The organism is Loktanella sp. DJP18 (assembly GCF_049310965.1).
Taxonomy (GTDB): Bacteria; Pseudomonadota; Alphaproteobacteria; order Rhodobacterales; family Rhodobacteraceae; genus Loktanella.
In genome coordinates, this window is the sequence record NZ_JBMERN010000007.1 from 1 (window position 1) to 84,916 (window position 84,916).

81 protein-coding genes and 1 tRNA gene are annotated in these 84,916 nt (G+C 65.6%); 21 read left to right on the forward strand and 61 right to left on the reverse strand.

Going from position 1 to position 84,916, the window contains the following annotated elements; translation table 11 throughout:
• Nucleotides 1-335: 335 nt before the first annotated feature.
• On the reverse strand, nt 336-977 hold the full coding sequence (gene msrQ, locus ACOI1H_RS03240; RefSeq protein ID WP_422435287.1) for a protein-methionine-sulfoxide reductase heme-binding subunit MsrQ: 642 nt from the start codon (nt 975-977) through the stop codon (nt 336-338).
• The gene (gene msrP, locus ACOI1H_RS03245; protein WP_422435288.1) at nt 977-1,876 is read right to left on the reverse strand and encodes a protein-methionine-sulfoxide reductase catalytic subunit MsrP; all 900 of its coding nucleotides are present in this window, start codon (nt 1,874-1,876) and stop codon (nt 977-979) included. Before msrP ends, msrQ begins: the two co-directional genes overlap by 1 nt.
• A gap of 299 nt (nt 1,877-2,175) precedes the next feature.
• On the opposite strand from msrP, the gene ACOI1H_RS03250 reads away from it, so the two are divergent.
• A complete protein-coding gene (locus tag ACOI1H_RS03250) occupies nt 2,176-2,661 on the forward strand; it encodes a fasciclin domain-containing protein (protein WP_422435289.1) in 486 nt (161 codons plus the stop codon).
• A 54-nt stretch (nt 2,662-2,715) separates the two neighbouring features.
• Here ACOI1H_RS03250 and ACOI1H_RS03255 read toward each other — a convergent pair whose 3' ends face one another.
• The 4 genes from ACOI1H_RS03255 to ACOI1H_RS03270 form a co-directional block, all read right to left on the reverse strand.
• Nucleotides 2,716-3,978 carry a SulP family inorganic anion transporter gene (locus ACOI1H_RS03255; protein ID WP_422435290.1) on the reverse strand — a complete coding sequence of 421 codons (1,263 nt, stop codon included), beginning with the start codon at nt 3,976-3,978 and terminating at the stop codon, nt 2,716-2,718.
• Nucleotides 3,979-4,084: 106 nt separating this feature from the next.
• Nucleotides 4,085-6,697 carry an ATP-dependent chaperone ClpB gene (gene clpB, locus ACOI1H_RS03260; RefSeq protein ID WP_422435291.1) on the reverse strand — a complete coding sequence of 871 codons (2,613 nt, stop codon included), beginning with the start codon at nt 6,695-6,697 and terminating at the stop codon, nt 4,085-4,087.
• 187 nt (nt 6,698-6,884) lie between these two features.
• A complete protein-coding gene (locus tag ACOI1H_RS03265) occupies nt 6,885-7,649 on the reverse strand; it encodes a hypothetical protein (protein WP_422435292.1) in 765 nt (254 codons plus the stop codon).
• A 66-nt stretch (nt 7,650-7,715) separates the two neighbouring features.
• On the reverse strand, nt 7,716-8,489 hold the full coding sequence (locus tag ACOI1H_RS03270; RefSeq protein ID WP_422435293.1) for a hypothetical protein: 774 nt from the start codon (nt 8,487-8,489) through the stop codon (nt 7,716-7,718).
• Nucleotides 8,490-8,605: 116 nt separating this feature from the next.
• Here ACOI1H_RS03270 and pyrF point away from each other — a divergent pair, with 116 nt between their 5' ends.
• Nucleotides 8,606-9,316, forward strand: coding sequence for an orotidine-5'-phosphate decarboxylase (gene pyrF / locus ACOI1H_RS03275; protein WP_422435294.1), 711 nt, complete (start codon nt 8,606-8,608; stop codon nt 9,314-9,316).
• Nucleotides 9,317-9,441: 125 nt separating this feature from the next.
• Nucleotides 9,442-9,654 (forward strand): orotidine 5'-phosphate decarboxylase, encoded by a 213-nt coding sequence (locus ACOI1H_RS03280; RefSeq protein ID WP_422435295.1) that lies wholly within the window; start codon nt 9,442-9,444, stop codon nt 9,652-9,654.
• A 116-nt stretch (nt 9,655-9,770) separates the two neighbouring features.
• On the opposite strand, the gene ACOI1H_RS03285 is transcribed toward ACOI1H_RS03280, so the two are convergent.
• The 15 genes from ACOI1H_RS03285 to ACOI1H_RS03355 form a co-directional block, all read right to left on the reverse strand.
• Nucleotides 9,771-10,037 carry an NfeD family protein gene (locus ACOI1H_RS03285; RefSeq protein ID WP_422435296.1) on the reverse strand — a complete coding sequence of 89 codons (267 nt, stop codon included), beginning with the start codon at nt 10,035-10,037 and terminating at the stop codon, nt 9,771-9,773.
• The gene (locus tag ACOI1H_RS03290) at nt 10,037-10,936 is read right to left on the reverse strand and encodes an SPFH domain-containing protein (RefSeq protein WP_422435297.1); all 900 of its coding nucleotides are present in this window, start codon (nt 10,934-10,936) and stop codon (nt 10,037-10,039) included. The genes ACOI1H_RS03285 and ACOI1H_RS03290 overlap by 1 nt, the downstream gene beginning before the upstream one ends.
• A gap of 239 nt (nt 10,937-11,175) precedes the next feature.
• Nucleotides 11,176-13,089 carry a 1-deoxy-D-xylulose-5-phosphate synthase gene (gene dxs / locus ACOI1H_RS03295; protein ID WP_422435298.1) on the reverse strand — a complete coding sequence of 638 codons (1,914 nt, stop codon included), beginning with the start codon at nt 13,087-13,089 and terminating at the stop codon, nt 11,176-11,178.
• A gap of 187 nt (nt 13,090-13,276) precedes the next feature.
• Nucleotides 13,277-13,516 (reverse strand): RC-LH1 core complex protein PufX, encoded by a 240-nt coding sequence (gene pufX, locus ACOI1H_RS03300; RefSeq protein WP_422435299.1) that lies wholly within the window; start codon nt 13,514-13,516, stop codon nt 13,277-13,279.
• A gap of 13 nt (nt 13,517-13,529) precedes the next feature.
• Nucleotides 13,530-14,456, reverse strand: a complete 927-nt coding sequence (gene pufM / locus ACOI1H_RS03305; protein WP_422435300.1) for a photosynthetic reaction center subunit M — start codon at nt 14,454-14,456, stop codon at nt 13,530-13,532.
• A 15-nt stretch (nt 14,457-14,471) separates the two neighbouring features.
• Nucleotides 14,472-15,305 (reverse strand): photosynthetic reaction center subunit L, encoded by an 834-nt coding sequence (pufL, locus tag ACOI1H_RS03310; protein WP_422435301.1) that lies wholly within the window; start codon nt 15,303-15,305, stop codon nt 14,472-14,474.
• Nucleotides 15,306-15,434: 129 nt separating this feature from the next.
• A complete protein-coding gene (gene pufA, locus ACOI1H_RS03315; RefSeq protein WP_422435302.1) occupies nt 15,435-15,605 on the reverse strand; it encodes a light-harvesting antenna LH1, alpha subunit in 171 nt (56 codons plus the stop codon).
• Nucleotides 15,606-15,620: 15 nt separating this feature from the next.
• A complete protein-coding gene (gene pufB, locus ACOI1H_RS03320) occupies nt 15,621-15,776 on the reverse strand; it encodes a light-harvesting antenna LH1, beta subunit (RefSeq protein ID WP_422435303.1) in 156 nt (51 codons plus the stop codon).
• Between the two features lie 133 nt (nt 15,777-15,909).
• Nucleotides 15,910-16,134 carry a cytochrome PufQ gene (gene pufQ / locus ACOI1H_RS03325; protein WP_422435304.1) on the reverse strand — a complete coding sequence of 75 codons (225 nt, stop codon included), beginning with the start codon at nt 16,132-16,134 and terminating at the stop codon, nt 15,910-15,912.
• On the reverse strand, nt 16,131-17,588 hold the full coding sequence (bchZ, locus tag ACOI1H_RS03330; RefSeq protein WP_422435305.1) for a chlorophyllide a reductase subunit Z: 1,458 nt from the start codon (nt 17,586-17,588) through the stop codon (nt 16,131-16,133). The genes pufQ and bchZ overlap by 4 nt, the downstream gene beginning before the upstream one ends.
• Before the next feature lie 109 nt (nt 17,589-17,697).
• Nucleotides 17,698-19,299, reverse strand: coding sequence for a chlorophyllide a reductase subunit Y (gene bchY, locus ACOI1H_RS03335; protein ID WP_422435306.1), 1,602 nt, complete (start codon nt 19,297-19,299; stop codon nt 17,698-17,700).
• Complete coding sequence (locus tag ACOI1H_RS03340) at nt 19,289-20,293, reverse strand: chlorophyllide a reductase iron protein subunit X (RefSeq protein ID WP_422435307.1); 1,005 nt, start codon at nt 20,291-20,293, stop codon at nt 19,289-19,291. The genes bchY and ACOI1H_RS03340 overlap by 11 nt, the downstream gene beginning before the upstream one ends.
• A complete protein-coding gene (bchC, locus tag ACOI1H_RS03345) occupies nt 20,290-21,228 on the reverse strand; it encodes a chlorophyll synthesis pathway protein BchC (protein WP_422435364.1) in 939 nt (312 codons plus the stop codon). Before bchC ends, ACOI1H_RS03340 begins: the two co-directional genes overlap by 4 nt.
• A 105-nt stretch (nt 21,229-21,333) precedes the next feature.
• A complete protein-coding gene (locus ACOI1H_RS03350) occupies nt 21,334-22,470 on the reverse strand; it encodes a methyltransferase (RefSeq protein WP_422435308.1) in 1,137 nt (378 codons plus the stop codon).
• Nucleotides 22,467-23,336: a polyprenyl synthetase family protein gene (locus ACOI1H_RS03355; protein WP_422435309.1), complete on the reverse strand. Its 870-nt coding sequence runs from the start codon at nt 23,334-23,336 to the stop codon at nt 22,467-22,469. The genes ACOI1H_RS03350 and ACOI1H_RS03355 overlap by 4 nt, the downstream gene beginning before the upstream one ends.
• 92 nt (nt 23,337-23,428) lie before the next feature.
• On the opposite strand from ACOI1H_RS03355, the gene crtD reads away from it, so the two are divergent.
• The gene (gene crtD / locus ACOI1H_RS03360) at nt 23,429-24,970 is read left to right on the forward strand and encodes a 1-hydroxycarotenoid 3,4-desaturase CrtD (RefSeq protein ID WP_422435310.1); all 1,542 of its coding nucleotides are present in this window, start codon (nt 23,429-23,431) and stop codon (nt 24,968-24,970) included.
• Nucleotides 24,934-25,830, forward strand: coding sequence for a carotenoid 1,2-hydratase (gene crtC / locus ACOI1H_RS03365; protein WP_422435365.1), 897 nt, complete (start codon nt 24,934-24,936; stop codon nt 25,828-25,830). The genes crtD and crtC overlap by 37 nt, the downstream gene beginning before the upstream one ends.
• Nucleotides 25,831-25,908: 78 nt before the next feature.
• On the opposite strand, the gene ACOI1H_RS03370 is transcribed toward crtC, so the two are convergent.
• The 6 genes from ACOI1H_RS03370 to ACOI1H_RS03395 all read right to left on the reverse strand — a co-directional run bounded on the left by ACOI1H_RS03370 (nt 25,909) and on the right by ACOI1H_RS03395 (nt 33,000).
• Nucleotides 25,909-26,544, reverse strand: coding sequence for an ATP-binding cassette domain-containing protein (locus tag ACOI1H_RS03370; protein ID WP_422435311.1), 636 nt, complete (start codon nt 26,542-26,544; stop codon nt 25,909-25,911).
• A complete protein-coding gene (locus tag ACOI1H_RS03375) occupies nt 26,537-28,228 on the reverse strand; it encodes an ABC transporter permease (protein ID WP_422435312.1) in 1,692 nt (563 codons plus the stop codon). The genes ACOI1H_RS03370 and ACOI1H_RS03375 overlap by 8 nt, the downstream gene beginning before the upstream one ends.
• A gap of 97 nt (nt 28,229-28,325) precedes the next feature.
• Nucleotides 28,326-29,522: an ABC transporter substrate-binding protein gene (locus ACOI1H_RS03380; RefSeq protein ID WP_422435313.1), complete on the reverse strand. Its 1,197-nt coding sequence runs from the start codon at nt 29,520-29,522 to the stop codon at nt 28,326-28,328.
• A gap of 10 nt (nt 29,523-29,532) precedes the next feature.
• On the reverse strand, nt 29,533-30,135 hold the full coding sequence (locus ACOI1H_RS03385) for a CDP-alcohol phosphatidyltransferase family protein (protein WP_422435314.1): 603 nt from the start codon (nt 30,133-30,135) through the stop codon (nt 29,533-29,535).
• Between the two features lie 264 nt (nt 30,136-30,399).
• Complete coding sequence (locus ACOI1H_RS03390) at nt 30,400-32,406, reverse strand: hydantoinase/oxoprolinase N-terminal domain-containing protein (protein WP_422435315.1); 2,007 nt, start codon at nt 32,404-32,406, stop codon at nt 30,400-30,402.
• A gap of 117 nt (nt 32,407-32,523) precedes the next feature.
• Nucleotides 32,524-33,000 carry an NUDIX domain-containing protein gene (locus ACOI1H_RS03395; protein WP_422435316.1) on the reverse strand — a complete coding sequence of 159 codons (477 nt, stop codon included), beginning with the start codon at nt 32,998-33,000 and terminating at the stop codon, nt 32,524-32,526.
• A 25-nt stretch (nt 33,001-33,025) separates the two neighbouring features.
• Between ACOI1H_RS03395 and ACOI1H_RS03400 the strand changes: the two genes are divergently transcribed.
• Nucleotides 33,026-34,279 carry a DNA polymerase IV gene (locus ACOI1H_RS03400; protein WP_422435317.1) on the forward strand — a complete coding sequence of 418 codons (1,254 nt, stop codon included), beginning with the start codon at nt 33,026-33,028 and terminating at the stop codon, nt 34,277-34,279.
• 2 nt (nt 34,280-34,281) lie between these two features.
• On the opposite strand, the gene ACOI1H_RS03405 is transcribed toward ACOI1H_RS03400, so the two are convergent.
• Together ACOI1H_RS03405 and ACOI1H_RS03410 are read right to left on the reverse strand one after the other, a co-directional pair.
• The gene (locus tag ACOI1H_RS03405; protein WP_422435318.1) at nt 34,282-36,075 is read right to left on the reverse strand and encodes an SLC13 family permease; all 1,794 of its coding nucleotides are present in this window, start codon (nt 36,073-36,075) and stop codon (nt 34,282-34,284) included.
• Between the two features lie 24 nt (nt 36,076-36,099).
• The gene (locus tag ACOI1H_RS03410) at nt 36,100-36,954 is read right to left on the reverse strand and encodes an N-formylglutamate amidohydrolase (RefSeq protein WP_422435319.1); all 855 of its coding nucleotides are present in this window, start codon (nt 36,952-36,954) and stop codon (nt 36,100-36,102) included.
• Between the two features lie 153 nt (nt 36,955-37,107).
• On the opposite strand from ACOI1H_RS03410, the gene ACOI1H_RS03415 reads away from it, so the two are divergent.
• From ACOI1H_RS03415 to ACOI1H_RS03425, 3 genes are all read left to right on the forward strand, one after another.
• A tRNA-Val gene (locus ACOI1H_RS03415) sits at nt 37,108-37,182 on the forward strand.
• 82 nt (nt 37,183-37,264) lie between these two features.
• Nucleotides 37,265-37,390: a type B 50S ribosomal protein L36 gene (gene ykgO, locus ACOI1H_RS03420; RefSeq protein ID WP_072857948.1), complete on the forward strand. Its 126-nt coding sequence runs from the start codon at nt 37,265-37,267 to the stop codon at nt 37,388-37,390.
• Between the two features lie 128 nt (nt 37,391-37,518).
• A complete protein-coding gene (locus ACOI1H_RS03425; protein ID WP_422435320.1) occupies nt 37,519-38,733 on the forward strand; it encodes an ABC transporter substrate-binding protein in 1,215 nt (404 codons plus the stop codon).
• Nucleotides 38,734-38,773: 40 nt separating this feature from the next.
• Here ACOI1H_RS03425 and ACOI1H_RS03430 read toward each other — a convergent pair whose 3' ends face one another.
• The 14 genes from ACOI1H_RS03430 to ACOI1H_RS03495 all read right to left on the reverse strand — a co-directional run bounded on the left by ACOI1H_RS03430 (nt 38,774) and on the right by ACOI1H_RS03495 (nt 56,096).
• Nucleotides 38,774-40,435 (reverse strand): peptidoglycan-binding protein, encoded by a 1,662-nt coding sequence (locus ACOI1H_RS03430; RefSeq protein ID WP_422435321.1) that lies wholly within the window; start codon nt 40,433-40,435, stop codon nt 38,774-38,776.
• A 22-nt stretch (nt 40,436-40,457) separates the two neighbouring features.
• A complete protein-coding gene (locus ACOI1H_RS03435; protein ID WP_422435322.1) occupies nt 40,458-41,654 on the reverse strand; it encodes a phenylacetate--CoA ligase family protein in 1,197 nt (398 codons plus the stop codon).
• A gap of 111 nt (nt 41,655-41,765) precedes the next feature.
• Nucleotides 41,766-42,155, reverse strand: coding sequence for a hypothetical protein (locus ACOI1H_RS03440; protein WP_422435323.1), 390 nt, complete (start codon nt 42,153-42,155; stop codon nt 41,766-41,768).
• A 98-nt stretch (nt 42,156-42,253) separates the two neighbouring features.
• On the reverse strand, nt 42,254-42,913 hold the full coding sequence (locus ACOI1H_RS03445; protein ID WP_422435324.1) for a hypothetical protein: 660 nt from the start codon (nt 42,911-42,913) through the stop codon (nt 42,254-42,256).
• 115 nt (nt 42,914-43,028) lie between these two features.
• The gene (locus ACOI1H_RS03450) at nt 43,029-43,850 is read right to left on the reverse strand and encodes an ABC transporter ATP-binding protein (protein WP_422435325.1); all 822 of its coding nucleotides are present in this window, start codon (nt 43,848-43,850) and stop codon (nt 43,029-43,031) included.
• 73 nt (nt 43,851-43,923) lie between these two features.
• Entirely contained in the window at nt 43,924-45,207 is a 1,284-nt protein-coding gene (locus ACOI1H_RS03455; protein WP_422435326.1) for an ABC transporter substrate-binding protein, read from the reverse strand.
• 79 nt (nt 45,208-45,286) lie between these two features.
• Complete coding sequence (locus ACOI1H_RS03460; protein WP_422435327.1) at nt 45,287-46,363, reverse strand: branched-chain amino acid ABC transporter permease; 1,077 nt, start codon at nt 46,361-46,363, stop codon at nt 45,287-45,289.
• A 93-nt stretch (nt 46,364-46,456) separates the two neighbouring features.
• Nucleotides 46,457-47,452 carry a branched-chain amino acid ABC transporter permease gene (locus ACOI1H_RS03465; protein ID WP_422435328.1) on the reverse strand — a complete coding sequence of 332 codons (996 nt, stop codon included), beginning with the start codon at nt 47,450-47,452 and terminating at the stop codon, nt 46,457-46,459.
• A gap of 11 nt (nt 47,453-47,463) precedes the next feature.
• The gene (locus ACOI1H_RS03470; RefSeq protein ID WP_422435329.1) at nt 47,464-48,282 is read right to left on the reverse strand and encodes an ABC transporter ATP-binding protein; all 819 of its coding nucleotides are present in this window, start codon (nt 48,280-48,282) and stop codon (nt 47,464-47,466) included.
• Nucleotides 48,283-48,376: 94 nt separating this feature from the next.
• Nucleotides 48,377-50,335, reverse strand: coding sequence for an AMP-binding protein (locus ACOI1H_RS03475; protein WP_422435330.1), 1,959 nt, complete (start codon nt 50,333-50,335; stop codon nt 48,377-48,379).
• Nucleotides 50,336-50,562: 227 nt separating this feature from the next.
• Nucleotides 50,563-51,426 (reverse strand): DUF481 domain-containing protein, encoded by an 864-nt coding sequence (locus ACOI1H_RS03480; RefSeq protein ID WP_422435331.1) that lies wholly within the window; start codon nt 51,424-51,426, stop codon nt 50,563-50,565.
• Nucleotides 51,427-51,674: 248 nt separating this feature from the next.
• Nucleotides 51,675-54,455, reverse strand: a complete 2,781-nt coding sequence (fdhF, locus tag ACOI1H_RS03485; RefSeq protein WP_422435332.1) for a formate dehydrogenase subunit alpha — start codon at nt 54,453-54,455, stop codon at nt 51,675-51,677.
• Between the two features lie 204 nt (nt 54,456-54,659).
• Nucleotides 54,660-55,430 (reverse strand): peroxide stress protein YaaA, encoded by a 771-nt coding sequence (yaaA, locus tag ACOI1H_RS03490; RefSeq protein ID WP_422435333.1) that lies wholly within the window; start codon nt 55,428-55,430, stop codon nt 54,660-54,662.
• Between the two features lie 72 nt (nt 55,431-55,502).
• Nucleotides 55,503-56,096, reverse strand: a complete 594-nt coding sequence (locus ACOI1H_RS03495; RefSeq protein WP_422435334.1) for a helix-turn-helix transcriptional regulator — start codon at nt 56,094-56,096, stop codon at nt 55,503-55,505.
• A 154-nt stretch (nt 56,097-56,250) separates the two neighbouring features.
• Between ACOI1H_RS03495 and ACOI1H_RS03500 the strand changes: the two genes are divergently transcribed.
• Entirely contained in the window at nt 56,251-56,883 is a 633-nt protein-coding gene (locus ACOI1H_RS03500; protein WP_422435335.1) for a glutathione S-transferase family protein, read from the forward strand.
• On the opposite strand, the gene recQ is transcribed toward ACOI1H_RS03500, so the two are convergent.
• The gene (gene recQ, locus ACOI1H_RS03505) at nt 56,872-58,905 is read right to left on the reverse strand and encodes a DNA helicase RecQ (RefSeq protein ID WP_422435336.1); all 2,034 of its coding nucleotides are present in this window, start codon (nt 58,903-58,905) and stop codon (nt 56,872-56,874) included. The genes ACOI1H_RS03500 and recQ overlap by 12 nt on opposite strands.
• Before the next feature lie 204 nt (nt 58,906-59,109).
• Here recQ and ACOI1H_RS03510 point away from each other — a divergent pair, with 204 nt between their 5' ends.
• Genes ACOI1H_RS03510 through ACOI1H_RS03520 form a run of 3 tightly spaced genes read left to right on the forward strand, consistent with a single transcriptional unit; the run spans nt 59,110 to nt 61,419 of the window.
• Nucleotides 59,110-59,754 (forward strand): histidine phosphatase family protein, encoded by a 645-nt coding sequence (locus ACOI1H_RS03510; protein ID WP_422435337.1) that lies wholly within the window; start codon nt 59,110-59,112, stop codon nt 59,752-59,754.
• 10 nt (nt 59,755-59,764) lie between these two features.
• Nucleotides 59,765-60,382, forward strand: coding sequence for a glutathione S-transferase family protein (locus ACOI1H_RS03515; RefSeq protein WP_422435338.1), 618 nt, complete (start codon nt 59,765-59,767; stop codon nt 60,380-60,382).
• A complete protein-coding gene (locus tag ACOI1H_RS03520) occupies nt 60,379-61,419 on the forward strand; it encodes a saccharopine dehydrogenase (RefSeq protein WP_422435339.1) in 1,041 nt (346 codons plus the stop codon). Before ACOI1H_RS03515 ends, ACOI1H_RS03520 begins: the two co-directional genes overlap by 4 nt.
• On the opposite strand, the gene ACOI1H_RS03525 is transcribed toward ACOI1H_RS03520, so the two are convergent.
• The 14 genes from ACOI1H_RS03525 to ACOI1H_RS03590 all read right to left on the reverse strand — a co-directional run bounded on the left by ACOI1H_RS03525 (nt 61,416) and on the right by ACOI1H_RS03590 (nt 77,367).
• Entirely contained in the window at nt 61,416-62,156 is a 741-nt protein-coding gene (locus ACOI1H_RS03525) for an SDR family NAD(P)-dependent oxidoreductase (RefSeq protein ID WP_422435340.1), read from the reverse strand. The genes ACOI1H_RS03520 and ACOI1H_RS03525 overlap by 4 nt on opposite strands.
• A gap of 42 nt (nt 62,157-62,198) precedes the next feature.
• Complete coding sequence (locus ACOI1H_RS03530; RefSeq protein WP_422435341.1) at nt 62,199-63,413, reverse strand: MFS transporter; 1,215 nt, start codon at nt 63,411-63,413, stop codon at nt 62,199-62,201.
• Nucleotides 63,410-64,165: a DUF1365 domain-containing protein gene (locus ACOI1H_RS03535; RefSeq protein ID WP_422435342.1), complete on the reverse strand. Its 756-nt coding sequence runs from the start codon at nt 64,163-64,165 to the stop codon at nt 63,410-63,412. Before ACOI1H_RS03535 ends, ACOI1H_RS03530 begins: the two co-directional genes overlap by 4 nt.
• 7 nt (nt 64,166-64,172) lie before the next feature.
• Nucleotides 64,173-65,471, reverse strand: a complete 1,299-nt coding sequence (locus tag ACOI1H_RS03540; RefSeq protein ID WP_422435343.1) for an NAD(P)/FAD-dependent oxidoreductase — start codon at nt 65,469-65,471, stop codon at nt 64,173-64,175.
• 99 nt (nt 65,472-65,570) lie between these two features.
• On the reverse strand, nt 65,571-65,951 hold the full coding sequence (locus tag ACOI1H_RS03545) for a hypothetical protein (RefSeq protein ID WP_422435344.1): 381 nt from the start codon (nt 65,949-65,951) through the stop codon (nt 65,571-65,573).
• Nucleotides 65,952-65,976: 25 nt separating this feature from the next.
• Complete coding sequence (locus ACOI1H_RS03550) at nt 65,977-67,209, reverse strand: DNA recombination protein RmuC (protein WP_422435345.1); 1,233 nt, start codon at nt 67,207-67,209, stop codon at nt 65,977-65,979.
• Nucleotides 67,206-69,023: a DNA mismatch repair endonuclease MutL gene (mutL, locus tag ACOI1H_RS03555; RefSeq protein ID WP_422435346.1), complete on the reverse strand. Its 1,818-nt coding sequence runs from the start codon at nt 69,021-69,023 to the stop codon at nt 67,206-67,208. Before mutL ends, ACOI1H_RS03550 begins: the two co-directional genes overlap by 4 nt.
• 78 nt (nt 69,024-69,101) lie before the next feature.
• Nucleotides 69,102-70,412: a M16 family metallopeptidase gene (locus tag ACOI1H_RS03560; RefSeq protein WP_422435347.1), complete on the reverse strand. Its 1,311-nt coding sequence runs from the start codon at nt 70,410-70,412 to the stop codon at nt 69,102-69,104.
• Nucleotides 70,409-71,815, reverse strand: a complete 1,407-nt coding sequence (locus tag ACOI1H_RS03565; RefSeq protein WP_422435348.1) for a M16 family metallopeptidase — start codon at nt 71,813-71,815, stop codon at nt 70,409-70,411. The genes ACOI1H_RS03560 and ACOI1H_RS03565 overlap by 4 nt, the downstream gene beginning before the upstream one ends.
• Before the next feature lie 90 nt (nt 71,816-71,905).
• Nucleotides 71,906-72,133, reverse strand: a complete 228-nt coding sequence (locus ACOI1H_RS03570) for a DUF3035 domain-containing protein (RefSeq protein ID WP_422435349.1) — start codon at nt 72,131-72,133, stop codon at nt 71,906-71,908.
• Nucleotides 72,134-72,185: 52 nt separating this feature from the next.
• Complete coding sequence (gene lspA, locus ACOI1H_RS03575) at nt 72,186-72,665, reverse strand: signal peptidase II (RefSeq protein WP_422435350.1); 480 nt, start codon at nt 72,663-72,665, stop codon at nt 72,186-72,188.
• Between the two features lie 9 nt (nt 72,666-72,674).
• On the reverse strand, nt 72,675-74,261 hold the full coding sequence (purH, locus tag ACOI1H_RS03580; RefSeq protein WP_422435351.1) for a bifunctional phosphoribosylaminoimidazolecarboxamide formyltransferase/IMP cyclohydrolase: 1,587 nt from the start codon (nt 74,259-74,261) through the stop codon (nt 72,675-72,677).
• A complete protein-coding gene (locus tag ACOI1H_RS03585) occupies nt 74,258-75,985 on the reverse strand; it encodes a heparinase II/III family protein (protein ID WP_422435366.1) in 1,728 nt (575 codons plus the stop codon). The genes purH and ACOI1H_RS03585 overlap by 4 nt, the downstream gene beginning before the upstream one ends.
• Nucleotides 75,986-76,095: 110 nt before the next feature.
• Nucleotides 76,096-77,367 carry an RsmB/NOP family class I SAM-dependent RNA methyltransferase gene (locus tag ACOI1H_RS03590; RefSeq protein ID WP_422435352.1) on the reverse strand — a complete coding sequence of 424 codons (1,272 nt, stop codon included), beginning with the start codon at nt 77,365-77,367 and terminating at the stop codon, nt 76,096-76,098.
• A gap of 66 nt (nt 77,368-77,433) precedes the next feature.
• Here ACOI1H_RS03590 and ACOI1H_RS03595 point away from each other — a divergent pair, with 66 nt between their 5' ends.
• Nucleotides 77,434-77,610, forward strand: coding sequence for a DUF1674 domain-containing protein (locus tag ACOI1H_RS03595; protein ID WP_422435353.1), 177 nt, complete (start codon nt 77,434-77,436; stop codon nt 77,608-77,610).
• Here the strand turns inward: ACOI1H_RS03595 and ACOI1H_RS03600 are convergent.
• Together ACOI1H_RS03600 and dapB are read right to left on the reverse strand one after the other, a co-directional pair.
• Complete coding sequence (locus tag ACOI1H_RS03600; protein WP_422435354.1) at nt 77,607-77,963, reverse strand: dihydrodipicolinate reductase; 357 nt, start codon at nt 77,961-77,963, stop codon at nt 77,607-77,609. The two genes, ACOI1H_RS03595 and ACOI1H_RS03600, sit on opposite strands and share 4 nt — an antisense overlap.
• Nucleotides 77,964-78,012: 49 nt before the next feature.
• Nucleotides 78,013-78,822, reverse strand: coding sequence for a 4-hydroxy-tetrahydrodipicolinate reductase (gene dapB / locus ACOI1H_RS03605; protein ID WP_422435355.1), 810 nt, complete (start codon nt 78,820-78,822; stop codon nt 78,013-78,015).
• 100 nt (nt 78,823-78,922) lie between these two features.
• Here dapB and rbfA point away from each other — a divergent pair, with 100 nt between their 5' ends.
• From rbfA to rpsO, 7 genes are all read left to right on the forward strand, one after another.
• Nucleotides 78,923-79,381, forward strand: a complete 459-nt coding sequence (rbfA, locus tag ACOI1H_RS03610) for a 30S ribosome-binding factor RbfA (RefSeq protein ID WP_422435356.1) — start codon at nt 78,923-78,925, stop codon at nt 79,379-79,381.
• Nucleotides 79,381-80,100, forward strand: a complete 720-nt coding sequence (locus tag ACOI1H_RS03615; RefSeq protein WP_422435357.1) for a phosphodiester glycosidase family protein — start codon at nt 79,381-79,383, stop codon at nt 80,098-80,100. The genes rbfA and ACOI1H_RS03615 overlap by 1 nt, the downstream gene beginning before the upstream one ends.
• A 112-nt stretch (nt 80,101-80,212) precedes the next feature.
• Complete coding sequence (gene truB / locus ACOI1H_RS03620; protein WP_422435358.1) at nt 80,213-81,136, forward strand: tRNA pseudouridine(55) synthase TruB; 924 nt, start codon at nt 80,213-80,215, stop codon at nt 81,134-81,136.
• 50 nt (nt 81,137-81,186) lie between these two features.
• Nucleotides 81,187-81,711 carry a DUF1643 domain-containing protein gene (locus tag ACOI1H_RS03625; RefSeq protein WP_422435359.1) on the forward strand — a complete coding sequence of 175 codons (525 nt, stop codon included), beginning with the start codon at nt 81,187-81,189 and terminating at the stop codon, nt 81,709-81,711.
• Nucleotides 81,704-82,591, forward strand: coding sequence for an alpha/beta fold hydrolase (locus tag ACOI1H_RS03630; RefSeq protein ID WP_422435360.1), 888 nt, complete (start codon nt 81,704-81,706; stop codon nt 82,589-82,591). The genes ACOI1H_RS03625 and ACOI1H_RS03630 overlap by 8 nt, the downstream gene beginning before the upstream one ends.
• Nucleotides 82,592-82,690: 99 nt before the next feature.
• A complete protein-coding gene (locus tag ACOI1H_RS03635) occupies nt 82,691-83,665 on the forward strand; it encodes a calcium-binding protein (RefSeq protein ID WP_422435361.1) in 975 nt (324 codons plus the stop codon).
• A gap of 136 nt (nt 83,666-83,801) precedes the next feature.
• Nucleotides 83,802-84,071 (forward strand): 30S ribosomal protein S15, encoded by a 270-nt coding sequence (gene rpsO / locus ACOI1H_RS03640; protein ID WP_422435362.1) that lies wholly within the window; start codon nt 83,802-83,804, stop codon nt 84,069-84,071.
• Nucleotides 84,072-84,148: 77 nt separating this feature from the next.
• On the opposite strand, the gene ACOI1H_RS03645 is transcribed toward rpsO, so the two are convergent.
• Nucleotides 84,149-84,916, reverse strand: a 768-nt coding sequence (locus ACOI1H_RS03645) for a VPLPA-CTERM sorting domain-containing protein (protein WP_422435363.1), incomplete at its 5' end; no start/stop codon positions are given.

The following is an 84,916-nucleotide window of genomic DNA, read 5'->3' on the forward strand; positions in this document are numbered from 1 at the left end:
TGGTGCAAAACGTAGCCGGTGCGCCCTATGGTGTCGGCGCGCCCGCCTGCCCTACTCCTAATTTTTTTCAACCGCCTTGCGTTCCAGTCTGGTCCGTCCGGTGGTCCGTAGCGGCGTCTCCGTCGCTTCGTTGAGAGGGGTTCTACGGATACCGGCCGGGGGCCGCAAGTGCCATTTTCGTGAAATGCGCATTTTTTGTAACAGACCGAATTTCGCGGCGAAATGAGCGACTTAGCGATACTTTCGATCCCCGACCCAAGGTCATATCGCAAGGAAATGTCGCGGCAGACTTTCTGCCTTGTGGTTCACCGGCGGCGGCCCACAAGACCTAGAGGTCAGGCATCGGCCGACTGGCCGGCCGAGCGAAAGACACCGCGAATCCGCGACCACTTGAGGCGCACCGCAAGCAGAATCACCACGGCTCCCATGTAGAGGAAGGGTTCCAGCGGCCATCCCTTTACCAACCAGATGTAATGCAATGCCCCCAGAACGGCGGCGGGATAGACCAGCAGGTGCAGTCGTCGCCACCGCAACGGCCCCATCCGCCGGATCGACCAGCTGTTCGATGTCAGCGCCAGCGGGATCAGTGCCAGAAAGGCGATGAACCCGACGGTGACATAGGGGCGCTTCACCACCTCGGTCACGACCCGGCCAAGGGTCTGCACGTCCAGAAGGGCGAAGACGAGGAAATGCGCCAGCACGAAGAAGAAGGCGAGCAGGCCAATCGCCCGGCGATACTTCACCAGGACCACGCCGGTCAGGGTGCGCAATGGCGTCACGGCCAGACCCGCGATCAGCAGGATCAGCGCGGCCTCGCCATACTGACGCTCCAGCACGTTGATCGGCTCTACGCCGTACGCCCCGAGACCGTTCAACGCCTGCCAGAACTCCCACGCCATATAGCCCGCACCCAAAGGATAGAGCGGCCAGGCTGGGATGCGGCGCAGCGCACCGTTGATGCGGGCGACGGCGGCCATCAATAGTCCTGCGACAGGTCCATGCCGTCATACAGGCTGGCCACCTCGTCGTAGCCATTGAACATCAACGTGTCCTCACGGCTGGCGAACAGGCCGCCGCCGACGCGCCGTTCGGTCGCCTGCGACCAGCGCGGATGGTCCACGGTCGGGTTCACGTTGGAATAGAAGCCGTATTCGCGCGCACTGATCTTGTTCCACGTGGTCGGAGGCTGTTCGGCCACCAGCGAGATCCGGACAATCGACTTGATCGACTTGAAGCCATATTTCCACGGCACCACCACGCGCAGCGGCGCACCGGACTGCTTGGGCAGTGGCTCTCCGTAAAGACCCGTCGCCATGATCGTCAGCGGGTGCATCGCCTCGTCCAGCCGCAGACCTTCGACATAGGGAAAGCCGATGACCTGCCGCCGCACGCCGGGCATGTTCTCGGGCTGCACGACGGTCTCGAACGCGACGAACTGCGCGCCGTCCTGCACACCGACCTTCGCCAGAAGGTCGGCCAGTTCGAACCCCTGCCACGGAATCACCATCGACCACGCCTCCACACAGCGGAAGCGGTAGATGCGATCCTCGATCGTCAGGCCGTCGGTCAGATCGGCCAGGGAAAATGTCCCGGGGTTGTCGACCATGCCGTCCACCGTCACGGTCCAAGGCTCGATCACCATCGCGCCGGCATTGTCCTTCGGATCGGTCTTGCCGGTGCCGAACTCGTAGAAGTTGTTGTAGCTGGTGATCTCCTCCAGCGTGTTCGGCTCCAGCGCGGCCTGCGCGCGGGCCGCCCCGGTCATCGCGATCGCCCCCAGACCGGCCGTCCCGCCGATCAGCTGTCGCCGGTTCAAGAACGCAGCCTTCGGCGTCACGTCGGCGGTGGTCAGGTCGTTCATCCAGCGGTGGGCCATCTGTCTCTCCGATTGATCTCGTCTTGCCTATATACGCAGATAATCGTTGAAAGGTTTCTCACGATGGCGCGGGTGACTGAAACGAACCGGCTATTTTTGCCGGTCATACCAACACGGGGGATCACGGCGGATCACGACCGTGTGTCTTGAAATCCAAAACTGCTTTGGCTTAGCGATTTTTCTGCCGAAGGCGAGTGACAGGGTGTCGCGGCAGGAGAGTGGCCCGTGCGACATCCACACCCATATAACCGTCACGCAGCCAGAAAGGTTGCATTGAACCCACGACAGGAGACGACATAATGCTTCGCCGTACATTCATGACGACCGCCGCCCTGATGACCCTTGGCACCGCTGCCTTCGCCGAAAGCCACGCCGCGACGATGGACATCGTCGATACCGCCGTCGACGCGGGCACATTCACCACGCTCGTCGCCGCGGTCGAAGCCGCCGGTTTGGTAGAAACGCTAAAGGGCGAAGGCCCGTTCACCGTTTTCGCGCCCACGGATGAGGCATTCGCCGCCCTGCCCGAAGGCACCGTCGAAGGTCTGCTGGCCGATCCCGAGGCGCTGGCCGAGATCCTGACCTACCACGTCGTGCCAGGCACGGTGATGGCAGCCGACCTGACCGACGGCATGACCGCCGCCACCGTCGAAGGCCAGGACGTGACCTTTGCAGTAGGCGACACCGTGATGGTGAACGATGCCACCGTGACCACGCCCGACATCATGGCGACCAATGGCGTGATCCATGTGATCGACGCCGTCATCATGCCGCCGGCGGAATAAGCGACACCGCTTCCACGACAGCCCCGGCAGAGCGATCTGCCGGGGCTTTTGCGTTCAGCGGTCCGGCGTATCCCATGCTTCGGGTGCGACCCGTTTCCGCCGCAACCGCAGCGCAAGGCCCAGCGCCACGCCGACGCCGATGGCCACGGTCAGATCAGCAAAGACCGTCAGGACGATGGTCAGCAGCAGCAGCGCCCGGTCCGCCAAAGGCGTCGCCATGTAGCCGCGCCACTTGTGCGGCTCGCTCATGTTCCAGGCGGTAATCAGCAGCAGCCCGGCCAAGGCCGGCATGGCAAGATACCCCGCCAGCGGTGCCGCCAGCAGCATCACGCCCAGGATCGTCACCGCGTGGACCAGCCCCGCAACCGGCGTCCGCCCGCCCGCATTCACATTCGTCGCCGTGCGCGCGATGGCCCCGGTCGCGGGAAGCCCGCCGAACAGTGCAGACCCGATATTCGCAACACCCTGCGCCAGGATTTCCGCGTTAGGCCGGTGTTTGCCGCCCATCATCCGGTCCGCGACCATTGCCGACAGCAGGGATTCGATGCTGGCCAGAAAGGCGATCACCAGCGCCGAGGGCAGCAGTTCCACCATGCGCGCATAGGACAGCGCCGGCAGCGCGGGCCAAGGCAGCGTCGAAGGCAAGGCTCCGAACCGCCCGTAAAGCGTATCGACCGGCAGCGCACCCAGCGCCACGATCCCAGACCCCAGTCCCACGGCCACGATCAGGCCCGGAAAGCGCGGGAACAGGCGCCGCAGTCCGACGATCAGCACCATCGTCCCCACTCCGATGCCCAGCGCCGCCGCATTCAGGCTTCTCCGCGCGGCCCACAGCGCTTCCAGCTTGCCGATGAATTCAGCCGGAACCGGCCCCGTGGTCAGGCCGAACAGGTCCTTCAACTGGCTTGCCCCGATGATGATGGCGATCCCGATGGTAAAGCCGTTGACCACCGGTTCCGGCACGTAGGCCACAAGACTGCCCGCCCGCAGCAGCCCCGCCACGACCATGATCGCCCCTGCCATCAATGTGGCGATCACCAGCCCGTCATAGCCAAATTGCACGATGACACCAAAGACGACGACGATGAACGCCCCCGTCGGACCGCCGATCTGCACCCGGCTGCCGCCCAGCAGGGAAATCAGAAAGCCGCCGACGATGGCGGTAATCAGACCCGTTTCCGGTCCCGCGCCCGATGCGACGGCGATCGCGATGCTCAGCGGCAGCGCGACCATCGCGACGGTCACGCCCGCGATCACGTCGCGGACACCCTGGTCACGGTCATAGGTCTGCAAAGTGGTCCACAGCTTGGGTGTCATGGCCGGACACTCGCACAACCCGGGCCGCCAGCGACTTGATTTGCATCAAGTCGCCACAAACCTGTGTCGCAAAACGAAAATGGCGGGGTTTCCCCCGCCATGTCCCTTAGTGAATCACCGCATCCTCTGGCCGGGGCCGCGACGACCCCGAAACCCGGTCTCCGACGATCAGCCCGTCGACGCCCGCGCTGACCGGGACCCGGTCTCCGTCGCGCACATCGCCCGCCAGGATCATCTCGGCCAGTTGATCCTGCAACGCCCGTTGGATCACCCGCTTCAGCGGCCGCGCCCCGAACACCGGATCGTAGCCTTCCTCGGCCAGCCATGCCAGCGCGCCCGCATCCAGATCGAGGTGGATATTCCGCCCCGCCAGCCGCTGTTCCAGCCGCTTCATCTGGATCGTGACGATCCCGGCCATGTCGCTGCGCGCCAGACGGTCGAAGATGATGGTCTCATCCAGTCGGTTCAGGAACTCCGGCCGGAAGTGCGCCCGCACCGCGTCCATCACGTCGCGCTTCGCCTGCGCGGGGTCAGCCCCGTCCGGCATCAGGCTCAGCGCCTGTGCGCCAAGGTTCGACGTCAGGATGATCAGCGTCTGCTTGAAATCGACCGTCCGTCCCTGCCCGTCCGTCAGCATCCCGTCGTCCAGCACCTGCAACAGCACGTTGAAGACATCGGGGTGCGCCTTTTCGACCTCGTCGAACAACACGACCTGATAGGGCCTGCGCCGCACGGCCTCGGTCAGCACGCCGCCTTCGTCATATCCGACATACCCCGGAGGCGCGCCGATCAGGCGACTGACGGCGTGCTTCTCCATGAACTCGCTCATGTCGATCCGCACCATCGCAGAGTCGTCGTCGAAGAGATACGACGCCAGAGCCTTGGTCAGCTCTGTCTTGCCGACACCCGTCGGGCCGAGGAACAGAAAGCTGCCAAGCGGCCGCCCCTCGTCGTTCAGACCGGCACGCGCACGGCGCACGGCATTGGCGACGGCCTTGACCGCCTGCTTCTGGCCCACGACCCGGCGGCCCAGTTCCTCTTCCATCCGCAGCAGCTTGTCGCGCTCGCCTTCCAGCATCTTTGACATGGGAATCCCGGTCCAACGCTCGACGACTTCCGCGATCTGCTCGGGTCGAACAGCCTCTTCGACCATCAAGTCGTCATTACTCTCGGCATCCGACAGTTGACGCTCCAGCCCCGGAATCACGCCATAGGACAGCTCCCCGGCCTTCGCGAGGTTGCCTTCCCGCTTCGCGATCTCCAGCTCGGCCCGCGCGCGGTCCAACTTTTCCTTCAGGTCGCGACCCGTTTCCAGCTTGTCACGCTCGGCCTGCCACTTCGCCGTCATCTCGGACGCGCGGTCCTGCAAGTTGGCAAGTTCCTCGGTCAGCTTCGCCAGCCGGTCCTTCGACGCGCTGTCGTCCTCCTTGCGCAGGGCCTCCTGCTCGATCTGCTTTTGCATGATGTCGCGGTCCAGCGCGTCCAGCGCCTCGGGCTTGCTGTCCACTTCCATGCGCAGACGGCTGGCCGCCTCGTCCATCAGGTCGATGGCCTTGTCCGGCAGGAACCGGTCGGTGATGTAGCGGTGCGACAGCGTCGCCGCCGCCACGAGGGCAGAGTCGGTGATCCGCACGCCGTGGTGCAGTTCATACTTTTCCTTGATCCCGCGCAGAATGCTGATCGTGTCCACCACGGTCGGCTCCTCGACCATGATCGGCTGGAACCGCCGCGCCAGCGCCGCGTCCTTTTCGACATACTTGCGGTATTCGTCCAACGTCGTGGCACCCACGCAATGCAATTCGCCCCGCGCCAGCGCCGGTTTGATCAGGTTGGCCGCATCCATCGCGCCTTCGGACTTTCCGGCCCCGACCAGCGTATGCATTTCATCGATGAACAGGATGACTTCGCCCGCCGCCGCCTCGATCTCCTTCAGGATCGACTTCAGCCGTTCCTCGAACTCGCCGCGATACTTTGCACCGGCGATCAAGGCACCCATATCGAGCGCCATCAGACGCTTGTTGCGCAGGCTTTCCGGCACGTCGCCGTTCACGATCCGCAGGGCAAGACCCTCGGCAATCGCCGTCTTGCCGACACCGGGTTCACCGATCAGCACGGGGTTGTTCTTGGTCCGGCGCGACAGGACCTGCATCGACCGGCGGATTTCCTCGTCACGGCCGATGATCGGGTCGATCTTGCCGTTGCGCGCCGCCTCGGTCAGGTCGCGGGCGTACTTGTTCAGCGCGTCATAGCCGTCCTCGGCGCTCGCCGAATCCGCCGTCCGCCCCTTGCGCACGTCGTTGATCGCGGCATTCAGCGCCATGGGCGTCACCTTGCCGGCGTCCAGCGCATCCTTTGCCTTTGACTTCACGATCGCCAGCGCGGTCAGCAGCCGTTCGACCGGGACAAAGGCATCGCCCGCCTTGGTGGCCATCTTCTCGGCCTCGTCCAGCACCTTGGCGGTCGCGTTGTCCATGTAGGTCTGCCCGGCGTCGCCCGTCACCTTCGCGATCTTCGCGACAAAGGCGTCGACCGTGTCGCGCACCAGCTTTGCGTCACCGCCGCCATGGGCGATCAGGTTCGCGGCAAGGCCCTCGCTGTCATCCATCAGCGCCTTCAGCAGGTGTTCGGGCAGCAAGCGCTGGTGATTTTCGCGCATCGCGATGGTTTGGGCCGCCTGGATGAATCCGCGCGACCGTTCCGTGAATTTTTCAAGGTTCATGGGTTTCTCCTTCAAAGCACCCGACGGCATTGGGTGCGCCCGCATTGCGGCACGCCCCGTCTCGGGCCTTGCGTTGAAGATGGGGGGCCACGCCCCCTGTTGCAAGTATCCCACACCTTGAAATCGTCACCAGACATGCAAAAGGCGCGCCCCTGCGGGACGCGCCTCTCAAGACCTTCGGGCCGGCTCAGTTCGTGGTCAGCGGATCGCCATCGGTGCCTTCCGGGCCAGATGGAGTCGGGAACACCGGGGCCGCACCGCCGTCGGGATCTTCGCCACCCGCAGCACCGTTGTCGGGGTCGACGGTCTGATCGACGGTGACACCGCCTACGGTCGTGGCAGACGAATCCGGGTCCACACCGGCGTCCGCCTCAGGTGCTGCCGTCGCGTCGTCGGTGCTCGCCTCCGGTGCCGGTGCCGGGTCCGCCGTCTCACCGGTCGGAGTCACGGTCCCCTCGGTCTCTTCGGGCGTCACATCGTTGCCACTCTGCTCGGGTGCCACATCATCCTGTGCCGGCGCCGCCACACCGGGCTCCTCAGCATCGGCAGGCGCATCCTCGGCAGGTTCCTCTGCCACAGGCTCTTCCGCCGCAGCATCAGCCGCAGGTTCTTCCGCAGGCTCCTCTGTAGCAGCTTCAGCCGCCGGCTGTTCAGCAGCGTCAGCCGCAGGCTCTTCGGCAGCAGCGTCAGCGGCAGGCCCCTCTGTAGCAGCGTCAGCCGCAGGCAATTCAGCAGCGTCAGCGGCAGGCTCTTCAGCAGCGTCAGCCGCAGGCTCCTCGGCAGGCGATTCATCGGCCGGGACTTCCTCGACGACCGGGCCGGGACCAACGGCCGCGCCGATCTGGGGCTGCGTCACAGCAATCGCCAGCGCGATCACCATCGCCACACCGGCCCCAAGGCCGACAATCATGAAAAACGGGTTGGAGGCGAAACCGCCGGTCTTCTGTGCCACACCGAAACTCCTTGTGTCGTGCAAGACGCACCTTTTCGACTGACCTAGGTCCAAGACCCGCTGCGGTCAATCCATCGCCGCATAGCGCACATAGGCAAAGGCCCGCCCGTCCGGCGACCAGCACGGCACGTTGATCGTCCCCTGCCCTCCGAACAGGTCCAGCACAGGCCAGCTTTCACCCCCCGCCTGCGGCATCATCCGCAACTGAACCGCCTTGTCGCGGGGATGAAACAGCGTGCCCTGCGGAAACGCGAGGTACAGCACGTGCGCTCCGTCCGGGCTGGGGTGCGGAAACCAGTCGACCGTGTCCGACGTCACCATGCGCTGCACGTCCGATCCATCCCGCCGCATCCGCCAGATCTGCGCTGCCCCCGTCCGGCCAGAGTTGAACCAGATCCAGCCGCCGTCCGCACTGTAGTCCGGCCCGTCGTTATGCCCCTCATCTTCCGCAAGGCCGGTCAACTGCACCTCGGCTTCGCGCATCACGCAGATTTCGTATCGCCCGCGCCGCCGCGCGCAGTAGGCGATTTCCGCGCCGTCCGGGCTGACGCCGTGCCAATAGGACGGCACATCCGGCACCACCTGCACCGGCTCGCCGCCGCTTACCGGCACGCGATACAGCGTCGACAGGTCGTCCACGTGCGACGACAGATAGACCTGCGACCCGTCCGGGCTGATGCCGTGGTCGTTGTTGCAGGCCACCACGTCGCCCGTGTCGATCACCGACACATCGCTGCCATCCAGCGGCACCCGCAGCAGCAGCCCGTCGCGGTTCACCAGCAGCCAGCCGTCGGGATGCCAGTTCGGTGCCTCGATCAGGTCGTCGGTCTGCCACAGCACGCGACTTTTCCCTCGCGCCAGATCGAAAATCTCCAGACTGCTTCGCATCATGCGCTCCCCGATTGCCCTTGCGTCCGGTTCGGACTAGACCCGCGCAAATCGTGAAAGGAAAGCCCGTGACCGATGCCAGACTGCCCGATGACCGCTTGATCGTGGCCCTCGACGTGCCCAACGTCATTGCCGGGCTCGACATCGCGACGCGTCTCGGCGACGCCGTGTCCTTCTACAAGATCGGCCTCGGGATGCTGACGGGCGGCGGGCTTGCGCTCGCAAACGAGCTGAAGCACGATCACGGCAAGCGCATCTTCCTCGACATGAAGCTCTTCGACATCGGGGCCACGGTCGAAGCGGCGGTGCGCGGCTTCACCCAGTTCGACATCGACTTCCTGACCGTCCACGGCGACCCCCACGTCGTGCGGGCGGCAAAGGAAGGTGCCGCCGGCAGCGACATGAAGATCCTCGCTGTCACGATCCTGACCTCCCTCGACCGCGCCGACCTCGACGCCTCGCTGATTCGCAAAGGGACCGTCTCGGACCTCGTCATCGACCGCGCCGCCCGTGCCTTCGCGGCCGGGGCCGACGGCATCGTCGCCTCTCCGCAAGAGGCAGCAGCAATCCGCGCCCTGCCCGAATCGGAAGGTCGCCTGATCGTCACCCCCGGCGTGCGTCCCGCCGGGGCGTCGCATGGTGACCAGAAACGCGTGGCGACACCCGCACTTGCCATGAACGACGGGGCCGACCACATCGTCGTCGGCCGTCCGATCTGGCAGTCAGACGATCCCCGCGCCGCCGCCCTCGCCATTCTGGCAGAAATGCGCCACCCCTAGGCCATTCAGCCTGTAAAGCGAAAAAAACGGTTGACGCGGAACTTTTTCGCGTCTCCTGCCGTTACTCATTCAATCGATAACAGGATGTGCAGCCCTGACGGCACATCGATTGAGGAGCAAACCGCATGACCCAGATCAATCTTGGCGACGTCCGTTACAACGCGACCGCAGGGGCCTTCGAGGCCCGCGTCGACATTCAGCGCGCCGGTCGCACCTTTCGCTATCCCTGCATGGTTTCGGGCCCTCTGAACATGGACATGGACCATGTCCGCACCGGTCTTGCCCGCCACGCCCTTCGGATGTCCGACAGCGGCTCATCGTTGATGTCGTCCATCTGATACTGTCCCGAAGGCCTGCTGCCGCAATCTCTGCCTCTGTCCCTTGACGATTGCCCTGTATGGCGCGACCTTCCGACTGGCCCGGTGTTCACCCCGAACACCGGGCCATTTTTATGTCAGTCGTTGATGTCGCGGTCCCAGACCTTCGGCTTGTCGCCCGGAATGCCGAACACCCGCCGCATCGCAAGGTAGGCCATCAGCGACAGCGCGGCGAAGATCACGAGGATCAGCGGCAGCGACGTCATCTGCACCAGCAGAAGCAACAGCGCCACGATCGCCGCCCCGACCGCAAATCCGAGAAAGATGTAGCCCGGCACCAGCACCTCAAGTGTCGCCAGTGCCAGCGCGGCCGACAGCCAGACCCACCACACCGTCGCCAGCATCACGCCTTGCCCCGCAACATGCGGAACGCATTGCCAAAGGCTTCGACCGCATCCGCGGGCAGGATCACGGTTTGCTGCCCGGCCCCCTGCGCAATCTTCGACAGCGCCTCAACCTGTTTCAGCGCGACCTGATACTGCGCGGCCTCAAGCCCGTTTTCCGCGATGGCGACGGCGACGACCTGCGTGGCATAGGCCTCGGCGTCGGCCAGCACCCGCCGCGCCTTGGCCTCCTGCTCGGCGGAATAGAGGTCCGCATCCGCCTGCAATTCCACCGCCCGCTTGCGCCCTTCGGCCTCTGTCACCTGTGCGCGACGTGCCCGTTCGGCGTTCAACTGCTGCAACATTGCGGCGCGTGTGGCTGCATCAAGGTTCACGTCCAGGATCTCGGCCCGCGTCACCTCGATCCCCCAGTCGTCCACCTGCTCGGCCAGTTGCTCCCGCACGGCGGCGATCACGCTCGACCGGTTCGACTGCACCTGATCCAGCTCCATTCGCCCGACCTCGGATCGTACGATCCCCGCCACGGTCGTCGAAATCGCGCCGTCCACGTCCCGGATGCGGTAGACCGTCTTTTCCGGCTCGATGATCCGGTAGAACACGCTGGTTTCCACCTGCACCAAGACGTTGTCGCTGGTGATCGCGTCCTGCTGCATCGATGGCAATTGCCGTTCCAGGATGCTGACCCGGTGCCGCACCCGGTCCAGGAACGGCACGATGAAGTTGATGCCCGGCCCCAGAACCTTATTCAGGCGCCCCAGCCGTTCGATCACGAACTTCTCGGACTGCGGCACGATCCGCACGCCGGTGACGACACAGACGATGATGAACAGCGCCAGCAGCAACAGGACAAGGTTCTGCCCCAGAAAGTCGCCAAGTTGCAGTTGCGGGTCCATCGGCATCACTCCACGGATAGTTGCCGCATTGCTAAGTCGCCCCCGCCTCCGTTGCAATGAAAAGCAGGGCCCTCACCTCGCATGGCCAGATCCGCATTCATCTGGCCGGTTAAACTCCCGCCGGAGGCATCCCTTAGATCGACGGGCGCACGGACCGCTATGGAAGCCGTAACCTATTGATATGTCACATTTCTATTTTACATAATATGTATCGCGTGCGAAACATTCGGTGTCCAATATGACGCTCAGACAAGACCCTTCACGGGTCTCATCCGGAGCCCCGCCGCCTCCAGCGCGGTCGCCGCGATGTCCACCGCCGTCAGCCCCGCCTCTGCATACATCGCATCCGGGCTGGCCTGATCGATGAAGCGATCCGGCAGAGTCATCGTCCTGACCTGACAGCGCCCGTCCAGCAGTCCGTCGTTGGCCAGATCGTGCAGCACCATCGCCCCAAACCCGCCGCGCGACCCTTGTTCCACGGTGATCAGCGCCTTATGGTGCCGCAAGAGTTGCCGGATCAGATCACGGTCCAGCGGCTTGGCAAAGCGTGCATCCGCCAGCGTCGGCGTCACCCCCTGCGCCGTCATCAGCGCACAGGCGCGGCGACACTCGCCCAGATGCGCCCCAAACGACAGGATCGCGACGTCCGACCCTTCCACGATGACGCGTCCTTTGCCGATCTCGATGACCGCGCCGCGGTCCGGCAGCGTCATGCCCTCTCCCGATCCACGCGGATAGCGGAACGCAATGGGGCCGGCGTCGTGCTGTGCCGCAGTGCGGACCATGTGCTGCAACTCCGCCTCATCCCCCGCCGCCATGACCACCATGTTGGGCAGTGCCGTCAGAAACCCGACGTCGAAGGCTCCCGCGTGGGTCGCGCCGTCCTGCCCGACCAGTCCGGCCCGGTCGATGGCAAAGCGCACCGGCAGGTTCTGCAAGGCCACGTCATGCACGATCTGGTCGTAGCCCCGTTGCAGGAACGTCGAATAGATCGCGCAGAACGGTCGCAGCCCGCTGGCCGCCATGCCCGCCGCAAAGGTCACGCCATGCTGCTCCGCAATGCCCACGTCAAAGACGCGCTTTGCGAACCGCGCCTGCATGATGTCCACGCCGGTCCCGCCCGGCATCGCCGCCGTCACGGCGACGATCCGCGGATCAAGGGCTGCCTCCACCGTCAGCGCCTCACCGAAGACCTGCGTATAGCTTTTCGCATTGGCCTTTCCCTTGGCCTGCACGCCAGTCGCCGGGTCGAACTTGCCCACGCCGTGCCCCTTGTCCGCGGCGGTCTCGGCCGGGGCGTAACCCTTGCCCTTCACCGTGCAGACGTGGATCAGCACCGGTCCCACAGCCCGGGTCCGCGCCGCGCGCAGCACCGGCAGCAACTGGTTCAGATCATGCCCGTCAATGGGCCCGATGTACGAAAAGCCGAGGCTCTCGAACAGCGTCCCCTGTGCGCCGCTGGCGGCCCCTGTCACCAGTTGACGCGCGCGCCTCGCGTGATCGCGCAGCGGGCCAGGCAAGGCGGCCTCAAACCCTTCGGCCAGCCTGTGCATCTCGCCCAGCGGTGACGCGTAAAGGCCCGAGAGGTATTTCGACATCGCCCCCACCGGCGGCGCGATCGACATTTCGTTGTCATTCAGAATGACGAACAGGCGGCGGCCTTCGGCACCTGCGTTGTTCATCGCCTCATAGGCCATGCCGGCGCTGATCGCGCCGTCGCCGATCACGGCAATCGCGTCGCCCGTGTTCATCCCCATGTCCCGCCCGACGGTGAATCCCAGCGCCGCGGAAATCGAGGTGGACGAATGGGCCGCGCCGAACGGATCATAGGCGCTCTCGGACCGCTTGGTGAAGCCGGAGATCCCGCCCTCCTGCCGCAGCGTGTGCATCCGGTCGCGGCGCCCGGTCAGGATCTTGTGCGGATAGCACTGGTGGCCGACATCCCAGACCAGCTTGTCCCGCGGCGTGTCGAACACCGCGTGGATCGCGACGGCCAGTTCTACGACACCCAACGACGACCCCAGATGCCCGCCGGTCACGCTGACGGCCTCGATCACGGTGTTGCGCACATCACGGGCGACACCGGCCAGCGTCGCGTCGGACATGCCGCGCAGGTCAGATGGTCGGGTCACACGGTCCAGATCGGGTGTCTTGGTCATGGCGTCCTCCTGACATGATAAAGGCGTCGCAAGGGGTTGCCCCATTGCGACGCCAGCCCTGTAGCCAACAGGAAGGGAACGAGGCGTCCGATGCCGGGAAGCGGGACACCTCTTGACGGACCACCGGGGTGGGTGGTCCGACGGCGCAGGCTCCGGCGGCGTCGCACCGCCGGAACCGAACCCTGGCCTAGACGATCACCGTCGTCGGGCCGGACAGGTCGATCAGGAACGACAGCGGCGTCGGATCGGGCTGCTGCTTGCTTTCCTCGGGCAGGGCGCGACCCACGGCAGCGATCACCGCGACGGTCAGCCAGATGCCGATGACGACCACAGCGGCATAGCCCGCGCCCTTCAGCATCAGGATGGTCACATCGCCGTAAAGCCGCGTCCTTTGGGTCGTGCCCAGAATGTTCGTTTCGTCGGACATGAGGCGGTCTCCTTCAGAAGTTCGGGGCATAGCCGTGGACCTGCGCCCAGGCATACCAGTTGTCGACGACCGTTCCCGTCAGCAGGATACCGATGCCGCCCGTCAGTGGCGTCAGGACCGCGAACCACCACGCCCAGCGATGGATGCCTTCCATCGTGGCGTTGAAGCCCATGGTCCAGCGCCAGAACAGGGCCGCACGTTCCGTGGCCGTGCCGCGGTCGACGATCTGCTCCAGCTCCCGGTCGCCGCCGAAACGGCTGACAGCGAGGATCGTGGCGCCGTGCATCGCGAACAGCAGCGCAGAGCCGTAAAGGAACGCGATGGAAAGCGCGTGGAACGGGTTGTAGAACAGGTTCCCGTAGGTGATCGAGAACAGGTTGGTCCAGTCCAGGTGCGAGAAGATGCCGTAGGGCACGCCCTCTGACCAGCTACCCATCAGGATCGGGCGAAACAGGTTGAGCGTGAAGATCAGCCACAGCAGCGCCGCGAAAGCCCAGCTGACGTGATGTCCCATGCCCAGCGCCGTGGCGCGGGTATAGGTCCTGATCCACCAGGCACAGCACCCGACGAGGAAGAAGAAGCTGGAGATCAGCCACCACCCGCCTTCGTTCAGTGGCGCAAAACCCAGTCCGTATTCCGGTGCCGGCGGATCGAGCGACAGCCAGAACAGGTCGCGCAGAAAGATCGCCGGGTTGTAGTCGACCTGCGCCCAGAAGTTCATCCCGATGATGAAAAACCAGGTCGCGAAGCCGACCACCGCCACCAGCCCGTAGGGGCCAAGGTGGACGGGTCCGATCTGCGCGTTGCCAAAGATTCCCGCAAGGGTCGAAAACCGGGCCTTGTCCGTGCGCTCGTAGTTCGTCGTGGCGTCGGCGGCGACCCCCAGTTCGACGGGACCCTGCACCTGGACGGCCGTGAAGATGTTTTGATATTCAGCCATGTCTCATCCCTCCAATCACAGGTTCACCCACCAGGGCAGTTCGTAGTACCAGTCCCACCAGACGATCCATTCCTGGAACCAGATGGTGCCGGAAATCACGATGCAGACCGCCGACCAGAACCCGGCCATCAGCGCCAGGAACAGGCCCAGACGGTGGATGCCCAGCGGCCCGATCGAGTAGCCGATCAGATCGCGGAAATAGGTGTCTTCGTGATCCGGCGTCTTGACGACGTCGCCCTTCCGTTCCGGGTTCATCGCCGACAGAATCAGCGATCCGTGCAACGCAAGCGCCAGCGCCGTGATCCAGAAGAAGCTGATCGCGACCATATGGGCGGGGTTGTAGTGGAAGTTGCCGTAGGCGTAGCCGGTGTTGTTCACCCAGTCGAGGTGGCTGAAGATGCCGTATGGAAATCCGTATCCCCAGGCCCCCATCAGTATCGGCCGGATCACCACCAACGTAACGTAGGCAAAGATCGCGACGCCAAAGGCGAAGGGGACGTGATACCCGATGCCCAGCTTGCGGCAGATCTCGACCTCGCGCATCATCCAGCTGACGAAAGCACCGATCGCGCAGATCGTGATGATCTGCCACAGCCCCCCCTGCAACAGTGGTGCCGCCCCCAGGCCGATCTCGAGGCTGGGCGGTTCGATGCTGATCAGCCAGGGATTCCACGTCGGACCCTGACTGGCACCGTAGAAAATCAGAATTGTGCCAAGCACGGCGAAAAAGAACGTCGTGACCCCGAAGAAGCCGACATAGAAAGGCCCCACCCAGAAATCGAACAGATCGCCGCCGACGAGGGTCCCGCCGCGGACCCGGTATTTTCTCTCGAAGCTGAGCTGTGCCATCTTCCCCTCACTCCATCAAAGGACAGGCCTCGGCCCGGTCATGGGGCGGTCTGTCGGTCCTTCATTCATCTGCTGTTCGCCGCGGGCGAACCGGTGATCCGCCCGCAGCAGGGTCGTGCCGGTGGCGCGCTACTCTATGGCGACCACTTCGGGGCCGAATGCGCGATTCAACCAGTTCGTCTCCGGGTTGGAGAGCAGAACCAGGTGGATCATCACCGCCAGCAGGAACAGGAAGACGCCCTGCGCCACGAAAACGCGGCGGGGGTCGAAAACCAGCCAGATCTTGTAGAACTGTGCCATGTCGTTGTTCCTTCCTTACCAGCTGAACCAGGGCAGTTTAATGTAGGTCAGGATATGGGCGACGACCGCGATCCCCGTGAAGATCGCAAAGCCGCTCATGTAGACCGAGTGCAACTCCTGCGCCTGCTCGTCCGTCAGACCTGTAAAGGACAGGTCACTTCTATCAGCCATCTTTTGTCTCCAAATATGAACTGACACCGCGCACCCCCCGCGGCCGGGTATTGACAGGGGCTCCTCCCCCGCCGGGTCTTCGCCGCCCGTTGGGACAGGCGAAATCGTATCCCCCTTTGACGGGGGAATGGTTTCACGCGCTGAAGATGTGCGGCGTGATGATGCGGGCCTGGCTCCAGGCGCTCGCGATGGGGCCTTTTTCCGGCAGCTCCATCCAGCGCGCCGTCTTCAGCGCCCAGGTCAGCAGCGACAGCGGCAGCGTGGCTGCGAAGATCAGCGCGAAGTAGGCGTAGTATTCGCGCTTCGGTGCCGCCGTGCTGCGACGCAGCAGGGGCGCGTCCGTCGTGAAGTCGGTCATGATCTTCCTCCCGTCGTGGTTTCAAGTGTGGCGACGGTGGCAAGCGCCACCCGGTCGCATCCGGCGTCGCGCGCGGCCCGTTCGGCCGCGTCGCGCAAGGTCTTCGTGGCAGAGATCCGCGTCAGGATCGGGTGCGTCGCCACGATGCGGTCGAGTGCCGCCTGCGCATCGACGTCCCACGACAGTTGCCGCTGGTTGGTCGGTGTCGCGGGGGCCGCGTCCATCTCTGACCCCAGCGGCAGGATGTGGAACAGCGCGTCGAACAGTCCGTTGCACACCTCCTGCAGCAGGTAGGTGGCGCCGGCGTAGCCCATGAAGGGCGTGCCGGTATGCCTGCGGATCGCGGCACCGGGGAAACTGGCGGGGATGAAGGCCGGTGCCGGTCCAAAGCCCTGCTTCATCTCGGCCATGTACATCTTCTCGTTGATCGACCCCATGACGATCAGCGGCCGCTTGGTGTGCATCAGGTGGCGCACCTCGTCGTTGTTCGTCTTCTTGCCGCGGGTGCGGGCGACGGCAAAGGCGCAGGGAAAGCCCAGATCACCCTCGAGGTATTTGCGGATGCCGCGGGTATAGGTCTCGTTCGCGACCACGGCGAATTCGCAGGTGGCAAAGAAATCCTGCGTCACCGACCGCCACAGGTCCCAGACCGGCTTCAGCGTGGAATGTTTCTCGGTCTCGATGAAGGGTTCCGGGTCCAGCCCCAGCAACTCCCCCAGACGACGCAGGAACAGCGTTGTCTGTTCGATCCCGATGGGGGCCTGAAGGTAGGGCTTGCCCAGCACCTCGCACAGGCCCCGCCCGAATTCGCGGTACATGCAGACATTGACGTCCGCGTTCACGAGGTTGCGCATCTCGGCCAGATGGGTGCCCAGCGGCATCACCATGTTGACCTCGGCCCCGATCCCCTCGACCAGTCGGCGGATCTCATGCAGGTCGGAGGGCATGTTGAACGTGCCGTACATCGGACCCAGAATGTTGACGCGCGGTGCCTCATCCGCCTCGCGCTTTCTCTCCGGCGGCATCCGCCCCTTGGTCTGGCCGAATTCGGTGAACAGCCAGGTCATTGCCCGGTCTGCAGATTCCCACTGATCCTCGTCGATGGTGCGCGGCAGGAACCGCTGGATGTTGGTCCCCTGTGGCGTGACGCCGCCGCCGATCATCTCGGCAATCGACCCCGTCACGACAACGGCGGGCAAGGCTGGGTCCAGCACGTCCCAGGCCCGCTTCATCGCAGCCTCGGTGCCCTCGCCCATCTCGGTTTCGCCAAGGCCCGTCACGACGATCGGCAACTCGTGCGGCGGCAAACCGTCGGTATAGTGCAACACGGACGTCACCGGCAGGTTCTCGCAGCCGACAGGCCCGTCGATGACGACCTGCAATCCCTTCACGGCACAGAAGGCATAGACCGCCCCCCAATAGCCACCAGCGCGGTCGTGGTCCGTCACCAGCATGATGCGCGCCCCCCGTTCATCTGGCCAGATAAACTCTGGGGTCCGGGGCAAAGCCCCGAAATGGGTTGGCGGGCGGGGCCCGCCGCCCCCCTGAAGAATGGCGCCGCGGTCATATCATCTGCTCCGCCGCAGCCGCGCGCGCCTGCTTGTCCAGCTTCTTCTGGTGCTGCGCGCGAAAATCGGGGCGCAGGTTCGGCGCGCCTTCCCAGATGCCCGCCGTGTCGCCCGACCCCACGCCCTCGAAGAACGCGCGCATCGTGTCCATGCGGCCCTTACCACCCATCGCGGCGGTGACGACCTGTTGCAGGCTGCCCGCCCCGGCGGGTCCCATCAAGGGACGTGCGGAAATCAGGTTGGTGAAATACAGCGCGGGAATGCCCATTTCCTTGGCCTTCTGCACAATCGGAGTCGTTCCGATGGCAAGATCCGGGCAGACACCCTCCATGACGGCCAGATCATCCTCGAGCGAGGCGCGAAATTTCACCGTCACACCCTTGGCCCGCAGCCAGTCCGCATCGACGGCGGACCAAGGCGTTTTCGGCAAGGCGGTGCCGACGTAGGGCACATCCGCGCCGCTTTCGATCAGCAGGCGCGCGACCAGCAGTTCGGACCCTTCGTAACCGGACACCGTGACCGTGCCCTTGACCTGCGCACCCATCAGCGCGGCCTTGATCGCAGGCAGAAAGGCGTTCTGTGCGGCAGCGATCCGGTCGGCGGCGATTCCGTAGGCATCACCGATCGCGGCGAGCCAGGCGGCGGTGCCATCATGGCCGACGGGGGCCGAGCCAATGACGGTGCGGCCCGCGGCCTGAAACTCGCGTACGCTGGCGGTGTAGAACGGATGGATCGCCGCGGCGACACCGCAGTCGAGGGCGGCGTAAAGTTCGCGCCATTCGCGAGTCGGCACGACCGGACCGGCGGCCAGACCCATCGGGGCCAGCATCGCGCCGATCATCATCGGATCGGCCGGGAACATCTCGCCCAGCAAGGCAACGCTCGGACGGTTCTCGGCGGCAGAGGCGGGGCGGGCGACCGGGCCGGATTCGGCCTCGAGCCGGGCGTAGTTCAGCATGGCGCCGGCCAGCACGTCCTTTGCCTCGGCATGGGTCGGGATGCCGAAGCCCGGCACATCGATTCCGATGATCCGCACGCCGTTGATGTCCTTCGGCAACAGCCGCAGCGGCACGCCGGAGGCGGTCGGCACGCACAGGTTCGTGACCACGATCGCGTCGTATCGCGCGGGGTCCGCCATCTCGTGAACGCTTTCGCGGATGTCCTCGAACAGTTTGCCGGTGACAAGGGATTCGGAGTTGAACGGGACATAGCCGACGGATCGGCGCGCGCCGTAGAAATGCGACACGAAGGTCAGGCCATAGACGCAGCAGGCAGAGCCGGACAGCACTGTCGCAACCCGCTTCATCCGCAAACCGACGCGGAGCGAGCCGAAGGCGGGACACATGGATTGCGGCTGGTCGTGGGGGCCTTTGGGGTAGTCCGCGGCGTAGCGATCCAGCAGGTCGGATTGGCCGGCGGCGCGGGCGGCCCTGTCCAGTTCGGACGTCGCGGAACAGAGGCCGGCCGTCGCAGGGGGCTCTGCCCCCGTCGGCAAGCCGATTCCCCCGGGATATTTTTCACCAGAAGAACCAGGGGCAGCCGCGACCAGCACGGTGCCATCCGCATCTTTGCTGACGTGGAAGCCCTCACGCGTCATCGTAGATGACCTCCAGGCTCGCTTTCGGTGTGCCGTGCTTGCCGCGCATGTCGATGTCGGTCGCGGGCACGAGCTGGTAGTCGCCGCCCGTGTCCTTGCTGTCGAAGAGGCCGAGGAGGCCATCCTGGTCCAGCGGTGTCGGGCGGACGGGGGGGGCGATGCCCACGGCCTCGGCCAGTCCTTCGAACATCGGACCCCATTGCGATTCGTGCGTGCCGACGATCTGGTAGTTCGCGGATTTCTTGCGCAGATCGTCGTTCTGCGGGATCGCGGCGAGGACGGGAATCTTGACGGCGGCAGCGAAGGCCTGCGCCTCGCCCGTGCCGTCATCCTTGTTGATGACCAGCCCGGCCACACCCACGTTGCCGCCCATCTTGCGGAAGTATTCCACTGCCGAACACACGTTGTTGGCGACGTAAAGCGATTGCAGGTCGTTGGAGGCGACGAGGATCACCTTCTGCGCCATGTCGCGGGCAATGGGCAGGCCGAAGCCGCCGCAGACCACGTCGCCCAGGAAATCAAGCAGGACGTAGTCGAAGTCCCAATCGTGGAAACCCAGCTTTTCCAGCAGCTCGAAGCCGTGGATGATGCCGCGCCCGCCGCAGCCGCGACCGACCTCCGGTCCGCCGAGTTCCATCGCGAAGACGCCGCCGCGCTTGAAACAGACATCCCCGATCTGCACCTCTTCGCCTGCGAGCTTCTTTTTCGAAGAGGTTTCGATGATCGTGGGACAGGCCTTGCCGCCGAACAGCAGAGAGGTGGTGTCGGATTTCGGGTCGCAGCCGATCAGCAACACGCGCTTGCCCATCTCTGCCATCATGTGGCTGAGGTTGGCGAGGGTGAACGATTTGCCGATGCCGCCCTTGCCGTAGATCGCGATGATCTGGGTCTTGGACGTAGGGGCACCCTGCGGCACCTCCAGCGTCGGTTCCGCCGCAGCCTCGTCGCGCAGGGCCTTGTCGTAGTCGCGCAGGTTCGGGACTTCGTCTTTCATGCGGCGTTCCAATCGAGGATCATTTTCAGGCAGGACGTGTCGGTGAAGGCGGTCCGATAGGCGTCGGATGCCTGCGTTGCGGGCATGGTGTGGGTGATGAGATCGGCGAGGTTCAGATCGCCCGCTTCGACCAGTGCGCGGACAGCGATCATGTCGGCGGGTTGCCATTCGGCGCTGATGCGCAGGCGCGCCTCGCGCATGAAGGCAGGCGGAAAGGCGAAGGACAGCGGTTCGGTATAGAAGCCGGCGAGGACGATCTCTCCGCCCCGCGCGAGGCGGCCGATCAGGTCGGGCAGCAGCGCGGATTGGCCGGAGACGTCATAGATCGACGCATAGTCGCGGCGCGTATCGGTGGCGGGGTCGATGACGTCATACCCTGCGGCACCGCTGCGGCGGGCGGGATCGATGTCCCAGACGGTCGGTGCCGGTGCGCCGGACAGGATCGTCAGGCGGGCCAGCAGGCGGCCAAGGGTGCCGTGGCCGACGATCAGGTCGGGGACGGCCTTGCCGGGTCCAGCGATGGCGTGGCGCGCGGTGGCGGCCAGGGCCAGCAAGGCACCGGAGGCCCCGAGACCCGCATCGATGCGCGTGACGCGGGTCGCGGTGGTGGTCACGATCCGCGCTGCAGCCCCGAACAGGCCAAAGGCACCGTCGTAGCAGTTGGCGCCCGGCACGAAGACGTGGGTGCCGACGGGCATGTCCGCGTCGGGACCAGCCTCGACCACCTCGCCCGCAGCCTCGTATCCGGGGACAAGCGGGAAGCCCATGCCGGGGAACGGTGGCATCGCGCCGGTGTAGAACAGTTTTTCCGTGCCGGTCGAAATGCCGGAATGATGGATCTGCACGGTGACATCGGCGGGACCGGGGGCCTTCAGGCCGACCTGTTCCAGCGACAGTTGACCAGGAGCCTGCAAGAGGACGGCGGTCGTGCGGATCATCTTGGCCCCTCCCGGTGTCGATGGGCGCGTCGATCCGCGCCGGTGTTCCTGTAACTTTAACTGGACACGGCAATGTGTCAATCAGTTTAGACATCAAAAGTGTCAACTTGGCCTGACAGTCTCCAGAACCGAGGTGATGAAGGGGCGGGCGACCGGGGCATGGCGCAGCGGATCGGTGAAGCCTGCCTGCCGCAGCAGCGCTTCGATCTGAGTGGCAGAGCGGGCGCGCCCGGTGCGCATCGCCATGCAATAAAGCGCAAAGTATGCGTCGCCCGCGCGGTTTAGCGCGGGGCCGCCGGTCATGGGTTCGGACACGATCAGGCGTCCGCCGGGCGGCAGGGCGGCATGAACGGCGCGCAGCAGGGTCAGGACCGTCGAATCAGCGTGGTCATAAAGAACGCGGACCAGCGTGATGGTATCCGCGCCGCAAGGCAGCAAATCGTCGCGGAAGGACCCCGCATGGATCGTCGTGCGACTGGTCAGACCCGCATGGTCGAACCGCGATGCGGCGTCCGGTGCGACGGCGGGCAGGTCGAAGAGGTCGAGGTGAAGATGCGGCTGCGACTGCCCCAGCGCGGTCAGGAACGCCCCGGTGCCGCCGCCCACATCCAGAACCCGCCTGCTGTGCTGCCAGTTCACGGCCGCGATGGTGTCGGCGGCGACAAGGCGCTGGCTGTCGGCCATGAGGGCGGAATAGGTCGCCGTCACGCGGGCGTCGGTCGCGCCGCCCGCGCCGAAGACATAGGGCCAGAAGGCGGCAAGCTCTGTTTCGACCCCGCCCCGAAAAAACGCGACGGGGTCGGTCAGGTCGCGGTAAAGGACGTCGTGATGCGCGATCATGCCTTGCAGACCCGGCACACCGGCAAGTGCCGCGCCGCGCGTCGTCAGGGACCACAGGTCCCGCGATTGCCGCAGCAGGCCAAGGGACGCGGCCCCGTTCAGCAGCACGATCATGCGGTCCTGCGGGACGTGGGACCGGGTGGCCAGCGTGGCGGTGTCGGCAGGGGCGTCCAGCAGTTGCGCGGGAATGTCGAGCCGCACGAGCGCCAGCAGGATCTGGCTGTGGCAGAACCCGGCGACAAGGTCGAACATCGCCTCGCCCTCGCGGCGGACAAGGCGGCGCAGCAGCGGCACGCGGGCGGCGCGGGCCTGAAAGGCGGGATCGGCAACGAGGCGAATTAGGCGCTGACGCAGGCCCGGGCGCGCGGCACGCGGCACCCTGTCCGCCTGCGCCGTCATTCGCCGGGAATGGCGCTGCGGGCGACGGCGGGCACGAGGCGATCGGCGTAGGTGCGGACCATCTGGGCCAGCGCCGCCTCTCCCGGACAGGCAGGGATGGAGGAGATCGCAGCAGCCAGCACATCGTCAAAACGGGCGACAGCGCCGTGGACCCCAAGCTGCGCGACGGCATTGGGGCGGCCATGCAGGTCGTCCTGCCCCGCGGGCTTGCCCAGCTCCTCGGCACCGCACAGGGCATCGCGCAGGTCGTCGGCGACCTGGAACGCTTCACCGATGCGGTCGCCAAGCTCGGCCCAGGGCGCGCCGTCCTGACCGGCGGCAATGGCCCCCATCTGGGTCGCGGCGATGAACAGGGCACCGGTCTTGGCGCGGTGATAGGCGGCAAGGTCGATCTGGCTCTCGCTCTCCCACCCTTGGCCGGCGCAGATGCCGAAGGGCATCCCGGTGCGCGTGGCAAGGACGTCGATCAGCGCCAGCGCGCGGTCGGCGGGGGCGGTGCGAGCAAGCAACTGGAACCCCATGACGATCAGGCTGTCGCCGGTCAGCACGGCAAGCGGTTCGCCAAATGCCCGGTGCAAGGCAGGTTTGCCGCGCCGGATGTCGGCGTCGTCAAAGCAGGGCAGATCGTCGTGGACGAGGCTGGCGCAGTGAATGACCTCGAGCGCGGCGGCCGCCGTATCGGCGAGTGCAGGATTGTCATCGCCGCAGGCCATCGCGACGGACAGCAGGATCGTCGGGCGGATGCGCGCGCCGCCGGGTGTCACGGCGTAATTCAAGGCCGCGGCCAGACGTGCGGGGGCGACGCCGCCCTGCCCCGTGCGAATGGCGGCTTCTACGGCGGCGTCGATCCGATCTGCCAGGCGCATGGACACCCTCCTCAACGAATGCCATATGAAACTGACATACTATATGTAAACCAGACTGGACACATTCCGATTCCGAGTCAACACTCGGCAGCATGGAGACACCGGCGGACATCGTGATAGTGGGGGCCGGGATCGGCGGGCTGGCGGCGGCCGTGCGGCTGGCGAATGCGGGCTGTATCGTCACGGTGGTCGAGGCGCTGGCGACCCCCGGCGGCAAGATGCGGACCCTGCCCACGCAGGCCGGCCCCGTCGATGCCGGGCCGACGGTGTTGACGATGAAGCCGGTCTTCGACGACCTGTTCGCGGATGTCGGCTTGCGGCTGGAGGATCATGTGACGCTGCGCCCGCTGGATACGCTTGCGCGACACTATTGGCCTGATGGCACGACGCTGGACCTGATGGCAGATGCCGAGGACAGCGCCGCGCGGATCGCGGAGGCTTTCGGCCCCGCCAGCGCCGACGATTTCCGCCACTTTGGCGCGCGGGCGGCGCGACTGTTCGCCGCCTTCGACGGACCGATGATGCAGGCGGCAGACCCCTCGCAGACCGCCTTGGCGCTAGGCGTCCTGAGCCAGCCCCGCCTGCTGGCGGACATGGCCCCGCACCGCACGCTGGCCGGGCTGGTGCAAACCGCGTTCCGCGATCCGCGACTGGCGCAACTATTTGCCCGCTATGCGACCTATGTCGGCGGAATGCCGGGTGCGTCCCCTGCCCTGCTCTCGCTGATCTGGGAGGCGGAGGCGCGCGGCGTCTGGACGGTGGACGGCGGGATGCACGCGCTGGCGACGACGCTGGCCGATCTGGCGCGAGGCTTTGGCGCAACCTTCCTCTACGACACGCCGGTGCGCCGTATCGTGAAGCAGGGCGGGCGCGTCAGCGGGGTCGTGACCGACCGCGCCACCCTGCCGGCCCGCATGGTGCTGTTCAACGGCGACCCCAAGGCGCTGCTTGACGGTCTGCTGGGCGACGCGCCGAAAGCCGCCGTCACAACCGGGTCGGTGACACCGCGCAGTCTGTCGGCGCATGTCGCAAGTTTTGCCGCCGTCCCCGAGGGCGTGCCGCTGTCGCATCACACGGTGTTCTTCGCCGCTGACCCGCAGGCCGAGTTCGATGCCATCGCACGCGGCGCGGTGCCGACCGACGCCACGCTCTACATCTGTGCGCAGGACCACGATGCCGCCCCCGGTGCCCTGCAACGGTTCGAGATCATCCGCAACGCCGCCCCCGTCACACGCGGGCGAAAGGACGAGGAATTTTCATGTCAGACCCTGATGTTCGACGCGTTGCGCCGCTTTGGCCTGACGTTTTCGCCCGGACCGGTGACGGTGACGGGACCGGCGGATTTTGCCCGCCTGTTCCCGGGATCGGACGGATCGCTTTACGGGCGATCCCCACAGGGCCTGACGGCAGCGCTGAAGCGACCGACCGCGCGGACGGCGGTGCCGGGTCTTTATCTGTGCGGCGGGGGGGCGCACCCGGGGGCGGGGGTGCCGATGGCCACGCTCTCCGCCCGGCATGCGGTCGGCGCGATGCTGAGCGACCTTTCTTCGACCTCGACGTCCCACCGGACGGCTATGCCTGGTGGTATGTCGACGGGATCAGCGACGACGGGCAAAAGGCCGTTTCCGTCATAGGGTTCATCGGGTCGGTGTTCAGCCCGTGGTATGCTTGGTCGGGGCGGCAGTATCCGGAGAATCACTGTTGCATCAACGTGGCGACCTACGGGCCGGGCGGACGGTTCACGATGACCGACCGGGGGCGTGCGGCGTTGACGACGACGCCGGACACGCTGACCGTCGGTCCGTCGCGGATGCATTGGAACGGCACCTCGCTGGTCATCACCATCGACGAGGTCAGCGGCCCGCCCGTCATCAGCCGCGTGCGCGGCACGATCACGGTGACGCCGCGTGCGATCACGCAGGTCGAACTGCCGCTGACGGCGGACGGCGCGCATGTCTGGCGCCCCTTCGCGCCGATCAGCGACATCACGGTGGCGCTGGAGGCGCCGGGCTGGCAATGGTCCGGCCACGGCTATTTCGACGCCAACTTCGGCACCCGCGCGCTGGAGGCCTATTTCGACTTCTGGACCTGGGGGCGGTATCCGACGACGGCGGGGGCGACCTGTTTCTACGATGCCGTGCGCCGCGACGGCAGCCGGTTCGACACCGCGATCGCCTTCGGCCCGGACGGATCGGCCCGCCACGTCGCCGCGCCGCCGCGAACGGACTTCAAACGGTCAGGCTGGCGGATCAGGCGAGAGACGCGGGCCGACCCCGGCACGACACCGCAGCAGGTGCTGGCCATGCTGGACGCGCCGTTCTACAGCCGATCCGCCGTCGCGACCCGGCTGAACGGCGAAGTCGTCACCGGCGTGCATGAGGCGCTGGACCTGACCCGGTTTCGCAATCCGCTGGTCAAGGCGATGTTGGTGGCACGTGTGCCGCGCCGCGCGGGCTGGTCACCTTCCGCGGAATCCGACACCGACCTTCTCTGACACGTTCTTCTGGTCGAGAATCACCCGGGGGATTAGCGGCATGCGACGGGGGCAGCGCCGCCGCTTGCGTCGCCTGCGTCACGCGCCGAGGGTCACGATCTCGCCCCCGGCGGCGGCGGCATCCTCTGCATCATGCGTCACCATCAGCACGGGCAGGGCCCGGTCGCGGGCGCGGGCGAAGACGAGCGCGCGGACCTGTGCGCGCAGGGCGGTGTCCAGACGGCCAAATGCCTCGTCCAGCAGCAGGGCGCAGGGGTCTGACAGCAGCATCCGCATCAGGGCGACGCGCGCCTTCTGCCCGCCCGACAGCGTTGCGGGGTCCCGGTCGGCGAAACCGTCAAGCTCCACGTCGGCCAACGCCTGCCGGACGCGGTTGCGCCGCATGGCGCGGCTGCCGCCGGGGGCAAGGCCGAACGCCAGATTCGCGCCCACAGACAGGTGCGGGAACAGCAGATCATCCTGAAACAGGATACCGACCCTGCGGCGGTGCGGCGGTTCGTCGGTGATGTCGTGACCGTCCAGCCTTACCCGCCCGGTAAAGCTGAAGGCCGGTGGCAGCGTGCCGGTGACGACCGACAGCAGCGTCGACTTGCCGATACCGGACGGACCCATGACGGTGACGACCTCACCCGGCGCGATATGGCGGTCGAGGGCGACCAGCGGTGCGCCACCCTTCTGGATCGCGATGCGGTCGAGGGTCAGGCCCCTATCCATGGTGCAGTCCTTTGCGGTTGCGCCAGACCAGCGCGGGGATCAGCAAGGCCAGCGCGAACGGCACCAGTGCCGCCCCGGTCTGCATCAGTCCGAACACCGCGATGGCCCGCCGGTCGCCACCGGACGACAGGGCCACCGCCTCGGTCGTCAGGGTGGCCACGCGGCCGCCGCCGATCAGCAGGGTCGGCAGGTATTGCCCGACGCTGACCGACAGGCCCACGGCGAGCGCGGTCAGCGCGGGGCGCAGCAGCATCGGCATCCGCACGCACCACAGCACGCCGTCGGGCGAGGCACCCAGCGCTGCGGCAACCATGCCGGTGCGGCTGTCCCAGGCGCGGAACGGATCGGCGAGCGACAGAAAGACGTAGGGCAGCACGAAGACCAGATGCGCCAGCATGACCGGCAGGCGTCCGACATCGGCCCCGACGTTCAGCAGCAAGGTCTGTAGCCCCGGCAGGAACGCCGTCTGCGGCACCAGCAACGGCAGATACAGCAGCCACAGCCCACGTTGGGTCAAGGTGCGGCGCTGGCGGTACTCGGCCTCCAGACAGCCGATCGTCAGGGTCAGGGCAACAAATGTCACCACGGCGGCGATCAGGGCAGTTTCCCACAATGCCGACAGCACGCCGTCCGCCTGCCGCATCCATGTCCTCAGCGTGAAGGCATCGGGCAGCGCATCGGGAAAACCCCAGAAGCCGGCGAAGGACCAGACCGTGAGCACGGCGAGGCCCAGCAGGACCGACAGCGCCGACAGGCTGCCAGCGGTCAAGGCGACGGCGCGCACCGCTCCGTCACGCGCGCCGCGATGGCCACTGGCGATCCAGTACCGGCCAAGGTGGGCCACGACGCTCTCTCCGACCCGCCACAGCACGAGCGCGCCTACCACAAGCGCCAGTTGCAGCAGGGCGGCGGCGGCGGCCAGCAGGCGCGCGGTGAATTCGGGCTGACCCATCCACTTTACGATCTGCACCGACAGCGGCGGCGGGGTGTTGGGACCAAGGATGATCGCGACATCGACGACGCTCATTCCGTAGGCGAGCACGACGTAGACCGGCAGGCGGATCTGGGCATAGACGCGGGGAAAAACGGTCTTGAGCCAGCCGGTCGTGCGCCCGTATCCAAGGGCCGCCGCGATCTGGCGCGCGCGCGCCGCGTCGGTCTGCGCGAGGGCGGCGAGAGTCATCAGCAGCAGGAAGGGCATTTCCTTTACCACAAGGCCGAGCGTCATGGTCAGACCCCAGGGGTCCTGCACGATCAGCCAGTCGGGCGGATTGGTCCAGCCGGTCACTGCAGGGGACAACAGCCGCGCGACCCAGCCCGAAGGTGCGATGAGGAATGCGAGGCCGAAGGCGGCGGCGGCGTGCGGCACGCTGAGCAACGGTGAAAGCAGGCGTTCGAGGGCGCGGAACGCGCGGGTGCCGGACCAGCCTGCAACCAGCAGCATCACGAGGGTCAGCGCGATCGCAGTCGTGGCGAGGCCGGTCGTCAGCGACAGCGTGACGCTGCGCGGCAGCCCGGGCCAGGCGGCCAGTGCGCGAAAGGCGTCGAGGTTCGGACCGGTCAGCCCGGCGGCGGGTAGATGCCCGAAAGCCGGCAGGACCGTGCCATAAAGCCCCGCCAGCACCGGGCCGAGCATTGCGACCAGCGTCAAGGCAGGGACAACGGGCAGGACGCGGTTCGTCATGAGCGGCAGGCCCGGCAAACAGGCGACGCAAACTGCCGCGACGGACGGCGTCGCCCGGCAGGTCGCCGGGCGTCCTGTCGCCGCTGCCGCGCCAAGGTTACCGAGCCACGCCGTAGCGGCTGGTCCAGTCGTCGGCAATGCGGGTCATCCAGCTAGGATGCGGTTCGGCTTGCACGGTGCCGAGTTCGGCGGGCGACAGGGTCGCGATGCCAAGGTCGAGCGCGTCGAAAAGCGCCTTCTGATCCGCGTCCAGCTTGTCCATCGCAAGCACGGTGCCGTAGCCGAGAATGCTGGGGTCCTGCGCGCGGGCCTGCGCCTCTGGCGACAGCAGGGCGTTTGCGACCACCATCGCACCGGCGGCATGCGGCGAATTGTAGGGGATCGCCACAAAGCTCGCGTTGCCGATGGTGCCCTTGTCCAGCACGAAGGTTCGCACCGTGTCGGGCAGTTCGTCGTTGGCGATCGCAGCGGTCGCGGCACCCGGGCTGAACGAGATCGAGAGGTCGATTTCCCCGTCCGCGATCAGCGGGAACATGGCGGTTCCGGTAGGCGGATAGGCGCGGCCTTCGCGCCAGAGCGTCGGGGTGAGTCGGTCGAGGTAGTCCCAGAGCGGCGCCGTGACCTGCGCGTAATTATCGTCCGTGGCGGGCTGTTGCAGCACCGCCGGATCATCGAGGAGATCGATCAGCACCTGCTTCAGGAAGGTCGTGCCCAGGAAATCCGGCGGCTGCGGATAGGTGAAGCGGCCGGGGTTGGCAGAGGACCAGTCGAGGATCGCCTGCATCGAGCCCAGAGGCTCCATGTCCGCGCTGTCGTAGTCGAAGACGACCTGCGCCATCGCCCAGGGGGATTCGTAGCCTTCAACCGACACGGTGAAATCGGTCTGGACCGTCTTGCCGTCTGTATCGACATACTGCCAGTTCGGCAGTTGTTCGGCGAAGGGGCCGAAGAGCAGGCCCGCGTCCTTCATCGCGGCAAAGTTCGCGCCGTTGATCCAGATCAGGTCGATGGCACCCTCGGCGTCGGTGCCCGCCTGCTTCTCGCTCAACACCCGCGTGACCGCATCGGCGGTGTCGGTCAGCTTCACGTGTTCAAGGGTCACGCCGTAGTCGGCCTGCACCATGTCGCCGATCCAGGCGATGAAATCATTCGTCGTCGTAGACCCGCCCCAGGCGTTCCAATAGACGGTCTGGCCGCGTGCGTCCGCCAGCACGGCCTCCCAATCGGCGGGATCGACTTGCGCGTGGGCTGCGGCGGGCAGGGCCAGCGCGGCGAAAAGGGCGAGGGCTTTCATGGCAGTCCTTTCAGGTGAACAACTTGGATGCGCCGTGGATGCGCAGGATGGCGGTCAAGAAACACAGGGTACCAAAGACCCACGATAGGGCGGCGAAGGCCGTCGGAAAGAGGCAGAGAAGGATGAAGAACACGATGGTTTCCGTCCCCTCCAGCAGGCCGTTGGAGTAGTAGAGCGACTTGATCCCCTGCGCCTGCGTCGTGATCCCACGCTTTTCCGCGAGGATCGCGTAACCCAGAAAGCTGGTGCCATTGACGTAGAAGCTGGCCAGCAGGAACGCGGCGGCAAGACCATTGGCATCATCATGGAACACGAAAGCCAATGGGATCGCCCCATAGAAAGCAAAATCGCACGCAATATCAAGGTAGCCGCCGAAATCCGTGCGTGCTGTCGCGCGCGCGACGGCACCGTCAAGGCCGTCGGCCATCCGACTTGCCAGCAGCGGGATCAGCGCCAGCCAGGGCGCGCCCATTGCGATGGTCAGCGCAGCCAGCAGGCCAAGGGCAAGGCCCAGCAGCGTCACGGCATTCGCCGTCCAGCCACGATCCGCCAAGGCGCGCCCCAGCCGGTTCAGGACCGGGTCGATCAGGCGGCGGGCGGGACGGTCGAGCATGTTGCTGTTTCCTTGGTCGTCGTGTCGTTCTGACGCAGGGGCAGCAGGTGTGCAATCCGCTTTACGGGAACGTGAGGGATTGAAACGCGCGCGGCCTGGCAGATGTGACGCCGGCCGGACAAGCATGTGATCTGTCCTGACCGCGGGCGAGTGGCCGCGTGGACAGGGTGCAGGGGAGCCAGCCCCCCGTCGCGAAGCGACTCCCCCCGGAGTTTGTCCGGCCAGATGAATGTGGATGAGGCGGTTGCGGTCAGGCCGTTGCGATCAGGTCATTGCAATGCGGGGGCGGCCGCGGGCGGTGACCCGCAGGTCGGCACCAAAGAACATCTCCTGCCCTTCGACGGTGGCGGCGTTGATCTCGCGGATCACGGCGATCTGCGGATCGGTCACACCGGCGGCATGGGCGCGGTCCGTTGCGGTCGCGGTCAGGGCCAATTCGAGCGCATCCATTGCGGCCTGCGGGTCTGCAAAGGTCTGCGGTCCGGCGTCGAGGTGCGCGGTGAAGCGTCCCGCGCCCGGTGCCGTGACGCTGCCGCTGGCCTGCATGACGACCTGCCCGACGACGGCCCCGATGGCGTTCGCGACATCCGCATGATCCGGCACGATCATCCGCGTGCCAAGGCGGTCACCGACCGCTCCGTAGTAGCTGGCCGCCGAGGCCCCGAGGCCGATCACCGGCACGCCGAGGTGCAGGCGCGTGGCGATCAGGCCGCTGTGCCCATCGAGACCCGCCAGCGTCAGCGGATGAGACGCGAGGCGTTCGGGCGTGACCTCGCCCCAGTCGCGGGTGTCGTCGGCGAAGGCTGCCTGCAGCAGGCAATCGGCAGTCTGCGCGGTCACCCGGTCGATGATCTGCCGGGCAAGGGAGGCGGAATCGGGGGCAATGCGCTGGCCGTCACCGCGCCGTTTGCGGGCGAAGAGGGTCAGCGCCTTGTCCGATGCGGTCCTGTCCCAGTGATCGGCAAGGTTCAGCACATGGGCCGCGTCCGAGGGGGTGACACCGGCGATCATCGCAAGCCCGCGCGTCACCAGCCGCATCAGGGCGGGCTGTTCCATCCGGGTCGTCACCACGTCGCCCATGCGGGCCGGACCCCGGGTGAGGCGGGCAGCCACCGCGGCCTCGCGCTTGTCGAGGTTCGCGGGCAAGGCGTGCCAGAGCGGCAGGACGAATTCAGCACCGTCCATCGGCGGGCCATCCTGTGCGAGTGCCGCGTCAAGGGCCGGATGCACGAGGTCCGGGTGGGTGTGCGCCAGCAACGCGACGGGCATGACGCGGCGGGGGCCAAGGCGCAAACCACCCGACAGCCCTTCGACGACAGAGACTGTACTGTCGCCACCGAGGCCCCAGGTCCGCATCGCCACCGCCTCGACCATCGTGCGGAAACCGCCGACCATCGCGCCCTGCGGATCGATCCGGGGGCGCCCGTCGGTCAGTTGGCAGATATCCGTCGTGGTGCCGCCGATGTCGGAGATCAAGGCGTCGGGCGTATCGGTCAGCCAGGCGGCACCGGCGACGGAGGCGGCGGGACCGGAGAGGATCGTCTCGATCGGGCGGGAGCGGGCCATCGCGGCGGGAATCAGCGCGCCATCGCCGCGCACCACCATCAGGCGGGCATCGACACCGATCGCGGCGAGATGCGCCTCGACCGCCGCGATGAGGCCCGAGATCATGCCGATCAGGCGCGCATTGAGGACGGCGGTCAGCGCGCGCTTTGGCCCGCCAAGTGCTGCGGAAAGCTCGTGCGAACAGGTGACGGGCAGGCCGGTCGCTGCGCGGATGACCGCGGCGGCGGCCAGTTCATGAGCGGGATTGCGGGTGGCAAAGCTGGCGGCGACGGCAAAGCCGGTCACGCCTGTCAGGGTCGCGAGAGCGGTGCGCAGGGCATCGACGTCAAAAGATGCGACCTCTGCACCTGCGTGGGAATGGCCACCGGGCAGGGCGATGACCGGGTCGCCGCGCAACGCCTGCTCGAGCCCCGCACGCCCCAGTTCGTCCGGGTCGAACCCGATGAAGACCAGGGCGACGCGCCCCCCCTGCCCCTCGACCAGCGCATTGGTCGCGAGTGTGGTGGAAAGGGAGACCATTTCGACCTCGGCCGCCTTGATGCCCGCAGCGGCGATGGCGGCGTCGATGGCCCCGGCGACCCCGATGGACAGATCCGGGCGGCTGGTCAGGGCCTTGGCGTTGGCCAGCACGCGGGTCGCGGCACCGTCCAGCACGGCCGCGTCGGTGTAGGTGCCGCCGGTATCGACGCCCAGAAGATAGCCCATGTCCATTCCCCCGATTGGCGGGTGAGGTTTAGCCGCAGGCACCCCCTGCCCGCCAGCCCCTATCTCCACGGGTCCGCCGGCGACCGGGTGCCGCAGGCGCGACGCTGCCGGGCCGCGTCAGACCCGCAGTCCCGCCAGCGCAGCGTCGCACGCGGGCCCACCCGCGCGCCACAGGGCAAGGCGCTGTTGCAGATCGCCGGCGACGTCGGGCCAGGTCAGGACTTCGTCCGGGTCCGCCAGACGCCAGAACTGCCCTTCGTCGCCGAAGATGACCTCTGCCTCTGCCACTGCCGGCAAATGTGCCACGAAGAACCAGAGCCGCAAGCCGTCACCGGTGCGGCGAAAAGCACGCTGCCAGGATATGGCGTCGGGCGGCAAGTGCAGGCCGACTTCCTCCATCGTTTCGCGCGCGACGGTCTGGAACGGCGTCTCATCTCCCTCGCGTCCACCGCCGGGAAAATCCCACATGTCGAAAAAGGGAATGTCGGGCCGATTGTCGCGGCGCATGACGATCAGGCGGCTGCCGATGAAAAGCGCGACTTTTGCCCCGTCGAACGCATCGTCGCTTTTCGCGTGATCTGCCGTTGTCGCCACGCAGTCTCCCCTTTATCCTGTCGCCATGCCCAGCCTTTGCCGCGATTGTCTGACGACCTTCGACACCGCGCGCCGGTGCCCGGCCTGCCGCAGTCCGCGCGTGACGTTCCACCCGGAGCTTTTCGATCTGACCATCGCCCACATGGATTGCGACGCATTCTACGCGAGCGTCGAGAAGCGCGACAACCCGAGCCTTGCCGACAAGCCGGTCATCATCGGCGGCGGGCGGCGCGGCGTGGTGTCGACCGCCTGTTACGTCGCCCGCATCCGTGGCGTGAAATCCGCGATGCCGATGTTTCAGGCGCTGAAGCTGTGCCCCGATGCGGTGATCGTGAAGCCACGATTCGACGCCTATGTGGAAGCGTCGCAGGCGATCCGGGCGATGATGGACGACCTCACGCCTGTCGTCGAACCGCTCAGCCTTGACGAGGCGTTTCTGGACATGACGGGCACCGCGCGGCTGCACGGTGCGCCGCCTGCGGTCATGCTGGCGCGGCTGGTGAAGCGGATGAAGGACGAATTGGGTCTGACCGGGTCCATCGGATTGTCTCACAACAAGTTTCTCGCCAAGGTCGCATCCGACCTCGACAAGCCGCGGGGCTTTTCGCTGATCGGCGTGACCGAAACGACGGAATTCCTGCGCCCCAAATCCGTACGGCTGATCTGGGGGATCGGGGCGGTCGGGCAGGAAAGCCTGGCCAAGGCCGGCATCCGCACCTTCGACGACCTGCTGCGCTGGGACCGGCGCGACCTGAACGACCGGTTCGGCGGCATGGGTGACCGCTTGTGGCAGTTGGCGCGCGGGCAGGACGGTCGCCGGATCAGCGCGCATGTGCCGGTGCGCGGTTTGTCGAACGAGACGACATTTCACGAGGACACGGCCGACACCGACATTCTGGACGGTCACATCTGGCGCATGGCCGAAAAGGTCAGCGCACGGGCCAAGGCCAAAGATATTGCCGGGCGCGTCGTGACGCTGAAGCTGAAGCGATCCGATCACGGGCTGATCACGCGGCGGCAGTCGCTGCGACATCCCACCCAGATCGCCGACACGATCTATCGCACCGCCCGCGCGCTGTTCGACGCCGCCGCCCCGCATCCGACCTACCGCCTGCTGGGCGTCGGCCTGTCGGAACTGACGCCGGACACCGAGGCCGACCTCACCGCCGACCTGCTGGATCCGGACGCCGCGCGCCGGGTGCAGGCCGAGCGCGCGGCGGACGCGATCCGACAGCGATTCGGCGCGGACGCGATCATCAAGGGCCGGGCATTGCGCTAGGGTCAGAACGGAAAGAACACCGGGATGGCGAGGACCGAAGCCGCGCCGACGATCAGGTTCATCGGCACACCGATCTTGAGGAAATCCGCGAAGCGGTAATCGCCTGCGCCATAGACAAGCGTGTTGGTCTGATAGCCGATCGGCGTGGCAAAGCTGGCAGAGGCCCCGAACATCACCCCCACGACCAGAGGGCGCGGATCGACGCCGGCCTGCGCCGCAAGCCCCACGGCAATCGGCGTCAGGATCACAGCAACGGCAGAATTCGTCACCATCTCGGTCAGGATCGAGGTGACGGCATAAAGGGCCGCCAGCAACAGGATCGGAGGCAAGCCATCCAGCGCGGGTGCCAGGGTATCGACGATCAGCTGCACCGCCCCTGTTTCCTGCAACCCGACGCCGACGATCAGCATGGCAAAGATCAGGACGATGATCTGAGCGTCTATGGCACCCCAGGCCTCTTCGCTGTCGATGCAGCGCAGGATCAGGATGGCCGCGACGGCAAGCAGCGCGAGGATCTCGATCGGGGCGACGTTCAACGCGGCAAGGCCGACGACCCCCAGCAGTGCAATCAAGGCGATGGGTGCGCGGGCGCGGCGATAGGCTCGGCCCGAAGACAGCGTCACCGTCATCATGTCACCGGCGCTGGAAAGTTGATCGAAGGCCCCCTGCGTGCCTTCCAGCAGCAGCGAATCGGCAGGGCGCAGGCGGGCGGTGCGCAGGTCGGGACCGACCTGATGGCCGTGGCGATGAGCACCCAGCACCCGCATGCCGTGGCGGTAGCCGATCGACATCTGGTCGAGGGTCTGGGTGCCGCCCCGTCCACCGCCCGTCACCATCGCCTCGGCGATCACGAGGTCGCCGTCGGCGGTGGTGGTCGGCGCGGCACCGCGCCGGTAACCGGTGATCAGGCCGGGGACCGTATGCAGGGTCAGCAGTTCCGACATCGTGGATCGCAGCACCACCTCGTCACCGGCCTTCAGCACGTGATCGGCCAGATGGTCGCGGCGCAGGGTGCCGCCCTGCCGGATACCCGTCACCTGAATCCCCGCATGTGAAAAGTCCACGACCTCGGCGACGGCCTTGTTCAGGCTGGCATAGGCATCGGTCACGCGCACCTCGGTCAGATAGACCGCGTCGCGCTTGGCCGCGTTGTCCATGCCGCCGGTGCGGGCCGGCAATAGCAACGGACCCAGCAGCGCCAGCGTGGCAAGGCCCGCCGCGATGGCGATCAGGCCGACGGGGGCGATCTCGAAGATGCCGAAGGGGGCAAGTCCCTGTTCAGCCGCCACGCCCGAGATGAGGATGTTGGTGGAGGTGCCGATCAGCGTCAGCGTGCCGCCCAGGATCGCGACGTAGGACAATGGAATCAGCAACCGCGTCTCTGCGATGCCCAGGGCGCGGGCAAGGCGGATGACGACGGGGATCAGCACCAGCACGACCGGAGTGTTGTTCACGAAAGCGGAGCCGATCATCGTGGCTGCGACGAAGACTGCACCTGCAATGAGGGGACGCGCCCCGGCCAGCAGCACGATGCGGTTCGACAGCGCCTCGAGCAGGCCCGTGCGGACCAGGGCACCGGACAGCACGAACATCGCCGCGATGGTGATGGGCGCAGAGTTGGAGAACACGCCCATCACGTTGTCGATGGGCACGAGTCCCAGCACGATGAACAGCGCCGCACCGCCGGCGGCGGTCACCTCGGGCGGATACTTCTCCCAGATGAAAGCGAACAACAGCAGGACGAGGATACCCAGAGCCACGAAAGGCGCCCAGTCGGCAGGAATGAATTCGGTCATGGCGTCCATCGCAAGGGGAGTGACTTACTCTGCCGCCAGCGCGCGGTCGTCGGCCGCCCCGATCGCGGCGATCCGGGCCGTGACAGCGCCCAGCACGCGCCGCAGATCGTCGAAGTCGGCACGCTTTTCCAGCGTCGCCTCGTTCATGTAGAGGGCGCGGTCGATCTCGATCTGAAGGGCGTGCTGGCGGCGGATCGGCTTGCCGTAGTGCTGCGTCGCGAAGGCCCCGGCAAACGGCGCATTGCGGACCACCCGCAGGCCCGCATCGGTCAGCGCGGCCTCGATCTCGGCCACGATGATGGCCGAGGCGGAGGCACCGAAGCGGTCGCCGATCACCACGTCGGGGCGGATGCCCGCGACGGCGTCCAGCGCCTCGTGCGGCATGGAATGGCAGTCGATCAGGATCGACCGCCCGAATAGCCGCCCCGATTCGTCCAGCAGTGTCTGCAAGCGGTCATGCCACGGCCGCCAGTGGCGCGTGATGCGGCCATGCGCCTGTTCCAGCGTGATCTTGCCGTCGTAGATCGCGCGCCCACCGGCCACGACACGGGGAATCACGCCAAGGCCACTGGCGACACGGGGATTGGGCGACAGGCGGCGCACCCCTTCGATGAGCGCGGGGTCCAGTTCTTCGGACGCGCGATTGAAATCGACGAAGGCCCGCGGGGTCAGGGCGGTCAGAAAGGGTGCGCCGTGCAGGGGCGCGTCGGCGAACAATTCGTCGACAAAGGCGTCTTCTGACGACCGCAGCACCGCGTCGGCAAGCCTGCTTTGGCCCTGAAACGTCTCTGTATAGGCCTGGCCACTGTGCGGCGAGGCAAAGACCACGCAGGTCGACCGCATCGCTGGACTGAAAAGCTGATACGCGGCGTGAGTCATGAAAGCTCCTGTTCCGCTCCACAGATAGCGCGTTTGCACAAAACTCCAAAAGCCCTTGATCCCCTCGAATGATCCTTTTATAGACCGCCTACCCGACGCGGTTTCGCCCGCGCCCTTGATCGTTCAGGGACGCAGTCGATCCGCAAACGGAATGGATGATTAGCTCAGCGGTAGAGCACTTCGTTGACATCGAAGGGGTCACTGGTTCGATCCCAGTATCGTCCACCAGAATTCGCGGGGGGCCGGCGACGGTCCCCTTTACTTTAACCCAAGGCGCAACCGCCGCGCCGCGACAAGAGGAGCCTTTCAGATGAAAGTTCGCAACTCCCTCCGTTCGCTCAAGCAGCGCCACCGCGATTGCCGCGTCGTGCGCCGCAAGGGCCGTGTCTATGTGATCAACAAGACGCAACCCCGGTTCAAGGCCCGTCAGGGCTGAAACCGGTCTAGACCGATCAAGCGAAGGCCGTGTCCGAAAGGGCGCGGCCTTTCGCGTTGAGGGGGCTGGCGCGGGACACGGGGAGTCGCTTAATCTGGTGCAACCCTGATCCGCAAAGGCGATTGAACATGCCCTTCCTTCGACCGGCCCTACCCCTTTTTCTTGCCCTGACCGCCGCACCGCTGGCGGCACAAGATGTGCTGTGCGGCGGCGAAGGCGATGGCGGCCAATGGCTGGCCGGGTCCGAGGCGGCCTCGGACATCGCCACGGCCGAGGCGTTCGGAGAGCAGATGGCGCTGGTCCTGAACGGCAACCGGTTCGTCGGCCTGTTCAGCCTGACAGCCACGACTGACGTGAGGATCGAGGCGGCAGGGCGCGGCAACGGCGACCCGACGCTGAGTTTGCTGGGGCCGGACGGGACCGAGACCGCCACCGACGACGATTCGGGCGGCAATGGTGCTGCCCGGATCGAGACGACACTCGAACCCGGCACCTATTGCGCCGTCGTGCGCAGCTTCGACGATGCGCCGATGACCGCCTTTGTCCGCGTCGGCCGGTCCGACATGGAGGCGCTGACCGACGGCATGACGGACGGGCCGGAAGCGACGACCGATGCCGACCGCGCGGCGAACTGCGCTGCGGCGACGGACATCGGGCCATTGGGTGACGGACCGCTGACCTATCAGGGGTCCGCTGCGGACGCAGGATATGCGCGGTTCCAGCTTGCGCAACCGACGGCAATCAGCATCACAGCCGACAACACGGATGCAGATCCCACCTTGATGCTGCTTGGCCCCGGGGATGCGATGATTGCCGAGAACGACGATTTCGATGGGCTGAACCCGCGCATCGATGTGACGGAGCCTCTGGCCGCCGGCACCTATTGCATCGCGCTGGATGCGATCAGCGACCGCGACGCCGCCATCGATGTCGCCGTCAGCGCCTATGATCCGGCTGCGGCCCTTGCCACGCTTTACGCCCGTGGCGAGGCGGCGCCGCCGTTGGACGGGTCGGTCGCGATCACCGACCTTGGTGCGCTTCCGGGCCGGTTCCGGCAGGACGTCCAGGTGAGCGGCGATGCGGCGTGGTTCAGCATGACGCTCGATTCCCCCGGCCTGTTGCTGGTCGAGGCGCTGGCCAGCACGCCGGAGGGCGACCCCTGGTTGGTGATCTATGACGATCTGGGTCGGGAGATCTCACAGGACGACGACGGCGGCGACGGAACGAACGCCCGTTTGGCCGCGCGGGTGCTGCCCGGCACCTACCTGATTGCCGTCAAGCAGGTCGCCGAGCAGACCGGCTTCGTGCGACTGCTGGCCGAACGCTACGTTCCGGTCGAATGATCGGGATGGGTCCGGGTGCGACCAGACCCATCCCGATGCGTCAGCGGAAGGCGTCGGTCAGCATCTGCGACACGGTCGATTGGTCCAGATACCCCGACACGGTCAACTGCCGGTCGCGCTGATACCGCCGGATGGCGTTCCGCGTGTCCGCGTCGATGGACCCGTCGACCGCACCGGGATCGAGGCCCAACTGGCTCAACCGTGCCTCGACCAGCCGCAGGCTGACCGGATCAAGCGCCAGTGCCCTTTCGGCGGCAGCCGCGGCGTCGTTGCCGGCTTGTTCCGCGCTAGCGCGCTGGAACTGCGCGATCCGGGCGTTCGCCTCGTCCTTGAAGGCCCCATTGGGATGTTCCTCCAGATAGGCGCGATAGGCCCCGGCGTTGCCCGTGCGCACGGCCCGGTCCCAGGTCTGGCGATCCGATTCAGCCGCGGCCGCGCGGTTGCGTTGCTGGATCGTGTCCAGCGCGGCTTTGGCCTGATCCGAAAACTGCCCGTCGGGATAGCGTTCGAGGTAGGACCGCAGACCGGCCTCCGTTCCGGTCGCACCGCTGTTGGCCCAGAAGGCCCTGTCGTCGCGCAGCGTCGCCTCGCGCCGGGCCTGGGCCTGCGCCTCGAGCTCGGCGGCGCGCGTGGCCGCCTGCCGGTCGATCAGGGCAATCTGGCCGGCTGCAAGATAGCCTGACTGCGCAGCGTTGTTCTGGCCCTGCCAGGCCTTGATGGCACCCCGCGTGCCGGGGCCGAAGATGCCGTCGATGCCACGAGTGTCGAACCCCAGCACCTGGAAATCGCGCTGGATGGCGCGGCGCGCCTCGAGCGGGAGGTTCAGCGCATCCTCTGCGGCCCGCAAAGACCGGTCGGGGTCGCGCAGGTCCCGCAGACGCGCGACGGCATCGGCGGCGTGCGGGCCTTGAGGATACCGGTCGAGGTAGCGCGTGTAGCCCGCCTCGTTGTCGGCGGTGCGTACGGTGTCCCAGAACGTGCCTTCAAGTGTCGCGGCCAGATCGGGCGTGACGGACGGGCGCGGTGCGGCGGGGGCAGGCGGGGCCGCCGTGCTGCCTTCGGACACCAGGACAAGCCGGCCCGGCACGAAGCCGGAGGCCGACAGGTCGCGGTCGCGTCGCACGGCCGCCACGATATCCCCGCCGGGCACGGCCACGACGTCGCGCAACAGATCGGCCGCCGCCGATACGGTGCCTTGGACCACCGTCACGCCGCTGGGCAAATCGAGATCGCCGATCCCGCTGCGCAGACCGCCACCGATGTCGCGGTCGTCGCCCGGGTCGCGCCCGAGGATCAGGACGGCGGCACCCGGCGTCCGCTCAAGCTGCGCCAGCAACGTTTCAACCGAGATCGCGCCGTTCGCGACGGAGAAGGCGGCAGGCGTCGCCGCATCGGTGGGCAGCAGCCATGTGCGCTGTCCATCGGTCACGAAACGGCCGGCCAAGGCCGCGACAAGGCGATCCGCATCCACTGACATGTCGGCAAAGTCGTTCGCCTGCGCCTGAAGATCGACACCACGCTGCGTGCCGAATACGGCAAAGCCGTTCGCTTCGATGTCCGCGCCTGCGTTGGCCAGATCGTTCGCCCCGCGCAGGTCGCGCAGCGTGTCGTAGTTCGAGATGCCGACGATCAGGGCTGCGTCCTGCGCCTGTGCCAGCGAGGCCGCGCAGATCATCACGGAAGAAAGCAGTAATTGGCGCATGGGCTTGGTCCTTGTGTTGGTCTTACGTGTCATAGCGGCGGCGATCCTCGATCACGAGGCCGTCGCGGGGCAGGCTGCCGGGGGCATGCAAGGTCACATCGCCCCGCAGTTTCAGGATATCCTTCACCGCAGTCTCCAACGTCGCAGCGTCCAGATCGGTCCCTTCGACCTGCACCTGCATGCTGTCGGAATCCCCGGCGCGATCCGCAATGACGCGCGCGCGGTCGGCACCGACACGGGAGACAAGGGCCGCGACCTGCTCGGGGCGCACGAACATGCCCTTGATCTTGGTCGTCTGGTCGGCGCGCCCCATCCAGCCCTTGATGCGCAGGTTGGTGCGCCCACAGGCGGATTGACCGGGCAGCACGGCGCTCAGGTCGCCGGTGGCGAAGCGGATCAGGGGATAATCGGGATTCAGGGTGGTCACGATGACCTCACCAACTTCGCCCGTCGCCACCGGGTCGCCGGTGCCGGGGGTGCAAATTTCCAGGATGACGCCCTCATCGACGATCATGCCGCTGTCGTGCGACGATTCGTAGGCGATCAGGCCAAGGTCGGCGGTGGCATAGCATTGCAGGCAGGTGATTCCGCGATCAGCGTAAGACTGGCGCAGTTGCGGGAACAGCGCGCCGCCGGACACCGCCGCTTTCGTGATGTTCAGGGTCACGCCCATCTCGTCCGCCTTGTCGAGGATCACCTTCAGGTAATCGGGCGTGCCGGCATAGGCCGTGACGCCGGCCGCGGCGGCGGCCTGCACCTGAAGTTCGGTCTGGCCGGTGCCGGCGGGCACCACGACGGCACCGACGGCCCGCGCCCCGTTTTCGAACATCGTGCCGGCGGGGGTCAGATGGTAGCCGAAACAGTTCTGCACCACGTCCCCCGCGCCGATGCCGCAGGCATGCAGGAACCGACCAAAGCGCCACCAGTCGGGACTGCTGCCGCCCGGTTCGTAGATCGGGCCGGGGGACTGAAAGATGTGGGTGATGTTGCGGACGGGAATCCCGCCAAAGGGCGGATTGTCGCGTTGCCAGTCCACCAGTTGCGATTTGCGCAGTACCGGCAGGCGGGACAGGTCACCGATCCGGACCACCTGCCCGCCTGCCAGACAAGAGCCCGGAGCATCCTCCACCCGCGCAATCTGCTGTTGAAGGCCCGCAAGCTGTGCTGTCGCACGAATCTTGGCGTCACGGGTTTCCAGATCGTCGTAAGGGGCGGTCATCGCGGTCTCTCCTGTCCGGGTCAATTCGCGACACTGTGCCGCCCTGGACAGCTGAAAGCTAGGGATGTGACCGCCCGCTATGCAATAACGCGGCGCTGTCAGACGATTGGATCAGGACGGTTCGGCGGAATTCCGACACAGATTCACCATCGCGCGCAGGACCTCGGGCGAGACGTTTGTCATGCCCGCGTTGTCCGCACCGGTGTCTGCATTCTCGGTCGCCGTGGCCTCGTCCGTCGGAGCCGCAGCGGTGTCGGAGGAGGTCATGTTTCCGACATCGCCGCTGTCGGCTCCGGCGTCAGCCGGCGGCATCTCGTTCGATCCGACGGTCATCAGGGTCGCGATGGCCTCCGTCTGGGTCGCCGGCTCCATCTCGAGGAACTGGGTGCAGGTCAGCGTCGGGTTGCCAGACCCGGTTTCGGGCTGTTCCGCGGTCTGAGCCGAGATCGCGGAGACACCAGAGATCAGGGCTGCAGTTGCGATGAATAGAATCTTGCGCATCGGTCACTCCTTGATGGGCGCAGCGGAGGGCTCGCCCTGTGGGATGGAAATGGTGAACGGCACCCGGAAGTTCCGGGTGCCGCCAGAACGCAGAGCGATCAGTTCGAGGTCGATGCGCTGTTGGTGCAGACCGTGACGAGCGCCAGCACCAGATCGGACTGGTTGCCCATGTCCCCGCTTGCCGAATCGCCCGCGGACGAGTCCGATGCAGCCATATCGGTCGAAGCCGCGCTGTCGGTGGTCGTCGTGCTGTCGGCGCTTGCAGTTGCGTCTGCGGCACCGTCAGCGGGCATGGTGCCGTCCATCGCAACACTGCCATCGGCGTTCACCGTGGCATCCGATGCGGTGTCGCTGGCAGGTGCATCAGCGGCCATCGATCCGGTCGCCGCGCTGTCCGCAGTAGCCGTGTCGCTGTCGGACGTGGCGGCCATGTCCGTGCCGTCGGTCGTTGCAGCGGCATCACCACCGCTTGCGGCGGCCGTGTCCGTGCCGGACCCGGACGCATCGGTCGACGTGCTGCCATCGGCCTCTGCCGTAGCAGCACTGTCCATCGGGGTCGCAGACGTGCTGCCCATTGCGGCGTCACGGCCGGCGGTCGCCAGCGCCTGCGCGCCTGCTTCCTGATCCGTCGGTGCAAGTGCCAGAAACTGGTCGCAGGTCATCATCGCATCGCCACTTTGCGCCGTAGCGAGGGTCGGCACGGTCGCACAGGTCATCGCAATGGCACTGATGCCCGTCAGAAGCTTGATCTTGAACATGAGACGTTCCTCTCTCGTCTGTGAGTTGGCAGCTATCGCCACCGCATGAGACAGGAATGCGGAACACGCAATTTAGTTTCTGAAACTGGATCAGCAGAGCAATAAATTGTCGATTTCAGGCAAGCCAGCGCTTGCGACGGCGGTAGCTGCGGACGTCGCGAAAGGATTTGCGGCCCTCGTCCGATACACCCAGATAGAATTCCTTCACGTCGGGATTTTCACGCAACTCGGCCGCCGGTCCTTCCATGACGACACGTCCGCTTTCCAGAATGTAGCCATGATGCGCGAACCTCAGGGCGACGTTGGTGTTCTGTTCGGCCAGCAGAAAACTGACGCCTTCGCGTTCGTTCAGATCCTTCACGATGCCGAAGATTTCCTCGACCAGCTGCGGTGCAAGGCCCATTGACGGTTCGTCCAGCAGGATCGTCTCGGGCTTGCTCATCAGCGCGCGACCGATGGCGCACATCTGCTGTTCACCGCCGGACGTATAGCCCGCCTGACTCTTGCGCCGCTCGCGCAGCCGCGGAAAATAGGTGTAGACCATTTCAAGGTCGGCATTGACCGCCGCCTTGCCTGCGCTGCGCGTATAGGCCCCGGTCAGCAGATTTTCCTCGATCGTCAGATGTTCGAAACAGTGGCGGCCCTCCATCACCTGGATGACGCCGCGCTTGACCAGCGCCTCGGGCGACAATTCCTGCACCCGCTCGCCGCGATAGGCGATGGTGCCCTTGGTCACCGCGCCGCGTTCGGAATGCAGCAGGTTCGAAATCGCCTTCAGCGTCGTCGTCTTGCCGGCCCCGTTGCCCCCCAGAAGCGCCGTGATGCCGCCCTTGGGCACCTTCAGGCTGACGCCCTTCAGCACCAGGATGACGTGATTGTAGATCACCTCGATATTGCTGACCTCCAGCAAGGTCTCGGTCTGTGCCTCGTCCAGCATGGTGCCGTGTCCCCTGTTCATCTGGCCAAATAAACTCAAAAAATCGGACGGCCCTGGGGCCGCCCGACGTAATTTACAGACAGCCCGACGTGATGCCGTTCTCGGCCGCATAGGCAGCCGCGTCCTCGGCGATCAGCGGGTCGATCACGCTCTTGTCCGGCGTGATGAAGTCGGTCAGCGGCACCCAGACCTTGTCGGCCGCGTTCCACTGCTGGACCAGACCCTCTCCGGACCCGGAGTGGTTCTGGCAGGACACGGTAAACTCCGGCCCGATACCTTCCATCCCCAACTCTGCCATGCGGGCGTTGGTGATCTCCAGCGCCTCCATGCCGTCGCGCATCTGGACCGCATCGATCTGCGAGGTGCCGGCCAGTTCCTGCGCCTTGGCGATCGCCTCGGCCGCCAGCATGGCGGTGTACATGCCACGGATATACAACACCGTGCCCATGTTGCTGCCGTCACCGGCCCCGTTGCCCGCGTCGATCACCTGGGTCCGGATTTCTTCCAGCACCGGATAATCCTGCACGCGGTTCATGTTCAGCGCCTTGTAGCCGTCGGCGGCCATGCCTGCGGGCAGCACGTCGGGTTCAGCACCCGCCCACCAGTTGCCGATGAACTGATCCATCGGATAGCCGACGTTCGCGGCCTCCTGGATGGCGACCTGGTTCTGCACGCCCCAGCCCCACATGATGACGTAATCGGGCCGCTCGCGCCGGATCTGCAACCACTGCGACTTCTGCTCCTGCCCGGGAGGATCGACCGCCAGTTGCGTCAGGGTGAAACCATGCTTCTGCGACAGCTCTTCCAGCGTACGGATCGGCTCCTTGCCATAGGCGGAGTTGTGGTAGATCAGCGCGATCTTCTTGCCGGACAGATCGTCACCGTTCTCGCTCAACAGATAGTTGACCGCAACGCTGGCGGCGTCCCAATAGGTCGCCGGATAGTTGAAGATCCAGGGAAACGTCTCGCCCGCTGCAGCCGAGGTGCGGCCATAGCCCAGCGTGTGCATCGGGATCTGGTCCGCCGTCGCCTTGGGAATCAGCTGATAGGTGATGCCGGTGGACAGGGGTTGATAGATCAGCGCACCGTCGCCCTTGGTCGCCTCGTAGCACTCCACGCCCTTTTCGGTGTTGTAGGCGGTCTCGCATTCGTTGATGCGGATCATCTCGCCGCCGATGCCGCCGTCGCGGGCGTTCAGCAGGGCAAAGTAATCCTGATAGCCGTCGGAAAACGGCGTGCCGTTGGCACCGTAGGGCCCGGTCCGGTAGCTGAGGTCCGGGATCACGAGTTCGGCCAGGGCGGGTCCGCTGGCCAGAAGGCCGGCAAGTGCCGCGGTGGCAAGGGTCTTCATCTTCATCTCAAGTCTCCTCCCAAGGATTGATCGTGACAGCCGGGTTGATCCCGGTCTTGGCGCGCGGGGACGTCCCCGCCCGGCATTAATATGGGAACGGCCACATACGCAGCTTCTCCTTCGCGACGCGCCACAGCTGCGCCAGACCATGCGGTTCCTTGATGAGGAAGAACATGATCAGCGCGCCGACCGCGACCAGTTGCAGATGGGCGACCGTGGCACTGGGCCAGCCCAACAGATCGACGCCCAGCACCTTCAGTGCGACCGGCAGCAGGACAAGGAACGCCGCACCCGCGAAACTGCCGAAGATGCTGCCAAGCCCGCCGATGATGCACATGAACAGCACCAGGAACGATTTGCTGATGCCGAACGCCTCGCCCACCTCGACCGCACCCAGATAGACCGCAAAGAACAGCGCGCCGGCGATCCCGATGAAGAAACTACTGACCGCAAAGGCCGACAGCTTGGCGGTCAACGGATTCACGCCGATGATCTCGGCCGCGATGTCCATGTCGCGGATCGCCATCCATTTGCGCCCGACGCTGCCGCGCGTCAGATTTCGTGCAATCAGCGCGCAGATCGTGACGAACAGTAAACAGATCAGGTATTGCGCAGCGGGCGCGGTTTCTGCCCCAGTGACGGCGATGCCACCCACGAACCGCTCTGGGGCGGAAATCTGGCCCGAGGCGGAGTAGTTGTAGAACCACGGCACCTTGTTGAAAAGCCAGACGAGGAAGAACTGCGCCGCCAGTGTCGCCACCGCCAGATAGAACCCCTTGATCCGCAAGGACGGCAGGCCGAAGGCCGCGCCGACCGCCGCCGTGATGAACCCTGCCAGCACGACGTGGATCAGGATGCTGACGTCAGGAAAGGCGGTCATCAATTTGTAGACGGCATAGGCCCCCACGGCCATGAAGCCGCCCGTCCCCAGCGACACCTGCCCGCAATAGCCCGTCAGGATGTTCAGACCGATCGCTGCAATGCTGTAGATCAGGAACGGAACAATGATCGCATTCGCCCAGTAGTCGTTGATGACGAACGGGATCACCAGCCAAGCGATGGCCAGAACCGCCCAATACCGCCACCGGTCGAACTTGATCGGAAACGTCTGGCTGTCCGCCGCATAGCTCGTCTTGAAATCGCCGGCCTCACGATACAGCATGACGCATCCCTTTCATCTGGCCAACTAAACTCCCGCCGGCGGCCCGCGTGGCCGGGCGTCGTGAGGCTTTGCCTCACGCGGTCGCACGACAGGTCACACACGTTCAATTATCCGCTCCCCGAACAGGCCCTGCGGGCGGAACACCAGAAAGATCAGCGCCAGCACATAGGCAAACCAGTTTTCGGTGGCACCGCCGACCATCGGGCCGATGGAGTATTCGAACAGCTTCTCGCCCACGCCGATGATCAGCCCGCCGACGATGGCACCGGGAATGGACGTGAAGCCGCCCAGCATCAGCACCGGCAGTGCCTTCAGCGCGATCAACGACAGCGAGAATTGCACGCCCGATTTCGCACCCCACATGACGCCGGCGACCAGCGCCACCATGCCCGCCAGCGACCAGACCAACACCCAGATGAAGTTCAGCGAGATGCCGACCGACAGTGCCGCCTGATGGTCGTCGGCCACGGCCCGCATGGCGCGACCCTGCTTGGTATATTGCGCGAACATGATCAGGCCCACGACCAGCAAGGCCGCGACGACGCTTGCCGTGATGTCCAGCTTGTCGATGAAGAAGCCGTAGAAATCATCGCCGCCCAGGTGCGCCGAGATATTCTCGACCCACATCGACCCACCCTGCGGGATGCCGACGTTCAGCGTCTTGATGTCTGACCCCCACATCAGGTCGCCGACACCTTCCAGGAAATAAGCCAGACCGATGGTCGCCATGAACAGGATGATCGGTTCCTGCCCGACCAGATGCCTGAAGACGAAAGTGTGCACCATCCACGCCAGCACGACCATCACCAGCAGGGTCAGCACGATTCCGAGCAACGCCGGCACCGTCCAGCCGAAATTGTGGATGTCCGTGCCAAAGGTCGCGTTGATGATGTGGCTGAACGGCACCTGCCCTTCCATGATGCCCACCAGCGTCAGTGCGGCGAACAGCGCCATGACCCCTTGGGCGTAGTTGAAGATGCCGGAGGCCTTGAAAATCAGCACGAAGCCCAAAGCAACCAGCGCGTAAAGCACACCCGCCATCAGGCCGTTGATCACGACCTCGATCATGTACAGGAATTCAGCGGACATCGCACACCCCCTCAGTCATGGGCCACACCCAGATAGGCATCGATGACCTCCTGATTGTTGCGCACCTCGGACGGGGTGCCGTCGCCGATCTTGCGGCCGTAATCCATGACGACCACGCGGTCGGACAGGTCCATGACCACGCCCATGTCGTGTTCGATCAGCGCGATGGTCGTGCCGAATTCGTCGTTCACATCGAGGATGAAGCGGCTCATGTCCTCCTTCTCCTCGACGTTCATGCCGGCCATCGGCTCGTCCAGCAGCAGAAGCTTTGGTTCCGCCGCCAGGGCGCGGGCCAGTTCCACACGCTTTTTCAGCCCGTAGGGCAGCCGCCCGACGGGCGTCTTGCGGATCGCCTGAATTTCCAGAAAGTCGATGATCCGTTCGACCACGGCGCGATTTTCGACCTCTTCACGCTCAGCGCGGCCTTTCCAGATCATCTGGGACAGCAGGCCCGTCTTCATGTGGGTCAGCCGCCCGGTCATGATGTTGTCCAGAACGCTCATCCCGTCGAACAGGGCGATGTTCTGAAACGTGCGCGCGATGCCGAGACGGGCCACCTGATAAGGCCTCATCGATGGCCGCTTTTCACCGCGGAACCAGACTTCGCCCTCCTGCGGATTATAGAAGCCCGAGATCACGTTCAGCATCGACGACTTGCCCGCGCCATTCGGCCCGATGATTGCCCTGATCTCGCCTTCGCGGATGTCGAACGAGATGTCCCTGATCGCCTCCACCCCGCCGAACCGCAGCGTGATCCCGCGCATGTCCATCAGCACGCCGCCGATCTGGCGGCCGTCTGCCGTGACATAGGGTGCAGCCGTATCCTTCATGCGCGGATATCCCCTTCATCTGGCAAGACAAACGCGTGCCCCGGTGATTTGGCGAAGCCAGATGCACCTGAGAGGCTGATGGGTGGCACGCGCATCATTCCGCCGCCATCCGCGCCGTCTGCACGACCCGCGCGTCACGGATCGCCAGCGTTGCCTTGATGCTGCCCTTGCGTCCATCCTCGTAGGTGACTTCCGTCTCGGTGTAGATCTGCGGCGCGCCGTCATAGAGCGCCGCGATCAGGTCGGCGAATTTCTCGCCCACGATGGCGCGGCGGACCTTGCGCGACCGCGTCATCTCTCCGTCGTCGGCGTCCAGCTCCTTATGGAGGATCAGAAAGCGGTGGATCTGGCAGGCGGCCAGCATCGGGTCCTGCGCGATGCTTTCATTCACCGCGTTCACATGCCCTTCCACAAGGTCCAGGACCTGCGGATGCTGCGACAGTTCCTGATAGGACGAATAGGCGATGTTGTTGCGCTCTGCCCAATTGCCCACGGCGGCAAGGTCGATGTTGATGAAGGCCGTGCAGTGGTCGCGGCCCGCACCGAAAACGACCGCCTCAAGGATGTTGGGATAGAACTTCAGTTTGTTCTCGACATACTTGGGCGCGAACATGGCACCGGACGCCAGTTTGCCCACGTCCTTGGCACGGTCGATGATGCGCAGATGGCCGGTGCCATCCTCGATGAACCCGGCATCGCCGGTCGCGACCCAACCTTCGGCGTCCTTGGTCGATGCGGTGCTTTCGGGGTTCTTGTAGTATTCCACGAAGGTACCGGGAGAGCGGTAGAAGACCTCTCCATTCTCGGCGATGCGCAGTTCCACACCGGGCGAAGGCACACCGACGGTATCCGACCGGACCTCTCCGTCCGGCTGCTGGGTGATGAATACGGTCGCCTCCGTCTGGCCGTAAAGCTGTTTGAGGTTCATGCCGAGGCTGCGGTAGAAATCGAAGATCTCCGGGCCGATCGCCTCGCCCGCCGTGTAGCCGACGCGCACGCGGGACAGGCCCAGTGTGTTCTTCAGCGGCCCATAGACGAGGAGGTTGCCGAGGCCATAGCGCAGGCGGTCCATCGCCCCGACCGGCTTGCCATCCAGCAGGGCAGGGCCGACCCGCCGGGCGATAGTCATGTAGTGATCGAACAGCCACTTCTTGAAGCGGCCCGCGTCCTCCATCCGGATCATCACGGTGGTCAACTGCGTCTCGAACACGCGCGGCGGGGCAAAGAAATAGGTCGGACCGATCTCGCGCAGGTCGGTCAGCATGGTGTCGGGGCTTTCGGGACAGTTGACGCAGAACCCGGTCCACATCGCCTGCCCGACGGAAAAGATGAAATCACCCACCCAGGCCATCGGCAGATAGGCCAGCACCTCGTCTCCCGCGCGCAGGTGGTCGAAATCGGCGGAGTTCTTCGATGTCTCGATCACGTTGCGGTTCGACAGCACGACCCCCTTGGGCCGCCCCGTCGTGCCCGAGGTGTAGAGCATCACGCAGGTGTCGTCATAGGTCCGCGCATCGGTCCGGGCCTGCATCTCGGTCCGGCGCTGCGATGTGCGCCCGCGGGCCTGCACGTCGGCGTAGGAGGTCATTGCCGCATGGTCGTAGCGGCGCAGACCCCTCCCATCGAGGTAGATGATCTGTTCCAGCGACGCGAGCCCCGCACGCGCTTCTGTCAGCTTGTCGACCTGTTCCTGATCGCCGGCGATGGCGAACCGCGCGCCGGAATGTTCAAGAGCGTAGGCGATTTCCTCGACTGCGGCCTCTTGATACAGCGGCACCGGGATGCAGCCGACCTTCTGCGCCGCGACCATCGCCCAATACAGCGCCGGACGGTTGCGGCCGGAAATCGCGATGTGATCGCCTGTGGCGGCTCCCATCTCCAGCAGGCCCAGCGCCAATGCGTCGATCTCGTCCGCTGCCTGCGCCCAGGTCCAGCTTTGCCAGATGCCGAATTCCTTTTCGCGGTAGGCCGCCTTGCTCCCATGCCGCGCAACATTCCGCGCCAGCAGATGCGGGATCGATGTCAGATCATTGCCCGGCGCGGCTGATGGCATGCGGTTATCCTCCCTCGCCCGGATGTCACCGGATCGCAGGACCGACGCCTCCTCGCGACGACCCCTCGTGCCATCATTGTGCGGTGTCGTCCGCCTTGCGTCAAATAATTTATGAACGGTCGTTCATTTAATTGCGTCGACCCCGATGTGTCGATTGCCAACGAAAACGGGCGGTGGCTTTCGCCACCGCCCAACTTCAGCGATATCCGGGAATGCAATCCGAAAGATCAGTTGAAGTTATAGACCACCGAAACGCCCAGGGTGTTGGACGCATCGCCGAATTCGTCATCGACCGAGTCGTCGAAGGACGTGGTCAGCGACGTGCGCAACGACAGTGTGTTGGTCATCGCGACGGACAGCGCCAAGTCGTTCGTCACCAACGTGGAGGTGTCGGAATAGATGACATCGGTATCGTTGGTGACGTAGGACGTCTGGCTCAGCGAACGGTAGTAGTTCGAGGAGAGAGACGCGGCCACTTCGGAGTTGTCGACGCCGCCGACAGTCTCGGTGTAGCGGTAGCCCGGACCGGCCTGAATGGACCACTGGCTGGTCGCATCGTTGAAGATGCGGTAGCCGACACCGGCACCGACGAAGACGTCGACAAAGTTGTCATCCAGGTTCTCGGCAGCACGGTCCTGCTGGGCGTCCAGCTTGGCGTAGCCGAAGTAGCGCGGACCGAAGTCGCGACGATAGTCGGCCCCCAGCAGCAGCTCGTTTTCGGTTTCGTCACCGTTGTCGGTGGCGTAATTGTAGGCGGCGGTGACGTCGATGCCGTTGACACCGTCGAAGGTACCATAGCGCAGACCGACGCCGACGGTGGCGTTGTCATCACCGGTACCACCGACGCCACCGTTGTCGTCATTGGACGCGATCGCGCGCAGTGCGACGGAGCCGTAGGTGCCCACGACGCGGCCCTCGTTGCCGAACCGGCCCACGTCGCGCTCTGCGTCCTCGGCGATCTGCTCCTGCAGGTCGTCGAACTGGTCCGCGGCGGCGTCTTCATTGCTAAAGGTCGTCGTCTGAGCAACAGCAGCACCGGCAATCGTGGCAGCGGCGGCAGCGACGACAAAGATGTTCACAGTCTTGGTCATGGCAGAATTTCCCTATTTCCTGACCTCGCAGCAGTGCGAGTCTGACAGGTAAATGCCTCCACTCCCGCTAAAGTTCGACACCCTGCGCCAGTTTTGGATGCCCTTGGCGACCATTGTATGGTTTTTGCGACATTCGCGATAGTTCGCCGGCGCCAAACACCCGAAAACATTCGATAATTGAAATCTCACGGGCGTGTGTTTGAAATAATCACCATGCGCCAGATTTTGTGATGGAACCGGTCCTCGCCCTATTCGGCCGGTTCCACAGGGGCAGGTGCCGTGACGCGGACGGCCGCATACTTGAATTCGGGGATCTTGCCGAAAGGGTCGATCGCCGGATTTGTGAGCAGATTGGCCGCCGCTTCGACAAAGGCAAAGGGCAGGAACACCATGTCGCGGGCGACGGCCCGATCGGCTCGCGCCATGATCGTGATCTCGCCTCTGCGCGTCGTCAGCGTCACCATCTCGCCGGGGGCAACAGCCATGGCGCGCAGGGTGTCGGGATGCAGGGAACAGTTCGCCTCCGGCTCGACGGCGTCCAGCACGCTGGACCGGCGGGTCATCGAACCCGTATGCCAGTGTTCCAGCTGCCGCCCGGTGGTCAGGACCATCGGATAGTCGGCGTCCGGTGTCTCGTCCGGGGGAATGACGGCGGCGGGGGTGAATTTCGCACGACCGCTGTCGCGCGGAAACCCATCGGCGAACATGATCGGCTGGCCGGGATCGGTCGGCGACAGCGACGGATAGGTGACGGCCTCACGCTCCAGCCTCTCCCAAGTAATGTTGTCGAGCGACGCCATCGTCTGCGCCATTTCGGCATAGACCTCGCGCGGGTGGGTATAGGTCCAGGGCAGGCCAAGGCGCTGGGCAAGGTCGGTGACGATCGCCCAATCCTCGCGCGCATCGCCCGGAGGTGGCACGGCAGGGCGGCCCATCTGCACCTGCCGGTTGGTGTTGGTCACGGTGCCGGACTTTTCCGCAAAAGCCGAAGCGGGCAGGACCACATCGGCAAAATTCGCCGTTTCCGTCAGGAAGATGTCCTGCACGACCAGACAGTCGAGCTTTGCCAGTGCTGCGCGCGCATGGTCGAGGTCGGGGTCCGACATCGCCGGGTTTTCACCCAGGATATACATGCCCTTGATCTGGCCGTCATGCACGGCGTCCAGGATTTCCGTCACGGTCAGCCCTTTCTCGGCATTGATCCGTGGGCCGCCGCCCCAGACCTCCTCGATATTCGCGCGGATTTCGGCGCTGGTGACGGACTGGTAATCGGGCAGGAACATCGGGATCATGCCGGCATCCGACGCGCCCTGCACATTGTTCTGCCCGCGCAGCGGATGCAGGCCGGTGCCGGGACGCCCGATCTGACCGGTCATCAGCGCCAGCGAAATCAGGCACCGCGCATTGTCGGTGCCATAGGTGTGCTGGCTGACGCCCATCCCCCAGAAGATCATGCCCGCCCTGGCCCCGGCAAAGGTCCGTGCCACGTCGCGCAGCACGTCGGCATCGATGCCGCAGATCGGGGCCATGCGGTCGGGGTCGTAGTCGCGCAGGTGGGCCTTCTCGGCCTCCCAGCCTTCGGTGTAGCCGTCGATGTACTGGCGGTCGTAAAGCCCTTCGTCGGCGATCACATTGCAGATCGCGTTCAGCATGGCGACATCGGTGCCGGGCTTGAATTGCAGCATGTGCGACGCGAACCGCTTCAGCGCCTGCCCGCGCGGGTCCATGACGATCAGCTTGCCACCACGCTTGGTAAACTGCTTGAAATAGGTGGCGGCGACGGGATGGTTCTCGATCGGGTTGGCCCCGATGACAATGGCGACGTCCGCATTCTCGATCTCGTTGAAGGTCGCAGTCACAGCTCCCGACCCCACGTTCTCGATCAACGCCGAAACGGAAGAGGCGTGGCAGAGCCGGGTGCAGTGATCGACGTTGTTGTGGCCAAAGCCCTGACGGATCAACTTCTGGAACAGATACGCCTCTTCGTTGGTGCATTTGGCACTGCCGAAACCCGCGACGGCGGTACCGCCGTGTGTATCGCGCAGCCCGCCAAGCCCACCCGCGGCGCGGCTCATCGCCTCCTCCCACGTCGCTTCGCGAAAGACGGTGCCCCAATCGCCGGGATCGACATTCATCCCCTTCGCCGGCGCATCGTCGCGGCGGATCAGAGGTTTCGTCAGGCGGTGCGGGTGGTGGATATAGTCGAAGCCGAAGCGCCCCTTGACGCACAGCCGTCCTTCGTTCGCGGGACCGTCCAGCCCATCGACATATTTCACACGGCCCTCCTTGACCTTCAGGCTGATCTGGCAGCCGACACCGCAGAACGGACAGACGCTGGCGACTTCCGTGTCGAAGTCCGCGCTGTCGCCGACCTGTGCGGTGTCCAGCACGGAGGCCTCCATCAGCGCGCCGGTCGGGCAGGCCTGCACGCATTCGCCGCAGGCGACGCAGGTGCTGGCCCCCATCGGGTCGTCCATGTCGAAGACCGGATAGGCGTCGGGCCCCCGAAACGCCATGCCGATCACGTCGTTCACCTGCACTTCGCGGCAGGCGCGGACACACAGGTTGCACTGGATGCAGGCATCGAGGTTGACGCGCATCGCGACGTGGCTGTCGTCCAGCAGCGGCACATGGACGAAATCCTTGCGAGGAAAGCGGCTGTCGCCGACACCCTGATGGGTCGCCATGGCCCACATGTGGCTCGACCTGTCGTGCGCCACGTCCTGCGCAGGCTGATCGGCCAGCAGCAGTTCCATCACCAGCTTGCGGGCCTTCACCTCGCGCGGCTGGTCGGTGGTCACGACCATGCCATCGGTGGGCTTGCGCAGACAGGACGCCGCCAACACACGCTCGCCCTCGATACTGACCATGCAGGCGCGGCAGTTCCCGTCGGGCCGGTAGGACGCCGCCTCCTTGAAACACAGGTGCGGGATCACAAGGCCTTGGCCATGCGCCACCTCCCAGATCGTCTGATCGGGTGCAGCCGTGACGGTCTGCCCGTCCAGCATAAAGGTGATGGTCTCGGTCATGGCGCAACTCTCCCGGGCGATGTCCCTGATCTAAGGCGTGCGCGGGCTGCCGTCACCACGCAGGGACGACTCTACGTTCACATTTTGCGCCAAGGCGGACAACTCATACCATTGACGGGCCACAGCCTTTGCCTGCGCGCAAGCATCCCGTTCATCTGGCCAGCTAAACTCCCGCCAGAGGCTGGTCCGGCGCAGCCGGGCCACTCAGGCCGGATAGTCGCGCACGAAAGCCCAGGTGTCACCCTCCGACAGGTCGGCATCGAAGCGGTAGCCGCCAGCGTCGAAATCGCGGATCGCCGTTGCATCGGTCAGCCGGCGGGTCACGATGAACCGCGCCATCGCGCCCCGCGCGCGCTTGGCAAAGAACGACACGACGCGAGGGCGACCCTCCTTCACCTCGAGGAATTGCGGCGTCACGACCCGCAGCTTCAGCGCCTTGCGGTCTGCTGCGGCAAAATATTCCTGACTGGCACAATTGATCAGCGTGTCGGTTCCGACGGCGGTCGCCTGCGCATTCAGCGCCTTGGCAATGCTGTCGCCCCAGAAGTCGTAAAGGTTCTTGCCGCGCCGCGTCTGCAACCGGGACCCCATCTCAAGGCGGTAAGGCTGGATCGCGTCGAGGGGGCGCAAGAGGCCGTAAAGTCCCGACAGGATGCACAGGTGGTCTTGCGCATGGGCGATATCCGCTGCCTCAAGCGTCTTCGCCTCGAGCCCCTGATAGGTGTCACCGTCGAACATCCAGGCGGCGGGCTTCACCGCATCTTGCGGCGGCGCGTCGCTGAACGCGCGGAACCGGTCCCGGTTCAGACGCGCCAGATCGTCCGACAAATCCATGAGCGCACGCAACTGCGTCAGGGTCTGCCCGCGCATCGTCTTGGCCAGTCGCACCGCGTCGGCCGCAAATTGCGGCACGGTCGGCGTCAGACCCGTGGGCGACAGGTCCAGCGATTTGGCGGGCGAGATGGTGACGAGCATGGGGCCTCCGCAACGTGTTGCCGGCGTTGTAGCAGGCCCGCCCCCGGATGCCACCCGCCGCCATGTCGCAGGTCAGCCGCCGCCTTGCAGGACCGTCAGGTAGTCGCGCAGCAACCCGGCCCTGCGCGGGCGAAAGCTGTCGTCGGTCAGGGTCGCGCTTCCAATCCGGTCCGCCTTGAACATGCGAAAATCATGACGCAGACAGCACCAGGCGAGCAAGGTGATGGACATGTCGATATAGACGGTCGCCAATGGCAGCACGCGCCGCGCCGTCGCGGCCCCTGTGGCGTCGCTGTAGCGGATATCGATGGCGCGTTCGTCCCAGATCGCCTGCCGGATCAGCGCCATGTCCGTGGCCGGTGCCGCGGGCCGTTCGAACCACCGCACCATGACGGCGGCGTGCTGGGCCTGACGTTGCTGCCGATCAGGCAGGGTCGCGATGATCTTGGCGAGCGCGGTTGCTGCGGCTGCGGCCAAGGCCCTGTCGCCCCGGTGTGGCACCTCACCCAGTCCCAGCAGCAACGCCTCGATCTCTTCTCGGGTAAAGGTCTGCGGTGGCAGGGCGGAATCCTCGGTCAGCGTGTAGCCATACCCCGGTGCCCCGTCGATCAACGCACCGCCCGCGCGCAGCGTGTCGATGTCGCGATACAGCGTGCGCGGTGACACGCCTGTCTCTGTCGCCAGCCGCGCGGCCGTTATCGGCGCAGGGTGTCGAGCAGGCGGAACAGACGGTCGGTGCGGGCCATGATGATCCTGACGGAAACTGACAGGGGTGATCCCGTAGTATGGCCTCAGTCACGTTTCACAAAGGAGAAAAGCCATGTTGACCCTGTTTCACGCCCCCCGCAGCCGTTCCACCCGCATCATCCAGTTGCTGCACGAACTCGACGCCCTCGATCAGGTCGATGTCCGCATCGTGGACCTGCCGCGTCAGGATGGCAGCGGCGCGCGCGACCCGGCCAATCCACACCCCGAGGGCAAGGTGCCGCTGCTTGTCCACGACGGGGTCGAAATCTGGGAATCGAATGCGATCATCCTTTATCTGACCGACCTGTTCGGCACCCGGCCCTTTGCGCCGCAGCCCGGCGACCCCGATCGTGGCCGGTATCTGAGCTGGCTTGCCTGGTACGGCAACGTGATCGAGCCGGTGCTGGTGACAGAGGTGGCGGGCCTGTCGCATCCGATCCTGACGGCGACCTTTCGCGGCCGTGCCGAGTTGGAAGCGCGCCTGATCGCGGCGCTGACGGATGCGCCCTTTTTGATGGGCGACCATTATTCCGCCGCCGATCTATTGCAAGTCTCGCCCTGGACGTGGTTCAGCGATGCGGCCCCCAAGGCGCAGGTCGTGCAGGACTGGATCGCGCGGTGTTCGGCAAGACCCTCTGGCGCGGCCGCATCAGCCTTTGACGAGGCCGCGACGGCAACGCCGCACCGGATGGCTTCAGCCGTCTGACAGCACCGCCAGAAAGGCATGGCCGAACCGTTCCGCGTGACGATCGCCGATCACGCGGGCGACAGCGCCCGCGTCCGCGCTGCGCAATTGCGCCACCTTGGCCAGTTGGGCCGCGGAACAGGACATCGGCTTGTCCAGCCCATCCGGTCCGCGCGCCAGATCGGCCTGCACGGACAGCAGGCGATCATAGACCACACCCTCGGTCCGCCCCGCCAGCTTCATGCGGGCGGGGTGAACCTCCTCGACGGCTCCCGCGATGACCTCGAGGAACGCGCGACCGTAGCTTTCCAGCTTCTTGGCACCCACGCCGCCGATGCGGGCCATCTGGTCAAGCGACGCGGGTTTGCGTTCCGCCATTTCGATCAGGGTCTTGTCGTTGAAGATGATGTAGGCCGGACCGCCCGCCTGTTCGGCCAAGGCGCGACGCTTTGCCTTCAGCGCGGACAGCAGCGGCGCGTCTTCTTCGCTGACCATCGCGCGTACGGCCGGGCTGAACTTGGCGTTGGTGACGGTATCCTTGCGCAGGGTGATCGTCGCCTCGCCCCGCAGGATCGGCCGCGCAGCGTCGGTCATCCGCAAGGCACCGTGCCGCTCGGGATCGGGGCGGAACAGGTCGCGGCCCAACATCTGGCGAAAGATCGCCTGCCACTGGCGCTTGTCCCAGTCGCGCCCGACCCCGTAGGTCGGCAGGCTTTCGTGACCGCGTTCACGGATCTTGGCGGTATCGGCCCCCATGACGATGTCGATCAGATGGTTCGCCCCGAACCATTCGTCCGTCCGCAACGCTGCCGACAGCGCCATGCGCACCGGAGTCGTGGCATCGAAGGCCTCGGCCGGCTTGTCGCACAGATCGCAGTTGCCGCAGGGTTGCGGGTCTTCGCCGAAATAGCGCAGCAGGTTCAGGCGGCGACATTCCAGCGCCTCGGCCAGCCCCAGCAGCGCATTCAGGCGGCCATGATCGGCGGCGCGACGTTCGGTTGGGGCCAGCCCCTCGTCGATCTGCTGGCGGCGATAGCGGATGTCCTCGGGGCCATAAAGCGTCAGCGTTTCCGCCGGTTCGCCGTCACGGCCCGCACGCCCGATCTCCTGATAATACCCCTCGATCGACTTGGGCAGGTCCGCGTGGGCGACCCAGCGGATATCCGGCTTGTCGATACCCATGCCAAAGGCGACCGTGGCCGTCACGATCAACCCGTCCTCCTGCTGAAAGCGGCGTTCGACGTCGCGCCGCGCCTGCGCGTCCATCCCGCCATGATAATGACAGGCGGAATGGCCCGCCTGCCCCAACGCCTGCGACAGTGTTTCCGTCTTGGCCCGCGTGCCGCAATAGACGATGCCGGACTGTCCCTTGCGCGCGGCGGCAAAGCCCAGGATCTGGGTGCGCGGGTTGTCCTTGACCGCAAAGGCAAGGTGGATGTTCGGCCGATCGAAGCCGCGCAGGAACGTCGCGGGCGGCTGGCCCGCAAACAGCTTCTGGACGATCTCGACCTGCGTTTCAGCGTCCGCCGTCGCGGTGAAGGCTGCCAGCGGGACGTCCAGCATCGCGCGCAATTCGCCGATCCGCAGGTAATCGGGGCGGAAGTCGTGCCCCCACTGGCTGACGCAATGCGCCTCGTCCACGGCGATCAGCGTGACGTTCGCCTCGCGCAGCATCCGTTGCGTGCCAAAGGACGCCAGCCGCTCGGGGGCCATGTAAAGCAGCTTCAACGTGCCGGCGGCCAGTTGCGCCCAGACTGCCTCCGTCTCTTCCTCGGTATTGCCGGATGTCAGCGCACCCGCCGCCACCCCCGCCGCCTGCAAGCCGCGCACCTGATCGCGCATCAGGGCAATGAGGGGCGAGATCACGACCGTCACGCCGGGACGCACCAGCGCGGGCAATTGAAAGCACAGGGACTTGCCGCCGCCCGTCGGCATGATCGCCAGCGTGTTGCGCCCGGCCACGACGGCGTCCACGATCTCTTCCTGTCCCGGTCGAAACCCGTCGAATCCAAAGACATCGCGCAGCAGCGTATCGGCCTGCATCGTTCACCTGTCCATCTCTTGCCTGTTGGCCCACAATTTCATGGGCCGAATCGGTAAACAAGTCCCGAACGTGCCTTGGCGCGCAACGTGATCCCCTTCATCTGGCCGATAAACTCCCCCCGGAGGGGCCGAGGCCACACCCCTCGCCCCGTTGCCAACAGGATCGCAACCGCTTAACCCACGTCCCAACAAAGGAGCCGCGCCATGGGTGAAATCACGCTGGTCCGTCACGGGCAGGCCAATTCCGCCGCCACGACCGAGGCGGAGTATGACCGCCTGTCGGGCCTTGGACACGAACAGGCGGCCTGGCTTGGCGACTGGATGCGCGAACACGACCGGCCCTATGACGTGGTGCTGTCCGGCACGCTGCGCCGCCAGCGCGAAACGGTGGCCGGCATGGGTTACGCGGACGCCGGCACCGACGACCGGCTGAACGAGATCGCCTATTACGACCTGACGCACGAGATGAAGACCGTTCACGGCCGAAACCGCGCCGGACCCGAGGATTTCGTCACGCATTTTCCAGCCACCCTGACCGCCTGGCGCAAGGGTGAAATCGGCGGGGCCGAATACTACGACGATTTCCGCGCCCGCGTCCGCGACGTGATGGCGATGGCGGCACAGCCGGGTCGGCGCGTGCTGTGCGTGTCGTCTGGCGGGATCATCGCGCAGGCGATTTCCGACGTGCTGGGCCTTGATATCCCGCAGATGGCGCGGGTCGCTCTGCCGATCCTGAATACGTCGATCCACCGCATTCAGGTGACGGATCACGGGCCGCTCTTGACCTGCTACAACGCGGCCCCCCATCTTGATACCGCCGCGCGCGCGGATCAGCGCACCTTCTATTGAAAGCCCACCCATGCTGACGCTGCATCACAATCCCTTTGCCATTTCCGCCGTCGCCGCCATCGTGCTGGAGGAGTTGGAGCTGGACTACACTCCGGTTCTCGTGGACTTCCGCGTGACGGCGCAGCAGGCACCCGCCTATCTCGCGCTGAACCCCAAGGGCCGAGTGCCGACGCTGGAAACGCCGAGTGGCGTGCTGACGGAAACCGGCGCGATCCTCGACTACCTCGCAGCCGTGCACGGCCCGCATCTGGTGCCCGACGATGCGTTTCAGGCCGCCCGGATGCGCGAGACGATGTATTACCTCGCGGCGACCCTGCATGTGAACTATGCCCACGCCCTGCGCGGGGCGCGTTGGGCGGATGCAGAGGCGTCCTGGGCCGACATGACCGCCAAGGCACCGCACACGATGGCGGCGTCACTGGCGTATCTTGAAGGGCATCTGGATTTCGCGCCGTTCGCCATTGGCTCAAGTCTGACGCTGGCCGATCCCTGGCTGTTCGTGCTGACGGGATTTGCAACGCGCCTGCACATCGATCTGGCGCAGTTTCCGAACCTGTCGGCGCATCAGGTGCTGATGAACGACCGCTATGCCGTGCGGGCCGCGCGCACCAAGGGGATGATGGCATGACACACCTTTGGGTCCGCGCCGAAAGCCGCGATAACGAGGCCCGCGTCGGCATCATGCCGCAGGGCGTGGCCGAACTGATCCGGCAGGGCATGCGCGTCACGGTCGAGGACAGTCGCCAGCGCATCGTGCCCACCGCGGACTATGCAACCGCCGGGGCCACGATTGAGGCCGAAGGGTCGTGGACCGATGCACCCGCCGACGCGCTGATCTTCGGTCTGAAGGAACTGCCCACGGACGGCACCCCGCTGCGCCACACCCACATCATGTTCGGTCACGCCTACAAGGGTCAGCCTGACGGTCGGGTTCTGCTGGATCGCTTCAAGGTGGGTGGCGGGCGTCTGCTGGACCTTGAATACCTGACAGAGGAAGGCGGTCGCCGTGTCGCTGCCTTTGGCTATTGGGCAGGCTACGCCGGGGCCGCCGTCAGCCTGATGTGCTGGATGGCGCAGCAGCAGGGCAAGATCATGGGACCTGTCCGCGCCGTGCCAAGCCGGGCGCATCTGCTGGCCGACCTGCAAGGCGACCTTGTGCGGATCGGGACGCAACGCCCCACGGCGCTGATCATCGGTGCGCTGGGACGGGTCGGCACCGGGGCCGCGGACCTCTGCCGCGACATGGGCGTCGCCACGACCCTGTGGGACACGGCCGAAACCGCCGGCGGCGGGCCGTTCCCCGAAACCCTGCAGCACGACCTGTTCCTGAACTGCATCCTCGCCCGCCCCGGCACGCCGGTCTTCGTGCCAGCCAGCGCCAAGGTCGCAGATCGCAAGCTGTCGGTCATCGGCGATATCGCCTGCGACCCGGACAGCGACTTTTCCCCGATCAAGGTCTATGACCGCGTGACCACATGGGACGCGCCCGCCCTGCGGGTCCACGACGCGCCACCGCTGGACGTCACCGCCATCGACAATCTGCCGTCGCTGATGCCGCTGGAATCCTCGCAGGACTTTGCCGATCAGCTTCTGCCGCACCTCGCCACGCCCGCGTCGGACGTCTGGGCGCGGGCAAGCGCGTTGTTCGACCGGGCCACGGCCTAGTCCTTGGGGCGGAAGATGCCGTAGTAGGCCCAGTCCGGCAGGAACTGCCCCACCCGGAACAGCCAGGAAAAGACCGTCGGAAAGCTTTTCTTGAACCGCGTCGGGTTGTTCATGTGGTCGAAGACCTCGGTCGCCGCCGCGTCCGGTTCCATGATGAACGGCATGTCGAAGTCGTTTTTTTCGGTCAGTTGCGTCTTGATGAAGCCGGGATTGACCACCTGCACGCGCACGCCGGTCTTGCGCAGGTCGGCATACATGCATTCCGCAAGGCTCATAACGGCCGCCTTGGACGCGGTATAACCGATGGTGCCGGGCAACCCGCGAAACGCCGTCAGGCTGGAGGTCACCACGATATGGCCCCGGTCGCGGGCGGTGAAGTCACCGATGACGCTGCCGACGACGCGGGACGCGCCAAGGTAGTTGATGTTTGCCATCGCCTCGGCCTGCGTGCTGTCCCATTCGGACGACTTCATCGGCCAGTAGACGCCGGCCAGATAGACGACGCCGTCGATCTCTCCGACCTCCTCGCGGGCCGCCTCGACCGCCTTCAGGTCAGAGACATCGACGGTGACATAGGTCGCCTTGCCGGGCAGTTCGTCGACCAGCGATTTCAGGCGATCCTCGGACCGGGCCGACACGACAAGTTCCACGCCGACGCGGCTCAGCTTATGGGCAAGGGCACGGCCCAGACCCTCGCTTGCGCCGACGATCCAGTATCTCTTGCCTTGCCAGTCCATGTCTTCCGCTCCTGCTTTGTCTGACTGACAGATAGGGTGCGGTCAGCCGTCCTCAAGCCGGGTGGCGGACAGAAGGGCGATTGCGAGCAGCTTCAACCCGCAGGGAACGCCTGCGTAAAGCCATGTCAGCAGGGTCAGGGACCCCGCTGTGCTCTCGCCGTCCGACCGGAACCCCGCCTGCTCCAGCAAGGGCAGCAGAAGCGCCGCAGCGAAGGCCAGCGTTAGCTTGTTCACGAGGGACCACAGCCCGAACCCCTGCCCGCCGTTGGGCGAAACCGTCGCCATGCGCCGCGCGAACATGGCCGGCAGCAGGGTCAGGTCGGCCCCGATGCTGGCCCCGGACAGCACGCAGACGACGGCAAAAGCCATCTGATCGCCCCCCCCCAACCGCAGGGTATAGCCAAAGGACGCGACCGCCAGCACCATCGCCGCCAGCAGCACCCGCTTTGCGCCGAACCGCCGGGCGAGCGCGGACCAGACCGGCGACGACAAGGCGGCGGCGAGGAAGAACAGGACGAGCAGCGGCCCCTCCCACCCCGGTGCCTGCAGGCGGCTGTCGACGTAGAACAGGAACAACGTGGACGACACGGCCAGCGGCGTCGCGTTCACCAGCGCCAGCAGCAACAGGCGGCGGGTGATGGGGTCGGCAATGATGGTGCGGATCGGCGTCGCTTCCGCGACCGTCCGCCCCTTCCATTCGGTCCACATGACCGCCGCGGCGATCAGCGTCAGCGCGGCGAAACCCCAGGCGAAGACGGCGAAGGGGGCCGCGACCGCGCCGATCAGCAGCGTCGGTGCGATGGCGGCGACACAGATGCCCAGCAAGGCACCCGTCTCTCTCCAGGCTGCAAGCCGGACGTGGCCTTCGCCGCCCGCGCCGGCCTTGGCGATGCCCTGCGCATAGAAGTTGATCGTCAGGAAGGAGAACGCGCTGAACAGCGCCGTGATCGTGATGCCGAACCACCACAGCGGGGCCATGGGCGGCGGCACGGCGAAGAGGCCGAGCATCGCGAGTGCCAGCGCCACCGCGCCGCAGGTCACGGCAAGCGCCTTGCCCTTGTCCAGCCGTTCGCTGATCCAACCCAGCACGGGGTCCTGAACCACATCCACCAGCCGCAGTGCAGCCAACAGCGCGCCAAGCGCCGTGAGGCTGACGCCGTAGGTATCGGCGTAGTATTTCGGCGCGTAGATGTAGATCGGCAGCCCGGCCGCATTGATGATCGCGGCGAACAGCGCAAATGCGGGAAGGCGGGTCAAGACACCTCGTCCGTGGGCGGCTTCGTCCAGGATCGGAAGGTCGCGCCTTTCCACCAAAGCTTGACCGCCTGCCAGTGGATCAGCGCCAGAACACGCCGAGAGCCGAAGGGGCGGCGCAGGATCGCCTTGAGGATGCGGGTATTCGTCAGCGGCTTGCGCGACCCGTATAGCGTCGCGACAAGACCGCCTTCGCCCCGCGTATAGTCAATGCGGATGTCGATGGCGTCCGGCGTGATATCAAAACGAAACACATATCCGCCTTCGATCGGTTGAAAAGGCGAAACATGGAAGATCTTGTCAGCCGTCAGCGTCACGTCCTTCGTGATCGGCGCAAGATTCGGGCTACGGCACAGGTAGGCATGACGGTCGCCGAAGGTATTGCCGACCTCTGCGATCACGCAGCGCAGGACGCCTTCATCGTCATGGATCAGCCAGAAGCTGACGGGGTTGAACACATGACCCAGAACGCGCGGTTGCGCCAAAAGATCGATGCGGCCCGCAAGGGCGATACCGTTCGCCGCCAGCACCTGCCGCACCCAGGCCGCACCCTGCCCGTCCTTCACCCTGCCGCCGTGGTCGCTGTCGTGCAGCGACATGACACCGCGCCGGTTGCGCCCGAACAGCGACGGGCCGCGCAAAGGGGCCTCTGCATCGCAGATCACGTAGTCGATGGAGTAGCGAAAGGCGTTCTTAACCGCGCCCTTGCGCCCGTGAAAGGTCTGCCCGGCGATATGGTCGATGCCAGGGGTCATGGCCCGGTCACTCTGCCGCCAGCTCAAGCCGCTCGTTCGCGTTCAGCGCGGTGACGACGTCATAGGCGGACGACAGGCCGTCCTCGTGAAATCCGTTCTTCATCCAGGCACCGCAGAACCACGTCCGGTTCATGCCGTTCATCAGCCGGGCCTTGCCTTGGGCAGCCAGCGCCGCTGTGTCATAGACCGGGTGGCGCAGGCTGGTCTGGTTCCAGATCAGGTCTTCCCGGATCGGGCGGGTCGTGTTCAGCGTCACCATGTAGTCCTGCGGCCCAAGCCAGGGTTGCAAGGAGTTCATCCAGTAGGTCAGGTCGATCTGGTCGCTGCGCTTGTCATGGCTTTCCGTGTAGATCCAGGAGGCCCAGACCTTGCGCCGCTTGGGCATGATCGCGGTGTCAGAGTGCAGGACGACATCGTTCGCCTGATAGCGTACGGCCCCCAGCACGGCGCGTTCATCGGGGGTCGCGTCGGCCAGCAGGGCCAGCGTATCGTCGGAGTGGGTGGCGAAGACGACCTCGTCGAAGTCCTCCCATTCCGCGCCCTGCGCGCGCACTTGCACGCCGACAGGCGTGCGCCGCACCGCGGCGATGGGGGCCGACAACCGCACATCGACACCGCGCGCGCGCAGATCGTCGCCCAGACGGCGGACATACTGCGTGCTGCCGCCCTCGACCGTATACCACTGGTGCTGGCCGGTGGCCCCCAGAAGGGCGTGGTTGTCGAAGAAGGTCAGCAGCGTGAAGGCCGGAAAATCGAGAATCTTTTCTTTGGGGGTCGACCAGATCGCACCGGAAAACGGCAGCAGGTAATGGTCCCGGAAATAGTCCGAAAGGCCGAGCTTGGCCAACAGGCCGCCGATGGTCAGGTCGGTGTCCCGACAGGCCGCAAGGCCAAGCTTATTGAACCGCAGGATGTCGCGGATCATGCGCAGGAAATGGGGATTCGCCACGTTGCGCCGCTGCGCGAACAGCGCGTCGAGCGAGGTCAGGGCGTATTCCAGCCGTCCCCCGTCGAAGGACGCGCCGAAGCTCATGTTGCTTTTCACCACGGGCACCGACAGGTGGTCGAACAGTGCCGTCAGGTGCGGATAGTTGGCATGGTTGAAGACGATGAAGCCGGTATCGACGGCCACGTCGCCTTGCGGTCCGGCCATCCGTGTGCGGGCATGACCGCCAAGGCGCGGGCAGGCTTCGTACAGGACGACCCGGTGATCCCTTGCCAGCGCATGTGCGGCGCCCATGCCCGAGATCCCGGCCCCGACAACGGCGATCTTGCGGGGCAGGTTCGTGAAGGTTTCGAATGGCATGGGGGCGTCATCTCCGTCGCGCGCAATGGCAAGTCACCACATAGCCACGCAGGCGCAGGGGAAAGAGTTGCCGGGTGTGTTGTGATGATCTGTCGCAGGTCAGTTCCAGGCCAAGGGCACCAGAACCGTGCCGCGCCCCATGTACCCGTCGCCGTTCTGGTCTAGGTAGAAATCACGGCCCGGATAGGCCCCGCGCACGACATACTGCCCGTCTTCCAGCGTCAGCGCCCCCACCTGACCGCGCGCAGAACCGCCGCAGACGGCCTTTCCGTTCTGGCAGGGCACAAGGCTGAAGCTCTGGATGGTGCGCAGCGGATCGGGATCGTTCACCAGCACGGTCACGACCTGACCATCGGCAAAGGGCGTATCGCGGAAGGCGTCGGTGAACGCGGCCCCCATCGCATTCGGTCCGTCCGACAACGGGCCGGTGCAGGCACCCAGCGTCGCAAGGGCAAGGATCATCAGGGCGTATCGAGTCACGGGCGTCGTCCTTTTCGGCTGCACATCAGTCTTGTCCGCTGACCCCCTGCGGCGCAAGTGGCAATGGCGTCACGCCCGCATCGGGGGCAAGTTCCTCGAAATCGAAGTTGTCCAGCCGATCCGCCCGCTTGCCTGCCCGCGTCGCTGCCGTCAGCACGCCGGACACGTCATCACTAGCCTGCCGGAGGTGGGTTTCCAGCTTGCCGGCGCGTTCGGTGATGATCTCGACGTCGCGGTGCAACTGGCGCAGCGCGGAGCGGATGGCACCCGCCTGTTTGCGCATCCGCGCGTCTTTCAGGATCGCGCGCATGGTGTTCAGAGTCGCCATGCAGGTCGTCGGCGACACGATCCAGACACGCGCATCAAAGCCCGCGCGCACGACCTCTGGCAGGCGGGCGTGCAGTTCGGCATAGACCGCCTCGGACGGCAGGAACATGATCGCGCCGTCCGCCGTCTCGCCTTCGATGATGTATTTCTCCGAGATCGCCTTGATGTGGACCCGCACCGCCGCACCAAGGTTGCGCAGGGCCACGGCCTGATGGTCTTTGGTTTCCGCGGCCGCAAGCGCCTCGTAGGCTTCGAACGGAAACTTGGCGTCGATCACGATGGGGCCCGGCGGGTTCGGCAGGTGGACAAGGCAATCGGCGCGCTTGCCGTTGGAGAGCGTGTGCTGCAGCGTGTAGCTGTCGGTCGGCAGCGCCTTGGACACGATGTCGGTCAACTGGATCTCACCGAACAGCCCGCGCCGCTGCTTGTTCGACAAAATGTCCTGAAGCGACAGCACGTCGCCCGACAGTTTCTCGATATTGCTTTGGGCGCGATCGATGGTGGCAAGGCGTTCCTGCAACTCCGTCAACTGCTTGGTCGATTTTTCGGCACTGCCGGTCAGCGTTTCCTTCATCCGTTCCTGAAGGTCGGCAAGGCTGCGTGCGGATTTCAACGCGTTGTCCGACAGGCGTTCGGCGACCTGCGCGTTGACCTCGGCCAGTCGCGATTCCATCGTCTGGATCACCCGCATCTGCGCCGTGGCCTGCGCATCGCTGACGGTCTGGATGTTGCCCGCAAGCTGGCTTTGCCCGTTGCCCAGCGCCTGCATGTAGTCGGTCAACTGTCCCATTTGTCCGGCCAGCGAATCCACCGTCTGCGTCGTGCGCGCAGCCCGGCGGGCGGCGGCGATCAGCAACCAGAACAGCAGGATCAACAGGACGCCCGCAACCAGCGCCGCCTGAACGATGGGGTCGGTCAGATCAACGGTCATGTGCGTCCGAACAGCCGGTCGATGTCCGCCAGCGACAAGGTGATCGAGGTCGGCCGCCCGTGGTTGCACTGGCCCGACAGCGGGGTTGCCTCCATCTCGCGCAGGAGCGCGTTCATCTCTGGCCCCGACATGCGGCGGCCCGTGCGGACCGATCCGTGACAGGCGACGCGCGACAGGATCGCGTCGATCCGGGCCTGAAGCGGGGCGGTGTCGCCGCCGTCCTGCACCGCGTCCAGCACGTCGAGGATCAGGCGTTTCGCATCCACCGTGCCCAGGATCGCCGGCGTTTCGCGCACCGCGATGGCGCTGCCGCCGAAGGGTTCGATGGACAGGCCGAGCCGCGACAGGTCGCCCGCCAGTTCCAGCAGGATCGACGCCTCTGTCGGCGACAGTTCCACGATTTCCGGGATCAGCAAGGCCTGTGCCGCGACGCCCGTGCTGGCGAGCTGCGTCTTCAGCTTCTCATACACCAGCCTTTCGTGGGCGGCGTGGGCATCGACGATGACAAGCCCCGCGTCGGTCTGCGACAGGATGTAGTTCTCGTGCAACTGCGCCCGCGCGGCACCCAGCGGCAGCGCTTCCGCTGCGCCCTCGACCACGGGTTCGATCCGGGCCGACGGTTGCTCCGCAAAGCCCGACTGAAACGTCATGGAGGCGGCGGTAAAGCGTGGACCGGTCGCCTGCCGGTCCATCTGATAAACGCGGGCCTCGGTCGTCGCTGGCGTCATTGCGCCCAGTGCCGCATGGCCGACGGTCGTGGCGCTGCGATGGCCGGCCCCGGCCAAGGCATGACGGATGCCGGACACGATCAGCCCGCGCACGCAGGCGGGGTCGCGGAACCGGACCTCGGACTTGGCGGGGTGGACGTTCACATCGACCAGCGTGGCGTCGCAATCGACGAACAGGCAGGCGACGGGGTGTCGGTCGCGCGACATGACGTCCATATAGGCCGCGCGCAGCGCCCCCAGCAGCATCCGGTCCCGCACGGGTCGTCCGTTGACGTTCAGGTATTGCGCGACGGCGGCCCCCTTGGAAAACGTCGGCAACGCGGCAAAGCCGGTCAGGTGAAAGCCGTCGCGCTCTGCATCGAGCGGCAAGGCGTTGTCGGCAAAGTCGCGCCCCAGCACAGCGCGCAACCGGCCCCGCAGCGCGTCGAACATGTCGCCCGTCTCTGCGTCCGCGCGAAACAGGGTGCGCGCATCGCCACCCGTTGCATCGCGCAGGATGAAGGTTACGAAGGGTTCCGCCATCGCGAGACGGCGCGCGACATCCACGACGGCCTGCGTTTCGGCCCGGTCGGTACGCAGGAATTTCAGCCGTGCCGGGGTGGCGTAAAAGAGGTCCGCCAGTTCGACCTGCGTGCCGCGCGGACCGGCGGCGGGCTTGACCTGTGACATGCGCCCGCCATTGACCTGCACCGTGGCGGCGGCATCATTCGCACGGCTGCTGATCGTCAGCCGCCCGACGGCGCCCAGCGACGGCAAGGCCTCGCCCCGGAACCCGAAGGAGTGGATGTTCAGCAGGTCGGTACCATCAATCTTGGACGTGGCATGGCGCGACAGGGCCAGCGGCAGGTCCGGGCCTGCGATCCCGCAGCCGTCATCCACGACACGGATCAGCGTCTTGCCGCCGTCGGCGATCGTCACCTCGATCCGGGTTGCGCCCGCGTCGATGGCGTTCTCGACCAGTTCCTTGACCGCAGAGGCGGGGCGTTCGACGACTTCTCCAGCCGCGATGCGGTTGATCGCGGCCTCGTCCAACTGGCGGATCACCGGGCGCGCGTCGTCGCGTATCTGGGGGCAGGTCATGGTCATGCCACTAGGGATAGCACGACGTCCCGCGATTCTACGAGGGTGAATTGCACCCACCATCGACATCGGCCGCGCAGAGACTCAGTCTGTGGCGTCAAGCCCTTCAGGCTGCCCCACCACGACAAAGTGCAATTTCTCCGGCTGCAGCAGATCACGCGCAACGCGGTTCACGTCGTCCAGGGTCACCGCGTTCAGCATCTCGTTGCGGTTCTCGACATACTCCGGCGGCAGCCCGATCACCTGCATCCCGACGAGGATGCTCGCGATCTCGGCGTTGCCGTCGAACCGGAGGGGATAGGCACCGGTCAGGTAGGTCTTGATCTTGTCCAGCTCTTCCGGCGTGACACCTTCCTCTGACAGCCGCGCCCATTCCGCCTTGATGACGTCGATGGCCTCGGCCACCGTGGCATTCGACGATGCGACCTGTCCCAGCCACAGTTCCGCATGGAATTTCGGCACAAGAAACGCGCTGACGCCGTAGGTCAGGCCGCGTTTCTCGCGCACCTCGTTCATCAGACGGGATTCGAACCCCGCACCGCCGAGGATCTCGTTCAGGATGTAGGCGGCCATGTAGTCGGGGTCGTCGCGCTTGATCCCCGGCTGACCAAACAGCGCCACCGCCTGCGGTGTGTCGAAGGGAATGACCGTGACGCCGCCGTCCAGCGCCGATGTCGTATCCACGGGCAGCCCCGGTCCGGTCGCCGGCAGGTCGCCCAGCAGCCGGTCCAGCATCGCGCCCAATTCGTCGGGCGTGATGTCACCCACAACACCGACGTAAATCCGGTCGCGGACCAGCGCATTGGCGTGGGCCGTCACGATGTCGTCGCGGGTCAGGGCGGTGACGCTTTCGACGGTGCCGTCAAGCTGTAAGCCATACGGATGGTCGCCAAAGGCCGCAGCGTCGAAGGCCGCACCGGCGATGGCACCGGGCGACTTCGCATCGCTTGCGATATTCGCAAGTACCTGCTGGCGCACCCGGTCCACCGCACTTTGGTCGAAGCGCGGATTGACCAGCGCCTCACGCAGCAGGCCGACGGCCTCGTCGCGGTTCTCGGTCAGGAATTGCGCGGTGATCGACACCATGTCGTCGCCGGTGTCGAAACCGTAGCTGGCCGCCAGTTCCTCGCGCCGGGTCTGGAAGGTCTGCGCGTCCATGTCGCCGGCCCCTTCCTCGATCACGGCCATCATCAGGTTCGTCGCCCCGCGCTTGCCGGGTTCATCGATGGACGCTCCGCCAACCACGCGTATGTCCAGCGCGGTGAAGGGGATGGCGTGATCCTCAACCAGCCAGGCATTGATGCCGCCGGGCGATGTCACCTGCTGGATGTTCACGGCCGCCTGCGCAACGGAAGCTGCCAGCGCGACGCACAGTGTCAGGACAAAACGGATCATCGGGCTTGCTCCTTGTCGGCCACGACCCAGCCGGTCACGGATTGGTTCAGGTCGAAGACGTCGGCGGCGGCGGCCTTGATATCCTCTGCCGTGACCTCTTGCAGCACCTGCGGCCAAGCCTCGACGTCCTGCACGGTCAGGCCCTGCGTCAAGGCGGCACCGTAACGCTGCGCACGCCCCTGCACGTCGTCGAGGGCGTAGATCTCCTGCGCTTTCAACTGCGTGCGGATACGGTCCAGCGCCGCCGGTTCGATGTCGGAAGCCATGAAGTCCGACAGCACCTTGTCCATCGCCGCCTCGGCCTCTGACAGGGTCACGCCGGTCGATGGCACGACGGACAGCGCAAAGGTCGTGGTGTCGAGGCTGGACGGATCGTAGCCCGCGTTGGTGTAAACGGCGGTCTGCGTGTCGAATTGCAGCGCGCGGCCGAGGGCGGAGGTAAAGGGCGAGCCGCCCAGAAGTTCCGACAGATAGACCAGTGCGGCAGCGGTCTTCTGGTCGCCGGTGTCGCGTTCCGGGGCCAGGTAGCTGCGCACGACATAGGGCTGGCTGACGCGGGGATCGGTATAGGTGATCCGGCGGGGTGCGGTCTGCGGCGGCTCTGTCGGGCGCAGGCGCGGGGGCAGCTCGGGTTCGGGCGGGATCACGCCGTAGTACTTTGCCGCCAGCGCCATCACCGCGTCGGGCTGCACGTCGCCGGCGACAATCAGGATCGCGTTGTTGGGCGAATAGTTTAGCGTGTAGAAGTCCAGCGCGTCCTCAAGGCTCAGGTCCGCCATCTCGTGCCGCCAGCCGATGACGGGCACGCCATAGCGATGGTTCTGGTACTGCGCCGCCTTGAACTGTTCCTGCGCCAGTGCGCCGGGGTTGTTGTCGGTCCGCTGGGCGCGCTCTTCGATGATGACGCGACGCTCTGTCTCGATGTCGCTTTCGGACAGGCGCAGGTTCTCCATCCGGCTGCTTTCCATCTCCATCATCAGGGGCAGACGGTCGGCGGCGACGCGCTGGAAATAGGCGGTGTAGTCATAGCTGGTAAAGGCGTTGTCGGACCCGCCGTTCGCCGCGACGGTGGCGGAAAACTCGCCGGGTGCCAGCTTGTCCGTGCCCTTGAACAGCAGATGTTCCAGAAAATGCGCGACGCCGGACTGGCCGACCTGTTCGTCGGCGGACCCGGCGCGATACCAGACCATCTGGACGGCGACGGGGGCGCGGTGATCCTCGATCACCACCACATCCATGCCATTGTCGAGGCTGAAGGTCGTCACGTCGTCGCCGATCTTGACCGGGGCGGTGACAGTGACGGTCGTATCGCCTTCGGTAAAAGTGCGGGGGGCGCCTGCGGTCTGGGCATGCAGGGGGGCCAAGCCGAGGAACAGGAAGGGAACGGCCAGAATGCGTGTCATGAAGGTCCTGCGCGGTTGGTCAGCGTTGCCTGCAACCTGACCTTTTCACCCCATGACTTCAATCGGCCAAACGTCCTTGTGATGCCACTGTCAGGCCGAAGGTGGGCGCAGGCCGATCTGGCGCACGGGGGCGGCGCGTGGCGGCATGTCGGCGGGGTTCGTGCCGCCGGGGGTCGGAGCCGGCAGGGCATTGGTCGCGGGAATGATCAACGGTTCCTGCGTCTTCACGTTCGACTCGTCCGGGCCCGTGGGGCCGGTATTCCGGCCACAGGCGGCAAGTGCCAGACACAGACCCAATCCCAACATCATTCGCAGCATAATCGTCCTCGATCCTGACTTCGCATCGTTCTAGCGCAGGTCGGCCCCCGCGTCAGGCCTTCTTTTTCGCAGGCGGCGTGCGGCCGTCCGGCAGCAGGGCCAGCCCCAGCGCGCCCGCAAAGATCGCGACGTCGGCCACGTTGAAGGCATAGGGGTTGTTGATGCCGCAGCAGGACATGTTGATAAAGTCCGCGACAGCCCCGTACAGCAGCCGGTCCACGACGTTGCCCAGCGCACCGCCGATCAGCAAGCCCGCGCTGATGTAGGTCCATTTTGTCCCGCCAGTGCGCCACAGCCAAGCCAGCACGGCGGCAGAGATCGCAAGCGCCACGCCGATCAGCACCCAGCGCAAGTCAGCAGACGCGCCGAGACCAAAGTTGACGCCCCGGTTCCATGCCATCTGGAACACCAGAAAGGGTCCGGCAATATCGATTTCCTGCAAGGCGACCAGGTTCATCCAGTGGACGACGATATATTTCGTCGCCTGATCCAGCAGGAACGTCCAGAATCCCGCCCAGAAGATCAGTCGCATCGGCTTTTCCTAGTGCTTGAAGTGGCGCATGCCGGTGAAAACCATCGCGATCCCGGCGGCGTCGGCAGCGGCGATCACCTCTGCGTCGCGCATCGACCCGCCGGGCTGGATGACACAGGTGGCACCGGCGGCTGCCGCCTCCATCAGACCATCGGCAAAGGGAAAGAAGGCGTCCGACGCCACGGCAGAGCCGATGGTCAACGGCGCGGGCAGGCCCATCGCCTCGGCCATCCGTTCGGACTTCTTCGCGGCGATCAGGGCGCTGTCCAGACGACTCATCTGCCCGGCACCGACGCCGACCGTGGCGCCGTCCTTGACGTAGACGATGGCGTTGGACTTCACATGCTTGGCGACGGTCCAGGCGAATTGCAGGTCGGCCATCTGCGCGCCGGTCGGCTGCACCTGGGTCACGACGCGCAGATCGGCGGCGGGGACGTGGCCGGTGTCCTTGTCCTGCACCAGCATCCCGCCGGCAACCTGGCGGTAGGTCAGCGCATGGGCCTTGGGGTCGGGCAGGCCGTCGGTCGTCAGCAGGCGCAGGTTCTTCTTGGCGGCGAACACGGCGCGGGCGGCGTCGGATGCACCGGGGGCGATCACGACCTCGGTGAAGATCTCGACGATGGCCTTCGCCGTTTCCTCGTCGAGGGGCATGTTCAGCGCCACGATGCCGCCGAAGGCAGAGGTGCGGTCGCAGTCGAACGCCTTCTGATACGCGTCCCGCAGGGTCGCACCGCGCGCCACGCCACAGGGATTGGCGTGCTTGATGATCGCCACGGCGGGGCCACCCGCGGGGTCGAATTCCGCAACCAGCTCGAACGCCGCATCGGTGTCGTTGATGTTGTTGTAGGAAAGGTCCTTGCCCTGATGCTGCACCGCTGTTGCGACACCGGGCCGCCCGGTGCCGTCGCTGTAGAAGCTGGCGGTCTGGTGCGGGTTCTCGCCATAGCGCAACTCTTGCCGCAACTCGCCGGCAAAGGCGCGGCGCCGGGGGGTCGCAAGCTCGATCGCCCCGGCCATCCACGTGCTGACGGCCGCGTCATAGGCCCCGGTGCGGGCGTATGCGGTCTGCGCCAGCCGCTGCCGGAACGCCAGCGTGGTCTGGCCGTCGTTGGCATCCAGTTCGGCCAGCAGAGCGTCATAGTCGGCCACGTCGACGACGGTGGACACGTAGGCATGGTTCTTGGCCGCAGCCCGGATCATCGCCGGGCCGCCGATGTCGATATTCTCGATGCAGGCGGCATAGTCGCCGCCCGTGGCAACCGTGTCCTCGAAGGGGTAGAGGTTCACGACCAGCAGATCGATCGGCGCGATGCCGTGATCCTGCATCGCCTGCACATGGCCCGCGTCGTCGCGGAGCGCCAGAAGGCCGCCGTGGACCATCGGGTGCAGGGTCTTGACGCGGCCGTCCATCATTTCGGGAAAGCCGGTGACCTCGGCCACATCGGTGACGTCTAGCCCCGCATCGCGCAGCGCCTTGGCTGTGCCGCCGGTCGACAACAGTATGACATCGCGATCCGCCAGCGCGCGGCCAAGGTCAATCAGGCCGGTCTTGTCGGATACGGACAGAAGCGCGCGGCGGATGGGTTGCAAGGTCATGTATCGTCCCCGGAATCGTTGTCATCATCCTCCGCCCGTTGCGGCGCAAGGTCACGGACGACGTCGGGCGTGTCCTGTGCCTTGGCCAGAGACCAGCGGATGCGCGTCGCATAGGCCATTGCGACCCCGGATAAAACCACCTGTCGTGCCGCGCGCGGCTTCAATCGTCCGGATTCGAGGTAAACCGAAGGCTCGAGCCGCAATTCCGCGTGCCCGTCGTGACGCAGGACCCAGATTTCGCCGGATTTCAGCGCCATTGACACGGCGGCCCCGCCCAGATCAACGGTGGCGTCCACGTCCGGGTGCAGGTGAAAGCGAATGGCAAAGGGAATCCCCTGCATCTGCGTCGCATCGAGGGCGCGATCGAATCGCTGTTTGTCCGGTACGTCGAGGGTCGTCAGCAGGTCCTCGCCGGACAGGCCGCGCCCGTCGGTAGTCATCTCCAACGTCCGGGCGTGGGTCAGACCGTGGGTGATGCGAAAGCCGTCATGGGACAGTTCGGCGCGGCGTCCGTCGTCCAGATGCGTCACGATGCAGTTCACCACGTCGGGCAGATCGACCAGCATTTCCTGCGCAATGCCATTGGTGCTGATGGCAGCACCCAGCCGCGACGACGAATAACCACCGATCCCAAGGGTCGAGTGGCTGGGCGTGGCCCGCCCGGCCCGCCGCCAATCGGCCCCGAAGCTGACCCCTGACCCGCAGTTCACGATCAGCGGACGACGGCCCGACGTCAGCTCGAACGCCAGCGTGCTGGCATGGGCGTTGATCGAGGCAGCACCTTCGGGCGGACGCGCGCCATCGGCGATCAGGGTCGTGCGACCCGCACTGATACGGGCAAAGCCCATGCACTGCGCATCGCCGGTCTGCCGGGGGCCAGCGGTCTGCGCCAGCGCATGATCCAGTCGCCCGTCCATGCCCCGACCACCGCCATGAAACCGGGCAAGACCACCGTCCGCATGGCGCAACGCCCGCAACGTCGGCCCGATGCGACCGATGGCGTCCGAGATGGCCGCAGGCACCGTCTGTCCGCTGTCGGCAATCGCAGACTGCGCCCAATGCAGCAGGGTCAGAATGTCCAGCAGCTCCTCGGGATTGCGGGTATCGATGCCGCCATCGGGGCGCACATGCGTGGCGCAGTCCGCAGCCAGCGCCTTGATCGCCGGGGCGGTCAGCCTCTCCATCCCTTCCAGCGAGAGGCCGGCATAGATCATGCCCGCCAGCGCCTCGAACCGGGCAAGGCCCGGACGAGTCGATCGCCAGCGGCGCGACAGGAACAGCGTCTGCTGCCCCAGCGACCGAAAGATGCGCGCCTGCCCGTCCCGGTCCTGACCGCGCAGCAGGAACACGCCGTGCGAAATCCAGCGGATCAGCCGCCGCCCTGCGAGGTCGGGCGTCCAGCCAGGACCGGACCCGTCGCCGAATGTGTCGATCCATTCGCCCACCCAGGCCTGCGCCGCCTGCCGGGCGCGGGCGTCACCGACCGCCGCCAGATCGTCGAGCCAGCCGAATCCGTGCAACTCCTGATCGACCATCGCGCGGTCGCCCATCGCCTGCCAGATCGACCTGCCCGGGGCTGTCGTCAGCACGCCGGCGAACAGGAAATTCCCGGCCAGCAACTGCCGTCCCCGCGCGAAATGACCGATGCTGCGGGGTTCGGGCTGCGACACGAAACCCGTTGCGGGTCGTGCGCGTGCCGCCCACCGCGCATGGGCACGGTGCATGAAGGCCCGATTGCGGGCACGCCATGATTGCTGGTCGGCCAAGCTCAAGCCTCTGGATCGCGGTTTCGCATTGTTCTTGGGCGCGAGGTTAGCGCGAGGGGGTGCCGCTGTCACGCGGCCTTTGTCAGAACCGCCATGTAGAAGCCGTCCATCCCGCCCTGTGCTGCCCAGTAATCGGGCCGCAGACGCAGGCCACCTTCCTCGGTGATCCAGGCGGGGTCGATGCCGGGACGATCCAGTGTTGAACGGTCCACACTCAGACCAGGATGACGCACCAGCGCCTCGTCCACCTGCACCTCGCCTTCGTCGGGCAGAAGTGAACAGGTGCAGAACAAGAGCCGCCCGCCGGGTTTCAGCAACGTCAGCGCATGGTCGATCATTGCGCCTTGCTGTGCGATCAGATCGCCGAATTCAGCCCCGTCCTTGGCATAGGGCAGATCGGGATGACGCCGCATCGTGCCGGTCGCGCTGCATGGCGCGTCCAGCAGGACGGCGTCCCATTCGCCTGTCACGTCAAAGGCATCCGCCACCTCGCAGATCGCGTTCAGCCCGACGCGGGTCAGGTTCTGCGCCACCCGTGCCATGCGGGAGGCGCTGGCATCGACCGCCGTGACCTCTGCCCCTCGCGCCGCAAGCTGGAGAGTCTTGCCGCCCGGCGCAGCGCACAGGTCCAGCACCCGCAGACCCGCGATGTCCCCCAGCAGTTGCACCGGCAAGGCCGCAGCGGCGTCCTGCACCCACCAGTCGCCGGCATCGTAGCCCGGCATTTGCGTAACCTGCCCCGCATCCATGACGCGCACCGATCCGGTCGGCAGGACCGTGCCGCCCACCGCATCCGCCACAGCCTGCGCACCGCCCTTCGGGGTCAGGTCAAGCGGCGGTGTGGTGGCCTGGACCGCCTCCATCGCTTCCACGTCCTTGCGACCCCATGCGGCGACAAGGGGTTGGCGCAGCCAGCCCGGCAGCAGCGGCGCAGGCATCTGCGACCACGCCTCTGGCCCCCTGTCCGCGACCTTGCGCAACACGGCGTTGACCAGCCCCTTCAGCCGCGCGGTGTGATGGTTGCGGCTCACGATCTCGACATAGCTGTTCACGACGCCGTAGGCCGCAGCCCCCTGCGCGATCTCGACCGTGCCAAGGCGCAGGGCGTTCCGGACGTAAAGCGGCGGCTCTTTCGTCAGAAACGGCTTCAGCATCCGGTCGGCGCGGTCGAGCATCCGCAAGCCTTCGGTCGCAAGCCGCTGCGCCCGCGCGCGGTCCTCGGGTGCCAGATGATCCAGCGCCCCGCCGCCCAGCAGTTCGGACAGCAGACGCCCCTCCTCGATGACCTGTTGCAGCAGGTGATGCGCGGCGCGGCGGGGCGCGAGGCCGGTCTGATCCATGGGAAACCCTTGTTTGGTGTCGCAAGCGGGGTATATCAGCCGCAGACCCCCGGCAAGGACAAGACCATGACCGACCCGAATCCCGACCTGCCCCCCGCCGCGCGGCGCGCATTGGCCGAGGCCGCCGAGCGCCGCAAGGAGCGAGAAGGGCTGGCGTTGCCCAAGGAAGTCGGAGGCCGCGATGGGCCTGAACCGGTGCGCTATGGCGATTGGGAGAACAAGGGCCTTGCCATCGACTTCTAGCGGATGCGCAGGGTCGCGTCGTCGCCCTGCCCCCTGTCTGCGGTGAAGCGCAACAGATCGCCGTTCAGATCGACGCGCTGGCAATTCAAAGGGAAATCGCGGTCACCCCACATCATCTCGCGGCAGAAAAACCCGTCTTCCCAGGACCACGATCCCGACACGGTGCCACCCATCGCGTCGCCCGCGATGCGACCGTCGCCGGTGACGCGCAGGGCGACGCCGAACAGCCGTTGGTCCAAGCTGCGCCCCTCCACCAAAGATAAGAATGTCGCGCGGTCGGTGATGGGCTGGTAGCCCTGCGCGCTGGCGGCGAGCGGTACGGCGGTCAGCAGAGCGACAATCAGGGCTTTCACGGGCAATCCTCCTGCCGTTGCGACCTAGTGCGCTGCGCAGCAGATCAAGTCACAGACCCAGCACATCCACCATGTCGTAATGTCCCGGCGCACGGTCCTGCCCCCATAGCGCCGCTTTCATGGCACCGCGCACGAACACGCTGCGATCCGTGGCGACGTGACGCAGAGTGATCCGTTCGCCGTCGGCGGCAAAGATCACGTCATGTTCGCCCACGATGTCACCCCCCCGGATCGCCGTGAACCCGATGTCGCCCCGCTTGCGCGGCCCGGTAATCCCGTCACGCCCCGCACAGCGCACGTCGGCCAATGCGACGCCGCGCCCCTCGGCCGCCGCTGCGCCCAGCATCAGGGCGGTACCCGACGGCGCGTCGACCTTGTGGCGGTGGTGGGCTTCCACGATCTCGATGTCGAAGTCTTCGTCCAGCGCCGCCGCGATCTTGCGGGTCAACTGTGCCAGCAGGTTCACGCCCAGCGACATGTTTCCCGCCCGCACGATCACCGCGTGATGCGCGGCACGGTCGATCGCGTCCACGTCCACTTGCGACAGCCCCGTTGTGCCGATCACATGCACCGCACGTGCCTGCGCCGCGAGGCCGGCAAAGGCCACGGTGGCGGCGGGTGCGGTGAAGTCGATGACCGCCTGCGCGCGCGCAAAGGCATCGACGGGATCATCGGTCACGGTCACGCCCAGTGCCGCGCCGCCCATCGCTGTGCCGACGTCCAGACCGACCCAGTCATGGCCCGCGCGTTCCAGCGCGGCGACCAGGTGGCAGCGTTCGGATGCGGCGACAGCCTTGACCAGCATCTGCCCCATGCGGCCCGATGCCCCCGTGATGACGATTCCCGGCGTGTCGGTCATGCCCGCTCTCCCTGCAACTTTCCGCCAAGGCATAGCCGCAGCATGGCCTGCCGAAAAGCCCACGCTTGGAATTGTCACACTCCGGCGTTACATGCGGGCCATGGCAAAGACATCATCCTCCGGGGGCGGCGCCCCCAACCAGCGACAACTGCGGCTAGGCGAACTGATCCGCCGGCGTCTGTCCGAACTTCTTCAGCGTGGCGAAATCCACGATCCGGACCTCACGCGCATGATGATCACGGTGGGCGAAGTGCGCTGTTCCCCGGACCTGTCCGTCGCGACCGCCTTCATCCTGCCGCTGGGTGGCGACAAGAAGGAAGAGGCGTTGCTGGCCCTGCGCAAGTCCCGCCACGAGATCCGGCGCGAGGTGGCGAAGGTGCTGAACATCAAGTTTGCCCCTGAAATCCGGTTCGAGATCGACGACACCTTCGACCGCATGGACGCCACCCGCGCCCTGTTCGAAAGGCCCGAGGTCAAGGCCGATCTTGATGCGTCGGACACCACCGCTGCGCCCGCAGAGGGTGAGACGACGGAGTCCGACAAGGACGACGACGCCTGATGCGCCTGCTGGTCCTCGTTCTGGCACTCCTCGCCGGTCCCGCAATGGCCGTGACGTGCGAGGATACCGTTTTCGAAGGTCACCGGTTCACCGTCTGCACCGTCGACGCAGCGGTCGAAGAACTGCATTTCTTCCACCGCGACGACACGGGGCAAGTGCTGGGTGGATGGTCCGCGCTGTCGACGCAGGTCGCGCCTCGTGTCGTGACCTTTGCGATGAACGCCGGCATGTATCACGAAGACCGCCGCGCCGTGGGCCTATACATCGAAAACGGGATCGAGGCTGCGCCGCTCGTCACCAGCGACGGTCCGGGCAATTTCGGCCTGCTGCCGAACGGCGTGCTGTGTCTGACCGACGACAGCGCCCGCGTGATCGAATCATTGGCCTACGAACAGCGGCGGCCCGCCTGCCGCGACGCCACGCAATCCGGCCCGATGCTGGTCATCGGTGGTAGGCTGCACCCCCGATTCCTGCCGGCGTCCGATTCCATCAACATTCGAAACGGCGTCGGCACCAGCGCCGACGGCCGCACCGCGATCTTCGCCATCTCTGGCGATCCGGTGAACTTCGACACCTTCGGGCGGTTCTTTCGCGATGTGCTTAAGACTCCGGACGCGCTGTTCCTCGACGGTTCCATCTCGCGGTTGTACGCGCCGCAGATCAATCGCGCCGACTTCGGCTTTGCACCGCTGGGGCCGATGATCGCGGTCGTCGAATAGGGCACCGATAACGGCCTTTGCTGCCGCTGGTGCGCTCATCATGCGACAGGGGCGCTTGACCCCGGACCTGTGCGGGCCTAGCAGGCGCCTTCACTTCGGAACGGAGGCCCCCATGGGACGGCGCAAATCGGGACGCAACATTTCGGGCTGGCTGATCGTGGACAAGCCGGCGGGCCTGACCTCGACCACCGTCGTGAACAGGGTGCGCTGGGCGTTGAACGCCAACAAGGCGGGCCATGCCGGCACGCTCGACCCCGACGCGACCGGCGTGCTGGCGATTGCGCTGGGCGAGGCGACGAAGACCGTGCCCTACATCACGGATGCGCTGAAGGCCTATACATTCACGATCCGACTGGGACAGTCGACTAATACCGACGACGCCGAAGGCGAGGTCGTGGCCCAAAGCGACCTGCGCCCCACTGATGACCAAATCAAGGATGCACTGGGCCGCTTCGTCGGCGACATCATGCAGGTGCCGCCGCAATTTTCGGCCGTGAAGATCGATGGGGAACGCGCCTACAAGCGCGCCCGCGACGGCGAGACGATGGAGATCGCGGCGCGGCCCCTCTGGGTGGAAAGCCTGCTGCTGGACGACCGCCCCGACGCCGATCACGTCACGCTGGAGATGGTCTGCGGCAAGGGCGGCTACGTCCGGTCGATCGCCCGCGACCTTGGCGAAGCCCTTGGCTGCCACGCCCATGTGCGGACCCTGCGCCGCATCTGGTCCGGCCCGTTCAAGGCCGATGACGGTCTGACACTGGAAAAGATCGACGCCATCGCCCGGACAGACGACCTCGATACCTACGTCCAGCCGCTCGAAGTGGGCCTTGCCGATCTGCCGATGGTCATCTGTCCGACGGCAAGCCTGACGCCGCTGCGCAACGGCAACCCCGCGATGGTGATCGCCACCGGCATCGACTACGGCACAGAGGTCTGGGCCGCCCATGACGGGCGCGCCGTAGCCGTCGGTCGCCTGATGGGAAGTGAATTGCACCCTGCGCGCGTCTTTGTCGACGACTCTGCACCGGGCGACTGATCTTTGCAGAACAGGCGGCTGCGGGATTGGCGCGGCGGGATCGCAGTGCGATGATGCCCGGCATTATCCACCGGCGCCACATCGCCGCCGACGACACGAGGTCCAGCGCGGTCTATTCCCCCTGCGAGGCTTATCGCTACCGCCTCGACCGGCAATGGTCCGATGCACTCGCGCTGGCCTGGGTGATGCTGAACCCCTCGACCGCGACAGAGGCCGCCAACGATCCCACCATCGCGCGGTGCGAGGCGCGCGCACGAACGGGCGGTTACGGCGGCGTGCGGATCGTCAACCTTTTTGCCTATCGCGCCACTGCACCCGCCGATCTGAAACGCCATCCTGCGCCCATTGGACCTGACAACGACACGCATCTGCTGCGCGCCTGCGACGGGGCGGCCTGCGTCGTCGCCGGCTGGGGCACGCACGGCATCCATCTGGATCGTGCGGATGCCGTCCTGTGCTTGCTGCGTGACAGGGGCGTGCAAATCCATACACTTGGCCTGACGCGGCACGGTCACCCCCGGCACCCGCTTTACGTCGCCTATGCGACCCAACCAAGGCTCTGGTCCCATGATTGAAGGTTTCACGCAGTCCCGCATCGACACCGGCGATGTCACGCTGTCGATCCACCGGGCCGGACGTGGTGCGCCACTGATCCTGCTGCACGGCTACCCGCAGAATCACCGTTGCTGGGCCAAGGTCGCGCCACGTTTTGCGCAAGATTTCGACACAATCGTCCCGGATTTGCGCGGATATGGCGACAGTGACGCGCCGGCCGACGACGCCGGGCATACCGCCTATTCAAAGCGTCGCATGGCCGCCGACATCGTCGGCCTGATGGATGCGCTCGGGTTGGACCGGGCGCATGTTCTTGGACATGATCGCGGCGCGCGGGTGGCCTACCGCCTGGCATTGGACCACCCAGACCGCATCGCCCGTCTGGGCATCATAGAGATCGTGCCGACCGGCGATTTCTGGGAGAGCTGGACCGCCGACCTGGCGCTGAAGGCCTATCACTGGACCTTTCTCGCGCAGCCTGCGCCGCTGCCTGAACGCATGATCGCCGCCAATCCCGTGGCCTACGTCGACTGGACGCTGGCCCAATGGACATTGGAAAAATCGCTGGCGGTCTTTGCGCCGGATGCGCTGGACAGCTACCGCGCGCAGATGTCGGACCCGGCCCGTGTTCACGCCATGTGCGCCGACTACCGCGCGGGGGCGTTTCTCGATCGGCAACTGGACGGTGACAGCCGGAAAGACGGCGACCTGATCGCCGCGCCCCTGCACTTCCTCTGGGCCGAAGGCGGCTTTCCGGCGCAGACCGGCGACCCCCTTTCGCTGTGGCGCAGATGGGCACCGCAGGTCACCGGCAATGCCTGTCGGTCGGGGCATTTCGCAATGGAAGAAAACCCGCAGGCCGTCCTTGACGCATTCCTCGACCACTTCCGGCGAAATTAACCGTTTCTTAATTCACGACATGCCATTGTGGCGAAACGGTGTTAAAAGAACTTCAACACTTCTGGATCGGGGGCGATCCTTTTAAGTTGAGGCACCATAATGCTAGCTGTTCTTGGATTCCTTGGCCTGGCCATGTCGTCATTCGTGATGCTGGGCCGGGACGATCAGCCCGACGACGACGCCGCAGGGATTGACACGCCTGACATCGACAGCACCGGTTTCAGGGAAATCGCGCCGGGCGTGTTCGAGATGTTGTCCGACGCCGATGGCGATGCTGGTGCAGGCGGCGTGCTTGCCGCAGATGGCGTGGATGCGGGCAAGGCTGTCGGCAACGGCGACACGCCAGATGCAGACTTTGCAAATATTGACATCGCTGCAAACGAGCCGATGCCCGTGTCCCTCATCACCAGTCCCGAACTGGAACCTGTCGAAGATTACGGCGACGACTTGTTGCCCGACCCGCCCAACGCCGTCGAACGATTTGGGACCGACGCGGGAGAGAATCTGTATGGCGAGTGGGGCGATGATCGGATTTTCGGGGCGGGCGGCGACGATGATCTGTTCGGCATGATCGGCGATGACATCCTGACCGGTGATGATGGCGACGACACCCTGACCGGTGGCGACGGCCAGGACTTGCTGGTCGGCGGGGCCGGCAACGATACGCTGGCAGGCGGCTGGGGTGACGACATGCTGGTCGGTGACGAGGGACGGGATCTGCTGAATGGCGGCGGCGGAGACGACACGCTCGACGGCCGCGACGGGGATGGCGGGTTTGACTACCTCAACGGGGGGGCCGGCGATGATCTGTTGATGGCGGGGCAAGGCGACCACCTGAACGGCGGCGAAGGCGCGGATGCCTTCAGCTTGCTGGCGGACGGCAAGAACTCCATCGACGACTTCGACCCGGACCAGGACGTGCTGGTCGTGACTTATGCCGGCGACACCCCGCCGGTGTTGTCCACAGCGGCCGGCGACGACGGCCTGACCTTGCTGGCCGACGCCACGGTCGTAGCCTATCTGTCAGGCGTCACGACGCTGGACCTGTCGACCGTGGTGCTAACTCCGGCTTGATTTTCCCGCTTTCCTTTCGGGCGCAAACCGCCTAATGGCACGCATCCGCGTGGGTTCTGGCCTGACGGACCCCTCCAAGGGCCTTTCTGGACGACATCCCGGATCGCGCCATTCACCCATAACCAAGGAGACCCCGATGTCGATTACGCCCGACGAAAAAGCCCGCGTCATGAAAGAATTTGCGACCAAGGAAGGCGACACCGGTTCGCCCGAAGTCCAGGTCGCAATCCTGTCGTCGCGCATCGCGACGCTGACCGAACATTTCAAGACCCACAAGAAGGACAACCACGGTCGCCGTGGCCTTCTGAAGATGGTGGCACTGCGCCGCAAACTGCTGGACTATACCCGCAGCAAGGACGAGGCCCGCTATCAGGACCTGATCAAGCGCTTGGGCCTGCGCCGCTAAGCCGGACGCGAACCCACAATGCAATGGAAAACGGCCCGCCAATGGCGGGCCGTTTTTTTGTCGTGTCTCTCGGCGGATCAGGCTTTGGTCTTGCGCCGACCGTACATCGCCAAACCGCCCAGACCCGCCAGCAACAGCGGCAGGCTGGCAGGCAGCGGGACCGCCGGAACGTCCGTCGCGTTGATCGTGATCTCTGACGACGCCAGCACGTTGGTCGTGTCCTTTGCAAACACCGAAAGGCGGAAGTTGTAGCTGCCCGGTGCATCCGGGTCCGCCGAATAGCCGAAGCCAAGGTTTTGCGACTGCTGTGCCACGTTGAAGGAATCGGCGAGGAGCATCAGATAGGCATTGTTCTCGGGAACGACCTTTTCATCTGCGGTTGTTGCATTGAAGCCCAGCGCGTGATCGTAGAAACCCGGAGTGTTGAAAGGATCGAGGCCCGCATAACTGACGCCGGCGGTGGCGTCGGTATCGAATTCGAACAGATAATCGAAGCTACTCAGAACGGCACCGGGCGTTCCCGTCACGTTCACGTTGATCGCCCAATCGAAGTTGAATACGGAACGGTTGGCGGGATTGGTCGTCAGTGCATTCGTGTCGAAATTGTAGGTATCAACGCCGTCGTAGTTGAAGATATTGGCGGCGGGATAGCGCTGCTTACCGCGTAATGCGATTTCGATGTTGTTGCGGACTTCACCAGTAAAGCCGCCATTTGCAATCCCGTCGCCGTTAATCTGATTGTAAGTCAGAAAGCCGGTTCCATTCAGTGTCGCCGCCGTCGCAGGTGCGGCAGCGCCAATGGCCAGACATATGGCCAAAAATCCGAATTTATTGTATGTCATCAT

Bases quoted from the DNA above. Each gene is read 5' to 3' on its own strand.
- msrQ (WP_422435287.1), bottom strand. From the start codon at position 977: ATGGCCGCCGTCGCCCGCATCAACGGTGCGCTGCGCCGCATCCCAGCC.
- msrP (WP_422435288.1), bottom strand. From the start codon at position 1,876: ATGGCCCACCGCTGGATGAACGACCTGACCACCGCCGACGTGACGCCG.
- ACOI1H_RS03250 (WP_422435289.1), top strand. From the start codon at position 2,176: ATGCTTCGCCGTACATTCATGACGACCGCCGCCCTGATGACCCTTGGC.
- ACOI1H_RS03255 (WP_422435290.1), bottom strand. From the start codon at position 3,978: ATGACACCCAAGCTGTGGACCACTTTGCAGACCTATGACCGTGACCAG.
- clpB (WP_422435291.1), bottom strand. From the start codon at position 6,697: ATGAACCTTGAAAAATTCACGGAACGGTCGCGCGGATTCATCCAGGCG.
- ACOI1H_RS03280 (WP_422435295.1), top strand. From the start codon at position 9,442: ATGACCCAGATCAATCTTGGCGACGTCCGTTACAACGCGACCGCAGGG.
- ACOI1H_RS03285 (WP_422435296.1), bottom strand. From the start codon at position 10,037: ATGCTGGCGACGGTGTGGTGGGTCTGGCTGTCGGCCGCGCTGGCACTG.
- ACOI1H_RS03290 (WP_422435297.1), bottom strand. From the start codon at position 10,936: ATGCCGATGGACCCGCAACTGCAACTTGGCGACTTTCTGGGGCAGAAC.
- dxs (WP_422435298.1), bottom strand. From the start codon at position 13,089: ATGACCAAGACACCCGATCTGGACCGTGTGACCCGACCATCTGACCTG.
- pufX (WP_422435299.1), bottom strand. From the start codon at position 13,516: ATGTCCGACGAAACGAACATTCTGGGCACGACCCAAAGGACGCGGCTT.
- pufM (WP_422435300.1), bottom strand. From the start codon at position 14,456: ATGGCTGAATATCAAAACATCTTCACGGCCGTCCAGGTGCAGGGTCCC.
- pufL (WP_422435301.1), bottom strand. From the start codon at position 15,305: ATGGCACAGCTCAGCTTCGAGAGAAAATACCGGGTCCGCGGCGGGACC.
- pufA (WP_422435302.1), bottom strand. From the start codon at position 15,605: ATGGCACAGTTCTACAAGATCTGGCTGGTTTTCGACCCCCGCCGCGTT.
- pufB (WP_422435303.1), bottom strand. From the start codon at position 15,776: ATGGCTGATAGAAGTGACCTGTCCTTTACAGGTCTGACGGACGAGCAG.
- pufQ (WP_422435304.1), bottom strand. From the start codon at position 16,134: ATGACCGACTTCACGACGGACGCGCCCCTGCTGCGTCGCAGCACGGCG.
- bchZ (WP_422435305.1), bottom strand. From the start codon at position 17,588: ATGCTGGTGACGGACCACGACCGCGCTGGTGGCTATTGGGGGGCGGTC.
- bchY (WP_422435306.1), bottom strand. From the start codon at position 19,299: ATGACGCGTGAGGGCTTCCACGTCAGCAAAGATGCGGATGGCACCGTG.
- ACOI1H_RS03340 (WP_422435307.1), bottom strand. From the start codon at position 20,293: ATGAAAGACGAAGTCCCGAACCTGCGCGACTACGACAAGGCCCTGCGC.
- ACOI1H_RS03350 (WP_422435308.1), bottom strand. From the start codon at position 22,470: ATGACGGCGCAGGCGGACAGGGTGCCGCGTGCCGCGCGCCCGGGCCTG.
- ACOI1H_RS03355 (WP_422435309.1), bottom strand. From the start codon at position 23,336: ATGCGCCTGGCAGATCGGATCGACGCCGCCGTAGAAGCCGCCATTCGC.
- crtD (WP_422435310.1), top strand. From the start codon at position 23,429: ATGGAGACACCGGCGGACATCGTGATAGTGGGGGCCGGGATCGGCGGG.
- ACOI1H_RS03370 (WP_422435311.1), bottom strand. From the start codon at position 26,544: ATGGATAGGGGCCTGACCCTCGACCGCATCGCGATCCAGAAGGGTGGC.
- ACOI1H_RS03375 (WP_422435312.1), bottom strand. From the start codon at position 28,228: ATGACGAACCGCGTCCTGCCCGTTGTCCCTGCCTTGACGCTGGTCGCA.
- ACOI1H_RS03380 (WP_422435313.1), bottom strand. From the start codon at position 29,522: ATGAAAGCCCTCGCCCTTTTCGCCGCGCTGGCCCTGCCCGCCGCAGCC.
- ACOI1H_RS03385 (WP_422435314.1), bottom strand. From the start codon at position 30,135: ATGCTCGACCGTCCCGCCCGCCGCCTGATCGACCCGGTCCTGAACCGG.
- ACOI1H_RS03390 (WP_422435315.1), bottom strand. From the start codon at position 32,406: ATGGGCTATCTTCTGGGCGTCGATACCGGCGGCACCTACACCGACGCG.
- ACOI1H_RS03400 (WP_422435317.1), top strand. From the start codon at position 33,026: ATGCCCAGCCTTTGCCGCGATTGTCTGACGACCTTCGACACCGCGCGC.
- ACOI1H_RS03405 (WP_422435318.1), bottom strand. From the start codon at position 36,075: ATGACCGAATTCATTCCTGCCGACTGGGCGCCTTTCGTGGCTCTGGGT.
- ACOI1H_RS03410 (WP_422435319.1), bottom strand. From the start codon at position 36,954: ATGACTCACGCCGCGTATCAGCTTTTCAGTCCAGCGATGCGGTCGACC.
- ykgO (WP_072857948.1), top strand. From the start codon at position 37,265: ATGAAAGTTCGCAACTCCCTCCGTTCGCTCAAGCAGCGCCACCGCGAT.
- ACOI1H_RS03425 (WP_422435320.1), top strand. From the start codon at position 37,519: ATGCCCTTCCTTCGACCGGCCCTACCCCTTTTTCTTGCCCTGACCGCC.
- ACOI1H_RS03430 (WP_422435321.1), bottom strand. From the start codon at position 40,435: ATGCGCCAATTACTGCTTTCTTCCGTGATGATCTGCGCGGCCTCGCTG.
- ACOI1H_RS03435 (WP_422435322.1), bottom strand. From the start codon at position 41,654: ATGACCGCCCCTTACGACGATCTGGAAACCCGTGACGCCAAGATTCGT.
- ACOI1H_RS03440 (WP_422435323.1), bottom strand. From the start codon at position 42,155: ATGCGCAAGATTCTATTCATCGCAACTGCAGCCCTGATCTCTGGTGTC.
- ACOI1H_RS03445 (WP_422435324.1), bottom strand. From the start codon at position 42,913: ATGTTCAAGATCAAGCTTCTGACGGGCATCAGTGCCATTGCGATGACC.
- ACOI1H_RS03450 (WP_422435325.1), bottom strand. From the start codon at position 43,850: ATGCTGGACGAGGCACAGACCGAGACCTTGCTGGAGGTCAGCAATATC.
- ACOI1H_RS03455 (WP_422435326.1), bottom strand. From the start codon at position 45,207: ATGAAGATGAAGACCCTTGCCACCGCGGCACTTGCCGGCCTTCTGGCC.
- ACOI1H_RS03460 (WP_422435327.1), bottom strand. From the start codon at position 46,363: ATGCTGTATCGTGAGGCCGGCGATTTCAAGACGAGCTATGCGGCGGAC.
- ACOI1H_RS03465 (WP_422435328.1), bottom strand. From the start codon at position 47,452: ATGTCCGCTGAATTCCTGTACATGATCGAGGTCGTGATCAACGGCCTG.
- ACOI1H_RS03470 (WP_422435329.1), bottom strand. From the start codon at position 48,282: ATGAAGGATACGGCTGCACCCTATGTCACGGCAGACGGCCGCCAGATC.
- ACOI1H_RS03475 (WP_422435330.1), bottom strand. From the start codon at position 50,335: ATGCCATCAGCCGCGCCGGGCAATGATCTGACATCGATCCCGCATCTG.
- ACOI1H_RS03480 (WP_422435331.1), bottom strand. From the start codon at position 51,426: ATGACCAAGACTGTGAACATCTTTGTCGTCGCTGCCGCCGCTGCCACG.
- fdhF (WP_422435332.1), bottom strand. From the start codon at position 54,455: ATGACCGAGACCATCACCTTTATGCTGGACGGGCAGACCGTCACGGCT.
- yaaA (WP_422435333.1), bottom strand. From the start codon at position 55,430: ATGCTCGTCACCATCTCGCCCGCCAAATCGCTGGACCTGTCGCCCACG.
- ACOI1H_RS03500 (WP_422435335.1), top strand. From the start codon at position 56,251: ATGTTGACCCTGTTTCACGCCCCCCGCAGCCGTTCCACCCGCATCATC.
- recQ (WP_422435336.1), bottom strand. From the start codon at position 58,905: ATGCAGGCCGATACGCTGCTGCGCGATGTCTTTGGATTCGACGGGTTT.
- ACOI1H_RS03510 (WP_422435337.1), top strand. From the start codon at position 59,110: ATGGGTGAAATCACGCTGGTCCGTCACGGGCAGGCCAATTCCGCCGCC.
- ACOI1H_RS03515 (WP_422435338.1), top strand. From the start codon at position 59,765: ATGCTGACGCTGCATCACAATCCCTTTGCCATTTCCGCCGTCGCCGCC.
- ACOI1H_RS03520 (WP_422435339.1), top strand. From the start codon at position 60,379: ATGACACACCTTTGGGTCCGCGCCGAAAGCCGCGATAACGAGGCCCGC.
- ACOI1H_RS03525 (WP_422435340.1), bottom strand. From the start codon at position 62,156: ATGGACTGGCAAGGCAAGAGATACTGGATCGTCGGCGCAAGCGAGGGT.
- ACOI1H_RS03535 (WP_422435342.1), bottom strand. From the start codon at position 64,165: ATGACCCCTGGCATCGACCATATCGCCGGGCAGACCTTTCACGGGCGC.
- ACOI1H_RS03540 (WP_422435343.1), bottom strand. From the start codon at position 65,471: ATGCCATTCGAAACCTTCACGAACCTGCCCCGCAAGATCGCCGTTGTC.
- ACOI1H_RS03550 (WP_422435345.1), bottom strand. From the start codon at position 67,209: ATGACCGTTGATCTGACCGACCCCATCGTTCAGGCGGCGCTGGTTGCG.
- mutL (WP_422435346.1), bottom strand. From the start codon at position 69,023: ATGACCATGACCTGCCCCCAGATACGCGACGACGCGCGCCCGGTGATC.
- ACOI1H_RS03560 (WP_422435347.1), bottom strand. From the start codon at position 70,412: ATGATCCGTTTTGTCCTGACACTGTGCGTCGCGCTGGCAGCTTCCGTT.
- ACOI1H_RS03565 (WP_422435348.1), bottom strand. From the start codon at position 71,815: ATGACACGCATTCTGGCCGTTCCCTTCCTGTTCCTCGGCTTGGCCCCC.
- ACOI1H_RS03570 (WP_422435349.1), bottom strand. From the start codon at position 72,133: ATGCTGCGAATGATGTTGGGATTGGGTCTGTGTCTGGCACTTGCCGCC.
- lspA (WP_422435350.1), bottom strand. From the start codon at position 72,665: ATGCGACTGATCTTCTGGGCGGGATTCTGGACGTTCCTGCTGGATCAG.
- purH (WP_422435351.1), bottom strand. From the start codon at position 74,261: ATGACCTTGCAACCCATCCGCCGCGCGCTTCTGTCCGTATCCGACAAG.
- ACOI1H_RS03585 (WP_422435366.1), bottom strand. From the start codon at position 75,985: ATGCACCGTGCCCATGCGCGGTGGGCGGCACGCGCACGACCCGCAACG.
- ACOI1H_RS03590 (WP_422435352.1), bottom strand. From the start codon at position 77,367: ATGGATCAGACCGGCCTCGCGCCCCGCCGCGCCGCGCATCACCTGCTG.
- ACOI1H_RS03595 (WP_422435353.1), top strand. From the start codon at position 77,434: ATGACCGACCCGAATCCCGACCTGCCCCCCGCCGCGCGGCGCGCATTG.
- dapB (WP_422435355.1), bottom strand. From the start codon at position 78,822: ATGACCGACACGCCGGGAATCGTCATCACGGGGGCATCGGGCCGCATG.
- rbfA (WP_422435356.1), top strand. From the start codon at position 78,923: ATGGCAAAGACATCATCCTCCGGGGGCGGCGCCCCCAACCAGCGACAA.
- ACOI1H_RS03615 (WP_422435357.1), top strand. From the start codon at position 79,381: ATGCGCCTGCTGGTCCTCGTTCTGGCACTCCTCGCCGGTCCCGCAATG.
- truB (WP_422435358.1), top strand. From the start codon at position 80,213: ATGGGACGGCGCAAATCGGGACGCAACATTTCGGGCTGGCTGATCGTG.
- ACOI1H_RS03625 (WP_422435359.1), top strand. From the start codon at position 81,187: ATGATGCCCGGCATTATCCACCGGCGCCACATCGCCGCCGACGACACG.
- ACOI1H_RS03630 (WP_422435360.1), top strand. From the start codon at position 81,704: ATGATTGAAGGTTTCACGCAGTCCCGCATCGACACCGGCGATGTCACG.
- ACOI1H_RS03635 (WP_422435361.1), top strand. From the start codon at position 82,691: ATGCTAGCTGTTCTTGGATTCCTTGGCCTGGCCATGTCGTCATTCGTG.
- rpsO (WP_422435362.1), top strand. From the start codon at position 83,802: ATGTCGATTACGCCCGACGAAAAAGCCCGCGTCATGAAAGAATTTGCG.